We start from the raw sequence: 108,734 nt of genomic DNA on the forward strand, positions 1-108,734 counted from the left end.
TCGACCGGCACGCCCACGGTCATCAGCGGCGCCGCGACCATGAAGATGATCAGCAGCACCAGCATGACGTCGACCATGGGGGTGACGTTGATCTCCGCCATGGGGCTGCGCCGGCGCCCGCCGCGCCTGCCGCCGCCACCGCCGAGGGAAGCGCCCATGGCTCAGCTCCTCCGCTCGTCGATCTGGCGCGACAGGATGGCCGAGAATTCGTCGGCGAAACCTTCCAGCCGGCCCTCGAAGCGGCCGACGTCGTTCGACAGCTTGTTGTAGGCGATGACCGCCGGAATCGCCGCGACCAGGCCAAGCGCCGTGGCGAACAGCGCCTCGGCGATGCCGGGGGCGACGACCGCCAGCGACGTGTTCTTCGAGACCGCGATCGAGGAGAAGGAATTCATGATGCCCCAGACCGTGCCGAACAGGCCGACGAAGGGCGCCGTCGAGCCGACGGTGGCGAGGAAGCCGAGATAGCGTTCCAGCCCGTCCAGCTCGCGGTTCAGGGCGACGCGCATCACCTTGGAGATGCGTTCCTGAAGGCCGGTGGCCAGCGCCGCGCCGGGACCGGCGAATTTCTCGGCCGCGCGGCGCCATTCGCGCATGGCGGCGACGAAGACCAGGGCCATCGGGTGATCCGGGCGGGCATTGATGCGGTCGTAGAGATCGTCGATCGAATTGCCCGACCAGAAGGCTTCCTCGAACTGGTCGGCCTGGGCCTGGACCCGGCGCAGGCGGCGCAGCTTGTCGATGATGATGGCCCAGGACCAGAAGGAGGCGAGCAGCAGCAGGATGACCACCGCCTTCACCACCCAGTCCGCCTGCAGGAACAGGCCGACGATCGACATGTCGGGTGCGGCCGCGCCGCCGAGGCCGGTGGCCGTGATGTCGCCGAGAGGTGCGGTGAGGGCGTCAGGCGCGGTATCAGGATTCATTTCGCATTCCCGTGTGGCTGCGACCCTTTCGAGTCGGGTCGTTCTTGAATCTCGAAGGGGGCAAAAGCATGGCGAACCGCGTCCGGAAAGCGCCGGGCGCGCCCGTTCCGGTCGAGACATGCGATTCGGACCAATGCCTGTGTCATGATTTCATCACCCCGGCGCACGATCTGGACCGATTCCATGCTGGCGCCCTTCAGCACCTTGAGGCGCGTCTCGACCACCAGGGCGTCGTCCAGCCGGGCCGGGCGGGCATAGTCGATGTCGATTCGCTTCACGACGAAGCCGAGCGGATCGTCGCCTTCCATCATGGCGTTCTGGTCGATGCCGATCAGGCGGGCGAAATCGCTGCGCGCCCGTTCCATGAATTTCAGGTAGTTGGCGTGATAGACGATGCCGCCCGCGTCCGTGTCCTCGAAGAAGACGCGGACCGGCAGCCAATGGGCGCCGTCGGCCAGGGTTCCCTGCTGGGGCGCGAGCATCGACCAATCAGGCATCATCATCCTCGGACAGGAGGGGGAGTTGCCCGATATCCCCGCCATCGGGCACGGCGAGGCCGAGATGGCGGAAGGCGGCCCTGGTCAGCATCCGCCCGCGCGGCGTGCGCTGCAGGAGGCCCTGCTGGATCAGATAGGGTTCGATGATTTCCTCGATCGCGTCGCGCGGCTCGGACAATGCCGCCGCCATGGTCTCGACCCCCACGGGGCCGCCGCCGTAATCCCGCGCGATCGCCGAGAGATAGCGATGGTCCATGGCGTCGAGCCCGCGCCCGTCGACCTCGAGACGGGTGAGCGCCATGTCCGCCACCTCGGCGTCGACGCTGGCGGCCCGGGCCACCAGGGCGAAGTCGCGCACCCGGCGCAGCAGGCGGCCCGCGACGCGGGGCGTGCCACGGGCACGGCGCGCGATCTCGCGGGCGCCATCCGCCGTCATCGCCATGTCGAGAATATGGGCGCCGCGCCGCACGATCAGCTCCAACTCCCCCACCTCGTAGAAATTGAGGCGGACGGGAATGCCGAAACGGTCGCGCAAGGGCGTGGTCAGCAGGCCGGAGCGGGTGGTGGCGCCGACCAGGGTGAAGGGCGGCAGATCGATCTTCACCGAACGCGCGGCCGGTCCCTCGCCGATCATGAGGTCGAGCTGGAAATCCTCCATCGCCGGATAGAGCACTTCCTCGACCGCCGGATTGAGACGGTGGATCTCGTCGATGAAGAGGACGTCGCGGGGCTCGAGATTGGTGAGCAGGGCGGCGAGATCGCCGGCCCGGGCGATCACCGGGCCCGAGGTCGACTTGAAACCGACGCCGAGTTCACGCGCCATGATCTGCGCCAGCGTCGTCTTGCCGAGGCCGGGGGGGCCGAAGAACAGCACATGGTCCAGCGCCTCGCCCCGGCTGCGCGCCGCCTCGATGAAGACCTTCAGGTTCTCGCGCGCCTTGGCCTGGCCGATGAAATCGTCGAGCCGCGTCGGGCGCAGGCCCGCCTCCAGCGCGTCGTCCTCGCGCCTGGCGCCCGAAACCATGCGGGTTTCACCTGTCATCGCGCCAATTCCTTCAGGCCGCCCCGGATCAGGGCCGCCAGCTCGGCCTCGGGCCCGAGTTTCTCGAGCGCGGCGCCGACGGCGGCCGACGCCTCGATCGGCTTGTAACCCAGATTGACCAGGGCGGAGATGGCCTCGGCATTGTGACCGGCGACGGCGGTCGGCGCGGCGGCGGGCGCGGGGACCGGGCCGGCCGCGACGAAGACGCCGCCCGCGGTGGGCACCTTGTCCTTCAGTTCATTGACGAGGCGGAGCGCCAGCTTGGGTCCGACGCCATTGGCGCGCCCGACCGCCGCCTTGTCGCCCAGGGTAACCGCGCGGGTCAATTCGTCGGGCGACAGCGTGTCCAGAATCGCCAGGGCAACCTTGGCGCCGACGCCCTGCACGGTCTGGAGCACGCGGAACCAGTCGCGTTCCGCCCGGTCGATGAAACCGAACAGGCGGATCGAATCTTCCCGCATCACGGTCTCGACCACCAGCATGGCCGCCTCGCCCGGACCCGGCAGGCGGCGCAGGGTGCGCGCCGAGCAGGTGGCGACGTAACCGACGCCATTGCAGTCGATCATCGCCCAGTCCTCGCCCGTCTCGTCCAGCCGGCCGGAAAGCTTGCCGATCATCGGGCACCCCCGGCGATGCGGTGAGAGAGCGCGCGATCGGTCGCGGCGTGATGGGCGTGGCAGATGGCGACGGCCAGCGCATCGGCCGCGTCGGGCCCGGTGATGGCGACGGCCGGCAGCAGCACCTTCACCATGTGGTGGATCTGGCCCTTGTCGGCATGGCCCGCGCCGACCACGGATTTCTTCACGTGGTTCGGGGTATATTCCGCGACCGAGAGCCCGGCCAGTGCCGGCGCCAGCAGGACGACGCCGCGCACCTGACCCAGTTTCAGGGTGGAGGTCGGGTTCTTGTTGACGAAGGTTTCCTCGACCGCCGCGGCATCGGGGGCATAGCGCGCGATGATGTCGCGCACGCCGTCGAAGATCTGGCGCAGGCGGGCCGAAAGCTCGTCGGCGGCATTCGAGGTGACGGTGCCGTTGGCGACATGGGACAGCCGCGAGCCGACGGCTTCGATCACGCCCCAGCCGGTGCGCTGAAGTCCTGGATCGAGGCCGATGAGCCGCATGATGAGCCGGTACCCTTCCCTGTGGAAGATCCCGGCCTTCGCCGGGATGACGCCTGAACCATTCGTCGCCCCGGCGAAGGCCGGGGCCCTTTCGACGCGAGCGCGCCTCAGGCCGACAGTTTCTCCATGATCTCGTCCGAGACCTCGAAGTTGGAATAGACGTTCTGCACGTCGTCATTGTCTTCGAGGAGGTCGATCATCTTCAGGAGGCTGCGCGCCGTATCCTCGTCCACCGCCGTGGTCACGGTCGGCTTGAAGGTCAGCTTGGCGCTTTCCGCCGGGCCCAGAGCCTCCTCGAGGGCATCGCGGACGGTGCCGAGATCATCGACCGAGGTGGCGATCTCGTGACCGTCGTCGGTCGAGACGCAATCCTCCGCCCCGGCCTCGATCGCCGCTTCCAGCATGGCATCGGCGCCGGCGACATCCGGCTTGTAGGTGATCACGCCGACGCGGTCGAACATATGGGCGACCGAACCGGTGGACCCCAGGTTGCCGCCGAACTTGGTGAAGACCGAGCGCACTTCGGAGGCGGTGCGGTTGCGGTTGTCCGTCAGGCCCTCGACGACGATGGCGATGCCCGAGGGGCCGTAGCCTTCGTAGCGGACTTCCTCGTAGTTGTCGCCTTCGCCGCCGGCCGCCTTCTTGATCGCGCGGTCGATATTGTCCTTGGGCATGTTCTCGGCCCGGGCCGCCAGGATCGCCGCGCGAAGGCGCGGGTTCATCGCCGGATCGGGCATGCCGAGCTTGGCCGCCACCGTGATTTCGCGGGCGAGCTTCGAAAAGATCTTCGACCGCTTGGCGTCCTGGGCACCCTTGCGGTGCATGATGTTCTTGAACTGGGAATGACCTGCCATGTGCTCTACTCCGGGCCGGCGGAACCGTCGCCCTGATTCAGTCAGAAGGGGTGAATTGCGCGGAAAATACCATATGTGGTGGCCGAAAACAGCCACGGACCGCGATTTTCAGGCGTCCGGAGGCCATTGCGGCTTCAGCCGCCCGCCCACGCGCAGGGGTTCGATCCGGAGCGCGCGGCCCGTCGCATCGTCGGTCTCGACCATCAGGCCGCAGACCGTCGCCTCGCCGGCCGCCGCCTCGAAGCGGCCGCCCGGGATGCGGCGGGTGAAACGGTTCAGGGGTTCCGCCTTCTGCATGCCGATCACGCTGTCGTAATCGCCGCACATGCCGGCATCGGTCTGATAGGCGGTGCCGCCCGGCAGGACCTGGGCGTCCGCCGTCGGGATATGGGAATGGGTGCCGACCACGAGGGAGGCGCGGCCGTCGCAGAAATGGCCCATGGCCATTTTCTCCGAGGTCGCTTCGGCATGGACGTCGACGATGGCGGCGGCGACGGCGCCGCCCAGCGGCGCCTTGGCCAGTTCCGCCTCGACCGCGGCGAAGGGATCGTCCAGGGGATCCATGAAGATCCGGCCCATGACGTTGACCACCAGCACCTTCCTGCCGCCCCGCGCCTCGAACACGCCGGCGCCGCGACCGGGCGCCGTGGCGGGGTAGTTGCGCGGGCGCAGCAGGCGGGGATCGGTGCCGATATAGGACAGTGTCTCCTTCTGGTCGAAGGCATGGTTGCCGGTCGAGATGACGTCGACGCCGAGGGCATAGAAGTCGCGCGCGATCTGGGCCGTGATGCCGAAGCCGCCCGCCGCGTTCTCGCCGTTGACGACGATGAAGTCGGGGTTCAGCCGGTCCCGGATCGCGGGCAGATGTTGGGCGAGCCCATCCCGCCCCGAGCGGCCGACGACGTCACCGAAGAAAAGCAGCCTCATGCACCTATTCCGATCGTCTCGCGCTCGGTCACCACATAGTCCAGCGCCGCATCCGTCGCCGCGCGGGGCACGGATGCCACTTCCTGGACGGCGAATGCAAGCCCGATCGCCACGAGACCGGGCTTCGCCGCCCGAAGCAGGGGCAGGGTGCGGTCGTAATAGCCGCCGCCCTGGCCGAGGCGCCCGCCGGCCCGGTCGAAACCGATCAGGGGCACCAGAAGGACGTCGGGCACGCTCTCGCCGCCCGCCGCCGGCACGGGAATATCGAACTCCCCCGCCTCGAGCGCAAGCCCTTCCGCCCAGTCGCGGAAGGCGAGCGGGCGGCCCGGCGCCACCACCACCGGCAGGCAGAGGGCGTGTCCGCGCCCCGCCAGCAGGCGAAGCGCCGGCAGGGGATCGATCTCGCTGCCGTGGGCGACATAGCCGGCGACCACGCCGCCGGCGGGCAGGGCCATGGTGCCGATCCTTTCTGCGAGATGCCGCGCGGCGGCGCCGTCGTCGGCCGTATTGGCCAGGATCCGGCGGCCGCGCAATTCGTGACGCAGGCGCGCCTTGGCCTCGTCCATGTCGTCGGCCGCGTCCGCGCCCTTGGTGTCTTCCGAGATTTCCATCCGCCCCTATGCCCTCTTCCGGACCGGTTCGAACGCCCGGCGGGCCTTCGCCGCCTCGTGCCTTCGCCGCCTCGTGATTGTGGCCGCCTCGCCCGTTCGGGGAAAGACGCCGTCTCTCATGTGGGGGCCGGGGAGGAATATGTAAGTGTGGCGGGACCGCCGAAGCCGCTGGCGTTCCGATCCTCTGTGGCCTGCGTCAGCAGGTGGGCGCCGTGTTCCCGGACCACGGCCCGGCAAGGGACAGCTCCCAAGAGTTCGGGTATTGGCCCCAGGGATTGCAGTGCCTGGCGCACCCGGCAGTACCCGCCACCGCTCATATGTAGGATGCGCCCGGTCCCTTGTCCAAAGATTCTCTTGTCCAAGGATTCCATGCCATCCTCCGGGCTGTTCCTTGGGGGACAGCCGGAAAGGCCGGCCGGTCCTATTCCTTTGTTAACGCCACCGCACTACAAAGGACTGACGGACATGATGACGTTTCGCGAAACCTGGCAGAAATTCCTGCCGATCATCCCTCTCGCCGGGGCGATCCTCGCCCTGCCGGCGTCCGATGCCGATGCCGCCGACGCCTATCGGATCCGGCCCGGCAGCACGACCATCGCCTTCTCGGTCGACCACCTGGGCCTGTTCCAGACCGAAGGCGATTTCACCGCCTTCGACGGCAGCCTCATCCTCGACCTCGACGATCCGTCGAGGAGCCGCGTCGACGTCCGGGTCGAGACCGGCTCGGTCGAAGTCGAATCCGACGAGGCGATGGCGATGCTGCGCTCGGACGATTACTTCGACTCCGGCGATTTCCCGGAGATGCGCTTCAAGGCCGACCATGTGACGTCGCTGGGCGACGGAAAGGTCGAGATCGACGGCGATCTGACCATTCGCGGCGTCACGAGGCGCCAGACCCTGCAGGCGGAACTGACGGATCGCCGCTTCGATCCGGCGGCCGGCGGGGAAGTGGCCAATTTCATCGTCACCGGCAAGGTCGACCGGGTCGGCTTCGGCATGGTCGCCGACCGGGGTTTCGTCTCGGACGACGTCGACCTGCGCATCATCTCCTACATCCGTCTGGTCGGCGACGATGTCGCCGCGCGCTGACGCCCTGCCGCGGCCCCTGGCGGGGTCGCGGCCGGGGCCACGGCCGGGGTCCCGTTCCGGGCGCTGGCCGCTGCCGAACCGCCTTCTGCATTGGGGCACGGCCTTGATGGTGCTCGCCGCCTTCGCCGTGGCGCTGATCATGACCGATGTCGAGGCCCGCGACTTCCTGCTGCGCTTCTGGCTCTATCAGGCCCATAAGACCATCGGGCTTCTGGTGCTGCTGGCCTGCCTCGCCCGGCTCGGGCTGCGGCTCCTCGGGCGCGGGCCGGGCCCGGTGAAGGGTCTCCCGACATCGAAGCGGCGCCTCGCCGGCCTCGGCCATGCCGCGCTCTACGGCCTGCTGCTGGCGATGCCGGTGCTGGGCCTGCTGGTCGCGGATACGGCACCGCAGAAGGTGCCCACCCTGTTCCTGGGGCTATGGCGCCTGCCGGTGCTGATCGGCCCCGATGCCGCCCTGTTCGAAGGCCTGAGCACCCTGCACATGGTGCTGGCCTGGACCCTGGTCGTCCTCGCCCTCGGCCATGGCGCGATGGCGATCCATCACCATCGTCGGGGCCTGGACGTGCTGCGCCGGATGCTCTGAAGGGCCGGAAGCTCTGACGTTTTCGCTCAGGCCGGCTCGAAGCGGGCGACCAGTTGCTCGACCCTTGCGGCGGCCTTTTCGAGGCCCTGGGCGGCGCGGGCTTCGAGATTGCCGGCACGGCTGCTCGCTTCGTGGTGAAGGCGGGAGATTTCGACCCGAAGGCGTTCGATCTCGGCCTGCATGCCCTCCATCTCGTTCAGGCGGTCGGAAAGATCGTCGGCGGCGAGCAGCCCGACCATGAGCAGCACCTGGGCTTCCGGCACTTGGGAGCCCGGCGGCAGGTTCAGGGATTCCGCCTTGGCCTGGAGATATTCCGCGAGATCGCTGATGCGCGCCTCGTCCCCCGGCTGGCAGGCGACGCGATAGTCGCGCTTGTTCACCGTCACCTTGATCTGGTGCATGACGCCCTCACCCGGCGATGGCGCGGTCGAGCCGGCCGATGGTCTGTTCCAGGCGGTCCGCCGCCTTTTCCGCATTCGCCTCGAGACGGAAGAGATCGGCCTGGCGCTGGGCGCCCGTCTGCTCCGCCTTGGCCAGCGACGCCCTCAACTCCGCCATTTCCTTCCGTGCGATGTCCAGTTCGGCCAGCGCCTCGTCGGCGAAGGCCTCGGCATCGGCGAGGCGGCGCTCCAGGTCGCTGTCGGGCGCCGTTTCGGCGGCCGGGCCGGCCTCGCGCAGCGCCGCATTCTCCGCCGTCATCTCGGCGAGGCGGGCCTCGAGGGCGCGATTGTCGTTGCGCGCTTCCTCCAGCGCCAGGGCGACCTGATCGATGTCGCGGTTCAGGCGATCGTATTCGCCGACCAGGGCTTCGTGGACCTCGGCGTCGACCATGTTCGTCCCCGGCAGGGTCTGGGTCGCGGCATCGAGGCGGTCGAGGGCGGCGGCGAGTCGCGCTTCAGCAGCAGCCATACGGTCCATGGGCGGCCTCAATCAATATCTGTGGCTTGGGTCGGGCGAATCATGCCATAGGATGTGCCCCACCACGATTCCGGTCAATTGCCGTCACGGCTTTTCCGCGTGATTTTCCGGCGCTTTCAGGGCCGCCCCGCGCCAATGTCGAGGCTTCCACTCGGCTATGGAGGTTGACACCCGCGCGCCCGTCTGTAATGCAACGCCCGCGAACGGCGACTGCCGCCGTCGGGGCGCGGGTGCGGGCGCCCGGGTCGATCTGTTCAGGCGAAATTCCCATGACCGAGACCAATTCCTCCCAAGCGACGACGGCGCCGGCAGCGCGGGACCTCGCCAACGCCATCCGCGCGCTTTCGATGGACGCGGTGGAGGCGGCGAAGTCGGGCCACCCCGGCATGCCCATGGGCATGGCCGATGTCGCGACCGCGCTGTTCACCGAACATCTGCGTTACGACCCCGGCAATGCCGGCTGGCCCGATCGCGACCGTTTCGTGCTGTCGGCCGGCCATGGCTCGATGCTGCTCTATGCGCTGCTCTATCTGACCGGCTATCCGGACATCGACCTGGACGAGATCAAGAAGTTCCGCCAGCTCGGCAGCCGCACCGCCGGCCATCCGGAATATGGCCACGCCGCCGGCATCGAGACCACCACCGGTCCCCTTGGCCAGGGCATCGCCAATGCCGTCGGCATGGCCATGGCCGAAGCCCACCTCCGCGCCCGCTTCGGCGACGCGCTGATGAACCATTTCACCTATGTCATCGCCGGCGACGGCTGCCTGATGGAAGGCATCTCGCAGGAAGCGATCACGCTGGCCGGCCATCTGAAGCTGAACAAGCTGATCGTGCTCTGGGACGACAACAGGATCACCATCGACGGCGCGACCGATCTCTCGACCTCGGAGAACATGGCGCTGCGCTTCGAGGCGGCGGGCTGGGCCGTCGACGCGGTCGACGGCCATGACGCCGCCGCCGTCTCGGTCGCGATCGCCCGCGCCAAGCTCTCCACCGACAAGCCGACCATGATCGCCTGCCGCACCACGATCGGCTTCGGCGCGCCGACCAAGGCCGGCAAGTCGTCGGCCCACGGCAGCCCGCTCGGCGCCGAGGAGATCGAGGGGGCGCGCGCGGCGCTGGGCTGGCCCCATGGCCCGTTCGAGATCCCGGACGACATCCTGTCCGCCTGGCGCGACGCCGCCAAGGCCCGCGCGGCCGAGGGCAAGGCCTGGGGCGACCGCTTCCTGGCGACCCCCAAGGAAACCCAGGAAGCCTTCGAGAATGCCTTCTCGGGTTTCGTGCCCGGCGCCCTGATCGGCGAGATCAACGCCTTCAAGGCCAAGATTTCCACCGAAAAGCCGAGCGTCGCCACCCGCAAGTCGTCGGAAATGGCGCTCGAGGTGGTGAACCGCGTGCTGCCGACCACCATCGGCGGCTCGGCCGATCTGACCGGCTCCAACAATACGCTGACCAAGGGTCTCGGCACCTTCGCGCCGGGCTCCTACGAGGGCCGTTACGTCTATTGGGGCGTGCGCGAACACGGCATGGCGGCGGCCATGAACGGCATGGCGCTGCATGGCGGCGTCATCCCCTATGGCGGCACCTTCCTCGCCTTCGCCGATTATTGCCGGCCCTCGATCCGCCTCGCGGCGCTGATGGGCATCCGCTCGATCTTCGTCATGACCCACGACTCGATCGGCCTCGGCGAGGACGGCCCGACCCACCAGCCGGTGGAGCAGCTGGCCGCGCTGCGCGCCATTCCGGGCCTCAACGTGTTCCGCCCCTGCGACACGGTCGAGACGGCGGAAGCCTGGGCAGTCGCCGTCGGCTCCCTGACCGCGCCGTCGGTTTTGGCCCTGTCGCGCCAGAACCTGCCGACGCTGCGCGAGACCCATACCGACATGAACCTGACCGCCAAGGGCGCCTACGAGCTGCTGCCGGCGGTGGGCGGCGTGGCTCAGGTCAGCCTCTTCGCCTCCGGCTCCGAGGTCGAGCTGGCGGTCAAGGCGCGCGAGCTGCTGGCCGCCGAGGGTATCCTGGCCCGCGTCGTCTCCGTGCCCTGCATGGAACTCTTCGCATCCCAGGACCAGGCCTATCAGGAGACCGTGGTCGGCAACGCGCCCTGCGTCGGCGTCGAGGCTGGTATCGCCATGGGTTGGGAACCGATCCTGGGGGTGCCGACTTACTTCGTCGGCATGGACGGTTTCGGGGCGTCCGCGCCGGCGAAGGATCTCTTCAAGCATTTCGGCATCACCGCCGAGGCGGTGACCGAGGCGGCGAAAGCCGCCATCGGCAAATGATTTCTGACAGGAGGATTGAATGGCTGTTCGGGTAGCGATCAACGGTTTCGGGCGCATCGGCCGCAACGTGCTGCGCGCCATCGCCGAGTCCGGTCGCACGGATGTCGAGGTCGTCGCCGTCAACGACCTCGGCCCGGTCGAGACCAACGCGCATCTGCTGCGCTTCGACTCGGTCCATGGCCGCTTCCCGGGCGAAGTCGCGGTCGACGGTGACGCGATCGTCGTCAACGGCAAGAGGATCGCGGTCACCGCGATCCGCAACCCCGCCGAACTGCCCCACAAGGATCTCGGCGTCGACATCGCCATGGAATGCACGGGCATCTTCGCCTCGAAGGACAAGGCCTCCGCCCATCTGACCGCCGGCGCCAAGCGCGTCCTGGTCTCGGCCCCGGCCGACGGCGCCGACCTGACGGTCGTCTACGGCGTGAACCACAAGGCCCTGACCGCCGATCACCTGGTGGTCTCCAACGCCTCCTGCACCACCAACTGCCTCGCCCCCGTGGCCAAGGTCCTGAACGATGCCATCGGCATCGACAAGGGCTTCATGACCACGATCCACAGCTACACCAACGACCAGCCGTCGCTCGATCAGATGCACAAGGATCTGTATCGCGCCCGCGCCGCCGCGCTCTCCATGATCCCGACCTCGACCGGCGCCGCCAAGGCCGTCGGCCTGGTGCTGCCGGAGCTGAAGGGCAAGCTGGACGGCGTCTCGGTCCGCGTGCCGACCCCGAACGTCTCGGTCGTCGACCTGAAGTTCGTCGCCAAGCGCGAGACCACGGTCGAGGAAGTGAACGCCGCCATCAAGGCCGCCGCCGACGGCGAACTGAAGGGCGTTCTCGCCTATACCGCCGCGCCGAACGTCTCGATCGACTTCAACCACGATCCGGCTTCGTCCACCTTCGCCCTCGACCAGACCAAGGTCATGGAAGGCACCCTGGTTCGTATCCTCACCTGGTACGACAACGAATGGGGCTTCTCCAACCGCATGAGCGACACCGCCGTCGCCATGGCCGCCCTGATCTGAGGAGAGGCTGGATGAGCGTGCAACCCGCCAAACGTGACGAGAACCCCGCCACGGCGGGGCGCCGCTTCGCCGGCATCGACGACCTCGGCGACCTTCACGGCCGCCGGGTCCTGCTGCGGGTCGATCTGAACGCCCCGATGCAGGACGGCGTCGTCACCGACCTGACCCGCCTGCAGGCCAATGCGGTCACCATCAAGGCGCTGGCCGCCAAGGGCGCCCGCGTCATCGTGCTGTCGCACTTCGGCCGGCCCAAGGGCAAATGGGACGCCAGCCAGAGTCTCCGTCCGGTGGCCGAGGCCCTGCCCGTGATCATCGGCCTGCCGGTCGCCTTCGCCGCCGACTGCGTCGGCCCCGTGGCCAAGGCCGCGGTGAACGGCATGGCGCCGGGTTCCGTCCTCGTCCTGCAGAACACCCGCTTCTATCCGGGCGAGGAAGCGAACGATCCCGAGTTCACCGCCCAACTCGCCGAACTGGGCGACGTCTATGTGAACGACGCCTTCTCCTGCGCCCATCGCGCCCATGCCTCGACCGCCGGTCTCGCGGGGCTGCTGCCCCACGCCGCCGGCATCTGGATGAAGAAGGAACTGGACGCCCTGGAAGCGGCCCTCGGCAGCCCCAAGCACCCGGTGGTCGCCGTGGTCGGCGGCGCCAAGGTCTCGTCCAAGCTGGACGTCATCGGCAATCTGGTCGGCAAGGTCGATCACCTGGTGATCGGCGGCGGCATGGCCAACACCTTCCTCTTCGCCGAGGGCAAGGAGATCGGCAAGAGCCTGGCGGAACGCGAGATGGCCGACACCGCCCGCGCCATCGTCGAGAAGGCCAAGGCCGCCGGCACCGAAATCGTCCTGCCGGTCGACGGCGTGGTCGCCCGCGAATTCAAGGCCTATGCCGAGAACGAGGTGGTGTCGGTCGATGCCGTGCCCGAGGACGCCATGATCCTCGACATCGGCCCCGCCTCGATCGAGCGCGTGAAGGCCGTCCTGCGCCAGGCCAAGACCGTGGTCTGGAACGGGCCCTTCGGCGTCTTCGAGATGGAACCCTTCGATCTCGGCACCAATGCCTGCGCCCGCGAGGCGGCGAAACTGACCCGCGAGGGCAAGCTGCTGTCGGTCGCCGGTGGGGGCGATACCGTCGCGGCCCTGAACCACGCGGGCGAATGCGAAGCCTTCTCCTTCGTCTCGACCGCCGGCGGCGCCTTCCTCGAATGGCTCGAGGGTCGGGAACTGCCGGGCGTGAAGGCCCTGGCGAAATGAGGACGGGCCGGCGGATCTCCCGTCCGCCGGCTTTTTTTGTGCAGTGCCGCATGGACGATGCCGCGCCGTCTTGCTAAAAGCGCGGCCATCATTTCAACCCAGTCATTTTCGGGGGACCCCATGACCAAGATCACCAAGAAGGTGAAGGAAATCCTCTCGTGGTACGAGAGCGACAACCCGGGCACCAAGGCCAATCTTGCCCGCATCCTCGGCGCCGGCCGTCTCGGCGGCACCGGCAAGATGATCATCCTTCCGGTCGACCAGGGGTTCGAGCACGGCCCGGCGCGCAGCTTCGCGCCCAACCCGGCCGCCTATGACCCGCATTACCACTTCCAGATGGCGGTCGACGCCGGACTTTCGGCCTATGCCTCCGTGCTCGGCATGATCGAGGCGGGCGCCGACAGCTTCGCCGGCCAGATCCCGACCATCCTGAAGGTCAATTCCTCGAACAGCCTGTCGCGCGCCAAGGAAGCGCCGGACCAGGCCGTGACCGGCACCGTGAAGGACGCCATCCGTCTCGGCTGCTCGGCCATCGGCTTCACCATGTATCCGGGTTCGGACCAGATGTTCGACCAGATGGAAGAACTGCGCGAACTGACCGCCGAAGCCAAGGACGCCGGTCTCGCCGTCGTCGTCTGGTCCTATCCGCGCGGCGGCAACCTGACCAAGGACGGCGAGCTGGCGATCGACGTCGGCGCCTATGCCGCCCATATGGCCGCCCTGATGGGCGCCCATATCATCAAGGTGAAGCTGGCCACCGACCACATCGAACAGGGCGAGGCCAAGAAGGTCTACGACAAGCACCCCGTCGACCTCTCGACCCAGGCCGCGCGTGTCCGCCACGTCACCCAGGCCTGCTTCAACGGCCGCCGTCTGGTGGTGTTCTCGGGCGGCGCCGCGAAGTCCGAGGATTCGGTCTATGACGACGCCCGCGCCATCCGCGACGGCGGCGGCAACGGCTCGATCATCGGCCGCAACACCTTCCAGCGCTCGCGCGAGGATGCGCTGGCCATGCTCGACAAGCTGGTCCGCATCTACAAGGGCCAGGAATAACATGGCCGGGGCAGGGGATCGTTCGCGGGACGACGCGCGCCTGCCCTGCCGGCTCTATCTGGTCACGCCGCCCGCCTTCGAGACGAAGGCCTTCGCCGAAACGCTGAAGGCCGCCCTCGGGGCGGGCGACGTCGCCTGCGTCCAGTTGCGTCTCAAGGACGTGACGGACGACCATATCCTGCGCACCGCCGACGTCTTGTTGCCGATCGTGCAGGACGCGGGCGCCGCCTTCATCCTGAACGACCGCCCGGATCTCGCCGCCGTGCTCGGCGCCGACGGCGTCCATGTCGGCCAGGACGACGCGCCCTATGCCGAGGCGCGGCGCCTGGTCGGGCCCGACGCCATCGTCGGCGTCACCTGCCACGACAGCCGTCACCTCGCCATGGAAGCGGGGGAGGCCGGGGCCGACTACGTCGCCTTCGGCGCCTTCTTCCCGACCGCCACCAAGGATCCCAAGGCCCGCGCGCCCTTCGAGCTGGTGCGCTGGTGGTCCGAGATGATGACCGTGCCCCAGGTCGCGATCGGCGGCATCACGGTCGAAAACTGCCGCCCCCTGATCGAGGCCGGCGCCGATTTCCTGGCGGTTTCCGCAGGCATCTGGCAGCACGCGGACGGCCCCGCCGCGGCGGTCGCCGCCTTCAACGCGATTTTCGCCAGCCCCTGAGCCGTCAGCCCCTCACCCCACCCCTCGCCCCTTTGGGGAGAGGGCGGGGATGAGGGGTGAAACACCGGCGCGTTCCAGCTCAATACAGATTGTCCCGCGCGTCCGCCTCCAGCATCTGATCGATCGCCTCGGCCGGGACGGGGGCGTTGAGCTGGTCCTTCAGCATCTGGCCGAAACTCGGCATCGCGTCGCGGGCGACGTGCCGCGCGGGATCCCACAGGGCCGAGCGCTTCAATGCCTTGGTGCAATGGAGGAAGGCTTCCTCGACCGTGATCAGGAGGACGCTGCGGGGCGGCTTGCCGTCCACCAGGAAGCGTTCCATCAGATCCGGCGTCGTCACCGTGACACCCCTGCCGTTGACCCGCAGCATCTCGTCGAAGCCGGGCACGAAGAACAGCAGGCCGACCGCCGGATGGGCGGTCAGGTTGCCGAGGGAATCGAGGCGGTTGTTGCCCGGCCAGTCGGGCATGGCGAGACGGTTGGCGTCGAGGACGTGGACGAAGCCCGGCGCGCCGCCCCGGGGCGAAACGTCGGCGCCGCCGTCCGGCCGGCTGGTGCCGATGCAGACGAAGGGCGAGAGTTCGATGAAGCGGCTGCAATGGACGTCCAGAAACGAGAGCTGCTTCATCGTCGCGCCGTCGGACGGCATGGGATAGACGGTGCGCAGGCCGGCTTCGTCGAGGATGTTGTCGGTCATGGTCGGATCCCCCTTTCGGCCATGGTCGCCGCCGGGCGCATGACACGCAAGCGGCGCGGGCGTTTGACCCCGATCGCCCCTGCTGATAGTTTCCGGCCCCGTCGCGCCGGTCTTGCCCCGCGCCTGCTCCTTCCCTTCGTCCGAGGTTCTTCCATGGCGTTCCGTTCGCCGCTCATCAATGTCATGGCGTCCGCCGCCACCAAGGCCGCCCGCGGCCTGAAGCGCGATTTCGGCGAGGTCGAGAACCTCCAGGTCTCGAAGAAGGGCCCGTCCGACTTCGTCTCCGTCGCCGACCAGAAGGCCGAGGAAGTGCTGCACGCCGAACTGTCGCGCGTGCGCCCCGACTTCGGCTTCCTGATGGAGGAGGGCGGCGAGATCGAGGGCAAGGACAAGTCGCACCGCTGGATCATCGATCCCCTGGACGGCACCACCAATTTCCTGCACGGCCTGCCGCAATTCGCCATTTCGATCGGTGTCGAGCGCGATGGCGAAATCATCGCCGGCGTCGTCTACAACCCGATCGCCGACGAGATGTATTGGGCCGAGAAGGGCGCCGGCGCCTATTGCAACGACCGCCGTCTGCGGGTCGCCGCCCGCAAGGACCTGAAGGAATGCGTGATCGCCACCGGCATTCCCTTCCACGGCAAGGGTGATCACCTGCGTTTCCTGAAGGAATTGGGCCTGATCATGCGCGAGACCGCGGGCATCCGCCGGTTCGGCGCCGCCTCGCTCGATCTCGCCTTCGTCGCCGCCGGCCGCTTCGACGGCTTCTGGGAGACCGGGCTGCAGCCCTGGGACGTCGCCGCCGGGATTATCCTGGTGCGCGAGGCGGGCGGTTTCGTCAGCGACCAGCGGGGCTCGAAGAAGGTGCTGGAGGCACCGGAGATCGTCGCCGGCAACGAAATCGTGCACGAGAAGTTGCGGCGCCTCGTCGAACGGGCCGGCCTGCCGCCCAAAAAGCCGCGGCCAAAGGCCCAAACAGCGGTTGCGGAGCGGCCCGAGCCCGAGAAATGATAGGCCCGGGGCGTTCGGTTACGTCGCGTCGCAATATTTCGCCGGTTTCGCGACTCGACGGATCCTGTTAAGAGTGCGAAGGAACAGGGGAGTGCAAGGGGTATGAGGGCAGCCACCAGTGCTCGCGCATTTCACTGCGCCGCCAGAACTGGTGCCTTCTCCGCCAGCGTTTCACCCCGTGGGGTCTCCCTCAAGGCGATCGCCGTCGCCGTCGGCCTGATGGGCCTCGGTATCGCGCCGGCCCATGCCGGCGGCAACGAGGAAGACCAGTCCACCCACATCACGGTTCCCGCCCGACCGCATGCCGGCGGCGCCGGCACGGGCGGACGGCCGGCCCCGGCGCGCCGCTACGATCCCGCCATCGATTTTCAGACCATCGTGATCGGCGGCGGTTCCGCGCCCGGCGTGATCGTCGACATGTCGGTGCTGGACGACCTGATGGCACCGCCCCCGCCGCCGCGCCCCCGCGCCGTCGCCCGCCCGGCACCGCGACTGACGCCGCCGCCCGCCCCTGCCGCCGCCGCTCCGCCTGCTCCCGTCGAACCCGAAATCGCACTGGTCGAGCCTGAGGCGCCGGCGGAAACCGCCGATACCGTGCGGCCGGTGGAAAAGCCCGATCCTTCGGCGCCCGCCGTCGCGCTGCCGGAACCGGTCGAGCCGGAATCGGTCGCGCCTGAACCGAGCGTCGCCGAGCCTGTCGCGCCCGAGCCCGAACCGGCGCCGCCGCCCGTCACGATCGACGTCGATACGCCGCGCACCCTGGCGATGATCGAGCTCGGCTCGCGCCTCGGCGAACCGGCCATGGCCGAACCGCCGCCGCCACCCGCGCCGGAACCAGCACCGCCACCGCCGCCACCGCCCGCCCCGGCGAGTAGCGGACCCACCGACCTGACCGCCGGCCTCCCGGAGCCCGAACCCGAACCCGCCCCGCCCGAACCCTTGCCCGAGCCGGAACCCGTGCCCGAGCCGGCGCCGGCAGCGGCACCCGCAACTTCGCCCGCCCCAGCCCCGACCACGGCGGCCGCCGCCGTTCCGGCCCCGGCCGTCGCCGGGCGCGGCGGCCTGCCGTCGGTCGCCAAACAGGTGACCCAGGTGGCGTTCGCCACTTCCGGCGATGCGCTGGACGACGACGGGCGGGCCGCGCTCGATGCCGTCGTCGAACAGTTGAAGGAGCCCGGCGGGCGCATCCTGGTGCGCGGTTTCGCCAGCGGCACCAATGACACCGCGACCGGGGCGCGGCGCCTGTCGCGCCAGCGCGTGCTGGCGGTCCGCACCTATCTGATCGAGAAGGGCGTGCCCGCGACGCTGATCGACCTGCGCGCCGTCGGCATGGCGCCGGACGCGCCGGTCGCCGACGGTGTCGACATCGCCATCATGCCCTGATCGCCGGTCTTCCCCGCCGTGATGGCCCGGCCCTGACGGTCCGGCCGGGTGACGGGGCCGCCGAGGGGCCGAAACCCTGGGGAACGACCTGAGATGAACGTCGATCGCTATCTGCTCCGCATGACGCTCTTCCTGCTGGCGATCGCCGGTCTGGTGGTGTTCCTGCTGGCCCCGGCGAGCCGTTTCTTCGCCACCAACGTCGCGCTGAATTCGGTGATCATCGCCGTCGCCCTGCTGGGCGTCGTCTACATGCTGCGCCAGGTCCTGGAACTGCGGCCCGAGGTGCGCTGGTTCGAGCGCCTGACCGCCCAGGACGTCAATCTGGCCGAAGTGCCGGCGCCCGACCTGATGGGCCCGATCGCCGCCGCCATGACCGAGAAGCGCGGCGCCCGCTGGCAGCTCGGCCCGACCGCCACCCGTGCCCTGGTCGACGGTCTCGCCGCCCGCCTCGACGAGAAACGCGACATCGGCCGCTATCTGGTGCAGGTGCTGATCTTCCTCGGCCTGCTCGGCACCTTCTGGGGCCTGCTGTCCACCGTCTCCTCGATCGGGGAGGCGATCCGCAACCTCAATATCGCCGGCGGCGGCGACTTCACCGCCATGTTCGGCGAATTGAAGCGCGGGCTGGAGGCGCCGCTGTCGGGCATGGGCACGGCCTTCTCGTCCTCCCTGTTCGGCCTGTCGGGTTCCCTCATTCTCGGCTTTCTGGAACTTCAGGCGAGCCAGGCCCAGGGCCGTTTCCTGGGCGAGGTCGAGGATTATCTGACCGCCAATACGCGCCTCGGCGGCACGGCGGCGATGGAGGGCGAGACCGGCGCCGGCGTACCCGCCTATGTCTCGGCCCTCCTCGAATCGACGGCCGAAAGCCTCGATCGCCTGCAACGCACCATGGCCCATGCCGAAGAGAACCGGGTGACGGCCAACGACGCCCTGGTCAATCTGACCGAGCGCCTGGCGACGCTCGCCGCCCAGATGCGGGCCGAACAGGAACTGATGGTGCGCATCGCCGAAGCCCAGATGGAATTGAAGCCGGCCCTGCAGCGGATCGCCCAGGCCCAGACCGCCCCGGCCCTGGACGAGGCGAGCAAGGCCCATCTGCGCAATCTCGACACCGGTATCGCCCGCCTGACCGAAGGCCAGCGCGCCGGCCTCGACGAAGTGGCGGCCCAGGTGAAGATCCTGACCCGCACCATCGCCGCCATGGCCGCCGAGGAGCGCTGACATGGCGGCGCGCAGCCGGCGCTTTCGCGACCGCGGCGGACCCGACATCTGGCCCGGCTTCGTCGATGCCCTGGCGACCCTGCTGCTGGCCATCACCTTCCTGCTGTCGGTCTTCATGCTGGCCCAGTTCTTCCTGGGTCAGGCCCTGTCCGGACGGGACGAGGCCCTGGCCCGCCTGAACCGCCAGATCGCCGACCTGACCGATCTGCTGGCCCTCGAACGTCAGGCCAACGCGGAATTGCGGCTTTCGGTCTCCAGCCTTTCGAGCGGCATCGAAAGCGCCAACGCCGAGCGCGATACCCTGCGCGACCGGTTGCGGGACCAGGAGTCCGACGCCGCCGGCCTCGAAGGACGGGTCGAGAGCCTGACCGCCGAACTGGACCGGGAGAAGGCCCTGACCGCCGATGCCCAGGCCCAGGTCGATCTCCTGAACCGGCAGTTGGCCGAGCTGCGCATCCAGCTGCAGGAAATCGCCGCCATGCTCGATCAGGCCGAGGCGGCGGACCGCGAGAGCCAGGCCGTGATCGCCGACCTCGGCCGAAGGCTCAATCTGGCGCTCGCCTCCAAGGTCGAGGAACTGGCGCGCTATCGCTCGGAATTCTTCGGGCGCCTGCGCGAGGTGCTGGGCGAGCGCAAGGATGTGCGCATCGTCGGCGACCGCTTCGTCTTCCAGTCAGAGGTGCTCTTCGCCTCGGGCTCGGCCGAAATCGGGGAGGGCGGACAGCAGACCCTGGCGCGCTTCGCCGCGACCCTGAAGGAGATCGCCGCCGAAATCCCGGACGACCTGCCGTGGATCCTGCGGGTCGACGGCCATACGGACGTCACGCCGATCAATTCCGCGCTCTATCCCTCGAACTGGGAATTGTCGACCGCGCGCGCGGTCGCCGTCGCCAAATTCCTGATCGCGGAAGGCCTGCCCCCCAACCGCCTGGCCGCAACCGGCTTCGGCGAGTTCCAGCCCCTCGATCCCGAGAACACGCCGGAGGCGCTGGCCCGCAACCGGCGCATCGAGCTGAAGCTGACGGAACGGTGAAACAGGCGCGCCGTCCATAAAACGCGTCATCCCGGCGAAGGCCGGAACCTTTCGCAGGCAAGGATGTCGTCGCGTCGAAGGGATCAGGCCGCGTCGGCCTTCACCAGGGCCTTGGGGCGCGTGCGCAATCCGTCGATCAGCAGGTCGATGACGCCTTCCGCTTCCCGCTCCAGCTTGTCGAGGGCGAGGCCGGTGAAGAGTTGGGGATAGCGGAACTTGAAGGTGGCCGACTGGATCATCTCCGCCGTGAAGTTCACATCCTCGATGTCGAATTCGCCGGTGGCATTGCCCATGGCCAGGATTTCCGCGATCAGGGAGCGCACCCGCGCCAGGCCTTCATTGGCGACATGGGGACGTTCGCGGGCCACGATCTCGGCCATTTCGATCCAGTGCTGGTCCCGCTCCAATTCCTGGAAGGTGATCTGCATCTGTTCGAGGAGGAAGCTGCGCAGACGCTCCACCGCGGGGATGTCGGGGCGGCGCACCACTTCGCGCAGGCGTTCGGCGGTGCGCAGGAAGCTCTGCCGGGCGATCTCCTCGGCGATGTCGAGCTTGGACATGAAGTAGCGATAGAGGTTGCCGGCCGACATCTTGCAGTCGGAGGCCAGCTCCGCCATGGTCGTCTTGCCATAGCCGTAGCGCGACAGCCGGTCTTTCGCGGCTGTGATGATCGCTTGCTTTATTTCCTCGTGACGCTTCATCCCGCTCTTTGTTTATCTGCTGAATCCTGAACGCTCAAGATAACGTTCACGCTTCAGGGCCGAAATTTGCAAGCAAATTCCGTATTTTGCAGCGCAGCATGGGAAAATTCCATTGCTTGGTTCAAATATGGTCTCATCTTTGCCGCCCGCAATTCCGCAAACCACACCGAATCGTCTGGAATGGCCGCCATGCATTTTGCCGTGATCTGTACCGACAAGCCCGGCGGGATGGAGATCCGTCTCGCCAACCGCCCCGCCCACCTCGAATGGCTGAAGGCGCCGGGCAGCCGGATCCGGATCGCCGGCCCCTTCACCACCGACGACGGTGCCGCCATGACCGGCAGCATGCTGGTGATCGAGGCGGAGGATGCGGCAACGGCGGAGGCCTATTGCGCCGAGGACCCCTATGCCAGGGCCGGTCTCTTCGCCAAGGTCGAGATCAAGCCCTGGAAATGGGTGATCGGCCAGCCGGCGGAGGTGTGAGATGGCCCATTGGCTGGTGAAATCGGAACCCGGCGCCTGGTCCTGGGACGATCAGGTGCGCGACGGCACCACCTTCTGGTCGGGCGTGCGCAACTATCAGGCGTCCAACAACCTGAAGGCCATGAAGAAGGGCGACCGCTGCTTCTTCTACCATTCGGTCAACGAGAAGCGGATCGTCGGCGTCGTCGAAGTGGTGAAGGAATATTATCCCGACCACACGGACGAGAGCGGGCGCTTCGGCATGGTCGACGTCAAGGCGGTGAAACCCCTGAAGACCCCCGTCACCCTGGAGCAGGTGAAGGCCGATCCGCGCCTCAACCACCTCGCCCTGGTGAAGCAGTCCCGGCTCTCGGTGATGCCGGTCGACGACGAGGCCTGGACGGTGATCTGCGAGTTGGGCGGCATCAAGGCCTGATGGCCTCGAGCCCGAGGGCACCGATCGCCGCCACGCCGACGATGCCGCTGCCGGCGAGGCGCGGCGCCGTCACCCCGTCGACGCCGCCGAGGGCATAGACGGGCATGCCCGCCCGCCGCGCCAGTCCCGCGAAGCGGACGGGCCCGAGAGATTCCGCCCCCGGATGGCTGGCGGTCGGGAACACCGGCGACAGGAAGACGGCCGCGACACCGGCACGCCGCGCGCGCATAAGCGCCTTTTGGCTGTGGGCGGCGGCGGTGGCGAATCCCCGCACACACATCGGCAGGCGTTTTTCCGGCCAATGGACGCCCGCCGCGCCGATCCGCCGGGCTAGGCCGGCATCTCCCGACACCAGCAGGCGCAGACCCCGGGACCGGCACACCTCCGACAATGCCCGGCCGAGCACCAGCCGTGCCGCCGCCGGCAGATCGCCGTCGCGCAGCACCACCAGGCTGCCCCGGGGCAGGGCCGCCGCCGCCGCCAGGGGATCGGGCAGGCGCGCGCGATCCGTCAGCAGGACGAGGGGCGGCAGAACACCGCGCGCATGATGGCGGGCATTGAGGCGGCGGGCGGCGGTTGCTAGCTTCTGGTCCATCATGTCGTCCGAATCCGAACAGACCATCGCCGACCGTCTCGCCCATGTCGAGGCGCGGATCGCCAAGGCCTGCCGCGCCACCGGCCGCGATCCGGCCGAGGTGCGCCTGATCGCCGTCTCCAAGACCCATGATGCCGACGCCGTGCGCGCCGCCCTGGCGGCCGGCCACCGCGTCTTCGGCGAGAACCGGGTGCAGGAGGCGGAAGGCAAATTCCCCGCCCTGAAGGCTGAATATCCCGATCTGGAACTCCATCTGATCGGGCCGCTGCAGACCAACAAGGCGAAGGATGCGGTCGCCCTGTTCGACGTCATCGAGACCGTGGACCGGGAAAAGCTGGCGGCCGCCATCGCCGCCGCCTCGGAAAAGACGGGTCGGCGTCCGCGCTGCTTCGTCCAGGTCAACACGGGGGAGGAACCGCAGAAGGCCGGCTGCCTGCCGGCGGCGGCGGACGCCCTGATCGCCGCCTGCCGCATCACCCATGGCCTCGACGTCGTCGGCCTGATGTGCATTCCACCGATCGACGACGAGCCGTCGCTGCATTTCGCCCTGCTGCGCAAGATCGCGGCGCGGAACGGGCTGCACCAGCTTTCCATGGGCATGTCCAGCGACTATGAGATCGCGGTCCGCCAGGGCGCCACCCAGGTCCGGGTGGGGACGGCCATCTTCGGCCAGCGCGACTATTCCGCCGGGTGAACCACCAGCCGGCTGTCCGGCCCGACCGCCGCCAGCGCCGCCGTGAGATCGGCCAGCGCGAGTGCCACGCAGCCGGCGGTCGGCCCGCCGTCCTCGGGCCGCAGATGCATGAAGATGGCACTGCCCGCCCCCGGCACCGGCGGATCGTCGTTGTGCCCGACCACCACCACCAGGTCATAAAGGTGATCGTCGCGCCACATGACCTCGTGACCGGCCGGAAAGGGCAGTTTCACCGGCCGATTGTAGGACGCGTGATCCGGATCGTCGCACCAGCCGTCGTCCGCCGCGAGCGCCGAGACCGGCAGTTCAGTAATCGGTGGCGTTACGCGATCCGGGCGATACAGCACCCGGCGCAGGGGCCAGGCGCCGACGGGCGTCGCCCCGTCGCCCTCGCGCTTGTCCGCCCTCATGCCGCCCCGGCCGAGGCTGGCCGCATAACGCCTACCGGCGCATTCGACCGTCCCGTCCGGAAAGACGTGAATGTCCATCGTCAGGGCAGAAGCACGGTCGAGCCGACGGTCCTTCGCCCTTCCAGCGCCTCATGGGCCGCGACGACGTCCGTCAGGGCGAAACGCTGGCGGACATTGGTTCGGATCACGCCCCGTGCCACCAGATCGAAGAGTTCGGCCGCCGCCGCATCGCGCTCCGCCTTGTCGCCGATATAGTGGAACAGGGTGGGGCGGGTGAGAAACAGCGAACCCTTGGCCGACAGCACACCCGGCGAAAAGGCCGGCACCGGCCCGCTGGCATTGCCGAAGGTGACCATCAGGCCCCGGACCGAAAGACTGTCGAGGGAGCCTTCCCACGTATCCTTGCCGACCGAGTCATAGACCACCGGCACGCCCTTTCCGCCGGTCAGCTCGCGCACGCGCCCGGCCACATCCTCCTCGCGGTAGAGGATGACCTCGGCCGCGCCATGGGCCTTGGCCAACTCGGCCTTTTCCGGGCTGCCGGCGGTGCCGATCAGACGCACGCCCAGATGTTTCGCCCATTGGCAGGCGATCAGGCCGACGCCGCCGGCGGCGGCATGGAACAGCACGGTCTCCCCCGCCTTGACCGGATAGGTCCGGCGCAGCAGATACCATGCGGTCAGACCCTGGAGCATGAGGGAGGCGGCATCCTCGTCGCTCACCCCGTCCGGCAGTTTCATCAGGAGTTCGGCGGGGAAATTGCGGCGGTCGCCATAGGCGCCGAGGGGGCCGATGCAGTAACCGACCCGGTCACCCGGCGCCAGCCCCTCGACCCCCGGGCCGAGCGCCTCGATCACGCCCGCGGCCTCGAGACCGATGCCGGTCGGCAGCGGCATGGGATAGAGGCCGCTGCGGTGGTAGCAGTCGATGAAGTTCAGCCCCACCGCGGTATGGCGCAGGCGCACCTCGCCCGGGCCGGGATCGGGCAGATCCTCGGTTTCGAGGGCCATGACCTCGGGCCCGCCGAAGCCATGGACGCGGACGACCTGTGCCCTGGTCATCGCCGCACCCCTCAGGCCAGATTGGTCTTGAAGAAGTCGATCGTGCGCTGGTTCGCAAGATCGGCCGAAGCCTTGTCGTAATGGGCGCCACCGATCCGGGCAAAGGCATGGTCCTGCCCGGCATAGCTGTGCAGCGTGACCAGACCGTTGCCGCCGAGACCCGCCGCCACCTTGGCCTGGGCTTCCGGCGGCACGAATTGGTCCTTTTCCGCGATATGCAGCATCAGGGGCTTCTTGATGCCGGCGGCGAGGTCCAGCACATCCTCGATGCCGACGCCGTAATAGCCGACGGTGGCGTCGACCGCCGTCAGGGCCGCCGTGCGATAGGCCATGTGGCCGCCCAAGCAATAGCCGACCGCGCCCACCTTGCCCGTGGTGCCGGCCATGGTGGCGGCGACGGCACGGGTGGCGTCGATATCGTCGATACCCTTCTCGCGATCGAAGGCGGAGAACAGGGAGAAGGCGCGATCCCATTCCGCCTTGGTCTGATCCGTGATGTCGATGCCCGGCTCGATCCGCCAGAACAGATCCGGGCAGATGGCGACGAAACCTTCGCCCGCCAGCCAGTCGCAGACGCCGCGCATGACCGCGTTCACGCCGAAAATCTCCTGAATGACGACAATGGCGGGGGCAGGGCCGCCGCCGGCCGGCGTGGCGACATAGGCCGCGAAGGAACCGCCGTCCTTGGCCGCAATGGTGATCGTCGAAACCGTCATCTGAAACCTCCCTCGGCGCGCCCCTGGAACCGGGTCGGCGCTCGAAGGGCGATGCTAATGAAGGAGCATGGCCTTGTCATGACTGTCTGGATCATGATTGTCGCCCGAACGAATCAGTCGGGAATGTCCGCCATGCCCTCATGGCTCAGCAGCCAGCGCTTCAGGCCGGTATCGCCGCCATAGCCGCCGAGGCGCGGCCCCGCCGCCAGCACCCGGTGGCAGGGCACCAGCAGGCCGACCGGGTTGCGCCCGCAGGCCTGGCCCACCGCCTGGGCCGCCACGCCGCCCAGTGCCCGGGCCAGGCTGCCGTAGGTCTCGAAACCGCCGAAGGGAATGGCGGCGATGCGGCGCCAGACCTTGCGCTGGAAAGGCGTGCCATGAGGGGCGATGGGCAGGTCGAAAGCCTGGCGGCGGCCGGCGAAATAATCCTCCACCTGACCGAGGGCGAGCGCCAGCAGCATGTCGTCGCCCGTCGCCGCGTCGCCCAATTCGCGCCAGCCGGCGGCGACCACCGCATCGCCCCGCACCGAAACGTGAAACTGCCCGACCGGTGTTCGCACCACGCCTTCCGTCATTGATCCATCCCATTGCCCGCGGCCCCGAAAGCCCCATGTTCATGTTGCGTGCATTTCCACGCGAATTGAATTGATATAGGGGCAGGGTTCCTGCCGCGAGAGGACGCCATGAAGATCAACGTCGAATTCGACATCACGCCCGAAGAAGCCCGCCGCGTCCTCGGCCTGCCCGATCTCGAACCGATGCAGCAGCGCATCCTTTCGGAACTCGAGGGCAAGATGATGCAATATCTGAACGTCATCGACCCCGAAACCATCCTGAAGCAATGGCTGCCCATGGGCATCCAGGGCGGCATCCAGGGCTTCGAGAAACTGCAGGACATCTTCTGGTCCGCCGCCTCCACGGTGCGCGGTGGCGGCAAGCGCAAGACGGACGCCAAGGAAGACAGCAAGTGAATGATCAGTCCATCGGCGCACGGGTGCTTTCCAACGACCCCGCGCCCTATTTCGATGTCCATGTCTTCGCCTGCGTGAACGAGCGGGCGGAGGGACATCCCCGGGGATCCTGCAAAGCCAGGGGCGCGATTCCATTGCGTGCCTACATGAAGGCGAGGGCGGATGAACTGGGCATCACGGGCATCCGTGTCAATCAGTCCGGCTGCCTCGATCGCTGCGAATTGGGCCCCGTCCTGGTGATCTATCCCGAAGGCATCTGGTACGCCCCGCGCAGCCGCGACGACATCGACGAGATTCTGAACGTTCACGTGATGCAGGGCAGGCGGGTGACGCGGCTGATGCTTCAGCCCGACCAGAAGCTGCCCGCCGCCGAATAACGTGTCCGACACGATCTTCGCGCTGGCCAGCGCCCGGGGGCGGGCCGGCGTCGCCGTGTTGCGCCTGTCGGGCCCATTGGCTGGGACCGCGCTGGAACGGCTGACCGGGGCGAAGGGCACGGCGCGCATGGCCCGGCTGGCGCTGCTGCGCGATCCCGACGGCGGCGACGTGGTGGACCGGGCGCTGTGCCTCTGGTTTCCGGGGCCCGCCAGCTTCACCGGCGAGGATGTCGCCGAATTCCACCTCCACGGCGGGCGCGCCGTGATCAACCGGGTGAGCGACCTGCTGCTGGCCCAGGGCCTGCGCCCGGCCGGGCCCGGCGAATTCACCCGCCGCGCCTTCGAGGCCGGCAAGCTGGACCTGTCCCAGGCCGAGGCCGTCGCCGATCTGGTCGACGCCGAGACCGAGGCCCAGCGCCGGCAGGCCCTGCGCCAGCTCGACGGTGCCATGGGCCGGCTCTACGAGGACTGGCGCGACCGTCTCAAGGTCCTGCTCGCCCGTCTCGAAGCCCTGATCGACTTCCCGGACGAAGGCCTGGACGACGCCATCGAGAACCGGGTCCTGCATGAGGTCGAGGTGCTCAGGGCCGAGATCGCCCGCCATCTGGCCGACGGCCGCCGGGGCGAGCGCCTGCGCGAAGGCTTCGAGATCGCCATCACCGGCGCCCCCAATGTCGGCAAGTCCAGCCTGCTCAACCGCCTGTCGGCATCGGAGGCCGCCATCGTCTCCGAGATCCCCGGCACCACGCGGGACGTGATCGAAGTCGGTCTCGACCTCGGCGGCTATCGCGTGGTGCTGATCGACACCGCCGGTCTTCGCGAGACCGACGATCCGATCGAGCGGGAAGGGGTGCGCCGCGCCCGCGCCCGGGCCGAGGCGGCGGACCTTCGCCTGCATGTCGTCAATCCGGGCGACGGCCTTCCCAGGCTCGAAGGCGGCACGGCCACGCTCCTCGTTCTCAACAAATGCGACCTGGGGCCGGGACCGGCGGATGCGATCGCCGTCTCCGCCCGGACGGGACAGGGCATCGACACCCTGATGGACCGGATCGCCGCCCTGGTGGCGGCGCGGCTGGCGCCGGCGGAAATGCCCGCCATCACAAGGGCGCGCCACCGCCTGGCGGTGAAAGAGGCGGTCGGCGCTCTCGACCGGGCCCTGGATTCCCTGCCCCTGCCGGCGGAGCTGCGGGCGGAGGATCTGCGCCTCGCCCTTCGCGCCCTTGGCCGGGTGGTGGGCGCGGTCGATGTCGAGGATCTGCTCGACGTCATCTTCTTCGAGTTCTGCATCGGCAAGTGATGTTTCACGTGAAACATCGAAGCGTGAGTCGCCCATGTCCCAAGCCGTGACCCTTCGCCTGGACGACACGATCACCGGCGCCATTCAGGACCTGATCAACGTTCTCCACGGCCCGCCGCCGACCTATCCGCCCCACATCACCCTGACCCTCGGCAGGAAGACCCCGGACATCGAGGACGCGCGGGCTCGCCTCGCCCGCGTCGCCGCGCATACCGATGCGCTGAGCCTGTCCGTCTCCGGTTTCGGCATATTCCCCGATGGCCACGGCTGGCTCTGGCTGGCGCCCGTGACGACCCCATCCCTGCTGGCGCTACAGGCCGAGGTCGCCGAGATCATCGGCCTCGACAGCCTGGACCCCCATTACCATCCCGGCGCCTGGCAACCCCACATCACCATCGAAAGGGGCGCAACACCGATTCCCGACGCCCTGTCGCCCCTGATGCACGCCTGGAAAGGCTCCCTGCATGGCTTTGCGGTCCGTCTGGAGATCGTGCGGTTTCCGCCCGTGACGGTCGTCGCCGGCCTGCCGCTCCGCCCCTGAGATCGAGGTTCCGGACTGTTTCACGTGAAACATGCGGGCTCCCACGACTCGTCATTTGACTGTCCCGGCGCCTTCCGTAAAGTGCCGGCCATGAACACATTCGACGTGATCGTGATCGGTGGCGGCCATGCGGGCTGCGAAGCCGCGGCAGCCGCCGCGCGCTTCGGCGCGCGCACCCTTCTGCTGACCCACCGGGCCGACACGATCGGCGAAATGTCCTGCAATCCCGCCATCGGCGGCCTGGCCAAGGGCCATCTGGTGCGGGAGATCGATGCCCTGGACGGCATCATGGCCAGGGCCATCGACCGGGGCGGCATCCAGTTCCGCGTGCTGAACCAGTCGAAAGGTCCGGCCGTGCGCGGCCCCCGGGCCCAGGCCGATCGCAAGCTCTATCGCCGCGCGGTCCAGAACCTCCTGGCCGAGCAGGATAATCTCACCATCCTCGCTGCCGCCGCCGAGGATCTGATCCTCCGCGACGGCCGTGCCGCCGGCGTCGTGCTGGCCGACGGACGGGAGATCGCGGCCGGCGCCGTGGTGCTGACCACCGGCACCTTCCTGCGCGGCCTGATCCATATCGGCGAGGAGAAGATCCCGGCGGGCCGGGCGGGGGAGGCGCCGAGCCTCGGCCTGTCCGCGACCCTGTCCCGGATCGGCTTCGCCCTGGGCCGCCTGAAGACCGGCACGCCGCCGCGCCTCGACGGACGGACCATCGATTGGGCATCCCTGGAAAGTCAGGCGGGCGACGATCCGCCCCAGCCCTTCTCCTTCCTGACCAAGACGATCGACACGCCCCAGATCGCCTGCGGCATCACTTATACGAGCGAAGCCGGTCACGCCTTGATCCGCGACAACCTGCATCGCGCGCCCATGTATTCGGGCCAGATCGAGAGCACGGGCCCGCGCTATTGCCCCTCCATCGAGGACAAGGTGGTGCGCTTCGCCGAGAAGGAGCGCCACCAGATCTTCCTCGAGCCGGAAGGCCTGGACGACGACACGGTCTATCCCAACGGCATTTCCACCTCTCTGCCGCGCGACGTGCAGGCGGATCTGCTGACGACCATTCCGGGGCTGGAGCGGGCCGTGATGCTGCGTCCCGGCTATGCCATCGAATACGACTATGTCGACCCGCGCGAGTTGACCCACACCCTCGAGACGCGGCGCTGCCCCGGCCTCTATTTCGCCGGCCAGATCAACGGCACCACGGGTTACGAGGAAGCGGCGGCCCAGGGCCTGATGGCCGGGCTGAACGCGGCGCGGGCCGCCGGCGGCGGGCAGGGCGTCATGCTGGACCGGGCCGATGCCTATATCGGCGTGCTGATCGACGATCTGGTGACCAAGGGCACGCGGGAGCCCTATCGCATGTTCACCAGCCGGGCCGAATATCGCCTGGTGCTGCGCGCCGACAATGCCGACCGCCGCCTGACCGAAAAGGGCATGGCCTTCGGCTGCGTCGGAAGCGAGCGGGCAGGGGCATTCGCCGAAAAGCGTGTCCTGGTCGATGCCGCCCTGACCCACGCCCGGGAGACCCGCATCACCCCGAACGAAGCCCAGGCCCTGGGCCTGCCGGTCAATCAGGATGGTCAGCGCCGCTCGCTCCTCGACCTCATGCGCCTGCCGGGCGTCACCCTGGATCGCGTCGCCGGCCACTGGCCCGGCCTCGCCGGCCTCCGCCCCGACGTCGCCGAACAGGTGGAGATCGAAGCGCTCTATGCCGGCTATCTCGACCGGGTGGAAGCCGACATCCGCGCCTTCCGCCGGGACGAGGGGCTGAGCCTGCCGGCCGACATCGATTATCGCGGTATCGGCGGACTTTCGGCCGAAGTCCGCCTGAAACTGGAAGCCACCCGCCCGCCGACCCTGGGGGCCGCCTCCCGCATTTCCGGCGTCACACCCGCCGCCCTCACCGCACTTCTCGCCCATGTGAAGAAGCGGGTGGCCTGATATGGCCGAGCCGCGCGTCATGAGCCGCGACGCCTTCGCGGCCGAGTCCGCTGTTTCACGTGAAACATTGGCCCGCCTCGCCGCCTATGCCGCCCTGCTGATCAAGTGGCAGCCCAAGATCAATCTGGTCGGCCCCGCCACCATGGCCGATCTCTGGCGCCGCCACATGCTGGATTCCACACAGCTCCTGCCCCTCCTGCCGGAAGTGCCCCCGGGGCGTCCCCGCCGCATCGTCGATCTCGGCTCCGGCGCCGGCTTCCCGGGTCTCGTTCTTTCCATCATGGGGGCGGGGGAGGTCCATCTGGTCGAAAGCGACCAGCGGAAATGCGCCTTCCTGCGCGAAGCGGCGCGAATCAGCGGCGCCGACGTCACCATCCATGCCTCGCGCATCGAAACCCTGCCGCCGCTCGATGCCGACGTGATTACCGCCCGTGCCCTCGCACCCCTGGAAAAATTGCTCGCCTGGGCCGCCCCGCACCAATCTGCCCACACGATTCACATTTTCCCCAAGGGCAAGGAGGCCGAGGCCGAATTGACCAAGGCCGCCGCAGTCTCCAAACTGGAGGTCACGCGGCACCCCAGTCGCACCGACCCCGCCGCCACCATCTTCCGGATCAGAGTGACAGACCATGACTGATGCCAGGCACGCGGACGTGCGTATCATCGCCGTCGCCAATCAGAAGGGTGGCGTGGGCAAGACCACGACGGCGATCAACCTCGGCACCGCGCTCGCCGCCGTCGGCCGCAAGGTGCTGATCCTCGACCTCGATCCCCAGGGCAATGCCTCCACCGGCGTCGGGATCGATCGGTCCGCGCGGGACGTCACCTCCTACGACGCCCTGATGGGGGAGGCCAGCCTGGCCGAAGCCCTGGTCGACACCGCCATTCCCAATCTGGCCCTGGTGCCCTCCACCATCGATCTTTCGGGCGCCGAACTGGAACTGGTGGATCAGGAGCGCCGCGCCTTCCGGCTCAAGGATGCGCTGGCGGCACCCTCCATCGCCGGGCGCTTCCACTATGTCCTGATCGATTGCCCGCCGTCCCTGAACCTTCTGACCCTGAATGCCATGGTCGCGGCGGATTCGGTGCTCGTGCCCCTGCAATGCGAATTCTTCGCGCTGGAGGGGTTGAGCCTCCTGCTGCGCACCATCGATCAGGTGCGCGGCGGCCTCAACCCGGATCTGGAGATCCAGGGCGTGGTGCTCACCATGTACGACAACCGCAACAACCTGTCGGACCAGGTGGCTGCCGACGTGCGCAACTTCCTGGGCAACAAGGTCTACAACACCGTCATCCCCCGCAATGTACGGATTTCCGAGGCGCCCAGCCACGGCCAGCCGGCCCTGGTCTACGACCACCGTTGTGCCGGCAGCCAGGCCTATATCCGCCTCGCCAGCGAAATGCTGCGCCGGGAAGAGCCGCACGCCGGCGCCGCCTGACCCATTCTCTGAAGGACCGAATATTCGATGGCAGACGACAGCCGCAAGAAGGGCCTGGGACGCGGCCTTTCCGCCTTGATGGGTGAAGTGCGCGAGGCCGTGACCCCGCCGCCGGGTGCGGCACCCGGCGAAAAGCCCCGGGGCCTGCGCGAACTGCCGATCGAACAGCTCCAGGCCAATCCGAACCAGCCACGCAAGCGCTTCACGCCCGAGGCCCTGGAAGACCTCGTCGCCTCGATCAAGTCCCACGGCATCCTCCAGCCGATCCTGGTGCGCCGCCTGGGCCCCGAGCGCTACGAGATCATCGCCGGCGAGCGGCGCTGGCGCGCGGCCCAGAGTGCCCGGCTCCACCAGGTGCCGGTGGTGGTCAAGGACTTCACCGACGTCGAGGTGATGGAAGTCGCCCTGGTCGAGAACATCCAGCGCGCCGACCTGACCGCGATCGAGGAAGCCTTGGGCTATCAGCGCCTGATCGAGGATTTCGGCCATACCCAGGACGCCATCGCCCAGATCGTCGGCAAGTCGCGCAGCCATATCGCCAATATGCTCCGCCTGCTCTCCCTGCCGGCGGCGGTGAAGGATCTGGTCGACAGGGGCGATCTCTCGGCCGGTCACGCCCGCGCCCTGATCGGTCTGGCCGATGCCCCGGCCCTGGCCCAGCGTGCCGTCGAACAGGGCCTGACCGTGCGCCAGATGGAAGACCTGGCCAAGAAGGCCAAGAATCCCAACGCGGCGCCATCGGGCGGGCAGGGTGGCGGCGCCAAGGATGCCGACACGATGGAACTGGAAGGCAATCTCTCCGCCGCCATCGGCCTGCCGGTCGCCATCGCCCACAAGGGCGACGCCGGCGGCAGCATCACCATCCGCTACCACACCCTCGACGAGCTGGACCGCATCTGCGGCAAGCTCAGCCGGGTGGAGGATTGATACGCCGGTTCTTGCGGCCTGACCTCACGCACCCCATACTCCTCTTGAAGGAGATGAAAGCTGCATGGCTGGAAATTCCCCCCTGGTTTCGGAATTCGAAACCGACGAACAGGAACGGGACTATGCGCTTTGGCTGTCGGCCAAGGTAGAGGCTGCGCTTGCCAATCCCCATCCACCGATCGCTCACGACGACGTGATGGCCGAAATGGATGCTGTGATCGCTGCCGCCGAAGCCAGCAAGAACTCGTGAATGCTGCCCATCGTCTGGCTCAAAGACGCCCGGGACGACCTTCACCACATCATCACCTACATCGCTGCTGACAACCCGGCAGCCGCCCGACGGATGAAGGATCGGATCGAGTCCGTCGTGCTTCCACTGTCGGAACATCCTTATATGTACAGAAAAAGCGATCGAATGGTTGGGCTTCGCGAGGCCATCGCTCATCCCAGCTATGCCGTACTTTATCGGGTAACGACCTCGCGCGTGGAAATCGTTGCAGTTACTCATACCAGCCGGCTGTTTCCGTAGACCCCTCAACATAACTCCGCGTCGCCCAGGCAGAAGGCCTGGACCCCGGATAAGCAGGGCGCCTTTCTCGACGAAAGATCCTGGCCGCCGTCATGGGTGGAGACGAAAAAGGCGGGCCCTTGCGGGACCCGCCTTTTCTTCCGCCGTAACGGACAGCGTTACGAATTCATCGAGTCGAAGAATTCGCTGTTGGTCTTGGTGTGCTTCAGCTTGTCGAGCAGGAACTCGATGGCGTCGACCGGGCCCATGGGCATCAGGATGCGGCGCAGCACCCACATCTTTGACAGCGTGCCCTTGTCCACCAGCAGCTCTTCCTTGCGGGTGCCGGACTTGGTGATGTCGATCGCGGGGAAGGTGCGCTTGTCGGCGATCTTGCGGTCCAGGATGATTTCCGAGTTACCGGTGCCCTTGAACTCTTCGAAGATCACCTCGTCCATGCGGCTGCCGGTGTCGATCAGGGCGGTCGCGATGATGGTCAGGGAGCCGCCTTCCTCGATGTTGCGGGCGGCACCGAAGAAGCGCTTCGGGCGCTGCAGGGCGTTGGCGTCGACACCACCGGTCAGCACCTTGCCGGACGAGGGCACCACGGTGTTGTAGGCGCGCGCCAGGCGGGTGATCGAGTCGAGAAGGATGACGACGTCGCGCTTGTGCTCGACCAGGCGCTTCGCCTTCTCGATCACCATTTCCGCGACCTGGACGTGACGCACCGCCGGCTCGTCGAAGGTGGAGGAGATGACCTCGCCCTTCACCGAACGGCTCATGTCGGTCACTTCTTCCGGGCGTTCGTCGATCAGGAGGACGATCAGATAGACTTCCGGGTGATTGGCGGTGATGGCGTGGGCGACGTTCTGCAGCAGAACCGTCTTGCCGGTGCGCGGCGGCGCCACGATCAGACCGCGCTGTCCCTTGCCGAGCGGTGAGATCAGATCGATTACACGGGCCGAACGGTCCTTCACGGTCGGATCGTTGCGCTCGAGGTTCAGGCGCTCGTTCGGATAGAGCGGCGTCAGATTGTCGAAATGGACCTTGTGGCGGATCGCCTCCGGGTCCTCGAAATTGATGGTGTTGACCTTGAGCAGGGCGAAGTAACGCTCCCCGTCCTTGGGCGCGCGGATCTGGCCGTCCACCGTGTCGCCGGTGCGCAGGCCGAAGCGGCGGATCTGGCTGGGGCTGACATAGATGTCGTCGGGGCCCGGCAGATAGTTCGCCTCGGGCGCGCGCAGGAAACCGAAGCCGTCCTGCAGGATCTCGAGCACGCCGCCGCCGGTGATCTCGACATCCTTTTCCGCGAGCTGCTTGAGGATTGCGAACATCATGTCCTGCTTGCGCAGTGTCGATGCGTTCTCGACTTCCAGTTCCTCGGCATAGGCGAGAAGCTCGGTCGGGGATTTTTCCTTGAGTTCCTGGAGATTCATTGTCGGAAACCGGTAGGCACGGAAAGAGACGGGAAACCGTTTCGTCACATCGACCGGGATAAACCCGATGTCGGGGCCCGATATGGGGTCAGAAGGGCCGCAGGCGTGACCGATACGGATAAAGGAAAGGTCCGAAGCATTCCCTGTCGCCGGTGAACGGTCGACCCGGGATCATGGCGGCTCACGAAAATTGTGGAAGCTCTGAACACGCCAGGGTCAGGACCACGGCTGGCCCGGACCGCGGCACCATGCGCCGATGACGCCCCCCTGTCAAACGGAAGTTTACCCGCCCCTCAGAACGGCTTCAGCACCACGAGCGGCACGATGACGATGAAGATCACCGTCGGCACTTCGTTCAGGATACGGTAGTACCGGCCGGAATGCGGCCGCTCGTCCCGCCCGAAACGGCGCACCTGGCCGACCAGCATGCCGTGGACGGCGCTGAGCAGCACGACGAGCAGCAGCTTGGCATGGAACCAGCCCCCGGCGTGAAGCGCATCGGTCGCCACCATCAGGCACAGCCCCATGATCCAGGTGACCACCATGGAGGGATTGATGATGGCCTTGAGAAGCCTGCGCTCCATGACCTTGAAGGTCTCGGACGCATCCGATCCCACCGGCTTGTCGGCGTGATAGACGAAGAGGCGCGGCAGGTAGAACATGCCCGCCATCCAGGTCGTGAAGGCAATGATGTGCAGCGTCTTCAGGACGGCGTAATTATCGACCAGGAAGTCCATTCTATCCTCATCGCCCAGATATCGGCACGCGACGCGAAACGCGGACGACCCTAGCCCCGGCCGAGGGCCGAGGCAACAAGCCGGGCGAGGCCGGCGATGAAGGCCGGCGCCGTACCGACCGCCGGCACGCGGACATAGGCGGGCACGCCCGATTCGGCCGCCAACTCGCGATATTCGATGTCGAGCTCGACCAGGGTTTCGGAATGTTCCGAGACGAAGGCGACGGGCACCACCACCAGGGCCTTGCCCTCGGTCCCGGCGCGGCGGATCTCCGCCTCGGTATAGGGCTTGATCCATTCGAGGGGGCCGACCCGGCTCTGATAGGAGACCAGCCAGTCCAGCCCCGGCCGGTTCAGGGCCGCGACCACCGCCGCCGCCGTCTCCTCGATCTGCTTCTGATAGGGATCGCCCGCATCGATCACTTTCTGCGGCAGGCCATGGGCCGAGAACAGCAGGCGCACCGGACCGTCGCCCGCCCGATCGAGAGCCTCCGCGATCAAGAGCGCCTGGGCCTGCACGAAGCCGGGTTCCGTCGGATAGCTCTCGATCGTCCCGGTCCGTGCCGTGATCCCGGCCTTGGCCGCCGCCTCGCCCCATTCCTTGAGGGAGGACGCCGTGGTGGTGGTCGAGAACTGGGGATAGAGCGGCAGCAGCACCACATGCGCCGGCGCGAAATCCGCCACCGCCCGCGCCGTATCCGCCGCGCGCGGATGCCAATAGCGCATGGCGATGAAGACCTTCACCTCGTAGCCGAGGTCCAGGCCCTCGAGGGCCGCGGTCAGGGCCGCCGCCTGTTCTTCCGTCTCCGGCACGATCGGCGAGCGCCCGCCCATGAGGGCATAGATCTCGCCCGCCGGCTTGGCCCGCCGGCCCGAAATCAGCTTCGCCACCAGATAGCGCAGCGGCTGGGGCAGGCGGATGATCGCCGGATCGGAGAACAGGTTGTACAGGAAGGGCTTCACCGCCGCCGGCGAATCCGGCCCGCCCAGATTGAACAGGACGACGGCGAGACGGCCGCTCACGGCCGCCACTCCCGGATCTGTCTCGACAGCGCCGCCACATGTTCGGGCGGCGTTTCCGGCACCACGCCGTGGCCGAGGTTGAAGACGAAGCGATCGGGCCCCAGGGTCTTCAGGATCGTCTCCACGCGGTCGTGCATGGCCTTGCCGCCCGCGACCACCAGCAGGGGATCCAGATTGCCCTGAACGACGGCGCCGGGCTGCACTTCATCGCGGACGAAGGACAGCGGCACGGCACTGTCGATGCCCACCGCCTCCACCCCCGTCCGGGGCGCCAGCTGGGGCAGGGCGGGGCCGATCCCCTTCGCGAAGCCGATCACCGGGACATGGGGGAAACGTGCCCTCAGCGCCGCCCGGATGCGGGCTATGGGCTCGAACACCCAGCGCGTCAATTCCGTCTCGGGCAGGGAACCTGCCCAGGTGTCGAAGATCTGCAGCGCCTCGGCACCGGCTTCGACCTGGGCGGCGAGATAGTCGATGGTCGCTTCCGTGATCAGGTCGATCAGGGCCTGGAAGCCATCGGGATCGCGATAGGCCCAGAGCCGGGCCGGCTTCTGCTCCGGCGTGCCCTGGCCCGCGACCATATAGGTGGCGACCGTCCAGGGCGCGCCGGCAAAGCCGATCAGGGCGACATCGCCGGGCAGGCGCTTCGAAAGCAGGCGGACCGTCTCATAGACCGCGCCGACCCGATCGTGAAACCCTTCCATGGAGAGGGCGGCAATGCCGGTCTCGGTCGTCACCGGATCGAGGCGCGGACCCTCGCCCTCGACGAAACGCACGCCCTGACCCAGGCCGTGGGGCACGATCAGGATATCGGAGAAGAGGATCGCCGCATCCATGCCGAAACGCTCGATCGGCTGCAGGGTGACGGCGCAGGCCTTCTCGCTGTCGAGGCAGAAGGAGACGAAATCCCGGGTCGTCGCCCGGACCGCGCGATATTCCGGCAGATAGCGCCCGGCCTGACGCATGATCCAGAACGGCGGCCTGTCGACGGGTGCGCCGGCTAGGGCCTTCAGGAAGCGCTTTTCACTTACCGACAGGGGCTCGGCCAATTTCATATCCATATATAAAAAGATAGTGGTTGATGGTTGATGCCTGTGGATGACGGGGGTTTCCGGTGGTGCACGGGTTTTTCCCCAGATCCAGGCCGAACCGGCGGTGTCGCTCCTTCACTAGTGGTTAAACGCCCCGAAGTCGAGTGTTGGACGGCGGCGCGGTTCCGGGGATTATGGGGATAACGGCGGGCGGGCGCGCCCACGTTATCGGATGCGGAACCCATGCCCACAGGCTGGCGACAAATCCTTCCTCAAGGGGGTTTTCAGTTGATCGAGAAGATCGTCGAAACCGTGAACGCGGCGGCGCTCGCCGAAGAGGGCGAGTCGCCCACCCAATCCCCGCTATCCACAGCGGAGGGGGTGAAGCGCCTGCACCTCTATCTGATCTCGGACGCGACCGGCGAGACCCTGAGTTCCGTCGCCAAGGCGGCGATGTCGCAATTCCCCGATGTCGCGGCCATGCTGCATGTCAGCTTCATGGTGCGCACCCGCAACCAGATCGAACGCGCCCTCGACATGGCGTCCTCGACCGGCGGCATCATCCTCTACACCCTGGTGAACACGGACCTGCGCCTGGCGGTCGACGAGGGTGCCCTCGCCCGTCAGGTGCCGGTCATCAATGTTCTCGATCCCGTGATCCAGAGTCTCGCGACCTATCTCGGCACGCCCGCCAGTGCCCTGCCCGGGCGCCAGCATGCCCTCGATGCCGAATACTTCCGCCGGATCGAGGCGATGAACTACACGCTCGCCCATGATGACGGCCAGAACCCCCAGGGCCTCCACGAGGCCGATGTCATCCTCGTCGGCGTCTCCCGCACCTCGAAGACGCCGACGGCGGTCTATCTCGCCAATCGCGGCATCAAGGCGGCGAATATCCCGGTGGTGCCGGGCGTGCCGCTGCCGCCCGAATTGTTCCAGGCGACGGAGCCGCTGGTGGTCGGCCTGACCACGGCGCCCGATCGCCTGGTGCAGATCCGCCGCCACCGCATGATCCTGCTCGGCCAGAACAGCGACACGGATTATGTCGACATCGACGCGATCGGCCAGGAACTGACCGATGCCCGCCGTCTCTTCGTCAAGCATGGCTGGCCGGTGATCGACGTCTCGCGCCGCTCGATCGAGGAGACGTCGGCCGCGATCCTCAATCTCTACTACGACCGGCTGAATCTGATGTAGCGGATCCGACGCGGGGGCTTCAGGCCGCCGGCCGGGCCCAGGCGAAGGGCAGGAAACCGGGCAGGTCGGGCACCGGATCGGCTTCCATCGCCTCGACCTGGCCGGTGGCCGGGACCTTGACGATCCATTCGTCGACGATCTCCAGCCAGGGCTGGCGCAGCAGGCGGTCGCCGTCGCTGCGCCGCTTGCCGCGGGCCGGCGCCGACCGGGCGAAATCGACGCGATAGACCACGATCGGGGCGTTGTGCTCGTCCCGCACCAGCGTATAGGGCGCGGCATCGGCGGCGCCGAAGGCCCGCGCCGTGCGCAGCAGGCGGGCCGCTTCCTCGGGTTCCAGGCGGATCAGCATGTATTGGGTGACCATCGGCCCGTCGTCCAGCAGGGTGATGCGGCAATCGTCCTGATTGGCCAGCATCACGCAGAACCGCGTGCCCGCCTTCGCCAGCATCTGGGCCGCCATGGCGGCCGCCGACTTCCGGCCCGAGGCGTTGCTGGGAAAGCCGAAATACTCGTAGAACTTCTCTTCGAGCGAGTCGGCGTAATCCTCGCCGCGCTCGAACAGGCGGCGCTCGACATAGCCGAGGTCGAGACCCATCTCGCGGATCGCATTGTCCGTCAGGCGCTCGATCTTCACGTGGACGTGGGACAGGCGGGGCGCCGTGCCGGGGGCCAGCCGCTCCCCCAGGATCGCATAGTCGATCGGCAGGATGCGGCGCAGCAGGTCGTCGCTCTCCGGCGAGGAGAGGTCGAGCATCTGGGGCGTGATCGTGTCGATCTGCACGTCCGAACTCATCTTCGCCAGGTTCTGCGGCGTGATCCGGTTCGATTTGCGCAGGCGGAAATGCTTGATCAGCGTCTCCGGCATCGGCTCGTCCAGCAGGATGATGAAGGCCGTGTTCTGGTGGCGCTGCTCGCTGCGCGGCACGGCGCTGCCCGGCACCACCGCCTCGCGCTTCATGAAGGGATAGGGACGGCGCGCCCGGATGAAGGCGAAATAGCTTTCGATCAGCGAATAGCCGATCAGAAACTCGGTCAGCTTGTGGCGGGCCGTGCTAAACCGGTCGGCAATGGGCGCGGCGTCGGCGCGCCCGATTTCTGTCATGTCGCTCATCGCCGTTTCGGCAGTGCTCGTCCCGTTGCAAGGTCCCGTGAAACACTCCATAGAAATACCATGTCGAATCGACCCGTCCACAGCTTCGAAACGCCGCTCCTGCCCGCGGGGCGCGCGGTGATCCTCGCCTCCGGCAGCGTGACGCGCCGGCGCATGTTCGAGGCGGCGGGCGTTCCCGTCGGCATCGACGCCGCCAATGTCGACGAGGCGGAACTGAAGGCGTCCATGCGGGCCGACGGTGTGCCGCCCCGCGAAATGGCCGACATGCTGGCCGAAATCAAGGCGACCAAGGTTTCGCACCGCCATCGCGGCGCCCTGGTGATCGGCGCCGACCAGGTCCTCGTCGTGAACGGCGTCACCTTCGACAAGCCGGCGGACATGGACCACGCGCGGGCCCACCTGCGGGCGCTGCGCGGCAGGCGCCACGAGTTGATCTCCGCCGTCGTCGTCTGCGAGAACGGGGCCCCGGTCTGGCGCCACATGGCCAGCGCCAGCCTCGAGATGCGTCCCTGTTCGGATGATTTCATCGATGTCTATCTGGCGGCGGCGGGCGAGGCGGTGCTGACCTCCGTCGGCGCCTATCAGGTCGAGGGGCCGGGCATCCAGCTCTTCAACCGGATCGAGGGCGATCACTTCACCATTCTCGGCCTGCCGCTGCTCGCGGTGCTCGACTATCTGCGCATCAGGGGCGCGATCGGCACATGACGATCAGCGGCAGGGCGAAACTGGCCGGCGTCATGGGCTGGCCCGTCGGCCATTCCCGCTCGCCGCGGCTGCACGGCTATTGGCTCGACCTTCACGGCATCGACGGCGCCTATGTGCCGCTCGCGGTCCGGCCCGGCGATCTCGGGCCGGCGCTGCGCGCCCTGCCCAAGCTCGGCTTTCGCGGCTGTAACCTGACGGTTCCCCACAAGGAAGACGCCTTGTCGATCGTCGACCGGGTGGACGACACGGCCCGCCGGATCGGCGCCGTCAACACGGTGGTGGTCGAAGCGGACGGCACGCTGACCGGCCACAATACGGATGCGCCGGGTTTCATCGCCAATCTGCGGCAGGGCGCGCCGGACCTCGCCCTCGACGGCGCGACGGCCATGGTGGTCGGCGCCGGCGGGGCCGCGCGCGGCGTCGTCGCCGGCCTGGTCGAGGCGGGCGTCGTCCAGATCCGTCTCGCCAACCGCAGCCCGGACAAGGCCCATGCGCTGTGCCGGGCCTTCGATCCCTATGTCGTGGCCATGCCCTGGGACGAGCGCGGCGACCATCTCGACGACATCGACCTGCTGGTCAATGCCACCAGTCTCGGCATGACCGGGCAGCCGGCGCTGGATCTCCCCCTCGACGGTCTGTCCCGCCGTGCCGTCGTGACCGATATCGTCTATGCCCCGCTCGAGACCGACCTGCTGGCCCGGGCAAGAGCGCGCGGCAATCCGGTGGTCGACGGTCTCGGCATGCTGCTGCATCAGGCCGTGCCGGGCTTCGAGGCTTGGTTCGGCCTCCGCCCCGAAGTGACGGAGGCATTGCGCCGCCATGTCCTCGCCTAAAGGATCCCTGGCGGAAGGCCGTCCCATCATCCTCGCCCTGACCGGCTCGATCGGCATGGGCAAGAGCGAGACGGCGCGCATGTTCCGTGCCCTCGACATTCCGGTCTATGACGCCGATGCCTCGGTCCACGCCCTCTATGACGTCGGGGGCAAGGCGGTCGCCCCGATCGGCGAGGCCTTTCCGGGCACCGTGCGCGACGGCGCTGTCGACCGTGCCCTGCTGTCCCGGGAACTCGCCGGCGACACGACGGCCTGGAAGAGGCTCGAGGCGATCATCCACCCCCTGGTCGGCGAGGTGCAGCGCGACTTCCTGGTGGCGGAAATCGGGAAGGGCACGCCCCTCGTCGTCATGGACGTGCCCCTGCTGTTCGAGACCAATGGTCATCATCGGGCGGACTACGTCGCCGTCGTCTCGGCGCCCGAACATGTTCAGCGCAAGCGCGTGCTCGAACGTCCCGGCATGACCGAGGAAAAGCTGGACGAGATCATGGCCCGCCAGCTCCACGACGATCACAAGCGCGCCAGGGCGGATTTCGTCATCCCGACCGACCGGGGTCTCGACGTCGCGCGCGAGCATGTGGCGGCGATCGTTCGTATACTGCTGACCGATCCCCCGGCCAAACAGGCGGAAAGGCTGCCCTGATGCGCGAGATCGTGCTCGATACCGAAACCACGGGCTTCGAATATGCCGGCGACGACCGTATCGTCGAAATCGGCTGCATCGAACTGGTGAACCACGTCCCGACCGGCCGCTTCTTCCAGCGCTACGTCAATCCGCAGCGCGAAATGTCGGAAGGGGCGCGCAACGTCACCGGCATCACCGACGAATTCCTGGCGGACAAGCCGCTGTTCGCCGATGTCGCCGACGATTTTCTCGATTTCATCGGCGATGCGCCCTTCGTCATCCACAATGCCGCCTTCGACATCGGCTTTCTGAACGCGGAATTGGGGCGCCTGGGGCGCGAGGGCTTCCCGATGGAACGCGCCGTCGACACGGTGCTGATCGCGCGGCGGAAATTCCCGGGCGCGCCCGCCAGCCTGGACGCGCTGTGCAAGCGCTTCGACATCGACCTGTCGCGCCGCGACAAGCACGGCGCCGTCCTCGACTGCGAATTGCTGGCGGCGGTCTATCTGGAATTGCTGGGCGGGCGTCAGCAGGGCTTCGCCCTGGTGCGCGCCGGCTCGATCCGGGTCGAGGCGCGGGATAAACTCATCCGCCCGGCGCGGCCCCATGCCGCCAGCCCGGAAGAGCTGGAAGCCCATGCCGCCATGATCGCCGAGATCAAGGAAGCGATCTGGACGGCGGAATAGGCCCCGCCGTCCCGTCGGGCGTGTTTACTGCTGTTCCTGCTGCTGCTGGGCCGCCTGCTGCTGGCGCGCCAGGTGCTGGCGGTAGAGGGCGACGAAATCGATCGGGTCGAGCAGCAGCGGCGGGAAGCCGCCGTCGCGGGTGACGTCGGCGATGATGCGGCGCGCGAAGGGGAACAGCACGCGCGGGCATTCGATCAGGCACAGCGGCTGCAGCGCGTCCGCCGGCACGTTCTTCACCAGGAAGATGCCGGAATAGACCAGCTCGACCACGAAGGCGGGCTTGCCTTCAGGATCGGCGGCATTGGCGCGGATACGCAGTTCGACCTCGAAACGGTCTTCCGGCAGGCGGCGGGCCTGGACGTCGACACCGATGTCGATCTTGGGCTGCTGGCTGAGCGCCAGGCTGGCGGGCGCGCCCGGATTCTCGAACGAGAGATCGCGCACATATTGCGCGATCACCGAGAACTGCACGGGCTCGCCCTGGGCCTGCGCCTGATCCTGGCCGTTGGCGGTGGGTGTGTCGGTCATGGCTCGATCCCTGAAAAAGCGGCCCCTCCGCTACCACAGGCACGCGAAGCGAACAAGCGCGCCCTGCCCGTGGGTCGGTGCCCGGCCTTGGAATCCGCCGCCCGCGCGCCTATTTCCAGGGAAGGAACCTCATTTCTGGATTCGGTCGGGGCCTGCGTCTATGCTGGCCTCGACCCCGAACACGGCGCCGGGCGCCGGGAAAAGCTGTCGAATGGCCGGTTTCGAGTATCTGGATATTCTCTTTCTCGCGGTGGTGGCCGGTTTCATCGGCTTCCGCCTGTGGAGCGTGCTCGGCCAGCGCACGGGCGAGGAACAGCAGCGCGATCCCTTCACCCGCCCCCGGTCCGAGCCGCCGCGCTCCGGCCCCACGCCACCCGCGCCCGAGGACCGGGTGGTGCCCCTGCCGGGCCGCCAGCCCCAGACCGACGCGGAAATCGCCGCCCGCACGGGCCCGAACCTGACCGAGATCCGCATCGCCGACCGCAATTTCGAACCGGACTCCTTCCTGGCCGGCGCGCGCTATGCCTATGAGATGATCGTCGGCGCCTTCGCCCGGGGCGACGAGGAAACACTGGCGCCGCTGGTGGCGCCGGACGTCATGGCCGGGTTCTCCAAGGTCATCGCCGACCGCCGCGCCACCGGCAAGACCGCCGAGCATCAGCTCGCCGCCCTGAAGTCCGCCACCATCGAAAAGGCGGTGATGAAGGGCCGCATCGCCGAGATCACGGTGCGCTTCATGGCCGAGGGCACCTCGGTCGTGCGTGACGCGGAAGGTCGCGTGGTCGAAGGTCATCCGACCGCCGTGCGCGACATGATCGACGTCTGGACCTTCGCCCGCGACACCCGCAGCCGCGATCCGAACTGGCAGTTGATCGCGACCGCGGCCGGCGCCGAAGCCTGACCCGTCCGCCCGTCGCATCATGGCCCGCCGTTCGCCGCTACCGGCCCTTGCCGCCGGCGCCGTCGCGGTGGCCGCCGCCCTTGCCGTCGCCCTCTGTCTCGCGCCCGAACACGCGGCGCCGCCCGCACCGCCGGATCGTCTGGTCCTGATACCGGCCGGTTTCGCCGATCTGCCGGGCTGGGACGAGGATCGCCTGGACGAAGCCTGGCCGGCGTTCCGCCTGTCCTGCGCGCGCCTCTTGCGGCGAAAGCCCGAAACCGGTCTCGGCATCGCCGGCACCGTCGCCGACTGGACCCCGGCCTGCACCGAGGCCCAGGCGATCGAGGCGCCGGATGCCGCCCTGGTGCGCCGTTTCCTCGAAGATCGCTTCCGCCCGGTCCAGGCCCTGAACGGCGACGCCGCCGAAGGCCTGTTCACCGGCTATTACGAGCCGGAACTCCTCGGCGCGCGGAAAGCGGACGCGGTCAACCGGACCCCGCTCTACCGCCGGCCGGACGATCTGGTGCAGGTCGACCTCGGCGCCTTCAGCCCGGATTTCAAGGGCCGGCGCGTCGCCGGGCGCGTGGTCGACGGCCATCTGAAACCCTATGAGGACCGCGCCGCCATCACCGCCGGCGCGCTCGACGGCAAGGGGCTGGAATTGGCCTGGGTCGCCTCGCCGGTCGATGCCTTCTTTCTCGAGATCCAGGGTTCGGGCCGGGTGCGTTTCGCCGACGGCGGCATCATGCGTGTCGGCTATGCCGGGCAGAATGGCCACGCCTATGTGGCGCTCGGCAAGGTGATGATCGAGGACGGCATGCTGGAGCGCGGCAAGGTCACGCTGCAGTCGATCAAGGATTGGCTGAACGGCCATCCGGATCAGGCGGCGGCGCTGATGAACCGCAACCCGTCCTATGTCTTCTTCCGTGATCTTGGTGACGGTGCCGGGCCGATCGGGGCGCAGGGCGTCGCGCTGACGCCGGGCCGCTCGCTCGCGGTCGATCGCAAGTTCTATCCCATGGGCGTGCCGGTCTGGCTCGACGCCACGCTGCCGCCGGCGGGCGACGAAGCGCCGGCGCCGTACCGCCGCCTGATGGTGGCGCAGGATACCGGCGGCGCCATTCGCGGGCCGGTGCGCGGCGACGTCTTCTTCGGCGCTGGCGCCGAGGCGGAACGCCTGGCGGGCGCCATGAAACAGCAGGGCCGCCTGTGGTTCCTGCTGCCGGCGCCGGTCGCGGCGGCATTGGCGGAACCCGCGTCGTGAGCACGAGGAAGCCCCGGCCGATGAAGGGGCCGCGCGGCATGTTCCCCGGCCGCGCCCCGACGGAGGCGGAAAAAACCCTGTTCGAGACGGCGATGAAGGGTGTCGCGCCGATCGCCAGCGGCAAGGTCGCGCCGGCCCTGGCGCCCCTGCCCGGCGCCCGCCCGCGCCGGGTGGTCAGCCCGGAGGAGGTCCTGCCCACGGGCGAGGCCCCGGCGCCGGGCCTTCGCATCCACAATATGGATGGCGCCAAGCAGCGCCGGCTGGTGCGCGGCGAACTGCCGATCGAGGCCCGCCTCGATCTCCACGGCCTGACTCAGGAGATGGCCCACCGCGCCCTCGACCGCTTCATCGTGCAATGCCACGGCGCCGGCCTGCGCTCGGTCCTGGTCATCACCGGCCGTGGCCGCGGCCCGATCGAGGAGGCGCCGAACGGCGTCCTCTATCAGATGGTGCCGCGCTGGCTGAACGCGCCGGCCCATGGCCACCGCGTGCTCGGCTGGCATCCGGCCCAGCGCCAGCACGGCGGCGACGGCGCGCTCTATGTCGTGCTGCGCCGTCCCCGCGACTGACTTCAGGGAAAGCGCACCACCGGGCCCTCGGGCGTCTCGCCGGGCGGCAGGGCTTCGGGCGCCGGTTCGCCCGCCGGGCCGAGGGCGGTGACATAGGCGTGGATGGCACGGAGGTCCGCCTCGCTCATGGCGCGGAGGTTGAACCAGGGCATGGGCGGGCGCGTGGTCAGGTGGCGGGCGTGGCCGACCCATTCGTCTTCCGTCATGGCGGCCAGCAGCAGGCGCAGGTTGGTGGCATAGGTGGTGCCCCAGGGCCCCGACAGACCGAGACGGTCGCCGGTCAGCCATAGGGATTCGTCGATGGCCCCTGCGGCGGGACCGAAGCCCGGCGTGTGGCAGTCGTTGCAGCCGGCGACACGGACCAGATAGCGGCCACGGGCGACCGGATCGCTCGGATCCGTGGTCGGGGCGGCCAGGGTCGCGGCACCGGCCAGGGCGATCATCGCCGTGAGGCCGACAAGATGGGGGAAGCGCATTTTCTCTCGTTCCAGGTTGATATCGACGCCGGCAATCCGCCGGCGCCCGGGCCATCGGCGGCACCGAGGGAGCGAGATAAGGGGTCTGAGCCCGGCTTTCGGCAAGAGGATCCGGGGCCCGAGGGCCCGGATTCAAGCGGCCGGTTGACGGCCGTCACACCGCTTAGGATGCGCTTAGGAGATCCGTGATCGGCGGCGCCGTCGCTTCCGCCTCGCCATGGGCGGCGAGGCGGGCCAGGGTCGCGGCCAGGCCGACGGTGTCGGGACAGATGGTCAGGCAGACTGCCCGGCCCCAGCGCAGGTGCATGACGTGGATGCCGCGGTTCGTGGTGCGCACGCCGTCCGTGCCGCTGTTGCTCTCCACCCAGTCGACACTGACCAGGGTGTTCCACGGGGCGCCGGCGACCGTGATGGTGCCGAGATCGAAATGAATGTCCGGCAGCAGGCGATAGAGCCGCTCGTACCAGAGCCGCGTCGTCGCCAGACTGGAGCGCGTGCCGCCCAGTGCCGTCTCTCCCAGGAATCGATGTTCGAAACGGCGGGCGAAGGTGTTCAGCACCGGGCCGGCGTCGCCCCGGTTCACCGCGCCGAACAATTGCCGAACCTTGGCCCTCACGATCGCGTGATACATGGCGGCTCTCCGAAACGGGCGGAAATCAATCGGGTTCAATAAAGAAACCCATGCAGCGACGATAGAGTTCAATTTAGAGACTGACAAGGGCTCGAAACGCCATGTCGCCGTATCGGGCCAATTCATGTCGCTTGGCCCGTACACCGCCCGCGTTGAGTTCAATCCGGCAACCGACTAGGATCGCGTCATGCAGAGAACCAGCTTCGCGCGGATGCAATGTTCCCTCGCCCGCGGGCTCGAGGTCATGGGCGACTGGTGGACGCCGCTGATCGTGCGCGACCTCTTCCTCGGCATCGAGAAATTCGACGAATTGGCCGAGGACCTGGGCATCTCGCGCAATCTGCTGACCCGGCGCCTGCGGACCCTGATCGACAACGGCATCGTCGAAAAGCGGATCTATCACCGCCGTCCCGCCCGCTATGCCTATTTCCTGTCCGAGGCGGGGCGCGACCTCGTGCCGGCGATCCTGGCCCTGACCGCCTGGGGCGAGCGCTGGGCCCGGCCGGCGGAAGGCAGCCCGCTGCGCTTTCGCCATGCCGTCTGCGGCCATGAGTTCGAGGCCGAGGTCTGCTGCTCCGAATGCCGGCAGACCATCACGGCCGATGATGTCGAGGCGCTGCCGGGCCCGGGCGGTGCCGCCAAGCCCGGCACCATGGTGATCGCCGTGCGTCTGCGCGAGCGCATGATCGCCGAGATGCTGGCCCGCACGAAGACGACCAAAGAAACGGAAAACAACGAAGGGGAGCCGACATGAAGGGATGGGGGCCGACGTCGCACCGCTATGTCAGTCAGGGTCTGCGGCTGCATTACGTCGACTGGGGCAACGACGGGGCGCCGCCCCTGCTGCTGGTCCATGGCGGCAACGACCATTGCCGAAGCTGGGATTGGGTCGCCCAGCGCCTGTGCGAGAGCTTCCACGTCATGGCGGTGGATCTTCGCGGCCATGGCGACAGCGACCATGCCCCCGGCAGCCATTATCCGACCCATGGCTTCATCCTGGATCTCGCGCAATTGGTCGCCCAGCGCGGCCTGGCGCCGGTCGACATTCTGGCCCACAGTTGGGGCGGGGCGATCTCGCTGCTCTATGCCGGGCTCTATCCCGAAAGCGTGAGACGGCTGATGGTCATCGAGGGCTGGGGCCCCTCGCCCGAGGTCTTGAAGAAACATGGCGACATGCCGCTCCACGAACGGCTGCGCAATTGGGTCGAAGGCTGCCGCGCCGTCGCCCACAAGCGCCCGCCCCGCTACGCCACCCTCGACGACTGCGTCGCCCGCATGAAGGCCGCCAATACGCGACTGACCGACGAACAGGCCCATCACCTCGCGCTTCACGCCGCCTGCCAGAACGAGGACGGCACCTGGTCGTGGAAATATGATCCCTATGTCCGGGTGATCAGCCCGACCTGGGTCCCGCCCGAGGAATTGGGGGCGATCTGGTCGCGCATCACCTGCCCGGTGCAGCTGCTGCGCGGCACCGAAAGCTGGGCCGGCGATCCGGTCGCCGACGGCAAGATCGGTTTCTTCCAGGATGCCCGGGTGGAGGCCTTCGAGCAGGCGGGCCATTGGGTCCACCACGACCGGCTGGACGATACGGTCGCCCTGGCGCGCGCCTTTTTTGCACAGTAGAATTAAGTTATAAAAAAAATGCTATCGAGCCATGTTGTAGAATCAGATTGACCCCGCCCCGGCAATTGCTAGGGTTTCCTGCGTCCGGCCCACGTCACGGGCTCGCGGAATTTGATGGTTTCAGCTTGCGCCGCGTCACCCCCGCTAAAGCGCCACGAGAAGCTCGTGGTTCCTCAGGAAAGGAGCGAACCGATGAAGGCCTTCGAACGCCGATACAAATCCTGCCGTCCCCCGATGGCCGTCACCAAGTTGACCGCCGTCACGGATTTCTGTCCGGCCTGTGGTCGATAATTCGGGCGTCATTCCCGATAGTGTCACCAATTCGGGTTAGAAGAAGACGGGCGACAGGAGGAACTCATGTCCTTTGCAATCGTCGGCGAACTCGCCGCCGCACCCGCGATTACCATTGAAATCGATGATCTGGCCGCCGGCATCGCGATCCGCGAGGACGATGCCTATGTCTTCGTGGCGTCGGATGCCCGCTTCCACCTGCTCGACGGCAGCCGCTTTCGCCGTCTCCAGCAGATCGAAACCGCGGTCCGACGCATGGTCCGCGCCACCCGTCCCCGCCGCCACGCGGCGGAGTGACCTCCAGCCATCGGCCGCCGGACGTGTTCATCCCCCGTCCGGTGGCGCGGGCGGCGGCTTCGGTCGCCGCCCGAATTGTTTCGGGTACGGTCCGAACCTTCAGCGCGCGGCGCCGAAGGTGCCGCTGACCTCGTCCGTGGGGGTGACGACATACCAGCCACCCCCCACTTCATTCAGCGCACCCCCGTAGAAGATGCCGGCGAGATCGGCGAAGGCGCCGCCGGCCGGCGTCAGCGGTGCCCCGTCCATGGTCGCGTTGAAGGTGCCGTCGTCGGTGGTGCCCTGGAAGCCGGCCGCCGTCGGCGGGCCGAAGCTGACCAGCGAGGCATCCTCGAAATGGAACACGGGCCCCGGCCCGACGTCGGCCCCGCTCAGCGGGTCGGAGAGGCGCGTGCCCGTGATGTCCGCGTCCATGCGGCTGGCGGCGAAATCGGCCGTCAGGACGATGTCGGCGCTGAGCACGCGGAAATTGCCGGCCGTCGCGACATCGACGATGCCGCCGACCGTCCGGCCCCGATAGGTCGCGGTGCCGAGGGCGGCACCGGGCGCCAGATCCGTCGCCGGCGTGCCGATGGCGCCGCCGGCGGCCGTGAGGATCGTGTCGCTTCCCGTGTCGACGATGGCCCAATAGCCGAAGCTCATGTGCTCCAGGACCGTCGATGGCGTTCCGTCGTAGAGCAACGCCCGGCCGGCGCCGAAGGGCGCCCCGCCGACGGTGACGTCGGCCGTGTCGAAGACCGAGATGTCGGCGAGATTGCCGCCGCCCGGCGCCGACGGGCCGAAGGTCGCGACGATCTCCGACGCGGCCGCCGCCGGCCGCCGGTTCAGGGTCAGCACCGTATCGGCGCCGGCGGCGGCCAGCCGCGCTTCGTGATAGGCGGCGTTCAGCGCCGTCGTGCGCGCCCCGCCCAGGCCCTCTTCCGCCCCCGGACCGGGATAGAGCCGGGCGCCGGGCTGGATGTCGCTGCCGTCCGCCGGCAGGAAACCGCGCAGACCAGGTAGGGCCGCGACGAACGGCGTGCTCGAATCATTATCGAAGAATTGGCAGCCGCCCATGGTGACGGACAGCGTGACGAGGACGAGAATCCTCTTGGACATGCCGCTCATATGCCGACCCCCCGTCGTCAATGAACAATCCCACGAGGGTGATCATAAGCGCCGATCAGGGGGCCGGATACCGATGTTGCGCCGCGATTGGTGACATATTGCAGCGCGATGAAGACAATGCGGCCCTCGGGAGACCGGCGGCCCGGGGCCGCCGGTCGCGACGGGCCTCATTCGTGGGCCATCTTGTCCTTGTCTTTTTCTCCGCAGATCGGGGCCGCCATCAGCTTTTCGGCATCGCCGACGGCAAGATGGGTCGCGCGGAACTTCATCGTGTCCGGATTCGCCGTATCGTAGAATTCCGGCTGGATCGGCGAGCCGCTCACGTTCACGCAGCTGTCGAGGGTCTCCTTGCCGGCGCGGGAGCAGAGAGTGACCCCGTCCGCGTTCCACCGGCCTTCATCCACGCAATTTTCATGGCGGCGGCGCAGCGTGCCGTCGGCGGCGAAATAGGCGACGGCGGTCGTGCCGTCCGCCATCTCGAAATAGCCGGTGCGATCGCCGATCATGGCGCCGGCGAAGGACCCGGGCTTGCTCGCCGGGTTCTCGGGCACCAGGCGGATGTCGACCACGCCGTCGTATTCATTGTCGGCGCCGTTGGCGGAATCGATGATCGAGGAGACGCCCAGCGTCAGCACGACATCCATCGCGACATTGGCGGCGATGGTGGACGAGACGCCCGAATGATTGTTGTAGGTCGCTTCCTGATAGCCGTCCTTCCTGCAGCGGATCAGGATGTCGTGCTTGCTCTTGCGGACGGTCAGGGTGCCGGGCGTCGACGACAGGCTGCCGATCGGCTTGTCCTCGCGATAGAAGTCGCATTGCGCGCCCGGCGGGGTCGTGTTGACCGCGATATCCTGCGACGTGCCTTCCAGGATGCTGACGCAGCCGCCCACGGTGACGACACCCGCCAGGGCAAAGACCCGAAACGCCCCGCGGCGGGCGAGGTTGAAAATCTGCATTTGAATTGCCCCTGCCAACTCTTGCCAAGAATGAGCAAATAGCCCAGGGACATTCAGTACGGGAATGATGACGAGGGGGCAATGCGACAGTTGTGCGGATGAAGAGATTCGGCCGAAAACCCCTCTGATCAGAGGATGAACTTCGAGAGATCGGCGTCGGCGGCGAGCGCGCCGACATTGGCGGCGACATAGGCGGCGTCCACCGTCACCGATTGGCCGGCGCGGTCGGAGGCGGTGAAGCTGATCTCGTCCAGCACCCGCTCCAGGATCGTGTGCAGGCGCCGCGCGCCGATGTTCTCCACCGTCGTGTTCACCTCGGCCGCCACCTTGGCGATCTCGGCGATGCCGTCGGCCGTGAAGTCCAGGGTCACCCCCTCGGTGCCCATCAGCGCCACATATTGGCGGATCAGGCTGGTTTCCGGCTCGGTCAGGATGCGTTCGAAATCGTCCTGGGACAGCGCCTTCAGCTCGACCCGGATCGGCAGCCGGCCCTGAAGCTCGGGCAGCAGGTCGGCGGGCTTGGCGATATGGAAGGCGCCGGAAGCGATGAACAGCACATGGTCGGTCTTCACCGCGCCATGCTTGGTCGTGACCGTCGTTCCTTCGATCAGGGGCAGCAGGTCGCGCTGCACGCCTTCGCGCGAGACGTCGGCGCCCTGGCGTTCGGCCCTTGCGCAGATCTTGTCGATCTCGTCGATGAAGACGATGCCGGCGTTCTCCGCCAGGGCGATCGCCTCCTGCACGATCGAATCCTGGTCCAGCAGCTTGTCCGATTCCTCGGCCAGCAGCAGGGCGTGGCTGTCGCGCACGGTCACGCGCTTCGGCTTGGTGCGCTGGCCGAAGGCCTTGCCCAGCATGTCGCCCAGATTCATCATGCCGACCGAGCCGCCGGGCATGCCCGGGATCTCCATGGCGCCGAAGGGGCTGGCGTTGTCGGCGACGGAGACCTCGATCTCGCGCTCGTCCAATTCGCCGGCGCGCAGCCTGGCGCGGAATTTCTCGCGCGTGTCCTTGCCCGCGCTCTCGCCCACCAGGGCGTCGAGCACGCGGTTCTCGGCGTTCAGTTCGGCGCGGGCCTGCACGTCGCGGCGGCGCTTCTCGCGGGTCTGGGCGATCGAAACCTCCACGAGGTCGCGCACGATCTGCTCGACGTCGCGCCCGACATAGCCGACCTCGGTGAATTTCGTCGCCTCGACCTTCAGGAAGGGCGCATTGGCGAGCTTGGCCAGGCGGCGCGAAATCTCGGTCTTGCCGACACCGGTCGGCCCGATCATCAGGATGTTCTTGGGCAGGACCTCGTCGCGCAGATCCTCCGGCAGCTGCTGGCGGCGCCAGCGGTTGCGCAGCGCGATGGCGACGGCGCGCTTGGCGTCGCCCTGGCCGACGATGTGGCGGTCGAGTTCCGAGACGATCTCGCGCGGGGAAAATTCACTCATGATTCAATGACTTCGACGGTGAGATTGTGGTTGGTGTAGACGCAGATGTCGGCGGCGATCGCCAGCGCCTTCCGCGCGATCACCTCGGCGTCCTCTTCATAGGGCATCATGGCGCGGGCGGCCGAGAGGGCGAAGTTCCCGCCCGAGCCGATGGCGGTGACGCCGCCGTCGGGTTCCAGCACGTCGCCATTGCCGGTCAGCACCAGGGTGGTGTCCGCGTCGGCGACGATCAGCATGGCTTCGAGCTTCTGGAGATAGCGGTCTGTGCGCCAGTCCTTGGCCAGTTCGACGCAGGCCCTGGTGAGCTGGCCGGGAAAACGCTCCAGTTTCGCTTCTAGGCGCTCGAACAGGGTGAAGGCATCGGCGGTCGCCCCGGCGAAGCCGGCCACGATGGCGCCGCCGCCGATGCGGCGGACCTTGCGCGCATTGCCCTTGATCACGGTCTGGCCCAGGCTGACCTGACCGTCGCCGGCCACCACGACCTTGTTGCCTTTGCGCACGCCCAGGATGGTGGTGCCGTGCCAGGAGGGGGTCTTTTCGCTCAAGGGATCGGGTCCTCAGTCTTGTCCGGTCGCTCTTATGTAGCGATCGTGGCCCGCGCCACAAGACCGATGGACCCGATCGGGCGTTCTCAGGTGCTCGGCGTGAAGCGGAAGGGATTCACACCCTCGCGCCGCAGCAGGCTCCAGGTCCAGACCGCGCCCAGGAAATCGGGCACCACGAACAGGATGTAGAGCGGGCGCATGTCGAACAGCAGGATCAGCAGCGCGAACACGGGCACGATCGCGAGCCGCATCTGCACGCTCCAGCAGAAGAAGGCGACCACCCTGGTGCGCGACAGGTTGAAATAATAATAGCCGACGATCAGCACCACGACGCCGAGGAAGCGGATCCAGTCGATCCCTTCCGGCGGCAGGCCGAGAACGTCGAGGATCAGCACCGGCGCCAGCACCATGGGCAGACCGGCGGCCAGGATATAGAGCGAGAACCACATCATGCTGCGGGCGGCGGTCATGGCGGCATTCCTCACAACAGGCCGGGGATCACGGCCCGGCGGGATTTCGGATAGTCGGGAAAATGGTCGCGGTACCAGCGGTGATGGGCGACGGCGCGAGGCATCAGATTGGCCATGGTGAAGAGCAGAAACACCAGCCCGGCAAGCGTCCAGGACATCAGGGCGAAACCCGCCCACATCACGATCTCGCCGAAGTAATTGGCGGCCGAGACATAGCGGAAGGCCCCTCCGTGCGGAATGCGATAGCCGGAAAAACCATCGCCCCGCAGGTTGATCAGGATCGAATCCGCCTGGAAGTTCACCAGCCAGCCGAAGATCGCGAGGCACAGCCCGACGACGAAACGGGGATCGATCAGCCAGTCGGGGCCGGCCAGATGGGCGGCATGGCCGACCGCATAGGCATTGGCGAAACCGTTCAGCAGGTTGAACAGGAAGCCGAAGACGACGGCGACCAGGGGAAAGCGCTTGTGCCGGTCGCGCATGCGCAGCGGATAGATCAGCCCGCGATAGACGTAATGCGCCTGCCACAGGCCGAAGATCAGCAGCATGACGCCCGACGGCCCGTCGACCGGCGGCGCCAGCCACCAGAAGGTGAGCGCGAAGGCGAACCATTGCGGGCTTTCGAACAGCAGCCAGGCGGGCAGGGCCGGCATGGTGCCGCCCTGGGCCGGCGTCATGTGCCGGCCATAGGGTCCGGCCGTGCGCAAGGTCGTCGCCAGCGTTCCGGCGCCCATGACGGCGATCGTCGCGAGCACTGCGAAGTAAGCCGTTTCCACGGTTTCCCCTCCCCCATTTGGAGAAGAGCCTACAGCCCCGCGTTGCCCGCCGTCCAGCGGCCTTGCGGGGCCTTGCCGGTGCCGGCCCATGTGGCGATCATGGCGCCTTCCCAGGGCGGCCGGTCCGTTCGGCCGCCGCAGCTTGCGCAATCGGTATCATGCTCATCGAGATCAAGCCGGGTCCCGCCGGCCCCTTCCAGCGCCTCGACTATGCGACGGCCAACAATATCACCGGGCGGCCAATCTATGGCCGCGCCGCCTGTTTCCTGCATCCGGATGCCGCCGCGGCCTTCGGGCGGGCGCGCGCCGCCGCCCTGACCCTCGGCCTCGACCTTCTGGTGTTCGACGGTTTCCGCCCGACCGAGGCGCAATGGGCGCTGTGGCACGCCCTGCCGGATCCGACCTTCATCGCCGACCCGCGCATCGGTTCCACCCATGGCCGGGGTGTCGCCGTCGATCTCACCCTGTGCACGCCGACGGGAGAGCCGCTCGACATGGGCACCGGCTTCGACGAGATGACGGAGCTTTCCTATCACGCGGCCCCGGTCCCGGCCGAAGCGCGGCGCAACCGCCTGCTCTTGATCGGGGTCATGGTCGAAGCGGGCTTCGTCCACAATATTCACGAGTGGTGGCACTACAATCTGCCCGACCCGGACCGATATCCTCTGTTGTCGGACAGTGCCGCCGGCACGGGCTTGATGCCCCGCGCCTGAGTCCGCGAAAAATTCGAGAGACAAGGCCAAGAGAGGATGGCCGAGACAATAAAGGGGAGAGAGCAATGAACCGATTTTCGAAGCTGACGGCGGCGGCCGTATTGGCGCTGGCGGCGGCCCCGGCCCTGATGCCGGGCGTGGGTCTGATTCCGGGCGTGGCCCTGGCGCAGGAAACCCGCCCGCGCGAAATCATCACGGGCGCCGATTTCCATGCCGTCTGCGGCGATGCCGGCAAGGCCCTGTCCAATCCCCCGGGCGAGGGCAGCCGTTCGGCGGCGCGGCGCTGCAAGGACTACATGAAGAATTTCTTTCAGCTCGAGAAGGTGCGCCCGCTGGTGCCGAACGACGAGGTCATGTGCATCAACGGCACCCTCACCTGGCAGGAAATCGCGGACGAGGTTCTGGGCTGGGGCGGCGGTCGCACGGAATACGACGATCAGCCGGCGGATGCCCTGATGCGCGCGGCGCTTCGGGCCCGCCATCCCTGCCCCAATACCGATTACGAGAACTGAGCGCCGCCATGACCGCCGTCCCCGCCCTGCCGGCCCTCGACCGGGCGGGGGCGTCGCGCATCGTCGACCGGGCGATCGCGAGCTACGCAGATGACTGCCGGCGGCGCGTGCCCGATTTCGTCGACCGGTATTTCAGCCTGCGCGGCAGTCTCGCGCTGCATCGCCGGGCGCTCGGCTGGGATCTGGCGCGGGCCCCCGCCAACCTCCTCCTCTCCGTGCCGCAACTCGGGGTGCGGGCCATGGCCGCCAGCCTGGGCGGCCTGGGCGCGCGCCGGGCGGGCGAGCGGCTGAAACGCCTCGACCTGCTGCAGAAGACGGCGGTCGCCAGGGCGCTCGGCGAAGCGATCGAGCGCGACCTCCTCGACCTGCTGCCGCCGTCGGTCGAAGGCACCGACGGCATGGCCCGGGCGCTCGCGGCGGAACCCGAGGTCGCCGCGGTCATCGACCTTCTGTCCGAGGCGCGGCGCCGCCGGCTGGACGATCCGGCGTTTCGCGCCGCCCTCGACGGGGCGCTGGCGCGCTATGCCGCGACAAGGGTGGCGGCGGCGGATATCGCCACCACCCTGACCAGCCTCGGGGTCGGGGCCGTCGCCTTCAAGCAGGTGACGCCCAGCCTGCTCTCCCTCGGGCCGGTGCTGGCCGGCGCCATCGCACAGGCCTCGGCCGTCTCCAGCTTTCCCCTGGGGGCGACCCTGGGCGGGGTCTGGCACGGCTGGTTCCCGGCCAGCGCCGGCACCGCCCTGACCGCCGGGGTGACCGGCAGCCTGTTCATGGGCGCCGCCGTCCTCACCGCCTTCTCGGGCGTGCTGACCGATCCCGCGCAACGCGCCCTCGGCCTCCATCAGCGCCGCCTGCACCGCCTGATCGACGGCATGGAACAGGCGCTGGCCACCGGCGAAGGCCTGCCCTTCAACCCGCGCGACCATTACATCGCCCGCGTCGTCGACCTGATCGACATCGCCCGACTGGCGCGCCGGCTGATGGCGGGGGGTTGATGAGGGGCGACGGACGATCACAATGTCACGGAGACGCGGCCACTGGCGCATTCCTTCCGCGCCGCCCCAGCGCCCGAGGAAACGCTCATGATTACGGACATCGAGCTTTATTTCACGAAGGGATGTGGTCGATGCGATCGCTTCGACACACCGGATTGCGCCACCCGGCAATGGGGAGAAGGGCTGGAGGCGTTGCGTGGGATCTGTCTGGGCGCGGGGCTCGAGGAAGTGCTCAAATGGGGCCATCCCTGCTATCGCCATGCCGATCGGAACATTGCGATCGTCGGCGCCTTTCGCGGGGATTTCCGGCTCAGCTTCTTCGACGCCGGGCTGATGACGGATCCGGCGCGGCGCATGGAACGCCAGGGGCCGAATACAAAATATCCGAACATGATCCGCTTCACGTCGAACGGCCAGCCGGCGGCGGAGAGAGATCTGCTTGTCGCCTATCTCGGCGAGGCGAAATATCTCGCGGCATCCGGTGCGAAGGTGCCGAAGGACGACAGCGAGCCCGACATGCCCGACGAATTGATCGAAGCCCTGGCGGCGGATCCGGAACTCGCGATGGCGTTTCAGGCCCTGACGCCCGGCCGCCGCAAGAGCTATGTGATCAACCTGAACGGTGCCAAGCAGCCGGCGACGCGCATGAGCCGTATCGCCAAGTTCCGCGACAGGATCATCGCGGGAAAAGGCGCCCTGGACCGTTGACGGCGCCGAAGGGTGCCGTGAGGAACAGCTCTGTCGTCCAGGCACGAGGCCTGGACGACGGGCCAGTGCGCGGGATCACGTCTAGTCGAACGACAGGCTCACCCTCGTCGGCTTGCCGGCGGTGACGGTCACTTCGCTTTCCACCGTCTTGTCGCCCGAGCGGACGGTGACGACATAGGTGCCGGCCGGGACGATCCAGGCCGGTTCCCCGCTGTAACTCGTCTCGATGCGTTTGCGCTCCTGTCCGGTCATGCTGTCGATGAGCTGATAGACGTTCCACGTCAGCTTCTCGGTCAGTTTGGCGCCGCCCGCGGTGGCGCCGCCCAGGATGGCGCCGGCTTCGAGGTTCAGCACGGGGCTGGCGACACCGCCCGCCGGCACTTCGACCTCCAAGCCGACCTGGGCACTGCCCGTCCGCACGACGACATAATATCGGCCGGACGGCAGCATCAGGTTGGGCTTGGTGTCGTAGGAGGTGACGAGGGCCCGGCCGCGCTTGCCGCTGAGGTCGGTCGCGGCATCGAAGACCTGCCAGCGCAGATCCTTGGTCGGCGGCGGCGCACCCTCGGCGAAGATCGCCGTCGGCTGGAGCACGCCGGCGCCGAGCACGAGGGAGAGCGTGGCGGTCTCGCCCGGCTTGATCTCCACCGTGGCCTCGCCCGTGGTGTCGCCCTGACGCGCGGTCACCCGATAGGTGCCGGCCGACAGCATGACCTCGGGCGTGGGTTCGTAAATCGTCGCCACGGCCCGGTCGCTGCCCTCCGGATAGACCTTCCAGGTCACGTCCTTGGTGGCGGGCGGCTGGTCCTCGCTGGGGCGCATCTCGGCCTTCAGGATGCCGGCATCGAGGACGATGGTGACGTCCGGCCGGTCGCCCGCTTCGACCGAGAGTGCGGTCTCGCCCACGGCGAAGTCCTTGGTCGCGGTCAGGCGCCATTCGCCCGCGGGCACCACGAAGACCGCCTCGGTCCTGGTCAGGCTCTGGGCCTGCCGGCTGCCCGCGAACAGGCGCCAGACGACCTGGCCGGCCGGCGCCGATCCACCCTCCATGTCGATCACATGGGCGGTGATCACGGCGGCCTTCAGGTCGATGACGATATCCTGCTTCTCGCCGGTCAGGGTGATGCGCTCCGTGATCTTGGCGCCGCCCAGTTCGGCCCGGACCAGATAGTCGCCGGGTTCGAGATCCTTGCCGGGCGTCCAGACGGCGCGATAGGCGCTGTCGATCGGGCGGCCGACGTCGGCGGTGGCGGGATCGGCGCCGGGCACGTCGGCATAGAGACGCCAGCTCAGGCTCTTCTCCTCGACCTTGTGGCCTTCGGCATAGACGGCGCTGAAGGTCGGTTTGCCGCTGGGTACCGGGGCCGGGGCGGGTTCCGGCGGCGGGGGTGGCGGTGGCGCGGGCGTCGCCGTGGCGGCGGCCACGGTGGTTAGTGCCTCGCCCAGGCTGGCGGCATCGTCGGCCTGGACGAAGGTGCCGCCCGTATTGTCGGCGATGCATTTGAGCTGGTCGACGGTCGCCTTGTCCCGGATGTCGAAGCCGATGACATGGGCGGTGAAATCGACGCCCAGGCGTTCCAATTCGCTGGCGATGGCGCAAGGGTCGAGGCCGCAGGTCTCGTTGCCGTCCGAAACCAGGATCACGGTCGCCTGTTCCTCGGTGAACTTCAGCGCCTCGGCGGCGCGGCGCACGGCGGCGGTCATCGGCGTCTTGCCCTTGGGCGACAGCTTGTCGATCACCTGCTTGAAGTGCTGGGCATCGACCGGACCGACCGGGATCACATCCTCGATGTCGTCGCAGGCGCCCTTGGTGCGATGGCCATAGACCGTGAGCCCGAGGGCGATGTCCTTGTTCCAGCCGTTCACCAGATCGGCGACCGCTTCCTCGGCGATCTCCCATTTCGACTTGCCGTCGATCTGGCCCCACATGCTGCCCGAGGCATCGAGCACCAGAATGGCCTTGGCGCCGTCCTGTGCCCGCGCGGGCCCGAGACCGGCGACGGCCATGGCGAGACCGAGGACGATGGCCGACCAGAGCCTGCCCAATCCGTTCATGTCTTTTCCTTCCGTCGGGTGCTTGCTGCCGCAACGTCAATTGCCGCGACAACAGGCCATGTCGCCGGGTAGGATATCAGGCCGCCGCGCGCAATGACGGTGGTCACATAAAGATAACGACGACGATAAGAATAAAGAGGAGGGAACATGTCGTTGCGTTCCGAGTCCGCCGCCGCGCGGACGGAATCACCCCTGGCCGAAAACCCGGCCGCGACCGAACCGCCCTATCCCAATCCGCGCTATGCCTGGTATGTGGTCGGCGTCCTGATGCTGGCCTATACGATTTCCTTCATCGACCGCCAGATCCTCAATCTGTTGGTCGGGCCGATCAAACGCGACCTCGCCATCTCGGATACGGAGATGAGCCTGCTCGCCGGCCTCGCCTTCGCCCTCTTCTATACGTTCCTCGGCCTGCCCATCGGGCGCATGGTCGACAAGCGCAGCCGGCGCGGCATCATCGCCATCGGCATCGTGGTCTGGAGCGTGTTCACCGCCGCCTGCGGTCTGGCCACCAAATTCTGGCATCTGTTCCTGGCGCGTATCGGCGTCGGTGTCGGCGAGGCGGCCTTGTCGCCCGCGGCCTATTCCCTGGTGGCGGATTATTTCCCGCCCAATCGCATGGGTACGGCCATGGGTGTCTACAACATGGGCATCTTCGTCGGCTCGGGCCTTGCCTATATCTTCGGCGGGCTGGTGGTCGGCCTGGTTTCGGGGGCCGAGCACACGGTGCTGCCCATCGTCGGCGAAGTCTATGCCTGGCAGGTGGTGTTCTTCGTCGTCGGTCTGCCGGGCATCCTGATGGCGCTTCTGCTGTTCACCGTGCGCGAGCCGGTGCGCCGGGGCATCAAGGCGGTGCGTCAGGCCGACGGCAGCCTGAAGGCCGAGGATGTGCCGGTGCGCGAGGTCGTCGCCTATATCAAGGGCAATGCGGGCGCCGTGCTGTGCCACAACGTCGGCTTCGCCCTGCTCGCCCTCGTCGGCTACGGCGTCGCGACCTGGATCCCGTCCTTCTTCATCCGCACACACGGCTGGACGCCGTCCGAGATCGGCCTCGCCTTTGGCGTCGTCCAGCTCACCGCCGGCGTCGTCGGCGTGATCGGCGGCGGCTGGCTGGGCGACGTGCTGAAGGCACGCGGCATGAGCGACGGCCGGCTTCGGGTCGGTATCCTGGCCGCCTTCTGCGGCACGCCGTTCTCGATCGCGCTGCCCTTCATCGGCGACGGCAGTCTGGCGCTCGCCGTCTCCATCGGTTCGGTCTTCTTCTTCACGATGTGCTTCGGCGCGGCGCCCGCCGCCATCGCCGAGATCATGCCGAACCAGATGCGCGGCCAGGCTTCCGCCGTCTATCTGTTCATCGTCAATCTGATCGGTCTCGGTCTCGGGCCGACGGCGGTGGCGCTCGCCACCGACTTCGTGTTCCGGGACGAGAACATGGTCGGCTATTCGCTGGCCCTGATCGGCGGCGTCGCGCTGCCGATGGCGGGCCTCGTGCTGCTGGCAGGCTGCCGGCCCTATCGTGCCAGTCTCGAGCGGGTGAAGGCCTATACGGCCTGAAGCCCGAAGATCAAGGTAAAGGCGCCGACCGCGATCAGGATCGCGGCGGCGGCCGCCCGCACATAGGCGAGCGGCACCACACGCGTCACCGCCTCGCCCAGGAAGACGGCGGGGACATTGGCCAGCATCATGCCGAAGGTGGTGCCCATGGTGACGGCGACCAGATCGCCGAAGCGCGCCGCCAGGGCAACGGTGGCGACCTGGGTCTTGTCGCCCATCTCGACCAGGAAGAAGGCCACCAGGGTCGCCATGAAGGCGCCCATGCGGCCGGCCCCGGCCCCGGGGCCGGCGTCGTCGTCCATCTTGTCGGGCACCAGCGCCCAGAGCCCCATGGCGACGAAGCCCGCGCCCAGGATCCAGCGCAATCCCTCGCCGCCCAGAAAATCCGCGATCAGCGTGCCGACGCTCGCCGCCAGCAGGTGATTGGCGACGGTCGCGGCGAAGATGCCGGCGACGATGGGCCAGGGCTTGCGGAACCGGCTGGCCAGCAGGATGGCCAGCAATTGCGTCTTGTCGCCGATTTCGGCGATGGCGACGACACCGGTCGAGACGAGAAAGGCTTCCATGGTGACGGCACGGGCGCAGGGTCGGGCGAACAACCGATGGCAAGCCGCGTTGCCCGACCCTGCAAGGACGGACGCGGACCTGCCAAAGGTCTCGCCAAGCTGTCGCCGGATACGCCATGAGCCTGTGAAGGGATTCAAAGGCTCAAGTCTGTTGACGCATCCCCCGCCGAGCACGCGGGCGGCTACTCCCCAATGACGTCCCAGCAATAGCGGAGCGCGATCGCCCCGACAAGAAAAATGGATCGTCCATCCAGCCCGTCATCCCGGCGGAGGCCGGGATCTTTCTCAGGAAAGAGCGCCTTCTCGTCGAGAGATCCCGGCTTTCGCCGGGATGACGATCTGTAAATCGGATCAATACCGCCCGGCGACGAAGTCGGCGAGGGTCACCTGGGGGCGCGGGCCGTAATGGGCCAGCACTTCGGCAGCGCAGAGCGAGCCGAGGCGGGCGGCGCGGGCAAGCCCGAGATCGCGGGTCAGGCCGAACAGGAAGCCGGCGGCGAAGAGATCGCCGGCGCCGGTCGAATCCACGATCTTCTCCGGCGTAACGGCATCGATCACATGAACCTCGTCCCCGGCGATGGCGACGGAACCCTTCTCGCTGCGGGTCAGGGCGGCGGTGATGCCCAGCGCCCTTGCGGCCTGGAGGGCGGTGTCGAAATCGCCGGTCTCGAACAGGGCGGCGATCTCGCTTTCGTTGGCGAAGAGAATGTCGACGGCGCCGTTGCTCAGGAGATCGAGGAATTCGCCGCGCCAGCGATGGACGCAGAAGGCGTCCGACAACGAGAGGGCGACGCGCCTTCCCGCCTCATGGGCGCAGGTGATCGCCTTCCTGAAGGCGGCCTTGCCGTTTTCGGGATCCCACAGGTAACCCTCGAGATAGGTGATTTCGGCGGCGGCGACCTTTTCGGGATCGACGTCGTCGGGGCCGAGGCCGACGCAGGCGCCGAGATAGGTCGCCATGGTGCGCTGGGCATCCGGCGTGACCATGACGAGGCAGCGGGCGGTGCCCGGGCCCTCGGTCGCGGCGGGCGTGTCGAAGGCGACGCCGACGGCCCGTATGTCATGGGCGAAGACCTTGCCGAGATCGTCGTCGCGCACGCGCCCGACGAAGGCCGCGCGCGCGCCGAGCGAGGCGAGGCCGGCCAGCGTGTTGGCGGCCGACCCGCCCGACGCCTCGACGCCCGCGGCCATCCGGCCATAGAGCGCGTCGGCGCGGTCGGCGTCGATCAGGGTCATGGAGCCCTTCACCAGATCCTCGCGGTCGAGGAAGGCATCGTCCGCCGGCGCCAGCACGTCCACGATGGCATTGCCGATCCCGAGGATATCGAAATCCGTCATCGTCATCTTCGTTCCCACTTCGATCGGACCCATATAAACCGGGCCCATGCAAATCGGGGCGCAGTATAAGGATGGCGCAACGGCCGTCCAGTTTCACCCGAGCGAGGAGGAAGCCCGCATGTCGCTGATCGCCGCCTTTCTGAAGGGGCTGGAGGACGCCTTGTCGCCGCCGCTGCGCGCCATCCTGTGGCGGGTCCTCGGCCTCGGGCTTCTGTTGACGGCGGTGCTGGTCTGGGCCGCCTATCAGGGGCTCGGCTTCGCGCCCTCGACCGGGTGGGAATGGCTGGACGAGACGATCCGCATCCTCGGTGGCGTGCTCACCGCGATCGGTCTCGCCTTCTTCTTTCCGGTGGTCATGACCACCCTGCAATCCCTCTTCCTCGACGAGGCGGCGGCCAGGGTGGCGGCGCGCGACTATCCCCGGGATCCGCCGGGGCGGGATGTCGGCTTCACCGAGGGGCTGGTCTCGGGGCTGCGCTTCCTCGTTATCGCGCTGGTGCTCAATATTCTGGCGCTGCCGCTGCAATTGGTCGGTTTGCTACTTCCGATCATCAATATCTTGGTGTTTCTGCTGCTCAACGGCTATCTTGTCGGCCGTGAGTATTTCGAGCAGGTCGCCATGCGGCATGCCTCGGCCGCCGATGCGGCCCGTTTGCGCCGGGCCCATCGCGGACTCGCTTTCGGCGCCGGTCTGCTGGGGACCGGCCTGATGGTGGTGCCGATCGTCAGTCTGATCGCGCCGCTGGTTACGGTCGCGGCCATGCTGCATCTCGAACGCGGGGTGCGGCTCGGCCGGGCCCGGGGGATGAAATAGAGACAGGGCGCCCGCCCACGAACCGAGGACCGCGCCGGTGGCCCCGCCGCCGGAAAACCAACAGACGAAGAACGACATTCGTTCGAAACGACGACCGAGTACGGATTCACGGAGACAGACATGTTCGGAAAACGAAGCGGGACCCCGGATTCATCCCCGACCCCCCCTGCGCAACCCAGGCCGTCTTCCGCCTTCACCGCGCCGGCCGCTCGCCCGACTTCCTCAACCTCGTCCAACCCGCAGCAAGGCTCGCCCACCATGGCCGACAACGACTCGACCGGTTTCCGCCCCGAAATCGCCCGCCGCACCCCCGACCTGCCGGGCATGTCCCGCCCGCTCGTGCAGGCGCCCTCGCCCGCCGCGCCGCCGACGTCCGACGACAAGAAGCTGATCGTCGGCCGCAACATCGTGCTGTCCGGCCAGATCACGGCCTGCGACAAGCTGGTGGTCGAAGGCCGGGTCGACGCCACCCTGACCGACAGCCGAGTGATCGAGATCACCTCGACCGGCGTCTTCAAGGGCGCGGCCGAGATCGACGAGGCGCTGATCGGCGGCACCTTCGAAGGTGACCTGCTGTGTCGCGGCCGCTTGCTCATCCGCGCCACGGGCCGGGTGAAGGGCAAGATCCGCTATGGCCAGCTCGAGATCGAATGCGGCGGCGAACTGGTCGGCGACATCAACACGGTCGAGGGCAAGGATGCCAAGCCGGCGGCCGAAGCGGCGCCCGAACTGGTGCCGGCGCCCGCGCCGGAGCCGGCCCAGGCCGCGCCGAAGCCCAGCATGCCGTCCCAGGTCACCTTTCCGGTGTCCCCGGCGGCGGACGGCTCCGCCTGACGCTGCCGCCTTTCCGGCTCCGATGTCCGCATCGTCGAAGGCGCTCCTCATCGGGAGCGCCTTTCTTCTTCTCGCCGCCTGCGCGCGCCACGGCGCGCCCCGCCAGGACGGACCGCCGGCCCCGCCGCCGGGCGGCCTGATCAACATGGATGCGGACGCCCTGCCGACCTATCTCGGGGAACCGTCGCTGCGCCGGCGCGAATCGGCCTGGGAAATCTGGCAATACGCGGCGCCGGAATGCCTGCTCTACGTCTTCCTCTTCGGGCCCGACGGCGGCCAGACGGTGCGCCATGTCGATGCCCGCGACCGCCAGCGCGAACCCTATGACGTCGCCACCTGCGTCCGCCGCGTCGGTGTCGCCGCCTACAGCCGGCCCGAAGCGGTGAACATCATGCGCCAGTTCAGGCGATCGTTTTTTCCTTAGAGGCGCAGAGATCGCTGACCACGCAGGCCGGGCAATCCGGCTTTCGCGCCTTGCAGACATAGCGCCCGTGCAGGATCAGCCAATGATGGGCGTGCAGCATGAATTCGCGCGGGATCACCTTCTCCAGCCTGGCCTCGACCGCCTCGACCGTCTTGCCGGGGGCGAGCCCGGTCCGGTTCGAGACCCGGAAGACATGGGTATCGACGGCGATGGTGGCTTCGCCGAAGGCGATGTTCAGGACGACGTTGGCGGTCTTGCGCCCGACCCCGGGCAGGGCCTGCAGCGCCTCGCGGTCGCGCGGGACCTCGCCGCCGTGGCGCTCGATCAGCAGGCGCGACAGCTCGATCACGTTCTTCGCCTTGTTGCGATAGAGGCCGATGGTCTTGATCGCCTCGGTCACGCCGTCGAGGCCGAGGGCGAGCATCTGGGCCGGCGTCTCGACCCGCGCGAAGAGCGGCCGCGTCGCCTTGTTCACCCCGGCGTCGGTCGCCTGGGCCGAGAGCACGACGGCGACCAGAAGCTGATAGGGATTGCCCCATTCCAACTCGCCCTCCGGCTCGGGCCGCTGCGCGCGCAGGCGCTCGAAGAAGGTGACGACGTCGGCTTTACGCATGATCCGGGTCCAATTATCCTGAATGATCATGACATACCATGATCGGGCGCGACATCGACCGGCCAGGATGGAGATCGGCCAGGACGAAGATTGGTATGAGATGCGGATCGGTGTGAGCAGCGGGCCATTCGAAAGGCGGTCATGAACACGCATCGTGTCGAATTTTCGACCCAGGTCGACGAAAGCCTTCTCGAAGAAGCGCGCGCCATCGCCGCGCGCGAAGGCCGTCCGCTCGACAATGTGGTCGAGGAGGCACTGCGGGATCTTCTCGAGAAGCGGCGCAACGCGGCGGCTCGCCCCCATGTCCTCGCCCATTATGAATCAAGTCTGGAGACCTTCGGCCCGCTCTACGAGCGCCTGGCCAAGTGAAGGAATACCTGACCCTGGCCGACGTGATGGCGATTCACGACGACCAGATCCGGCGCTATGGCGGCGCGCCGGGACTGAGAGATGCCGGCGCGCTGGAATCGGCCCTGTTCCGGCCGCAGAGCGGTTACTATGAGGATCTTGTCGAGGAGGCGGCGGCGCTTTGGGAAAGCCTGTCCAGAACCACCCCTTCGTCGACGGCAACAAGCGTGTGGCTTTCGCCGCGACCTGTACGTTCCTGCGGCTGAATGGCCGCCAGCTCGTCGCGGATCCGATTGCAACCTACGACTTCATGCTGGACCTCTATCGACGGCATGATTTCACCTTCGCCCGATTGCTGCCCTGGTTGCGCGACCATCTGGACGAATGACGGACATCCGGAATGAAGGAGGAACGATGACCATCAGCGACACCGACCGCCTCTGGTTCGATGCCGTGCTCAGTCCCCATCGTTCGCTGGGGCCGCGGGCCTTCGCGCTGCTGATGATCGCCGTCGCCGTGATCAGCTTCGTCTCGGGCATGCTGTTCCTGATGCTGGGGGCATGGCCGGTGATGGGCTTCTTCGGGCTCGATGCCCTGCTGATCTGGTTCGCCTTTCGCGCCAATTACCGGGCCGCCCGCGCCTTCGAGCGCGTCCGCCTGACCGATCGGGACTTCACCGTCGACCGGGTCGATGCCAAGGGCCGGCACCGCCACTACCGTTTCGAGCCGAGCTGGGCGCGCATCCAGGTCGATATCCGGGACGAGGACGACAATCAGATCTGCGTCACCAGCCACGGTCGGCGCTTCGTCTTCGCCGAATGCCTGTCGGCGGCGGAACGGCTGGATCTCGCCGATGCCCTGCGCGTCGCCTTCACCGAACGCCGGGACAATATGGTAACGGCGGCGCCCTAGGGCGCCGCCGTCCATTCCGTCAGCCGGCCGTCAGCCGGTCGCCCGGATTACTCGGCGGGCTTCGGCTCTTCGGCCGGGGTCTCGCCCTCGGCCGGGGCGGCGGTTTCGCCGCTGACCGCGTCTTCCATCGCCTTCATGGCGTCGGTGGCGGCGCCATCGACCGCCGTCGCGGCGTCGTCCATGGTCTCGCCGGCGGCCTTCATGGCGTCGTCAGCTGCCTTGCCGGCCGCATCCGCCGCATCGTCGACCGCTTCGGCGGCATCGTCGACGGCCTGGCCGGCGGCTTCCGCGGCATCGTCGATCGCCTTGCCGGCGGCCTGGCCCATCTCCTCGGCCGCGCCCTTCTCTTCCTCGGGAGCGGCGGGCGCCTCGGCGGCGGGCGCCGGCTCGGCGGGGGCTTCGGCAGCGGGGGCCGGGGTTTCGGTCGCGCTGGACTTCTCGCCATCGTCGCAGGCGGCAAGGCCGGCCGTGAGCGCGATGGCCAGAGCGATAGCCGTCTTCTTCATGTTGCTCCTCGTCTTTCGATTTCGGTGTTGGTGCCGACGAACAGATAAACGCGGCGGGGCGCGAAAGGATCCCAATATTGCCCGATCACCTTCGCCCTGGGAGTGTTACCCGATATCGAGGACATCCGCCATGTCGTAAATCCCCGCCGGCTTGTCGGCCGCCCAAATCGCGGCGTGAACGGCGCCACGGGCGAAAATGCCCCGGTCCGTCGCCTTGTGGGTGAGTTCCAGGCGCTCGCCGTCGGCGGCGAAGATCACCGAATGCTCGCCGACGACATCACCGCCGCGAAGCGTGGCGAAGCCGATGTTGCCGGCGGTGCGCGCGCCCGTATGGCCGTCGCGCACCCGGTCCGAGACCGCGTCGAGATCGACCCCGCGCCCCTCGGCGGCGGCCCGGCCGAGGGCCAGCGCGGTGCCGGACGGGGCATCGACCTTGTGGCGGTGATGCATTTCGACCACTTCGATGTCCCATTGTGCGGGTCCGAGCACGGCGGCGACCTTGCGCGTCAGCGCGGCCAGGAGATTGACGCCGAGGCTGAAATTGGCCGCCTGGACGATCGCCACATGGGCGGCGGCGGCGGCGATCGCCGCCTGCTGGTCGGCCGAGAGCCCGGTGGTGCCGATCACCAGCGCCTTGCCGGTCTTTCCGGCCATTGTGGCGTGGGACGGGGCCGCGACCGGCGCGGTGAAATCGATCACCACATCGGCGGCGGCGAAGAGCGCGGGGGTATCGTCCGTGACGAAGACGCCGATCGGCTCGCGCCCGGCCAGCGTCCCGAGGTCGATGCCCTGGGCCGGCGCGCCGGGCCGTTCGGTGCCGCCGGCGATCGTGGCGCCGGCGTCGAGGCCGGCGGCGATCAGGCTGCGGCCCATGCGCCCCGCGCAGCCGAGAATGCCGATCGAGGTCATGGGGTGCTCCTGTGTTCTGATTGAAACCGTGTTTCGCCCCTCACCCCATCCCTCTCCCCGGAGGGGCGAGGGGGCAGACCCCCGCGCGGCCCGGACTCCCTCGCCCCGCTTGCGGGGAGAGGGTGGGGGTGAGGGGCCTATTCCGTCAGATCGTTCCAGAGTTCCTTCACCTTGGCGAAGAAACCCTCGGACTCGGGCGATGTGCCCTTGCCGCCGGCCTTCTCGAACTCCTTCAGGAGCTCCTTCTGCTTGGCGGTCAGGTTCATCGGCGTCTCGACGACGGCATTGATGTAGAGATCGCCCATGGCGCCGCCGCGCAGCGCCGGCATGCCCTTGCCCTTCAGGCGGAACTGGCGGCCGGTCTGGGTGCCGGCCGGGATCGCCACCCGCGCGCGGGAGCCGTCGATGGTCGGCACTTCGATATTGCCGCCCATGGCCGCCGTCACCATCGGAATGGGCACGCGGCAGAACAGATTGGCGCCGTCGCGCCGGAACAGGGCGTGGGGCGTCACGGTCAGGAAGATGTAGAGATCGCCCGGCGGCCCGCCGCGCAGGCCTGCCTCGCCCTCGCCCGCCAGTCGGATGCGGGTGCCGTCCTCCACCCCCTGCGGGATGTTGACCGACAGGGTCTTTTCCTTGGACACGCGGCCGTGGCCGCCGCAGACCTTACAGGGTTCCTTGATGATGCGGCCGGCGCCCTGGCAGGTCGGACAGGTGCGTTCGACCGTGAAGAAGCCCTGGGCCGCGCGCACCTTGCCGGCGCCCTGGCAGGTCGGGCAGGTGGTCGGCTTCGAGCCCGGCGCCGCACCCGAACCGTCGCAGGCTTCGCAGGAAATGGTCGAGGGCACGCGGATCTGCGTCTTCTTGCCCTTGAACGCCTCCTCGAGGCTGATCTCCATGTTGAAGCGCAGGTCCGAGCCGCGCATGGCGCCGTTGCCGCCGCCGCGCTGGCCGCCCCGGCCCATGAATTCGCCGAACAGATCGTCGAACACGTCGGCGAAGGACGAGCCGAAGTCGAAGCCGCGCGCGCCCGGCCCGCCCGGGCCGCCGCCGCCCTCGAAGGCGGCATGGCCATAGCGGTCGTAGGCCGCGCGCTTGTCGTCGTCGGAGAGGACCGAATAGGCCTCGTTGATTTCCTTGAACTTCTTCTCGGCTTCCGCGTCGCCCGGGTTCTTGTCCGGGTGCCACTTCATGGCGAGCTTGCGGAATGCCTTCTTGATGTCATCGGCCGAGGCCCCGCGCGCGACGCCCAAAAGTTCGTAATAATCGGCCTTTGCCATGGCGGACTCCTGTCACCGGCCGTGCCGGCCGCCCCTTCTCGAGGCTGCGGCCGGCACGCCACGTCATCGGACTTCAGATCAGTTGGACGACTTCTTCTTGTCGTCCACTTCCTCGAAGTCGGCGTCCACGACATCGTCGGCACCGGGCTGCGCGCCCGGCGCGGCACCGGCCTCGGGGCCCGCGCCGCCGGCGGCCTGGGCCGCTTCCGCTTCCGCCTTGTAGATGGCTTCACCCACCTTCATGGCGGCATTGGCCAGCGCCTCGGTCTTGGCGCCGATCGCTTCCACGTCCTCGTCCGCGAGGACGCCGCGCAGATCCGCGATCGCCGCCTCGACCGCCGCCTTGTCCTCGGCGGCGACCTTGTCGGCATGCTCGGTCAGGTTCCGCTCGGTCGAATGGATCAGGCCCTCGGCCTGGTTCCGGGCCTCGACCAGTTCCTTCTTCTTCTTGTCCTCGGCGGCATGGGCCTCGGCGTCCTTCACCATCTTCTCGATGTCGGCGTCCGAGAGACCGCCCGAGGCCTGGATACGGATCTGCTGTTCCTTGCCCGTGCCCTTGTCCTTGGCCGAGACCTGGACGATGCCGTTGGCGTCGATGTCGAAGGTGACCTCGATCTGCGGCACGCCGCGCGGCGCCGGCGGAATGCCCATCAGGTCGAACTGGCCCAGCATCTTGTTGTCGGCCGCCATCTCGCGCTCGCCCTGGAAGACCCGGATGGTCACCGCGTTCTGATTGTCGTCGGCGGTGGAGAAGACCTGGCTCTTCTTGGTCGGGATCGTCGTGTTGCGCTCGATCAGGCGGGTGAAGACGCCGCCCAGGGTCTCGATGCCGAGCGACAGCGGCGTGACGTCGAGCAGGAGGACGTCACGGACGTCGCCCTGGAGCACGCCGGCCTGGATGGCAGCGCCCATGGCCACCACTTCGTCCGGGTTCACGCCCTTGTGCGGTTCCTTGCCGAAGAAGCTCTTCACGACGTCCTGGATCTTGGGCATGCGGGTCATGCCGCCGACCAGGACCACTTCGTCGATCTGGCCGGCCGACAGGCCGGCGTCCTTCAGGGCCTTCTGGCAGGGATCGATCGTGCGCTGCACCAGATCGTCGACCAGGCTCTCGAACTTGGCGCGGGTCAGGCGCAGCGTCAGGTGCTTCGGACCGGTCGCGTCCGCCGTGATGAACGGCAGGTTCACTTCGGTCTGCATGGCCGACGACAGCTCGATCTTGGCCTTTTCCGCCGCTTCCTTCAGGCGCTGCAGGGCGAGCTTGTCCTTGCGGAGATCAATGCCGCCGTTCTCGCGCTTGAATTCGTCGGCCAAATAATCGACCAGACGCAGGTCGAAATCCTCGCCGCCGAGGAAAGTGTCGCCGTTGGTGGACTTCACCTCGAAGACGCCGTCGCCGATCTCCAGGATCGAGACGTCGAAGGTGCCGCCGCCCAGGTCGTAGACCGCGATGGTCTTGCCGTCCTGCTTGTCGAGGCCATAGGCGAGCGCCGCCGCCGTCGGCTCGTTGATGATGCGCAGCACTTCGAGGCCGGCGATCTTGCCGGCGTCCTTGGTGGCCTGGCGCTGGGCGTCGTTGAAATAGGCGGGAACGGTGATGACCGCCTGGGTCACGGTCTCGCCCAGGAACGACTCGGCGGTTTCCTTCATCTTCTGCAGGATGAAGGCCGAAACCTGGCTGGGGCTGTACTTGGTGCCGCGCACTTCCACCCAGGCGTCGCCATTGTCCGCCTTGACGATGGAATAGGGCACCATGCCCTTGTCCTTCTGGGTCATCGGATCGGCGAAGGAACGGCCGATCAGGCGCTTGATCGCGAACAGCGTGCCTTCGGGATTGGTGACCGCCTGGCGCTTCGCGGCCTGACCGACGAGACGCTCGTCGTCGTTCGAGAAAGCGACCATCGACGGCGTGGTGCGGGCCCCTTCCGCGTTCTCGATCACCTTCGGCTTGGTGCCGTCCATGATCGCGACGCAGGAATTGGTGGTCCCGAGGTCGATGCCAATAACCTTGCCCATCATTCTCTCCTTCGCGGCAGGCGTCGGCGGCCCGAAAGGCACCGGCGACACCCCCTATGGGTCTGAACACTGCCGGGGGGAGCGAAGAATGCCCCCACCCGCGCTGTGGCTTATATAGGGCGGTGTTTTCGGCGTCGCAACGGTGCTGACGGCGAGTCGGCGGGCGCCGGGATAAAAATTGTCGTGTTCGGCCGGGCCGCTGTCGGCGACGTCCGGCTATTCCTGATTTCCGGTCTGCGGTTTGACCCCCAGGACGGTAAGGCCGCCGGTGGCGGCATTGGTCGCGGCGGCGGCGGCACCGGCGGCGCCGACCGCTTCCGCGCATTCCCTCGACGACGCGTTGGCGCCGGAACATTTCTCGCTGGCAAGGGCGATCAACTTGCTGTTGGCCTGGATCATCTGCGTGATCGCGTCCTGTCGCGCGACATAGGCGTTGGTGTAGGCGGCGAATACCTTGCTGCACTCCTCGAATATGGCCGGGCTTTCCTTGGCGTTGCCTTCGAAGAGATATTCGACGCAATTGTCGATCAGCACCCCTCGATTGAGCGCGGTATCGACCACCTGGACCACGGCGGCGGCCACATGCTGATTCACGCCGTTGCCGTTGCCGGTGTCGATGATCATGGTGCCGCCAACGGTGCCGGAGGCCGTCGCGGAAAGAACGTGCTCCGCCGCTTCGAGCACTTTCGTGGCGGTTTCGACGTCGCCTTCCGCCTTCTTCGTCGCGGCTTTTGCCGCGTCGTAGTCTTCCTTGGCGCCAGCGGGGGGCGGGTCCTTTTCGGCGGCCGCTTTCGCGTCCCTTTCCTTCGCCTGAAGGTCGGTCAACGTCGCGGTCGCGGCATCCAGCTTCTTCCGGGCCGCCTCGACCCCCTCGCCGAGATTGGCGGCGCTCGTGCCGCCGACCAGTGACGCGATGGGACCGCGATTGGGCGACGTCATCTGTTCGATGGCCAGGGCCGCCAGCAGGGTGTTCTGGAAGCGGCGGAGTTCCGCGCGCGCGGCCCGGTCCGACAGGCGACCGCCGGCGGCGAGCGCGCAGATATTATAGAGAAGATTGCTCTGCGCCTGCGTCAACTGGGTGCGGAAGGCCATGGAGCCGCCGGATTCGGCGAGGGCCGCGACGGCCTTTGCCACAGCTTCCTTGGTTTCGACAGACAGGCTGCCCGACGCCGAGAGGAAGGAGAAGACATCGGGGCTCTGCTCCACACAGACCTGATAGTCGGTGCGGGTGACGGCTTCGCCGTCCGCGTTTTCCGTGATGCGCTTCTCGCCCGGCACCGCCACGATCACGCGCTGCTTGGCGTCGATCGTGGCGACATAGGGTTCATTGGTCCAATTGTCGAACTTGTATTGGACGGTGCTCCATTCGGCGCAGGCCCCGAGACCGAGCGCCGCAGCGGCCAGAACGAGAAATTCGCGCACGACGCCCTCCCCCAAGGGTTATCGGGGGAAGTGTACACAACTTCTTGTTTAATGATATTGAAATACACGCCGGCGCGCGGCGGTTGAACCGATGCGCGCCGGTGGCGGTCCGGGTCGGGATCTGGCGACCCGCAGGATCAGGCGGTCTGGTCGACCTTGGGGGCGGCTTCCGCGTCGGCCTTGGCGACGCCGACCTTGGCGGCGCGCAGCAGGCGGCCGTGGATCTGATAGCCGGTCTGCACGACCTGGATCACGGAACCGCCGGGCTGGCCGGTGCCCGGCACCTCGAACAGCACTTCGTGCTTGTTGGGGTCGGCCTTCTCGCCCAGCGCCGGGTCGATCTTGGTGATGCCGGTCTTCTCGAAGGCGGAGAGAAGCTCGCGCTCCGTCATCTCGACGCCTTCGATCAGGGTGGCGACGGCGCTGCCCTCGGTGCGCTCCTCGGCCGGTACGATGTCGATCGCGCGGCGCAGGTTGTCGGCGACACTGGTCAGGTCGCGGGCGAATTTGGTCACGGCGTATTTCGCCGTGTCCTCGCGCTCGCGCTCGAAGCGCCGGCGCAGGTTCTCGGTCTCGGCGACGGCGCGCAGCAGGCGGTCCTTCAGGTCCGCCACTTCGGCCTGGAGCGATTCGACGGTCGGGCCGGCAGGTGCCTTTTCGGCCTCCGCCGGGGCCTCGGCCGCGGTTTCGGGCGCGGGCTTGGCTTCCGCCTCGGTCGCTTCGGTGTTCTCGGTCTCGGTCGTCGTCATGTCTGGTCCCAACTCTCAACTCATCAGGCGGCCGATCACGCGGGCGGTATAATCCACCATCGGCACGACCCGCCCGTAATTCACCCTGGTCGGCGCGATCACCCCGATCATCCCGACGATCTGCTCGTTCCGCCGCCGGAACGGCGCGACGATCAGGGACGAGCCGGACAGGCTGAACAGCTTGTTCTCGGAGCCGATGAAGATGCGCACCCCGTCGGCGTCCTGCGCCAGCTCCAACAATTGGAGGACGTCGCGCTTGGATTCAAGATCGTCGAACAATTGCCGTACCCGCTCGAGATCCGCAAGCGCCGTCAGGTCGTCCAGCAGCCGCGCCCGGCCGGAAACGATCAGCATGTTGCGCTCGCCCTCGTCCGACCAGGTGGCGAGGCCGGCCTCGACCACCTTGGCGGCCAATTGGTCCAGTTCGGCGCGCTGATCCTCGATTTCCTGGCGGATGCGGTGATGGCCCTCGGCGAAGGTGCGCCCGCCGAGACGCGCCGACATGTAGTTGGAGGCGACCTGAAGCGCGCTCGGGGTCAGGCCCGCCGGCACGTCGACGATGCGGTTCTCCACCGAACCGTCCTCGGAAACGATGACGGCGAGCGCCCGCCCGGGGCCCAGATTCACGAATTCGACGTGGGACAGGGGCTTGTCGGCCTTGGGCGCGATGACGAGCCCGGCGCATTGCGACAGGCCGGAAAGCTGTTTCGTCGCCTCGGTCAGCAGGTCCTCGACCGATTTGCCGGCGGCGGCGCCCTGAGCCTCGATGGAGCGGCGTTCGTCCTCGGTCAGGCTGCCGAGCTCGAGGAAACTGTCGACGAAGATGCGAAGCCCGGCCTGGGTCGGCAGGCGCCCGGCCGAGGCATGGGGCGAATAGAGCAGGCCGGCCTGTTCCAGATCCGACATGACGTTGCGGATCGAGGCGGGCGAGAGCGAAAAGTCGAGCCGCTGCGACAGGGTGCGCGAGCCGACCGGCTCCCCCGTTTCGAGATAGGACTCGACGATGGTGCGGAAGATCTGGCGTGAACGCTCGTTCAGCTCCTGGATCATCCCGAAATTTCCCGTTTCCACGATGCTTGAAATCTAGGAAGCGCGCCCGGCTGCGTCAATCTGCGCGGGGCTGGGTCCCATGCGAGGTCGGTTCGGGCCGGGAATGGGGCTGGACATCGGGGGTGGGGAGTCGCCACATGGAAGGTGCCCGGTAAATCCGGAGCCAAGGTAAGACGCGGCAGGGCCCCGTCCAAGATCCCGGCCCAAGGCCCCGGAGGACGGGCGACGGCCCAAGCCGCGACACTCGATGGAAGGAGCCAACCATGACCTATTGGGACACTCTCACCCGTCAGCGCGACAATCGCGCCCTCGCCAGGGCGCTCAGCCCGATCATGCGGCCGATGGAAGGCGAGGCCCGCGCCGTGCCGGTGCTGGCCGATCCCGACCGCACCATCGCCGCGCTCCGCGAGGATCTCGCCGAGCGCGATCGCGAGATCGCCGAACTCCGCGCCGAACTGGCCGAACTGCGCGGCCGCCTGGTCTGAGGCGCCGCGACCGGCCCTTCCGCCCTTCGGGGCGGAGGGGCAACGCCTTTCTCTCCCCGCTCGATCCTCTATGACGCCCGCCCCACCCGTTCGAGGGTGTGGTGCCGATTGTCCTTTGCCCCGACATTGGCGCTTTGGAAACGCTGTTTCCAGAACTAGTTTATTGTTTTAATCAACAGGCAGTCCAGAGCCGGCGCGACAAGACGCCGAGCACCGTGGACAAGGGGAGAGGAACGATGGACTTCACGAGCGATTTCACCATGACCATCGGCGGCAAGCCCGTCGCCGGGGCGACCACCATGAGCGTGCTCAATCCCGCGACCGAGCAGGTGATCGCCGAGGCGCCGGACTGTTCCCGTGCCCAACTCGACGAGGCGGTGGCGGCGGCGCGTGCCGCCTTTCCGGCCTGGAAGGCGACGCCGTTCGAAAAGCGGCGCGACTATCTGAATGCCGTCTCGGCGCGCATCTTCGAGAATCTGGAAGGCCTGAAGCGCCTGCTGACCCTCGAACAGGGCAAGCCCATCGGCGAGGCGGAATTCGAGGTCGGCGCCGCCGGCATGTTCGTCCAGGGCACCGCCAGCCTGCGGATGCCGGAATCCGTGAACGAGGATTCGGCCGAACGGCGCAGCATCACCCGCCATGTCCCGATCGGCGTCGTCGGCGCCATCTCGCCGTGGAATTTCCCGGTCGTGCTCGCGTTCTTCAAGGTCGGGCCGGCGCTGCTGGCGGGCAACACCGTCGTCCTGAAGCCGTCGCCCTTCACGCCCCTGACCACCCTGAAGATCGGCGAGATGCTGCGCGACGTGCTGCCGCCGGGCGTCCTCAACATCGTCTCGGGCGGCGATGCCCTGGGCCCCTGGATGACGTCGCATCCCGGCATCGACAAGGTCAGCTTCACGGGCTCGACCCAGACGGGCCGCAAGGTGATGGAGAGCGCGTCCGCCAGCCTGAAGCGCGTCACCCTCGAACTCGGCGGCAATGACGCCGCCATCGTCCTGCCGGACGTCGACGTCGCCACGCTGGCGCCGAACCTGTTCTGGGCCGCCTTCGCCAACAACGGACAGATCTGCATCGCCTCGAAGCGCATGTATATCCACAAGGACGTCTACGAACCGCTGCGCGACGCCATCGTCGACTACGCCAAGACCGTGAAGGTCGGCGACGGGGCCGAACAGGGCACCCAGATCGGCCCGGTGCAGAACAAGCAGCAATACCGCCGCGTGCTCGACCTGATCGAGGATTCGAAGAAGCAGGGCCACAAGTTCCTGCTGGGCGGCGAGGCGATGGACGGCCCCGGCTATTTCGTGCCGGTGACCATCCTGGACAACCCGCCCGAGGATTCGCGCATCGTCCAGGAGGAACAGTTCGGCCCCGTGCTGCCGCTGCTCAAGGTCGAGGATATCGACGAGGCGGTGGCCAAGGCGAATGCCAGCGAATACGGCCTCGGCGGTTCGGTCTGGTCGGGCGATCCGGACAAGGCGCTGGCGGTCGGCGAGCGGCTGGAGACCGGCACGGTCTGGATCAACGAGACCCAGCACCTCTCGCCGCTGGCACCCTTCGCCGGCCACAAGCAGTCGGGCGTCGGGGTCGAGAACGGCGTCGACGGCCTTCTCGAATACACCAACGTCCAGACCGTGGTGGTGCGCAAGGCGTGATGTCCTGAAAGGTGTCGCCCCGGCGAAAGCCGGGGCCGCGCGACGACGGGGTGCCTTATTCCGGGGGCGGTGCCGGCGCCCGCCGGGACGGCGCGTCCGGGGCGGCCAGACCGTTCATCAGCAGGTCGACCGCCCCGTCGGCATAGCGCCGGCTCAGATCCTCGTCCACCGCCTCCACCCCGAAGGTCCAGCGCAGGGTGCTCTGTTCCGCGAACAGGTGATCGCAGGCGCCGACGGCGCAGAGATGGAAGAACATGGGATCGACCGGGCGGAATTCCCCGGCCGCCACGCCTTCCGCCAGGATCGCGCGCTGGGTCTCGACCACGGGCCGGTTGAAGACTTCCGTGATTTCGCGGGCGACGGTCGAATCGGCATCGCGCAGCAGGGCGCGCAACAGGCGGTAGAGATAGGGAAAGCGGAAGAAGGTGCGGATCATGCCGGACAGGTGCCGGCGCATCTTTTCCGCCGCCGAAAGGTCCATCGCCAGCAGGCGCTGCATCTCGGCGACGGCCTGGGTCGCGTCGCGCTTGACGAGGGCGATGTGCAGCCCGGTCTTGGTCCGGAAGTAATAATTCACCAGGGCGGCGTTCAGCTTGGCGCGGGCCGCGACGTCGGCCACCGGTACGTCGATCGTGTTGCGTTCGCTCATCAGGGTCGCGGCGGCTGCCAGCAGTTGCTGCGCGGTATCGGCGGTTTCCGCATCCGCGCGCCGGGGCGGTATTCGGGGGGTGACCAAGTCGCTGTTCCGTGCTCGCAGTTCGTTCTTGCGGCCAATGCGCCCGCCCGCATGATTCTGCGGCGAAGGCCCGTGATTTGCCGCGACTATACTCGTATTTAAACCATCGTTCTATCGACCTTCGCCAAAGGCCGGCCGGTCGCGCCGGAAATGAAGAGCGGCCGATGCGCGCGAGGGCCGCCCCCGCGAGCATCGGCCGTTCCCACCGTCGAGGCGCCGGCCAGTGGCGCCGACGGAAGCACCGGCGCCGTCAGCGCGGCGCCATGCGGATCGCACCGTCGAGGCGCACGTCCTCGCCGTTGAAGTAACCACAGGTGATCATGGTCAGGGCGAGCTGGGCATATTCCGCCGGCATGCCGAGACGCTTCGGGAAGGGCACGGAAGCGGCCAGCGCCGCCTTCACGTTCTCCGGCGCGCCCTGGAGCAGCGGCGTGTTGAAGATGCCGGGCAGGATGGTGTTGACGCGAATGCCCTCGCCCATCAGGTCGCGGGCGATCGGCAGGGTCATGCCGACGACGCCGCCCTTGGAGGCCGAATAGGCGGCCTGACCCATCTGGCCGTCCTCGGCCGCGACCGAGGCGGTGTTGACGATGGCGCCGCGCTCGCCGTCGACCAGCGGCTCGAGGCTCAGCATGCCGGCCGCCGACTTGGCGATGCAGCGGAAGGTGCCGACCAGGTTGATCTGGATGATCTTGTCGAAACTGTCGAGGGGGAAGTGCTTCACCGCGCCCGTCGCCTTGTCGCGGCTGGCGGTCTTGATCGCATTGCCGGTGCCGGCGCAATTGACCAGGATGCGCTCCTGGCCGTGGGCCGCGCGCGCTTTGGTAAAACCAGCGTCGACATCGGCGTCCGAGGTTACGTTGACCCTGCAGAAGGTGCCGCCGATCTCGGCCGCGACCGCCAAGCCCCTTTCCTCATTCATGTCGAAGATGGCGACCTTCACGCCTTCGGCCGCCAGCGCCCGCGCCGTCGCCTCGCCAAGGCCGGAGGCGCCGCCCGTGACCACGGCGGCGATGCTGCTGTCCAGTTTCATTCGGGTTCTCTCCCCAGTTGCGGTTCTTATCTTCTTGTTGTGCCGGTTGCGATTTGACCGACCGCGATTTGACCGGCCGCGATTTGACCGGCGGCGGTCTGGTGCGACGGACGGACCCATGGAGGAGCAAGGGCCCGTCCGTCTCCTACCCGGCGGAAGTCTTCCGCGCATCCACCGCCGGGCAAGCCCAGACTCACCGTTCGATACTCGCCGTTCGATTTAAACGGACATTTAACAGCCTCCGTTTAGCAAACGGCGCGACCCCGGGCAAGCCCGTTCGTGACGCGGGTGTCAGAAATCGCGGCGGCGCGGCGGTTCGGCGGGCGCGAACAGCAGCAGGGTGAGAAGCTGGGCGAAAATGTCGTAGACGGCTCTGAGCATGGCGGTTCTCCTTCTTGGCGGGCGGGCCCTGTCGGCCGGCCCCGGATGGCGCCAATCTCCGCTTTGCCGTGCCGTCGCTCAAACGCCGTCCCGTTGCGCCGAGGCTCACGAAAAGTTACCCTCGGCCATGTCCCGCGCCCTGCCGCCCCTCAATGCCATGCGCGCCTTCGAGGCGGCCTATCGCCATGAATCCTTCGCCCGCGCGGCGGCGGAGCTGAACGTCGCCCAGGCGGCCATCAGCCGCCATGTCCGCGACTTCGAGATCTGGCTGGGCCGCCCCCTGTTCGAGCGCCATGCCCGCGGTGTGCGCCTGACGGCGGCGGGCCGGCGTCTCGGCGCCGCCCTCGTGCCGGTGCTCGATGCGCTGGCCGCCGCCATCGAGTCCGAACGCCCCGGCGCGCCCGATCACCGCGTCGTCGTGACGGTGGAGCCGGTGATCGCCCACCGCTGGCTGCTGCGCCGCATCGCCCAGTTCAGGGCGCGGCACGGCGGTATCGAGATCGTGCTGGAGCCGACCAACGACCTGGTCGATTTCACGCGGGCGACGGCCGATTTCGGCATTCGTTTCGGGGCCGGCCCCTGGCCGGGGGTGACGGCCGAATGCCTGTCCGAGGTCGAGGTCTATCCCGTCGCCGCGCCCGAGATCGCGGCCCTGCTGCCGCCGGATCCGGTGATGGCGGACCTGCGGCGCTTCACCCTGCTGCATGAGAACGGCGAACTGTGGAGCCGCTGGCAGCGTTCGACCGAAGCCGAGGCGGGCGCCCCGCCGCCCAACGGCCTGATGCTGCACGACAGCCACCTGGCGCTGGAGGCGGCGGTTCAGGGCCAGGGCATCGCGCTCGGCGATTCGGTGCTGGATTTCGACGATCGCGCCGCCGGCCGCCTGCTGCGCCTGACCCGGGGCGCCGTCCGCGACCATGCCTATTGGCTGGTCCGTCCGGCCCGCCGCCGCCTGTCGCCCTCCGCGCAACTGCTCCACGACTGGCTGCGCGCCCGCATGGCCGAGGATCAGGCGGCGGCGGCGCGGCTGCCCTTGCACGGGCAGACGACAGGGATCAAGCTCGCGCCATGACAGCGGTGAAGCGTCTCTATGTCTTTCTCGTCGGCTACGAGGTCCTGCCCAAGACGGTCTCGACCCGGGATCGCGGCGCCTCGACCATCATGGCCGAACCGGTCTGCGCCTATCTGATCGAGACGGAACGGGGCCTGGTCCTGTTCGACACGGGCGTCAACAGCGACAATCTGAAGGACGCGGCGCTGCGCAACCGCCTCTATCCCTATCCGGCCTGGCTCGCCCCCTCCATCGTGCTGCCGGAACACGAACTCCTGCCGCAACTGGCGCGCATCGGCGTCGCGCCCGCCGACATCGCCACGGTGGTCATCAGCCACAGCCATTGCGACCATATCGGCAACCTGCGCCATTTCCGCCACGCCGACATCCACATCCAGCGCCGCGAGTATGAATACGCCATGGGGCCGCATGGCAATGGCGCCGTCTTCAACAGCGATTTCGACTTTCCGGACGTGAAGTGGCGCCTGCACGACGGCGACTGGACGGTCTGCCCCGGCATCGAGGCGATCCTGACCGACGGCCATATGCCGGGCCACCAGTCGCTGGTGGTCACGCTGCCGTCGGGGGCGGTGAAGATCCTGGTGGTCGATGCCGGCGACCTGGCGGAGAATTTCCGCGACGAGGTGCTGCCCGGCGAATGCATCGGCGGGGAGGCGGAAGCGCTGGCCGCCATCCGCCGCATCAAGCGCATCGCGGCCGAACGGAACGGCGAAATCGTGCTGTTCCACGATCCCGACTATGTCCACGCCCTGCGCCTGGCGCCGGATTTCTACAAATGAGGAGAGGGGGCGAACCCGTGCCCGACTGGAGCGGGCGACGGGTTCGGTCCCATCATGCGGCGACCGGGACTCGCCGCGACTTCCCGATTGGTCGGAGTGAGAGGATTCGAACCTCCGGCCCCTAGCTCCCGAAGCTAGTGCTCTACCAGGCTGAGCTACACTCCGACCGGGAAGGCCGGCCTTGTAGCACCGCGCCCCGGCGGGTTCAAGCCCGACGTTGAAAATCCGCTGCGGTCAATAGGCGCGTTCGATGCAGAAGTCGACCACGCCCATCATGGCGCGGCGATGGGCGCCGTCGGGGAAACGCTCCAGCGCCCGGCAGGCGAGGTCGCCATAGTGGCGCGCGCGGGCCACGGTCTCGGCCAGGGTGCCATGCTTCTCCATCAGGGAAAGCGCGGTGGCGAGGTCGCCCTCCGCCTGGTCGCGCTGCTCCATGCAGCGGCGCCAGAAGGCCTTTTCAGCCTCGTCGCCACGGGCGAAGGCCAGCACCACGGGGAGCGTGATCTTGCCCTCGCGGAAATCGTCGCCCACGGTCTTGCCGAGCGTCGCCTGATCGGCCTGATAGTCGAGCACGTCGTCGATGAGCTGGAACACGATGCCGAGATAGCGGCCGTAATCCGCCAGCGCCGTCTCGTCCTCCGCGTCGCGCCCGGCGATGACGGCACCCACGCGCGTCGCCGCCGCGAAGAGGGCGGCGGTCTTGGCCGCGATCACCTGGAGATAGGCGTCTTCCGTCGTCGCCAGATTGTTGGCGGTGGTGAGCTGCATCACCTCGCCCTCGGCGATGATGGCGGAGGCCTCGGACAGGATCGAGAGCACGGCGAGGGAGCCGGCCTCGGTCATGAGCTGGAACGAGCGGCTGAACAGGAAATCGCCCACCAGCACGCTCGCCTGATTGCCCCAGACGATGTTGGCCGTGGCACGGCCCCGGCGCAGCGCCGATTCGTCGACCACGTCGTCGTGCAGCAGGGTGGCGGTATGGATGAATTCGACGCAGGCGGCGAGGCCGACGTGATGCGGACCCTGATAGCCGCACAGCCTGGCGGCGGCCAGCAGCAGCACGGGACGCAGGCGCTTGCCGCCCGACGCGATGATATGGCCCGCCAGTTCCGGGATCAGCGGCACGTCCGAGACCATGCGGCCGCGGATCTCGTCGTCGACCTTGGCGAAGTCGTCGGCCACCAGTTTCAGCAGGGTCTCGAGCGCATTGCCGGCGCCCGCGCTCGAAGCCCGGCCATCCTTGTCCCGCTCGTCCCCGAGTGATACGACCACTGCCAACCGTCTGCCCCCGAAGGAAAAATGCAGGCGCAGCATATTGGGCATGTCCAAGCACGGTCAACCGCGCCCTTCGCCGCGCCGCCCAGCCATCGCAGAGGATTTCGCGTGCAGGAATTGATCAGGACCAACGACCTCGTGCTGCTGTCCTTCGCCGAGAGCCTGCTGAAGGCGGAAGGCGTCGCGGCCCTGGTGCTGGACGGCCATGCCAGCGCGGTCGACGGCTCCCTCGGCATGCTGCCCCGGCGCCTGATGGTCGATACCGACGACGGCCCCCGCGCCCGCCGCCTGCTGGAAGAGGCCGGCCTCGGCCACGAGCTGCGCCCGGACGGGAAATGACGGCGACCACCACCGACGATTTCCTGGGCGGGCGGGTGCGCCTGATCCAGCCGGTGGACGGCTATCGCGCCGGCATAGACGCGGTCTTCCTGGCCGCCTTCGTCGAGGCGGCCCCGGGGGCCCGGGTGCTGGACCTCGGCTGCGGCACCGGGGCGGCGACCCTATGTCTCGCCGCGCGGCGGCCGGATCTGGCGCTGACCGGCCTGGATGCCGATCCCCGCGCCCTGGCGCTGGCCCGAGAGAGTGCGGCCCTGAACGCCATGGCGGACAGGATCGACTGGATCGCCGCGCGGGTGGAGGACGGCCTGCCGCGTCAGGCCTTCGACGCGGTGATGACCAATCCGCCCTATCTGGCGCCGGGCCAGGGCACGCGCCCGGCCGACAGCCGCGCCATGGCCCATATGGAAGGCGGCGCCGATCTCGCGCGCTGGCTGGACGAGGCGATCAAGGCGCTGCGCCCCAGGGGCCGGCTGCACATCGTCCACCGCGCCGACCGGCTGCCCGAAATCCTGCGCCTGATCGAGCCGCGCCTCGGCGCCGTCGCGGTCCATCCGCTCTGGCCCCGCGCGGGCGAAGCGGCGCGGCGCGTGCTGGTCGCGGGCAGCCTCGACCGCAGGACGCCGGCGGTGTTGCTGCCGGGCACGGTGCTGCACGGCGCCGACGGCGGCTTTACGTCCGAAGCCCAGGCGGTGCTGCGCGACGGCGCCTCACTCCAGGCGCTTGTAGAACAATAGGGTGGCGGTCAGGCCGCCGTGGGGTTTCAGGGCAAAGTCGGGGATCCGCCCGCAGGGGATATAGCCGAGTCCCTGATAGAGGCCGGCGGCGCCGTCCTCCTCGGCCGTATCCAGGGTCAGCAGCCAGCGCCCCAGGCGCCGCGCCGCCGCTTCCGCCGCCAGGACCAGGGCACGGGCGATGCCCCGGCCGCGAAAGCCGGGCGCCACCATCAGCTTGGCGATGTCGGCCCGGTGCGGCTGGTTGGGCATCGGGCAGGGGTCGAGGGTGATCGTGCCGGCCAGTACGCCGTCCGCCCATGCCCCCAGGATGATTCGGCCCGACGCCGCGCGGGCGAAGGAGTCGCGCCAGAAGCCGCGCGCCCGTTCGGGGTCCAGCGGATGCATGAAGCTGACCGAGCCGCCGGCCGCGACCGTCGCCACCAGAAGCCCGGCCAGGGCTTCGATGGTCGCGTCGTCCGCCGCCAGCGTCTCGATCCCGGTCATCCCTCGCGCACCACCGTGGTGATTTCGGACCGGGCGATGCCGATGTCGCGCAGCAGGCGATCGTCCAGCTCGGCCAGGCGGCGGGCGGCGGCGCGGCGCCGCATGTGGCGCAGTACGGCGTGAGCCGTCGCGCGCAGCAAGCCGGGCCGGGCCGGCGAGGCGGCGGCGAGGCCGGGGATGAAGAAAGCCATGACTCCTCCTCCGGGTGCGTCTGGACGCACCCGCTGACGATGATGGGGTTGGTGTTCGAGGACGGGAAGCCTCTTCCCGCGCGCCCAGATAAGCATGGCGCCGATGATTTTCATAAATTATTGTTTTTATGAAGATCATCACGATTGATTATGGATGCGCGACCTCAATCCGGACCAGCTCCGCAGCTTCCTCGCGGTCGTCGAGGAGGGCGGCTTTTCCGCCGCCGCGCGGCGCCTGAATCTCAGCCAGCCGGCGGTGAGCACCCAGGTGCGCGAACTCGAGGCCCGGCTCCAGCTTCGCCTGATCGAGCGCCTCGGCAAGCGCGCCTTTCCGACCCGGGCAGGCGAAGACCTGGCGGATCACGCCCGCGCGGTGCTCGCGGCCCTGGCGGCGGCTTCGGACGCCATGCGCCGGCATCGCGACGGTTTCCTGGGCCGGGTGCGCATCGGCACCGGCAGCGCCTCCCTCGCCTATCTGATGCCGCCGGTGCTGCGGGGCCTGCGCGATCGCCACCCCAACATCGAGATCACGGTGACCACCGGCACCACCATCGACATGGTCGAGGACATCGCCGCCAACCGCCTCGATATCGGGCTGGTTACCCTGCCGGTCGAGCATCCGGGCATGGCCGTAACCCCGATCGATACGCGCGACCTGGTGGCGGTGCTGCCGGTCGGCGGCGACGAACCGCCGCCGGTGCTGCGCCCCGGCGATCTCGCCGGCCTGCCGCTGGTCCTGGAGACCATGCAATCCAACCTGACCGCCCTGGTCCTCGGCTGGCTGGCGGCCGGCGGCGTCCGGCCGGAGCCGATCCTGATCTACGACAATATGGAGGCGGTGAAGGCGATCGTCGCCACCGGTCTCGGCTATTCGATCCTGCAGTTCGAGGCGACGGTGGAAGGTGTCGCGCGGGATCGCCTGCAGGTGCGGCGCCTGGATCCGCCGCTTCGCCGCACCCTCGCGCTCGCGGTCCGCAAGGACAAGCCGCTGGACGGCGCGCTGGCGGTGGTCCATGGCGCGCTGCGGGAAATCGGCGGGATCCGGATCACCTGAACGCGGCACGCGCCGAAACACTTGAGCCGGCGCCCGCCGCACCCCATCTTGGGGGCGCCATGCCCATGCTCGACAATCTTCGCCGATTCCTGCCGCCCGCCCTTGGCGGCGTCCGCCACCCGATGGTCACCGTGCTGCGCCTCGACGGGGTGATCGGCGCCATGGGGGGACTGCGCGCCGGCCTCACCATCGCCGGCACCGCGCGGCTGATCGAACGGGCGTTCTCGATCAAGCCGCTGTCGGCGGTTGCCCTGGTGATCAATTCGCCGGGCGGTGCCGCGGCCCAATCGGCCCTGATCCATGGCCGCATCCGCGCGCTGGCCGAGGAAAGGAAGATCCCGGTCATCGCCTTCTGCGAGGATGTGACGGCCAGCGGCGGCTACATGCTGGCGCTGGCGGCCGACCGCATCTATGCCCATCCCATGTCCATCGTCGGCTCGATCGGCGTCATCTCGGGCGGTTTCGGCTTCGACAGGGCGATCGAGAAACTGGGCATCGACCGGCGCATCTATACCGCCGGCGCCAACAAGCACCGCCTGGACCCCTTCAAGCCCGAGAACCCGGACGACATCGTGAAGCTGCGCGATCTTCAGACCGACATCCACGCGGGCTTCAAGGCCATGGTGACGGACCGGCGCGGCACCCGCCTGACGGCGGGCGAGGACACGCTGTTCAACGGCGACGTCTGGACCGGGCGCCAGGCCGTCGAGCTGGGCCTGATCGACGGGCTGGGCGATGTCCGTTCCCGGCTGCGCGAGGAATTCGGCCCCAAGATGCGGCTGATCCCCATCGCCCACCGCCGCCGCCTGTTCCGCTTCGGCCCGCGCCTGTTCAGCTCGAATTTGTCGGAGGGCGGAAGGGGCATCGCGGGCGATGCGCTGTCGACCCTCGAGGAACGCGGGCTCTGGTCCCGCTTCGGGCTCTAGGGGCGCGCCATGGCCATCCTGGTCAAAGCCTTCGCCATCCTGCTGGCGCTCGGTCTGTTCTACGTGACGATCAAGCGCGCCGTCCTCGGCCAGAAGAAGCCCGAGGAAAAGGTGCCGCGAAGGAAGCCCGCCGAGACCATCGACGCCGATGATCTCGTGCGCTGTCCCGGCTGCGGCACCTTTAACCCGGTCGGGCAGCCCTGCGCCACGCCGGACTGCCCGACCCACAAGGGGTAGGGCGGCCATCCTAGGTCGTCGTCCCGGCGAAGGCCGGGACCTCGTGACGGAAAGGGCGCCTTTTCCGGTCAAAGATCCCGGCCTTCGCCGGGATGACGACGTAGACGAGCGTCAGAGCGGCGGAATGCGAAGGTTCTGGCCCGGGTAGATCTTGTCCGGATCCTTGAGCAGCGGCTTGTTGGCCTCGAAGATGGCGGTGTATTTGCTGCCGTTGCCGTAATGGGCGGCGGCGATCTTCCACAGGCTGTCGCCCTTCTTGACCGTGTAGAAGGTCGATTCCGCCTCGCCCTCGGGCACGCCGATGGTTTCCTCGACCGAGGCGACGCCCGCGATGTTGCCGGCGGCGAGAATCATCTTCTCGCGTGCTTCGTTCGAACCGGCCTGGCCGGTCACGGAAACCTTGTCGCCGTCGACCGCGACGTCGACGCCGCTGACGTCCAGGCCATGGGCTTCGATCGCCGCCTTCACCGCCTCGGCCGACGGCGGGGGCGGCACGTCCTTGCTGTCCTCGGTGGCGGGCGAACCGCCGATGCCGAGACGTTCGCCCGCGGCCTTGATGAAATCGAAGATACCCATCGAAAATCTCCTCGTTGCTGCACCTTGGCAGGGCGCCAAGAGTTCACGCACCAGCGTGGTATAACAAGTCTACATTTCCGTTATGGGTGCATGGCCATACCGCGGCGCGGGGAAGGGTTGACCCGGGGGGGGCCGGCTCATTAACGTGCCGCGCATCTTCACGCCTCTCTCGGATCGTCCATCCATGTCGGCATCCCCGGCGGCCAAGGCGCCGCCCTTCCAGGATCTGATCCTGACCCTCCAGACCTATTGGGCCCGTCAGGGCTGCGTCCTGATGCAGCCCTACGACATGGAGGTGGGCGCCGGTACCTTCCACCCGGCGACGACGCTGCGCACCCTGGGGCGCAAACCCTGGAACGTGGCCTATGTCCAGCCCTCGCGCCGGCCGAAGGACGGCCGCTATGGCGAAAACCCGATGCGGCTGCAGCATTACTATCAGTTCCAGGTCATCCTGAAGCCGAGCCCCGAGAACATCATCGACCTCTACCTCGGCTCCCTGAAGGCGCTCGGCATCGATGTCGACAATCACGACATCCGCTTCGTCGAGGACGACTGGGAAAGCCCGACGCTCGGCGCCTGGGGTCTCGGCTGGGAAGTCTGGTGCGACGGCATGGAGGTGACCCAGTTCACCTATTTCCAGCAGGTCGGCGGCCTCGACGTCGATCCGGTGGCGGGCGAGATCACCTATGGCCTCGAGCGCCTCGCCATGTATGTCCAGGGCGTGGAGCGGGTCTATGACCTCGACTGGAACGGGCGCGGCACCACCTATGGCGACGTCTACCTCCAGGCGGAGCAGGAATTCTCGGCCTATAATTTCGAGCATGCGAACACGGATATCCTGTTCCAGCACTTCAAGGACGCGGAGGCGGAATGCGCCGCCCTCCTCGAACGGAAGCTGGCGCTGCCCGCCTATGACCAGTGCATGAAGGCGAGCCATCTGTTCAACCTGCTGGATGCCCGGGGCGTGATCTCGGTGACGGAGCGCGCCGCCTATATCGGCCGCGTGCGCGCGCTCGCCAAGGGTTGCTGCGAAGCCTGGTCGGCCTCGCAGGAAGAGGTGGCGTGATGCCCGAACTGCTGATCGAGATCCATTCCGAGGAAATCCCGGCGCGCATGCAGCGCCGCGCGGCCGACGATCTGAAGCGCCTGATCTGTGACGGGCTTGCCGCTGTCGGCCTGAATTTCGGCACCGCCACGGCCCATGCCACGCCCCGGCGCCTCGCCCTCGTCGTCGAGGAGCTCGACGCCGCCCAGGCCGACCTCCGGGAAGAGCGGCGCGGGCCGCGAGTCGGCGCGCCCGACAAGGCGATCGAGGGTTTCTGCGCCTCCGCCGGCGTCGCGCGCGAAATGCTGTCGGTGCAGGAAACCCCCAAGGGCGATTTCTATATCGCCATGATCGAGCGGCGCGGCCGCCCGACGGCGGAAGTGATCGCCGACCTGCTGCCCCAGACGATCTGGAATTTCCCCTGGCCGAAATCCATGCGCTGGGGCGCCGGGCCGGACGGCCTCTCGTCCAAGCTGACCTGGGTGCGGCCCATCCGCTCCGTCATCGCGCTGTTCGACGGCGCCGTGGTGCCCTTCGACATCGCGCGCGGCGGTGATGCGGGCCATGGCCTTACGGCCGGCAATGTCACCTACGGCCATCGCTTCATGAGCCGTGGCGCGATCGAGGTTTCGGGCTTCGCCGACTATCGCGAAAAGCTGCGCGCGGCCTTCGTCATGCTCGACGTCGAGGAACGGAAAAGCGTCATTCAAGCGCAAGCCGAGAAGATCGCCGCCGAGGCCGGCCTCGAACTGATCCCCGATCCCGAGCTTCTGGACGAAGTGGCGGGGCTGGTCGAATGGCCGGTGCCCCTGATGGGCCGGATCGACGATGAATTCATGACGGTGCCGGCCGAAGTGCTGACCACCACCATGCGCACCAACCAGAAGTATTTCGCGCTCCGTGACAAGGTGACGGGCAAGATGGCGCCGCGTTTCATGACCGTCGCCAATCTGGTCGCCAAGGACGGCGGCACGGCGATTGCGGCGGGCAACGAGCGCGTGCTGCGCGCCCGCGTGGCCGATGCCAAATTCTTCTGGGACCAGGACCTGAAGGCGACGCTCGAATCCCGCCTGCCGAAGCTGGACAGCATCGTCTTCCACGCCAGGCTCGGCACCGTCGGCGAGAAGGTGAAACGGATCGAGACCCTCGCGGTCGCGATCGCCGAAAAGATCGGCGCCGATCCGGTGAAGACGGCACGCGCCGCCCGCCTCGCCAAGGCCGATCTGGTGACCGAGGTGGTGGGCGAATTCCCCGAGGTCCAGGGCATCATGGGGCGTTACTACGCCCTTCACGACGGCGAGGACGCGGCGGTGGCCGAAGCGATCGCTGATCACTGGAAACCCCAGGGCCCGTCCGACCGCTGCCCGTCCGATCCGGTCGCGGTTTCGGTCGCCCTAGCGGACAAGATCGACACGCTGACCGGCTTCTTCGCCATCGACGAGAAGCCGACGGGCTCCAAGGATCCCTTCGCGCTGCGCCGGGCCGCGCTCGGCGTCATCCGTCTCATTGTGGAGAACGGGTTGCGGCTCGACCTCCGCGCCCTGTTCGGCGAGGTGGCGGACGGCCTGCTCGATTTCTTCCACGACCGGCTGAAGGTCTCGCTGCGCGACCAGGGTGTGGCGCATGATCTGATCAATGCCGTGCTCGGCACCGGCGCGGAGGACGATCTGACCCGGCTGGTCGAGAAGGTCTCGGCCTTGAAGGCGTTCCTCGAGACGGAGGATGGCAGGAACGTGCTGGCGGCCTATCGCCGGGCGTCGAACATCCTGCGCATCGAGGAAAAGAAGGACGGCGCCACCTATCGGGGCCCGGCCGACCGTGCGCTCTTTGCCGTCGATGAGGAAAAGGCGCTGGGGGCGCGGCTGGACGATGTGATGCCGGCCGCGCGGACGGCGCTGTCGGAGGAGGCCTTCGCCGACTGCATGCAGGCGCTGGCCCTGTTGCGTAACCCCGTCGATGCCTTCTTCGACAAGGTGACGGTGAATGCGGAGGACGCGGGTCTCCGCGCCAATCGCCTCAAACTGCTGGGCGAGATCCGGGGTGCTCTGGACGAGATCGCCGATTTCTCGCGGATCGAGGGATAAATCATGACCAAGTGGGTGTACACCTTCGGTGACGGCAAGGCCGATGGCCGGGCCGAGATGAAGAACCTTCTGGGTGGCAAGGGCGCCAATCTGGCGGAGATGAGCCACCTGGGCCTGCCGGTGCCGCCGGGCTTCACCATCACCACCGAAGTCTGCACCTATTACTACGACCACGGCCGGCAATATCCGGACACGCTGGCGGGCGATGTGCGCGCCGCCGTCGCCGATGTCGGGGCCAAGGTCGGCGCCATCTTCGGCGACAAGGACAATCCGCTGCTGGTCTCGGTCCGCTCCGGCGCGCGCGCGTCCATGCCGGGCATGATGGATACGGTCCTCAACCTCGGCCTCAACGACGAGACGGTGCAGGGCCTCGCCAGGCAGGCGGGCGACGAGCGTTTCGCCTACGACAGCTATCGCCGCTTCATCCAGATGTATTCGGACGTGGTGCTGGACGTCGGCCATCACCACTTCGAGGAAATCCTGGAGATCCGCAAGGAAGAGAAGGGTTACACCCTCGACACCGAGCTGACCCCGGACGACCTGCGCGCCCTGATCGCCGACTACAAGAAGAAGGTCGCGGCGGAACTGGGCAAGCCCTTCCCGACCGACGTTGAGGAACAGCTCTGGGGTGCCATCGGCGCCGTCTTCGGCTCGTGGCGCAACGCCCGCGCCGAGACCTATCGCCGCCTGCACGACATCCCCGAGTCCTGGGGCACGGCGGTGAACGTCCAGGCCATGGTCTTCGGCAACATGGGCGAAACGTCGGCGACCGGCGTCGCCTTCACCCGCAATCCCTCCACGGGCACGGCCGAGATCTACGGCGAATATCTGATCAACGCCCAGGGCGAGGACGTGGTGGCGGGCATCCGCACGCCGCAATATCTGTCCAAGGCGGCGCGCGTGGCGGCGGGCGACGACAAGCCCTCGATGGAAGAGAGCCTGCCGGAAGTCTTCACCCAACTCGTGGATGTGTTCCACCGTCTGGAGACCCATTACCGCGACATGCAGGACATCGAATTCACGGTCCAGCGCGGCAAGCTGTGGATGCTGCAGACCAGGTCGGGCAAGCGCACCACCAAGGCGGCCCTGAAGATCGCGGTCGAAATGGCGGCGGAAGGCCTGATCGACAAGGAGACCGCGATCATGCGGGTCGAGCCCCAGATGCTCGACCAGCTCCTGCACCCGACCCTCGATCCCAAGGCCCCGCGCGACATCCTCACACGGGGCCTGCCGGCCTCGCCGGGTGCCGCTTCTGGCATCATCAGCTTCACCGCCGACGATACCGAGAGGCTGGCGGGCGAGGGGCGCAAGGTCATTCTGGTGCGCGCCGAAACCAGCCCGGAGGACATCCACGGCATGCATGCCGCCCAGGGTATCCTCACCTCGCGCGGGGGCATGACGTCCCACGCCGCCGTGGTCGCGCGCGGCATGGGGCGGCCCTGCGTCTCCGGCGCGGGCGCCCTGAAGATCGACGGCAACGCCCAGACCGTGACCGTGATGGGCAAGGTGCTGAAGCGCGGCGACGTCATCACCATCGACGGTTCGACCGGCGAGGTCATGCTGGGCGAAGTGCCGACGGTGCAGCCCGAGCTTTCGGGCGATTTCTCCACCCTGATGGGCTGGGCCGACGCGGTGCGCCGCCTGAAGGTGCGCACCAACGCCGAGACCCCGCTGGACGCCGAAACCGCGCGCCGCTTCGGCGCCGAGGGCATCGGCCTGTGCCGGACCGAACACATGTTCTTCGACGCCAACCGCATCCTCGCCGTCCGCGAGATGATCCTGGCCGGCGACGAGGACGGGCGGCGGACGGCGCTGGCGAAACTCCTGCCGTTCCAGCGCGAGGACTTCGTGCAGCTGTTCGAGATCATGGCCGGCCTGCCGGTGACGATTCGTCTTCTCGATCCGCCGCTCCACGAATTCCTGCCCCACACGGACGAGGAAATGGCGGAAGTGGCCGCGGCGGCGGGCGTGCCGATGGCGACCATCAAGACCCGCGCCCATGATCTCGCCGAAGCCAACCCGATGCTGGGCCATCGCGGCTGCCGCCTCGGCATCACCTATCCCGAGATCTACGAGATGCAGGCCCGTGCCATCTTCGAGGCGGCGATCGAGGTCGGCGCCAGGGCGGGCTCGACCGTAACCCCGGAGATCATGATCCCCCTGGTCGCGACCAAGGCGGAACTGGACATCCTGAAGGGCAAGGTCGCGGCCGTGGCCGAGGCGGTCGCCAAGGAAAAGGGCACCGAAATCGCCTATCTGGTCGGCACCATGATCGAACTGCCGCGCGCGGCGCTGCGCGGCGGCGAGATCGCCGAGACGGCGGAATTCTTCTCCTTCGGCACCAACGACCTGACCCAGACCACCTTCGGCATTTCGCGCGACGATGCCGCCCATTTCCTGGACGACTATCTGCGCGCCGGCATCTTCCACAAGGATCCCTTCGTCTCGATCGACGAGGACGGCGTGGGCGAACTGGTGAAGCTGGCGGCGGAACGCGGGCGCGCGACCCGGCCGGCGATCAAGCTCGGCATCTGCGGCGAGCACGGCGGCGATCCCGCCTCCATCGCCTTCTGCGAGAAGGTCGGGCTGGATTATGTCTCCTGCTCCCCCTACCGCGTGCCGATCGCCCGCCTCGCGGCCGCCCAGGCGGCGCTGGCGAAGTAATCGCAAGTATTACTGTCATCCCGGCGAAGGCCGGGATCTCGTGGGGATTGGCTTCGGTGCCATCTCGTCACAAGGTCCCGGCCTTCGCCGGGACGACGGGTCAGCGGGGAGGGGCCCATGACCACCATCGATTTCGTCTTCGGCGTCGGCAGCCGCTATTGCTATCTCGCCGCCAGCCAATTGCCGGCGCTGGCCGCCGAATTCGGTATCGGTTTTCGCTGGCGCCCGGTCACCACTGTCGCCCTGATCCGCCAGGCGCGCGGCTCCAGCCCCTTCGATGGCGCGCCGCCGGCCATGCAATATGATTTCGCCTGGCGCCGGCAGGATGCGGAAGCCTGGGCCGACCTCTATGGCATTCCCTTCGTCGAGCCCCACGGCCGCCTGAAATATGATGCCGCCGACCTGAACCTCGGCTGTGTCGCCGCCGATCTCATGGGCGCCTGCGAGACCTTCGCCCGCGCCCTCTTCGCGCGCATCTTCACCAGTACCGAGGCGGGCATCCTGAATCGGGCCGGCATGCTGGCGGTGGCGGACCAATGCGGCCTCGACGTCATGCGCTTCGCCGAACTGCTGGAGAATGGCGAGGCCAAAGCGGCGGCGGCGGCGATCCAGGACGAGGCGGTGGCGAAGGGCGTCTTCGGCGTGCCGAGCTTCCTGGTCGACGGCCGGGTGATCTGGGGCAATGATCGCATTCCCCTGCTTCGGCATCACCTGGCGACGCGTGCATGACCCTCGACGATCTCCGCGGCGGCGGCAAGGCCGCCATGGCCAGGGCGCTCGCCCGGATCGAGCGCGATCCCCATGGCGCGGAGACCATCGCCCTGCTCGATGCCGCCTGGACCGATCCGCGCGGCCATGTCATCGGCCTGACCGGGCCGCCGGGCGTCGGCAAGTCGACGCTGACCTCCGCCCTGATCAACCGCTGGCGCAAGGCCGGCCTGACGGTCGGGGTGATCGCGGTCGATCCCTCGTCGAGGCGGACCGGCGGCGCCCTGCTCGGCGATCGCACGCGTCTGATCGTCGATCCCGAGGACAAGGGGATCTTCGTCCGTTCCATGGCGGCGCGGGACCGGCTGGGCGGTCTTGCCGCCCTGACCTTCCCGGCCATGGTGCTGATGCGCGCCGCCTATGACCGGGTGCTGATCGAGACCGTGGGCGTCGGCCAGTCGGAGACGGATGTCACCCAGGTCGCCGATACGGTCGTCTTCTGCGTGCAGCCGGCGTCCGGCGATTCGCTGCAGTTCATGAAGGCGGGCATCGTCGAAATTCCCCATATCGCCGTCGTCACCAAGGCGGATCTCGGCGCCCCGGCGACGCGGGCCAGGGCCGATCTCGCCGGCGCGCTGTCCCTTTCGGAGGATGTGACGGGCTGGAAGGTGCCGGTGGTCCTGGTCTCCTCCACCGTCGGCGAAGGCATGGCGACGATGATGGACGCCCTGGACCGCCATGCCGCCCATCTGGCCGAGACCGGCGCCGGCGCCGTCCAGCGTGCCGATCAGGGTGCCGCCTGGCTGGCGGAGACGGTGCGCGACCAATACGGCAAATCCGGCCTTGCCCGTGCCGCCGCGCCGATCGCGGATGCCGCCGGCGCCTCCCCCTTCGGGCGGGCCGCCGGGATCCTGGAAATGCTCAGCCGAGAGCGTTGATGAGGGCGACGGCGCCGGCGAAGGCCAGCACCACGAGCGAGATGCGGCGGTGGTGGGTGCCGCCGAAGCGATCGAACAGATAGAAGCCCAGCCAGTCGCCGATCAGCAGACAGGGCACGCCCATGGCGATCAGGGCGGGCGAGACCTGCCACAGATTGCCGCTGACGGCATAGCCGGTCAGGGAAATCACGCAGGAGACGTTGAAGAACATCATCAAGGTCGCGCGCGCCACCCGTGCGTTCGCCTCCACCCTGAGCAGATAGATCACCACCGGCGGCCCGGGAATGCCCAGCGCCCCGCCCATCAGCCCGGCGGTGAAACCGACCGGCAGCGCCACATGGGGCCCGCCGCCGCCCCGCGCCCCGCTGCGCCAGAGAAAGAAGGCGGAGGCGAGCACGCCGACGCCGATCAGCAGTTCGATCGTCTGCGCCGGCAGGATGTCGAGGGCATAGACCCCGAGCGGGGTGCCGACCAGACTGCCCAGCAGCAGGGGTTTCAGGGCCTTGCGGTCCGCCTCCCCCAGGGCGCGGGAGAAACTGCGCAGCGCCGCGACCAATGCGAGGACGGCGCAGAGCACGACCGCATTGGCGGGCTCGACCACGAGGACGAGCAGGGGCATGGCGGCCAGGGCGAAGCCGAAGCCGGAAAAGGCCCTGAGCACGGAGGCGGTGATGACGGTGATGCCGGCGACGAGCAAGGTGAGGCCGTCGATGCCGGCGATGGTGAAACTGTCGATGATGAACCCCGGGGGATCGGCCGGCACGGGATTGCCGCCGGCGCGCCGCCACATATGCCGCATTCGCCCGGCGACGGCCATCAATTCTATTCCTGCTGAACTAAGGTTCGAAGATTCCTCATTTTTCCGGGACGCGTGAGCTGATTTGCTGATGACCTGCCGCCGTCCGGTCATGGGGCGCGGCGCGCGTTTCCGGGAGTGTTGCGATGTTCGATGCGAAGAAGCTGGAAGCCCTCCGGGCGAAATACGGCAATGCCGGCGGCGACGTGATGTTCAGCGACGAATTCAAGCGCGTCGCGGCCGTGCAATTCTCGGCCGGCGGAAGGCGCAGCCAGCCCTTTGCCGGCGTCTCCACCTTTCTCGATGCCGACTATCGCCCCGATGCCCCGGACCTTGCCGATTTCGGCGGCCTCGACATCGCGCTGGTCGGCGTGCCCATGGATCTCGGCGTCACCAACCGGACGGGGGCGCGTTTCGGGCCCCGCGCCGTCCGCACGGTGGAGCGGGTCGGTCCCTACGAACATTTCCTGAAGGTCGTGCCGCTGGCCGAGGCCAAGGTGGCCGACATCGGCGACGTCCCGTTCAAGAGCCGCTTCAGCCTCGAATCCTGTCACGAGGATATCGAAGCCTTCTACACCAAGCTCTGCGCCGCCGGGATCATCCCGCTTTCGGTCGGCGGCGATCATTCGATCTCCCAGTCGATCCTGGCCGGCGTCGCCAAGACCCATGGCCCGGTCGGCATGGTCCATTTCGATGCCCATTGCGACACGTCGGGCCCTTATGAAGGCTGCAAGTTCCAGCATGGCGGGCCTTTCCGCGCGGCGGTGCTGGCCGGCCATCTGGATCCGGAGCGGACGGTGCAGATCGGCATCCGGGGCGCCGCCGAATATCTGTGGGACTTCTCCTACGACAGCGGCATGACCGTGATCCACGCCGAGGACGTCAGCCGCATCGGCACCGACGCCATCATCGAGACGGTGAAGACGGTGGTGGGCGACGGCCCGACCTATATCTCCCTCGACGTCGACTGCCTGGATCCGGTCTTCGCGCCCGGCACCGGCACGCCGGAGATCGGCGGCATGACCAGCCGCGAGGTGATGGCGGTGCTGCGCGGCATCGCCGGCACCCATGTCGTCGGCGGCGACGTCGTGGAGATCGCGCCCCAATATGACGCCACCACCAATACCGCCCAACTCGGCGCCCAGATCATGTTCGAGATCCTGTGCCTGATGGTCCTGGACCTGAAGGCGAAGCGGGCCTGACCATGCGGGTCGCGATCTATCAGGGCCCGTCGGCCGCCCTCGACAAGCCGGGTATCCTCGCCCGGATCGAGGCGGCGGCGGCTGAGGCGGCCGACGCGGGCGCCCGCCTGCTGGTCTGCCCCGAAATGATCCTGTCGGGTTACAACATCGGCCATGCCGCCGCGCTGGCGGCGGCGGAGGCGGCGGATGGTCCTTCCGCCATGGCGATCGCCGAAACGGCGAAGCGCAACGGCCTCGCCATCGCTTATGGCTATCCCGAGGCGGGCCCGGGCGGGACGGTGTTCAACGCCGCCCAGGTGATCGACCGCGATGGCACGTCGCTGGTCTCGTTCCGCAAATGCCATCTCTTCGGCGATCTCGACCGGGCGCAATTCGCCGAAGGGGCCGAACTGCCGCCCCTGTTCGAGATCGACGGCGTGAAGACCGGCATCCTCATCTGCTACGACGTCGAATTCCCGGAATCGGTGCGCAGCTATGCCATGGCCGGGGCGGAACTGGTGCTGGTGCCGACGGCCCTGATGCTGCCCTTCGACTTCATCCCCGAGAAACTGGTGCCCACCCGGGCGTTCGAGAATCAGGTCTTCGTCGTCTATGCCAATCGCTGCGACGTCGAGGGCGATCTGACCTATGCCGGGCTGTCGGTGGTCGCGGCGCCCGACGGCGTCGATCTCGTGCGCGGCGGGCGGGGCGAGGCGGTACTGATCGCCGAGATCGATTTCGCGGCGGCCGAAGCGGCGCGCGCCGCCAATCCCTATCTGGCGGACCGGCGCCCCGCGCTCTACCGTTCGTGACGGAACGCGAAGGAGCCACGTCCATGCCGACCGTCGGCGAAGCCCTGATCCGGCTGCTCGAAGCCTATGGCACCGAGGTGGTGTTCGGCATTCCGGGCGTCCACAACGTCGAATTCTACCGGGGCCTGATCGAATCCCCCATCCGTCATGTCACGCCGCGCCACGAACAGGGTGGCGGCTTCATGGCCGACGGCTATGCCAGGGTCACCGGGCGGCCGGGTGTGTGCTTCACCATATCCGGCCCGGGCCTGACCAACATTCTGACCGCCATGGGTCAGGCCTATGCCGATTCCGTGCCCCTGCTGGTGATCGCCTCGGTCGCCGCGACGGTGGACCTCGGCACCGGGGATGGGCGGCTGCACGAATTGCCGTCCCAATGCGGGCTGGCGGCCGGCGTTGCCGCCTTCGCCCAGACCATCCATCACCCCCGCCAACTGGCCGAAGCCGTGGCGCGGGCCATGGCTGTCTTCGCGGGGGCACGGCCCCGGCCGGTCTATCTCGAGATCCCGGTCGACGTCATCGCCATGGACGGCGCCGCGATCGACCTCGTGCCCCGGCCCCTGCCGGCGCCGCCGGGACCCGACGGCCAGGCCATGGCCGAGGCAGGCTATCTTCTGGCCAATGCGACGCGGCCCCTGATGATCCTCGGTGGCGGCGCGGTCGGGGCGCAGGCCAAATTGCGCTGGATCGCCGAACACCTGTCGATCCCGGTGATCACCACGATCAATGCCAAGGGCATGCTGCCGCCCGATCACGCCCTGCTGGCGGGTGAGAATCTGGCGGCGGAACCCCTGCTGGCGGAATGGAAGGCGGCGGACGTGGTGCTGGCGATCGGCACCGAATTGGGCGAGACGGAAATGTATCCGGGCCCGGTCGAACTGCCGCCGCGCGGCGACCTGATCCGCATCGACATCGATCCGGCGCAATTGATGCGCGGGCCGCGCGCCACCATTGCCATGGTCGCCGACGCCCGTCTCGCCGCCGACGCCCTGGCCGCCCGCATCGAGCACAGCGCGGCCCGCCTGGGGGGCGAGATCCGGGCCCGCAGGCTGCGCGCCGCCCTTCACGCTCAATTGCCGGATTACGCACGCCGCCACCAGCCGATCCTGGCGGTGATCGATCGCGTGCTGCCGGCGGCGACCGTGGTCGGCGATTCGACCGAGATGGTCTATGCCGCCAATCAGTTCTTCCATCCAAGGGCGCCGCGCCGCTTCTTCAATTCGTCCACCGGCTACGGCACCCTCGGCTATGGCCTGCCGGCCGGGATCGGGGCGCGCATCGGCCTGGGTTCGGGTACCGTCGTGGTGTTGGCGGGGGATGGCGGGCTTCTGTTCACGGTCGCCGAGCTGGCGGCGGCGGTCGAGGCCGGGGTGCCGGTCGTCGTCGTGGTCTGGAACAACGGCGGCTATGGCGAGATCCGCAAATATATGGTGGAACGGGCGATCGCGCCGCTGGCGGTCGACCTCCGCGTGCCCGACATCCTGGCCGTCGCCGCCGGTTTCGGCGCGAACGCGCGGCGCGCCGCCAGCCTGGACGAATTGGCTGTCGCCCTCGAGAAAGCCGCCGCGGCGGAGGGGCCGACGGTGATCCTGTTGGAAGAAAGCGACTTCGCCGCCATATGATGGCGATGGACGACCGACGGGAGCCCGCGATGAACGACAAGGTGAAGAAGACCGAAGCGGAATGGCGCGACCAGCTCACCCCGCTGCAATATGCCGTCACGCGCCAGAAGGCGACGGAACGCCCGTTCACCGGGGCCTACGAACAGCATTGGGACAAGGGTACCTATACCTGCGTCGCCTGCGGCCAGCCGCTGTTCGAATCGGGCACGAAATTCGATGCCGGCTGCGGCTGGCCCAGCTTCTTCGCGCCGCTCTCGCGCGAGGCGGTCGCGGCGACCATGGACCACAGCCACGGCATGGAGCGGGTCGAGGTTCTGTGCAACCGTTGCGATGCCCATCTCGGCCATGTCTTCGACGACGGACCGCAGCCGACGGGCCTGCGCTTCTGCATCAATTCCGCGTCGCTCGGTTTCGATCCGGAAGGCGAGGAGGGCGGGGGCGGCTAACCCGCCGTTAACCCCGCTGGGCGACAGTGCCTGCCTCCAGAGAGAGAACGGCCGCCATGAAACAACCTCCGATGCCTGCAGGGACAGGACGCGGCGATCGCGGCAGCCAGACCTTGGCCGCCGCATTCTCCGCCGTGGTGCGCCATGTCGACGACGGCATCGTGATCGTCGACGACGACGACCGCATCGCCTCCATCAACCGGTTTCTGGCCAGGGCCGCCGGCGTCGCCGAGAGCGAGGCCGTCGGGCGCCGGGCTTCCAGCCTGATCGGCTGGACCGAAGCCGACGCAACCACGGCGAAGCCGCTCACCACGTCTGTCGTCCTGCGGACGGACCAGGGCGACCGGCGGTGCGCCGCCGTCGTCCTGCCGGTCGAGCGCGAGAACGGCGGCCGTCTGCGCATCGTCATCGTCCACGAGCCTGCGGAACCGGCGCCAGCCGCCCTGTCGGATTTCGAGCGGCGCGTCCTCGACATCCTGCGCCGGCAGCGGGCGACGGGGCCGGCCGCCGGAACCTCCGGCCATATCGAAGTGATCATGATCGACGCCGTGAAGCAGCACATGGGGCCGCGCTGGCGCACCGTTTCCGAACGGGTCATGGGCGTCGCCGCCACGATGATCGAGCAGCGGCTCGCCCTCGGCGAAGCCTGCACCCGCATCGCCGACACCAGTTTCATCGTCGCCTTCGCGACCCGCGACCTGGACGAGGCGGCTCGCCGCGCGGAGGCGATCGCGGCCGATATTCTCACCCACCTGCTCGGCGACAGCGAGGCCGCCGGCAATTTCGTGGTGAATGCCAGCGCCGCGCCGCTCGACGAATGGCCCGTCGGCGATCCGTCGGTCGGCGGCGGCACCCTGCGGCATGCGGAAGCGGGCCTCGACCTGCGCATCGCGGCCAGCCGCGACAGCTATCGCGAGCGTGTGGCGCGCGGCATCGCCGCCCTGATCCGGGATGCGGGACTTTCATGCCGGGTGGTGCTGCGCCAGGGCCGGGCCTCGGGCCTGCTGCTGGCCGAGCTCGATGCCGCCTCGCTCGCGGCGGAAGCGGGTCTGCGGCAGGCGGGGGTCTTTCCGCGCACGCATCCCGAGGTCGGGTTGCTGCGCCTCACGCTGTCCATCGACCGTCTCTACCGCGCGCTCGACGAGATCCATGGCCCGCCGCCGGTCATGGTGGTGCCCCTGTCGTTCGCCATGCTTTCGGACCGCCACGGCGTGGAGCAATTCCTGGCCCTGGCGCGACCCCTGCCGCCCGCCCTGCGCCGCCAGCTGATCCTGATGGTGACGGGTCTCGCCCGCGATACGCCGCGGTCCCGCCTGACCGACATCGCCCAGCGTCTGGCACCGTTCTGCCGCCGCGTCAGCGCCGCCATCGACGGACTGGACGATGCGCCGATCGACTATCCCGATTTCCGTCCCACCGGACTCCTGGTCCAATGGACGCCGGACCTCGCCCAGGAAATCCGGCAGAACGGCGATCGTCTGCGCCGGCTGTCGGCGCGGGCGCATCGTCACAATTGCCTGATCGTGGTCCAGGGCGCCGCCGACGCCCTGGACCGGAAACGCCTCGAGGCCGAGTTCGCCGTGGACCTTATCGTCGACGAAGCCGCGCCCGAAAAACCGACGGAGTGACCGCCATGCGTATCTTTGCCCTCCTCGCCACGCTCGCCCTCGCCGCGACGCCGTCGCCCGCGGCCTTCGCCGCCGGCGGGCCGGCCGGCCGCTACCAGGTGGACGTCGATGCCACCTATCGGGCCCTGGACGAGGCCGGCGCGGCCACGCCGGGGATGCACGACACCCTGACCAAACAGCGCGACATGATGTTCCTGTCGTTCGACGGCGACCGATTCTCGCTGATCGCCGGGCCCGGGCTCGGCGGCGGCACCAAGGGAACCTGCCATTGGACGCTCAGCAGCGACGTCTTCGTCTTCGACGATTGCCGCAACGATCAGGGCGGCGCCTTTTCGGTCGACGGCGTCATCCGCTATCTCGCCGAAGAGGACATGCTGATGATCGAAGGCAATCTGGCCGTCCCGGTCCGCTACAGCCGCCGATAGGCGGCGGCCGCGGCGGATCGGGAGCGGTCCGGCGTCAGGCGGCGGCCGTGGCCGCCTGTTCCGCCGCCCGCGCCAGATGGTCGGCGATGACGGGGCCGATGTCCGCCAGCACCCCGGTCTCCATCATCTCGTGGTGATGGCATGCCACCGCCAGCACGCTGGGGGTGCCGATCAAACCGTCCCAGGCATCGGGCTGATGGTGCACGATGTCGTCCATGGCCGCGGTCTTGCCCTCGGTCGCGCGGATCAGCAGGGCGGGCTGAGCCAGGCTGCCCGACGCCAGGGGGTGCGGCGCGAAGGATTGGGCGAGCTGCAGATTGTTGGCGATCGCCGCGCGCATATTGTCGAACAGGGCGGGATTCTTCCGCCCCATGCTCTGCACCAGCGGAATCGAATAGACGTCGTAGAGCGCGCAGACATGGTCGGCCAGCGCCGACAGGGTTTCCGGCGGATCGTCTATGTCGTGCCCGACATAGGCAAGGGCGGCGCGCACGTCCTCGGCCTCGGTCCGGGTCTTGCCCTGAACATAGGTATAGCTGTCGAGCATGCACAGGAAGGCGACGCTTTCGCCCTCCGCCTCGAGCAGATGGGCGATCTCCTGGGCGACCAGGCCGCCGAAGGACCAGCCCAGCATGTGATAGGGGCCGTGGGGCTGGATCGCGCGGATCTGCGCCAGATAGTCCCGGGCCATGTCGGGGATCGAAGCGTAGAGCGGCGCCGGGCTGGACAGGCCGGGAACCTGAAGGACATGGACCGGGCGGTCCTTCACATGGCGCAGCAGGCCGGCATAGCTCCAGCCGAGCCCGACCACGGGGTGGATGCAGAACAGCGGCGCCCCGCTGCCGGACGATTGCAGGGTCAGCAGCGGGGTGAAGGGGTCATGGTCCGCCGCCTTCTCGATCTCTTCGGCGAGGCCGGCGATGGTCGGCTTGGTGAAGACCGCGCCCAGCGGGATCTCCAGGGCGAAGCGCGCCTGCAGGGTGGAGATCATGCGTGCCGCCTGGATGCTGTCGCCGCCCAGATCGAAGAGATTGTCGTGGATGCCGACCTTCTCCACCTCGAAGATCTCGGCCCAGAGAGTGGCCAGGGTCTCTTCCGTCGGCGTGCGCGGCGCGACATAGGCGGCACGATCCTGCCATTCGGGCTTGGGCAGGGCGGCGCGGTCCAGCTTGCCGTTGATCGACAGGGGCAGGGCGTCGAGGGTGACGAAGGCCGCCGGGATCATGTAGTCCGGCAGGCGTTCCGCCAGGCGGGCGCGGAGTTCGCCCGCCTCCGGCACGGCGCCGACCAGATAGGCGACCAGCATCTTGCCGCGCCCCGGCTCCTCGCGGAGGATGACGACGGCGCGCTCGATACCGTCGAGGGCGAGAAGGGCGGATTCGATCTCCCCCGCCTCGACCCGGAAGCCGCGGATCTTGATCTGGAAATCGGAGCGGCCGAGATATTCGAGGACGCCGTCCTCGCGCCAGCGCGCGATGTCGCCGGTCTTGTAGAGCCGGCCCCCACCGAGGGGATCGGCGCAGAAGGGATCGGCGACGAAACGCTCGGCCGTCAGCTCCGGCCGGTTCAGATAGCCATCGGCGAGGCCGAGACCGCCGATGTAGAGATCGCCGGGCACGCCCACCGGCACGCGCTGCATGGATTTGTCCAGCACGTGAACCGTGGTGTTCCAAACCGGCCGGCCGATGGGCGGCGAGTCGAGATCGCCGCCGTCCAGCGCCATGGCGGTCGACCAGATGGTGGTCTCGGTCGGGCCGTAGAGATTGAGGACGGGGCCGCCCAATTCGCGCATCAGCCGGGCCAGGGCGCCGGGCAGGGCCTCGCCGCCGACCATGGCCTTCAGGCCCTTCACGCTCTCCAGGTGATCGGCCAGCAGCGCCTGCCACAGGGACGGCGTCGCCTGCATGACGGTCGCCTTCTGGGCCTGGATCGACAGCGCCAGCAGGCGCGGATCGCGCACCACGTCGCGCGGGGCGACGATCACCGCGGCACCGATCGCCAGCGGCATGAAGAGTTCGAGGGCGGCGATGTCGAAGGCGATGGTGGTGACCGCCATCAGCCGGTCGCCCGGCCCGATGCCGCAGAAGTCGGCATAGGTCAGCAGGCAGTTGGTCAGGGCGCGATGCGGGATGACCACGCCCTTGGGCCGTCCGGTGGAGCCCGAGGTGAAGATGACATAGGCGGTATCGGCGCCGGACAAGGCGCCGCGCTCGGGCGCCGTCGCCGGCTGGCCGCCGGTCGCCACCTTGTCCAGAAGGAAGAGCGGCGGCGCGCCTTCGGGCAGCGCGGCGGCGATCTCGCTCGTCGTCACCATCAGCGCGGCGGCCGCATCCTCGAAGGTCATGGCGAGGCGGGCCGGCGGCGCCCCGGCATCGAGCGGCAGATAGGCGCCGCCCGCCTTGTGGATGGCGATCAGGGTCGTCACCAGATGCTCGTCGCGCGGCAGGGCGACCGCGACCAGACTGCCCGGCCCGATGCCGCGCGCCTTCAGCACATGGGCGAGGCGGTTGGCCGCCGCGTCGAGCGCGGCGTAGCCGACGGCGCGGTCCGCGACGACGACGGCCGGGGCGTCCGGGGTCTTTTGGGCGCGGGCCTCGAACAGGTCGATCCAGGGCGCGTCCGGCACGTCGTGACGGGTATCGTTCCACGGCCCCGCCATCAGGGCGCGTTCCTCGGGGTCGAGGATGTCGAAGCCCGACAGCGGCGCGTCGGGCGCCGCGACGGCGGCCTCGACCAGCCGATTGAGGCGCGTCAGATGGGCGTTCAACTCGTCCATGTCGTAGAGGCCGGGATTGGCGTCGACGTCGATGCGCAGGCCCTGGCCGTCGTTCCGGTCGTAGACGAAGATGGTGATGTCCTCGATCGAGCCGTTGGACAGGTTGTGCGGCGTCGAGGTCGCGTCACCGAAGCGCAGGTCGTAGTGGAAGGGTTCGATATTGATCGCGGTCCACGAGATCTGGCGGTTGTCGCTGGTCAGGCCGAGGTCGCGGCGCACGTCCTCGAAGCGGTACTGCTGGTGGCGCAGCGCGTGCAGCACGGTCTTGCCGGTCTGCTGCATCAGTTCGTCCAGGGTCTGGCGCGGCGACATGGCGAGACGGATGGTGACCGCATTGGCCATCAGACCCGGCACCCGGCGCAGCGCCGCATTGGTGCGCGCCGTCACCGGCATGCCCAGCACCAGGTCCTCCGACCCGGTGGCGCGATGGATATAGGCCGCCAGCAGCGAGATCAGCGCCTGGGGCAGGCTGACCGAGCGGGCCTTGGCCAGTTCCTGCAGGCGGGCCGTCAGTTCGGCCGAAAGATGGCCGGTCGCGCGCTGCAGACCGCCGGTCGCCTGGCCGCGCCGGCGCGACAGGGAGATCGGCTCCGGCAGATCCGCCAGATGTTCCATCCAGTACTGGCGGTCGCGCTCGAAGCGGGGCGAGGCGCGATAGCGCGCCTCGTGCTCGTTGATCTCGGCGAAATGGCCGAAGTCGCAGGGCTCGGGCTCCCGGTTCTCGACCAGGGCGCAATAGAGTTCGGACATGCGCCGCGCGATCAGCCCGCCGGAGAAGCCGTCGAGCACGATGTGATGGCAGCGGTGCATCCAGAAATACTTCTCCGGTCCCGCCTTCACCAGGGCGATCACCCACAGGGGATCGCGCGCCAGGTCCACGGGCCGGCTCAATTCGTCCATCATCCAGGCGAAGGCGGCGGCGCGGGGGTCCGGGGCGGCGCTGACGTCGACGAAGGGCAGTTCGCGGTCGAAGCGGTCGGAAATCGCCTGATAGGGCACGCCGTCCTGCTCGACGATGGCGACGCGGGCGGTCTCGGCCTCGGCGGCCAGCTGATACATGGCGCGCAGGAACAGTTCCTCGTCGACCGCACCATGAATCTCCAGGCATTCGGCGATGTTCACCACCGCGTCCGGCGGCGCGATCTTGTGAGCGATCCACAGTCCGCGCTGGGCGACCGAAAGGGGCAGCAGCCGTAATCCGGCATGTTCCTCGAAATCGGTGTGATGCCTGTCGAAGCTGTTCATTCTCTCGTCCCCCGGTCTTCCCAAGCGACCGCCAGCCGGTCCCTGCCGCCGAAAGTCATCCGCAACCGGAGCCCGGATCGGCCGGCGGCGCCGATGCGCCCCCTCCGATCGCCTGACCCGGCGTCCGCCTGATCGATGTTCTCGATCGATGCTCTCGCCCGTTGCCCGTGTCGTCCGCCACCCCTGAGGCCGATGCCCGTGGCCCGGCACCCGTTTTTGCCTTTTCTTTCGCCCTGCCGCCCGTTCCGGCCCGCCGGTATGGATGCGACCGGGCTTCATCCAGACTAAGCAGGGTTTAAATCCAACTCCGATATTAATTGCATCCATTATAGGGTTAATGAATTGCAACTTCAGCGGATTGGAATCTGACCCGCGCCTCTCGACTATGGTGGCTCGTCTTCGCTGCGATGCAACAGCTTATCGTCACCGGAAATGATTTTACAGGTATGACTATATTCAAGATTGAAAATTCGATCTGGTGTAGGTGGTGGTTGCAGTAGAAATGCCACCGGTGGATTTTCCGACGCGACGGAAGCCGGCGCGCCGCGATGGCGCCGATTCGGATCCGTTAATCATTATTTGGGAATATAACGGCCCATTATAGGTCGAAATGGGTCTGTTTTTGGGTTAATCGCGCGGGCCCCAACCGTAAGCTACGCCTCGGCAAGCAAGGGTTTGAACGGCAGGGGGCCAAGCGTGATGCGTATCTTCGGCGCCGGAACGGCACGAGACGAAAGAGGCGCGGCGGCGATCATTCTCGCCATCGCCCTGCCGCTGCTGATCCTGGCGACCGCCTTCGTCGTCGACCTCGGCTACGGCTATTTCGAAAAGCAGCGCCTGCAGGATGCCCTCGATCTGGCGGCAATGTCCGCCGCGCGCGAATTGGACGGCGGTGCCGACGAGCGCGGCCGGGCGCGCACCGCGGCCGTGGCCACACTGGACGACAATGGCTTCGACGTGGCCGCGATCGACCGGATGCTGTTCGGCCGCTACCGCGCGGGCCGTCCCGTCGGCAGCCGGTTCCAGGCCGAGGCGGACACCGGCACCTCGCCCAACGCCGTTCAGATTCAGGGCGTCTCGAGTTCGCCGCGCTTCTTCTCGCGCATGATCGATGACGGCGATCTTGGCGTCGACGCGGTCTCGACCGCCATGACCACGGGGCGTCTCGCCGTGGTCCGTATCGGCAGCGGCCTCGCGGAACTCAAGGGCGGCCTGTTGAATGCGATCCTCGGCGCATTGCTCGGCGGTAACGTCGACCTGACGGTGCTCGACTACAACGGCCTGCTCGGCGCCAATATCGAACTGCTGTCGTTCCTCGATGAATACGCGATCCGCGTCGGTCTCGAGGCGGGTGACTACGACGGCCTTCTCAGCGCCGATGTTTCGGTGCTCGGCGTGCTCGGTGTGGTCGCCGACATCGCCCACAATGCCTATGACGGCGACCCGACGGCGATCGCTCTCGGCATCGGTCTCGGCGATGCCTTTCCCGGCATCAACAAATTGCCCCTTCTCGACATCGAGAACGTCAACATCAAGCTCGGCGACCTGCTCGGCATCGGCATCGGCACCGTGGATTCGGGTCTCGCGATTCCGATCAACGTCTTCGATCTCATCACCGCCGGCATCTTCGCCGCCAGCACCACGCCGAACGAGACGGGGCAGCACGCCCTGGGCGTCTCGCTCGACACATTCCTCGGCGCATCGCTGCATGTCTCGATCGTGGAACCGCCGCAGCCGCCCACGGGCTATCGTGTCATCACGGAAGAAGACATCAGGAATGGCGACAACCTGCTGCGCACCTCGCAGATCCGCCTTCTTCTTCGGGTCGACTGGCAAGGGCCGCTCACCGGCGTGCTCTATCTCGTCAACGGCATTCTCGACGCGCTCCAGATCCTCGGTCTCGATGTCGATCTGCTGCCGACCTACGGCCCCAACGCCAACGAGAATCTGAGCATCGGTGTCAACGTCGGCTACGGCGAGGTCAGGGTGACCGAACTCGGATGCGAGGCCGAAGACGGCCCCGACCGCCATGTCGGCATGGACGTGGATACGGGCGCCGTCTCCGCACACGTCGGCCAGATCGATCCGGACGATTTCCTGTCGAACGATACCGAAGCCCACGCGGATCCGTTCCGCGTCCTCGGGCTCAGCTACAATCTCTGGGGCCTGATCAATCCGCCGATCGATATCCTCTCGGTCGACATTGGGGTCAATCTCCCGGTCGGGGCGCCGACCGCCAGCATCGACATGGCGGCGAGCGACCTTACCGACGGCGAAGCCTTCGCCGACCTCGCCGCCCTGTTCGATCAGCCCGGACAGGCGCCGGACAGCGAAGCCTTTCCGAGCAGCGCCTCCATCGGCACCACGGACATCATCACGACCCTGGGCCAGAATCTGCGCGATGCGCTCGGCCTGCAGCTCGGCGGCTATTTGGGGGAATATGTGCTGCAGCCCCTGGTCGATCTCGTCACCCTCCTCGTCGGCGATTTCCTGATCGGCACGGTGCTCGGGCCCCTGCTCGATGCCCTGGTCGACCTTCTGCTCGATATCCTCGGCATTCGCGTCGGCACGACGGATGTGGCGGTGATCGATCTTTCCTGCGGCACGCCGAGGCTCGTGCTGCCCTGATCGGGGGCTCCGGCCCGGTCCGCAGGGACATCGGGGCTGGCCATCGGCGGTCTCCGGGGTTTAGATCGGATTCGTGCCAAGGGACGATGCCGATATGAACACCCTCACCGACGACACGCCGGTGGTCGATCTCGGCCTCCGCTTCGACAATTCCTATGCCCGTCTGCCGGACCGCTTCCATGCCCGGCAGGTGGCGGCGCCGGTGGCGAAGCCGCGCCTGATCCGCCTCAACCGGGCGCTGGCCGACAGTCTCGGCCTCGCGGACGGGCTCGACGAGGCGGATCTGGCCGCCGTCTTCGCCGGCAATGCCGTGCCGCGCGGCGCCGAACCGCTGGCCCAGGCCTATGCCGGCCACCAGTTCGGCAATTTCGTGCCGCAGCTCGGCGACGGCCGCGCCCTTCTCCTCGGCGAGGTCCTGGACCGGGATGGCAGGCGCTTCGACCTCCAATTGAAGGGGGCCGGCACCACGCCCTTCTCGCGTCAGGGCGACGGCCGTGCCGCCCTCGGCCCGGTGCTGCGGGAATATGTCGTCAGCGAGGCGATGCACGCCCTCGGCATTCCGACCACGCGGGCGCTCGCCGCCGTCACCACGGGCCAGCCGGTGCTGCGCGAAGGCCTGCTGCCCGGCGCGATCCTGACCCGGGTCGCGGCCAGTCACATCCGGGTCGGGACGTTCCAGTATTTCGCCGCCCGGGACGATCAGGCGGCGATCGCGCTGCTGATCGATCATGTGATCGCAAGGCATTACCCGGATCTCGCCGCCGCACCCAACAGGGCGCTGGCGCTTCTCGAAGCGGTGATGGAACGCCAGGCGGCGCTGGTCGCGCGCTGGCTGCACGTCGGTTTCATCCACGGCGTCATGAATACCGACAACATGGCGATCTCGGGCGAGACCATCGATTACGGCCCCTGCGCCTTCATGGACGAATATGATCCCGCCACCGTATT

At 67.9% G+C, this 108,734-nt stretch carries 119 protein-coding genes, 1 tRNA gene, 1 other RNA gene and 1 riboswitch (2 of these 122 running past the window's edge); of the genes, 68 read left to right on the forward strand and 53 right to left on the reverse strand.

The annotated features are described in order from the left end of the window. From tolR to ssrS, 10 genes are all read right to left on the reverse strand, one after another. On the reverse strand, positions 1-158 hold the 5' portion of the coding sequence (gene tolR, locus L2U69_RS14105; protein WP_236107763.1) for a protein TolR. The gene continues 277 nt to the left of window position 1, outside the view; the window shows 158 of its 435 coding nt (coding positions 1-158); it begins with the start codon at positions 156-158; its stop codon lies beyond the left edge, outside the window. A 3-nt stretch (positions 159-161) separates the two neighbouring features. Then, on the reverse strand, positions 162-926 hold the full coding sequence (gene tolQ, locus L2U69_RS14110) for a protein TolQ (RefSeq protein ID WP_408065818.1): 765 nt from the start codon (positions 924-926) through the stop codon (positions 162-164). After that, positions 923-1,423: a tol-pal system-associated acyl-CoA thioesterase gene (gene ybgC, locus L2U69_RS14115; protein WP_236107764.1), complete on the reverse strand. Its 501-nt coding sequence runs from the start codon at positions 1,421-1,423 to the stop codon at positions 923-925. The genes tolQ and ybgC overlap by 4 nt, the downstream gene beginning before the upstream one ends. Further along, positions 1,416-2,465 (reverse strand): Holliday junction branch migration DNA helicase RuvB, encoded by a 1,050-nt coding sequence (ruvB, locus tag L2U69_RS14120; RefSeq protein ID WP_236107765.1) that lies wholly within the window; start codon positions 2,463-2,465, stop codon positions 1,416-1,418. Before ruvB ends, ybgC begins: the two co-directional genes overlap by 8 nt. After that, positions 2,462-3,082 (reverse strand): Holliday junction branch migration protein RuvA, encoded by a 621-nt coding sequence (gene ruvA / locus L2U69_RS14125; protein ID WP_236107766.1) that lies wholly within the window; start codon positions 3,080-3,082, stop codon positions 2,462-2,464. Before ruvA ends, ruvB begins: the two co-directional genes overlap by 4 nt. Beyond that, positions 3,079-3,588 (reverse strand): crossover junction endodeoxyribonuclease RuvC, encoded by a 510-nt coding sequence (ruvC, locus tag L2U69_RS14130; protein WP_236107767.1) that lies wholly within the window; start codon positions 3,586-3,588, stop codon positions 3,079-3,081. Before ruvC ends, ruvA begins: the two co-directional genes overlap by 4 nt. Positions 3,589-3,695: 107 nt before the next feature. Next, the gene (locus tag L2U69_RS14135; RefSeq protein WP_236107768.1) at positions 3,696-4,442 is read right to left on the reverse strand and encodes a YebC/PmpR family DNA-binding transcriptional regulator; all 747 of its coding nucleotides are present in this window, start codon (positions 4,440-4,442) and stop codon (positions 3,696-3,698) included. A gap of 108 nt (positions 4,443-4,550) precedes the next feature. Next, positions 4,551-5,369 (reverse strand): TIGR00282 family metallophosphoesterase, encoded by an 819-nt coding sequence (locus L2U69_RS14140; RefSeq protein WP_236107769.1) that lies wholly within the window; start codon positions 5,367-5,369, stop codon positions 4,551-4,553. Beyond that, the gene (locus L2U69_RS14145) at positions 5,366-5,980 is read right to left on the reverse strand and encodes a 5-formyltetrahydrofolate cyclo-ligase (RefSeq protein WP_236107770.1); all 615 of its coding nucleotides are present in this window, start codon (positions 5,978-5,980) and stop codon (positions 5,366-5,368) included. Before L2U69_RS14145 ends, L2U69_RS14140 begins: the two co-directional genes overlap by 4 nt. 149 nt (positions 5,981-6,129) lie before the next feature. Continuing rightward, positions 6,130-6,286: non-coding RNA, 6S RNA (ssrS, locus tag L2U69_RS14150), on the reverse strand. 159 nt (positions 6,287-6,445) lie between these two features. Here ssrS and L2U69_RS14155 point away from each other — a divergent pair. Further along, the gene (locus L2U69_RS14155; protein WP_236107771.1) at positions 6,446-7,069 is read left to right on the forward strand and encodes a YceI family protein; all 624 of its coding nucleotides are present in this window, start codon (positions 6,446-6,448) and stop codon (positions 7,067-7,069) included. Next, positions 7,053-7,652 carry a cytochrome b gene (locus tag L2U69_RS14160; protein ID WP_268967400.1) on the forward strand — a complete coding sequence of 200 codons (600 nt, stop codon included), beginning with the start codon at positions 7,053-7,055 and terminating at the stop codon, positions 7,650-7,652. The genes L2U69_RS14155 and L2U69_RS14160 overlap by 17 nt, the downstream gene beginning before the upstream one ends. Before the next feature lie 26 nt (positions 7,653-7,678). On the opposite strand, the gene L2U69_RS14165 is transcribed toward L2U69_RS14160, so the two are convergent. Then, the gene (locus L2U69_RS14165; protein WP_236107772.1) at positions 7,679-8,053 is read right to left on the reverse strand and encodes a cell division protein ZapA; all 375 of its coding nucleotides are present in this window, start codon (positions 8,051-8,053) and stop codon (positions 7,679-7,681) included. A 7-nt stretch (positions 8,054-8,060) separates the two neighbouring features. Beyond that, the gene (locus L2U69_RS14170; protein WP_236107773.1) at positions 8,061-8,570 is read right to left on the reverse strand and encodes a hypothetical protein; all 510 of its coding nucleotides are present in this window, start codon (positions 8,568-8,570) and stop codon (positions 8,061-8,063) included. 269 nt (positions 8,571-8,839) lie between these two features. On the opposite strand from L2U69_RS14170, the gene tkt reads away from it, so the two are divergent. From tkt to thiE, 5 genes are all read left to right on the forward strand, one after another. After that, positions 8,840-10,855 (forward strand): transketolase, encoded by a 2,016-nt coding sequence (gene tkt / locus L2U69_RS14175; RefSeq protein WP_236107774.1) that lies wholly within the window; start codon positions 8,840-8,842, stop codon positions 10,853-10,855. Positions 10,856-10,874: 19 nt separating this feature from the next. Further along, positions 10,875-11,882, forward strand: coding sequence for a type I glyceraldehyde-3-phosphate dehydrogenase (gene gap, locus L2U69_RS14180; protein ID WP_236107775.1), 1,008 nt, complete (start codon positions 10,875-10,877; stop codon positions 11,880-11,882). A gap of 11 nt (positions 11,883-11,893) precedes the next feature. Further along, a complete protein-coding gene (locus L2U69_RS14185; RefSeq protein WP_236107776.1) occupies positions 11,894-13,135 on the forward strand; it encodes a phosphoglycerate kinase in 1,242 nt (413 codons plus the stop codon). A 120-nt stretch (positions 13,136-13,255) separates the two neighbouring features. Then, positions 13,256-14,188 (forward strand): class I fructose-bisphosphate aldolase, encoded by a 933-nt coding sequence (locus L2U69_RS14190; protein ID WP_236107777.1) that lies wholly within the window; start codon positions 13,256-13,258, stop codon positions 14,186-14,188. A 1-nt stretch (position 14,189) separates the two neighbouring features. Then, positions 14,190-14,852, forward strand: coding sequence for a thiamine phosphate synthase (thiE, locus tag L2U69_RS14195; RefSeq protein WP_236107778.1), 663 nt, complete (start codon positions 14,190-14,192; stop codon positions 14,850-14,852). A gap of 79 nt (positions 14,853-14,931) precedes the next feature. Here thiE and L2U69_RS14200 read toward each other — a convergent pair whose 3' ends face one another. Then, on the reverse strand, positions 14,932-15,549 hold the full coding sequence (locus L2U69_RS14200) for a pyridoxamine 5'-phosphate oxidase family protein (RefSeq protein WP_236107779.1): 618 nt from the start codon (positions 15,547-15,549) through the stop codon (positions 14,932-14,934). 153 nt (positions 15,550-15,702) lie between these two features. On the opposite strand from L2U69_RS14200, the gene L2U69_RS14205 reads away from it, so the two are divergent. The 4 genes from L2U69_RS14205 to L2U69_RS14220 all read left to right on the forward strand — a co-directional run bounded on the left by L2U69_RS14205 (position 15,703) and on the right by L2U69_RS14220 (position 20,200). After that, positions 15,703-16,563, forward strand: a complete 861-nt coding sequence (locus L2U69_RS14205; protein WP_236107780.1) for an inositol monophosphatase family protein — start codon at positions 15,703-15,705, stop codon at positions 16,561-16,563. Positions 16,564-16,665: 102 nt separating this feature from the next. Further along, on the forward strand, positions 16,666-17,946 hold the full coding sequence (locus L2U69_RS14210) for an OmpA family protein (protein WP_236107781.1): 1,281 nt from the start codon (positions 16,666-16,668) through the stop codon (positions 17,944-17,946). A 93-nt stretch (positions 17,947-18,039) separates the two neighbouring features. Beyond that, the gene (locus L2U69_RS14215; RefSeq protein WP_236107782.1) at positions 18,040-19,167 is read left to right on the forward strand and encodes a flagellar motor protein MotA; all 1,128 of its coding nucleotides are present in this window, start codon (positions 18,040-18,042) and stop codon (positions 19,165-19,167) included. 1 nt (position 19,168) lies between these two features. Beyond that, positions 19,169-20,200 carry a peptidoglycan -binding protein gene (locus L2U69_RS14220; protein ID WP_236107783.1) on the forward strand — a complete coding sequence of 344 codons (1,032 nt, stop codon included), beginning with the start codon at positions 19,169-19,171 and terminating at the stop codon, positions 20,198-20,200. A gap of 83 nt (positions 20,201-20,283) precedes the next feature. On the opposite strand, the gene L2U69_RS14225 is transcribed toward L2U69_RS14220, so the two are convergent. Further along, complete coding sequence (locus tag L2U69_RS14225; protein WP_236107784.1) at positions 20,284-20,901, reverse strand: TetR/AcrR family transcriptional regulator; 618 nt, start codon at positions 20,899-20,901, stop codon at positions 20,284-20,286. A 189-nt stretch (positions 20,902-21,090) separates the two neighbouring features. Here L2U69_RS14225 and L2U69_RS14230 point away from each other — a divergent pair, with 189 nt between their 5' ends. Together L2U69_RS14230 and L2U69_RS14235 are read left to right on the forward strand one after the other, a co-directional pair. After that, positions 21,091-21,384, forward strand: a complete 294-nt coding sequence (locus tag L2U69_RS14230) for a YciI family protein (protein WP_236107785.1) — start codon at positions 21,091-21,093, stop codon at positions 21,382-21,384. A gap of 1 nt (position 21,385) precedes the next feature. Next, complete coding sequence (locus L2U69_RS14235) at positions 21,386-21,799, forward strand: EVE domain-containing protein (protein ID WP_236107786.1); 414 nt, start codon at positions 21,386-21,388, stop codon at positions 21,797-21,799. Here L2U69_RS14235 and L2U69_RS14240 read toward each other — a convergent pair. Beyond that, entirely contained in the window at positions 21,789-22,397 is a 609-nt protein-coding gene (locus tag L2U69_RS14240; RefSeq protein ID WP_236107787.1) for a thiamine phosphate synthase, read from the reverse strand. The genes L2U69_RS14235 and L2U69_RS14240 overlap by 11 nt on opposite strands. Here L2U69_RS14240 and L2U69_RS14245 point away from each other — a divergent pair. Further along, complete coding sequence (locus L2U69_RS14245) at positions 22,396-23,088, forward strand: YggS family pyridoxal phosphate-dependent enzyme (protein ID WP_236107788.1); 693 nt, start codon at positions 22,396-22,398, stop codon at positions 23,086-23,088. The two genes, L2U69_RS14240 and L2U69_RS14245, sit on opposite strands and share 2 nt — an antisense overlap. Here the strand turns inward: L2U69_RS14245 and L2U69_RS14250 are convergent. The 4 genes from L2U69_RS14250 to L2U69_RS14265 form a co-directional block, all read right to left on the reverse strand. Beyond that, positions 23,073-23,576, reverse strand: a complete 504-nt coding sequence (locus tag L2U69_RS14250) for a L,D-transpeptidase family protein (protein WP_236107789.1) — start codon at positions 23,574-23,576, stop codon at positions 23,073-23,075. The two genes, L2U69_RS14245 and L2U69_RS14250, sit on opposite strands and share 16 nt — an antisense overlap. 2 nt (positions 23,577-23,578) lie before the next feature. Next, positions 23,579-24,559 (reverse strand): quinone oxidoreductase family protein, encoded by a 981-nt coding sequence (locus L2U69_RS14255; RefSeq protein ID WP_236107790.1) that lies wholly within the window; start codon positions 24,557-24,559, stop codon positions 23,579-23,581. A gap of 11 nt (positions 24,560-24,570) precedes the next feature. Further along, the gene (locus L2U69_RS14260) at positions 24,571-25,275 is read right to left on the reverse strand and encodes a dienelactone hydrolase family protein (protein ID WP_236107791.1); all 705 of its coding nucleotides are present in this window, start codon (positions 25,273-25,275) and stop codon (positions 24,571-24,573) included. Between the two features lie 113 nt (positions 25,276-25,388). Further along, a complete protein-coding gene (locus tag L2U69_RS14265) occupies positions 25,389-25,850 on the reverse strand; it encodes a methylated-DNA--[protein]-cysteine S-methyltransferase (protein WP_236107792.1) in 462 nt (153 codons plus the stop codon). 108 nt (positions 25,851-25,958) lie between these two features. Here L2U69_RS14265 and L2U69_RS14270 point away from each other — a divergent pair, with 108 nt between their 5' ends. The 10 genes from L2U69_RS14270 (at position 25,959) to L2U69_RS14315 (ending at position 33,297) form a co-directional block, all read left to right on the forward strand. Continuing rightward, complete coding sequence (locus tag L2U69_RS14270) at positions 25,959-26,246, forward strand: DUF6489 family protein (RefSeq protein ID WP_236107793.1); 288 nt, start codon at positions 25,959-25,961, stop codon at positions 26,244-26,246. Continuing rightward, positions 26,243-26,623 carry a (2Fe-2S) ferredoxin domain-containing protein gene (locus tag L2U69_RS14275; protein WP_236107794.1) on the forward strand — a complete coding sequence of 127 codons (381 nt, stop codon included), beginning with the start codon at positions 26,243-26,245 and terminating at the stop codon, positions 26,621-26,623. Before L2U69_RS14270 ends, L2U69_RS14275 begins: the two co-directional genes overlap by 4 nt. Before the next feature lies 1 nt (position 26,624). After that, complete coding sequence (mnmE, locus tag L2U69_RS14280) at positions 26,625-27,920, forward strand: tRNA uridine-5-carboxymethylaminomethyl(34) synthesis GTPase MnmE (RefSeq protein ID WP_236107795.1); 1,296 nt, start codon at positions 26,625-26,627, stop codon at positions 27,918-27,920. A 34-nt stretch (positions 27,921-27,954) separates the two neighbouring features. Next, positions 27,955-28,461 carry a 2'-5' RNA ligase family protein gene (locus L2U69_RS14285; RefSeq protein ID WP_236107796.1) on the forward strand — a complete coding sequence of 169 codons (507 nt, stop codon included), beginning with the start codon at positions 27,955-27,957 and terminating at the stop codon, positions 28,459-28,461. A gap of 90 nt (positions 28,462-28,551) precedes the next feature. Then, a complete protein-coding gene (gene mnmG / locus L2U69_RS14290; RefSeq protein WP_236107797.1) occupies positions 28,552-30,402 on the forward strand; it encodes a tRNA uridine-5-carboxymethylaminomethyl(34) synthesis enzyme MnmG in 1,851 nt (616 codons plus the stop codon). A 19-nt stretch (positions 30,403-30,421) separates the two neighbouring features. Beyond that, positions 30,422-31,039, forward strand: a complete 618-nt coding sequence (rsmG, locus tag L2U69_RS14295) for a 16S rRNA (guanine(527)-N(7))-methyltransferase RsmG (protein WP_236107998.1) — start codon at positions 30,422-30,424, stop codon at positions 31,037-31,039. Next, a complete protein-coding gene (locus tag L2U69_RS14300) occupies positions 31,032-31,841 on the forward strand; it encodes a ParA family protein (protein ID WP_236107798.1) in 810 nt (269 codons plus the stop codon). The genes rsmG and L2U69_RS14300 overlap by 8 nt, the downstream gene beginning before the upstream one ends. A 27-nt stretch (positions 31,842-31,868) precedes the next feature. Beyond that, entirely contained in the window at positions 31,869-32,768 is a 900-nt protein-coding gene (locus tag L2U69_RS14305; RefSeq protein WP_236107799.1) for a ParB/RepB/Spo0J family partition protein, read from the forward strand. Between the two features lie 64 nt (positions 32,769-32,832). After that, on the forward strand, positions 32,833-33,018 hold the full coding sequence (gene relB / locus L2U69_RS14310; RefSeq protein ID WP_236107800.1) for a type II toxin-antitoxin system RelB family antitoxin: 186 nt from the start codon (positions 32,833-32,835) through the stop codon (positions 33,016-33,018). Beyond that, the gene (locus L2U69_RS14315) at positions 33,019-33,297 is read left to right on the forward strand and encodes a type II toxin-antitoxin system RelE/ParE family toxin (protein ID WP_236107801.1); all 279 of its coding nucleotides are present in this window, start codon (positions 33,019-33,021) and stop codon (positions 33,295-33,297) included. It abuts the gene before it with no gap. 158 nt (positions 33,298-33,455) lie between these two features. Here the strand turns inward: L2U69_RS14315 and rho are convergent, their stop codons facing one another. From rho to hemE, 4 genes are all read right to left on the reverse strand, one after another. Further along, complete coding sequence (rho, locus tag L2U69_RS14320; protein WP_236107802.1) at positions 33,456-34,712, reverse strand: transcription termination factor Rho; 1,257 nt, start codon at positions 34,710-34,712, stop codon at positions 33,456-33,458. Between the two features lie 293 nt (positions 34,713-35,005). Next, a complete protein-coding gene (gene hemJ / locus L2U69_RS14325; RefSeq protein WP_236107803.1) occupies positions 35,006-35,449 on the reverse strand; it encodes a protoporphyrinogen oxidase HemJ in 444 nt (147 codons plus the stop codon). 50 nt (positions 35,450-35,499) lie between these two features. Continuing rightward, the gene (gene hemH / locus L2U69_RS14330; RefSeq protein WP_329605406.1) at positions 35,500-36,480 is read right to left on the reverse strand and encodes a ferrochelatase; all 981 of its coding nucleotides are present in this window, start codon (positions 36,478-36,480) and stop codon (positions 35,500-35,502) included. Then, positions 36,468-37,520 carry a uroporphyrinogen decarboxylase gene (hemE, locus tag L2U69_RS14335; RefSeq protein WP_236107805.1) on the reverse strand — a complete coding sequence of 351 codons (1,053 nt, stop codon included), beginning with the start codon at positions 37,518-37,520 and terminating at the stop codon, positions 36,468-36,470. The genes hemH and hemE overlap by 13 nt, the downstream gene beginning before the upstream one ends. A 270-nt stretch (positions 37,521-37,790) precedes the next feature. Between hemE and L2U69_RS14340 the strand changes: the two genes are divergently transcribed. Continuing rightward, positions 37,791-38,699, forward strand: a complete 909-nt coding sequence (locus L2U69_RS14340) for a pyruvate, water dikinase regulatory protein (protein ID WP_236107806.1) — start codon at positions 37,791-37,793, stop codon at positions 38,697-38,699. 19 nt (positions 38,700-38,718) lie between these two features. Here the strand turns inward: L2U69_RS14340 and L2U69_RS14345 are convergent, their stop codons facing one another. Further along, complete coding sequence (locus L2U69_RS14345) at positions 38,719-39,810, reverse strand: hypothetical protein (protein ID WP_236107807.1); 1,092 nt, start codon at positions 39,808-39,810, stop codon at positions 38,719-38,721. 60 nt (positions 39,811-39,870) lie between these two features. Here L2U69_RS14345 and L2U69_RS14350 point away from each other — a divergent pair, with 60 nt between their 5' ends. The 4 genes from L2U69_RS14350 to dnaQ are packed head-to-tail and all read left to right on the forward strand — an operon-like array spanning position 39,871 to position 42,659. After that, entirely contained in the window at positions 39,871-40,515 is a 645-nt protein-coding gene (locus L2U69_RS14350; RefSeq protein ID WP_236107808.1) for a Maf family protein, read from the forward strand. Next, entirely contained in the window at positions 40,512-41,348 is an 837-nt protein-coding gene (locus tag L2U69_RS14355; protein ID WP_236107809.1) for a shikimate dehydrogenase, read from the forward strand. Before L2U69_RS14350 ends, L2U69_RS14355 begins: the two co-directional genes overlap by 4 nt. Beyond that, positions 41,335-41,991 carry a dephospho-CoA kinase gene (gene coaE, locus L2U69_RS14360; protein WP_236107810.1) on the forward strand — a complete coding sequence of 219 codons (657 nt, stop codon included), beginning with the start codon at positions 41,335-41,337 and terminating at the stop codon, positions 41,989-41,991. The genes L2U69_RS14355 and coaE overlap by 14 nt, the downstream gene beginning before the upstream one ends. Beyond that, entirely contained in the window at positions 41,991-42,659 is a 669-nt protein-coding gene (gene dnaQ / locus L2U69_RS14365) for a DNA polymerase III subunit epsilon (protein ID WP_236107811.1), read from the forward strand. The genes coaE and dnaQ overlap by 1 nt, the downstream gene beginning before the upstream one ends. A 24-nt stretch (positions 42,660-42,683) precedes the next feature. On the opposite strand, the gene secB is transcribed toward dnaQ, so the two are convergent. After that, on the reverse strand, positions 42,684-43,187 hold the full coding sequence (gene secB / locus L2U69_RS14370; RefSeq protein WP_236107812.1) for a protein-export chaperone SecB: 504 nt from the start codon (positions 43,185-43,187) through the stop codon (positions 42,684-42,686). A gap of 211 nt (positions 43,188-43,398) precedes the next feature. Between secB and L2U69_RS14375 the strand changes: the two genes are divergently transcribed. The 3 genes from L2U69_RS14375 to L2U69_RS19280 are packed head-to-tail and all read left to right on the forward strand — an operon-like array spanning position 43,399 to position 45,900. Next, entirely contained in the window at positions 43,399-44,088 is a 690-nt protein-coding gene (locus tag L2U69_RS14375; protein WP_236107813.1) for a Tim44/TimA family putative adaptor protein, read from the forward strand. 19 nt (positions 44,089-44,107) lie between these two features. Beyond that, positions 44,108-45,331, forward strand: coding sequence for a murein transglycosylase A (gene mltA, locus L2U69_RS14380; RefSeq protein WP_236107814.1), 1,224 nt, complete (start codon positions 44,108-44,110; stop codon positions 45,329-45,331). Beyond that, the gene (locus L2U69_RS19280) at positions 45,328-45,900 is read left to right on the forward strand and encodes a Smr/MutS family protein (RefSeq protein WP_236107815.1); all 573 of its coding nucleotides are present in this window, start codon (positions 45,328-45,330) and stop codon (positions 45,898-45,900) included. Before mltA ends, L2U69_RS19280 begins: the two co-directional genes overlap by 4 nt. Positions 45,901-45,902: 2 nt before the next feature. Here L2U69_RS19280 and L2U69_RS14390 read toward each other — a convergent pair whose 3' ends face one another. Both L2U69_RS14390 and L2U69_RS14395 read right to left on the reverse strand, forming a co-directional pair. After that, positions 45,903-46,376 carry a hypothetical protein gene (locus L2U69_RS14390; protein WP_236107816.1) on the reverse strand — a complete coding sequence of 158 codons (474 nt, stop codon included), beginning with the start codon at positions 46,374-46,376 and terminating at the stop codon, positions 45,903-45,905. Between the two features lie 163 nt (positions 46,377-46,539). Continuing rightward, positions 46,540-47,007: a nuclear transport factor 2 family protein gene (locus tag L2U69_RS14395; protein ID WP_236107817.1), complete on the reverse strand. Its 468-nt coding sequence runs from the start codon at positions 47,005-47,007 to the stop codon at positions 46,540-46,542. 187 nt (positions 47,008-47,194) lie between these two features. On the opposite strand from L2U69_RS14395, the gene L2U69_RS14400 reads away from it, so the two are divergent. The 3 genes from L2U69_RS14400 to L2U69_RS14410 all read left to right on the forward strand — a co-directional run bounded on the left by L2U69_RS14400 (position 47,195) and on the right by L2U69_RS14410 (position 49,221). Next, a complete protein-coding gene (locus L2U69_RS14400) occupies positions 47,195-47,761 on the forward strand; it encodes a winged helix-turn-helix transcriptional regulator (protein ID WP_236107818.1) in 567 nt (188 codons plus the stop codon). Next, positions 47,758-48,633, forward strand: coding sequence for an alpha/beta fold hydrolase (locus L2U69_RS14405; RefSeq protein WP_236107819.1), 876 nt, complete (start codon positions 47,758-47,760; stop codon positions 48,631-48,633). The genes L2U69_RS14400 and L2U69_RS14405 overlap by 4 nt, the downstream gene beginning before the upstream one ends. 357 nt (positions 48,634-48,990) lie before the next feature. Beyond that, the gene (locus L2U69_RS14410; protein ID WP_236107820.1) at positions 48,991-49,221 is read left to right on the forward strand and encodes a hypothetical protein; all 231 of its coding nucleotides are present in this window, start codon (positions 48,991-48,993) and stop codon (positions 49,219-49,221) included. Between the two features lie 99 nt (positions 49,222-49,320). Here L2U69_RS14410 and L2U69_RS14415 read toward each other — a convergent pair whose 3' ends face one another. The 6 genes from L2U69_RS14415 to L2U69_RS19285 form a co-directional block, all read right to left on the reverse strand. Beyond that, positions 49,321-50,319, reverse strand: coding sequence for a hypothetical protein (locus tag L2U69_RS14415; RefSeq protein ID WP_236107821.1), 999 nt, complete (start codon positions 50,317-50,319; stop codon positions 49,321-49,323). A gap of 176 nt (positions 50,320-50,495) precedes the next feature. Next, positions 50,496-51,287, reverse strand: coding sequence for a hypothetical protein (locus L2U69_RS14420; RefSeq protein ID WP_236107822.1), 792 nt, complete (start codon positions 51,285-51,287; stop codon positions 50,496-50,498). A gap of 128 nt (positions 51,288-51,415) precedes the next feature. Further along, positions 51,416-52,723 (reverse strand): ATP-dependent protease ATPase subunit HslU, encoded by a 1,308-nt coding sequence (gene hslU, locus L2U69_RS14425; RefSeq protein WP_268967401.1) that lies wholly within the window; start codon positions 52,721-52,723, stop codon positions 51,416-51,418. After that, entirely contained in the window at positions 52,720-53,268 is a 549-nt protein-coding gene (hslV, locus tag L2U69_RS14430; protein WP_268967402.1) for an ATP-dependent protease subunit HslV, read from the reverse strand. Before hslV ends, hslU begins: the two co-directional genes overlap by 4 nt. A gap of 86 nt (positions 53,269-53,354) precedes the next feature. Beyond that, complete coding sequence (locus L2U69_RS14435; protein WP_236107823.1) at positions 53,355-53,738, reverse strand: hypothetical protein; 384 nt, start codon at positions 53,736-53,738, stop codon at positions 53,355-53,357. Between the two features lie 11 nt (positions 53,739-53,749). Then, the gene (locus tag L2U69_RS19285; protein ID WP_236107824.1) at positions 53,750-54,514 is read right to left on the reverse strand and encodes a DUF1295 domain-containing protein; all 765 of its coding nucleotides are present in this window, start codon (positions 54,512-54,514) and stop codon (positions 53,750-53,752) included. Between the two features lie 158 nt (positions 54,515-54,672). Between L2U69_RS19285 and ddpX the strand changes: the two genes are divergently transcribed. The 4 genes from ddpX (at position 54,673) to L2U69_RS14460 (ending at position 57,442) form a co-directional block, all read left to right on the forward strand. Further along, on the forward strand, positions 54,673-55,227 hold the full coding sequence (gene ddpX, locus L2U69_RS14445; protein WP_236107825.1) for a D-alanyl-D-alanine dipeptidase: 555 nt from the start codon (positions 54,673-54,675) through the stop codon (positions 55,225-55,227). A 65-nt stretch (positions 55,228-55,292) separates the two neighbouring features. Beyond that, complete coding sequence (locus tag L2U69_RS14450) at positions 55,293-55,739, forward strand: Rap1a/Tai family immunity protein (protein WP_236107826.1); 447 nt, start codon at positions 55,293-55,295, stop codon at positions 55,737-55,739. 8 nt (positions 55,740-55,747) lie between these two features. After that, positions 55,748-56,734 carry a DUF6635 family protein gene (locus L2U69_RS14455; protein WP_236107827.1) on the forward strand — a complete coding sequence of 329 codons (987 nt, stop codon included), beginning with the start codon at positions 55,748-55,750 and terminating at the stop codon, positions 56,732-56,734. 87 nt (positions 56,735-56,821) lie between these two features. Further along, entirely contained in the window at positions 56,822-57,442 is a 621-nt protein-coding gene (locus L2U69_RS14460; RefSeq protein WP_329605407.1) for a YdeI/OmpD-associated family protein, read from the forward strand. Between the two features lie 81 nt (positions 57,443-57,523). Here the strand turns inward: L2U69_RS14460 and L2U69_RS14465 are convergent, their stop codons facing one another. Continuing rightward, positions 57,524-59,497: a vWA domain-containing protein gene (locus L2U69_RS14465; protein WP_236107829.1), complete on the reverse strand. Its 1,974-nt coding sequence runs from the start codon at positions 59,495-59,497 to the stop codon at positions 57,524-57,526. A 147-nt stretch (positions 59,498-59,644) separates the two neighbouring features. On the opposite strand from L2U69_RS14465, the gene L2U69_RS14470 reads away from it, so the two are divergent. Continuing rightward, positions 59,645-61,051: a spinster family MFS transporter gene (locus L2U69_RS14470; protein ID WP_236107830.1), complete on the forward strand. Its 1,407-nt coding sequence runs from the start codon at positions 59,645-59,647 to the stop codon at positions 61,049-61,051. Here the strand turns inward: L2U69_RS14470 and L2U69_RS14475 are convergent. Both L2U69_RS14475 and L2U69_RS14480 read right to left on the reverse strand, forming a co-directional pair. Further along, positions 61,039-61,617, reverse strand: a complete 579-nt coding sequence (locus L2U69_RS14475; protein ID WP_236107831.1) for a TMEM165/GDT1 family protein — start codon at positions 61,615-61,617, stop codon at positions 61,039-61,041. The genes L2U69_RS14470 and L2U69_RS14475 overlap by 13 nt on opposite strands. 15 nt (positions 61,618-61,632) lie before the next feature. Next, a riboswitch (yybP-ykoY riboswitch) is annotated at positions 61,633-61,827 on the reverse strand. Between the two features lie 141 nt (positions 61,828-61,968). Further along, a complete protein-coding gene (locus tag L2U69_RS14480; RefSeq protein WP_236107832.1) occupies positions 61,969-62,961 on the reverse strand; it encodes an adenosine kinase in 993 nt (330 codons plus the stop codon). A gap of 112 nt (positions 62,962-63,073) precedes the next feature. Here L2U69_RS14480 and L2U69_RS14485 point away from each other — a divergent pair, with 112 nt between their 5' ends. The 3 genes from L2U69_RS14485 (at position 63,074) to L2U69_RS14495 (ending at position 65,027) form a co-directional block, all read left to right on the forward strand. Then, positions 63,074-63,769 carry an EI24 domain-containing protein gene (locus L2U69_RS14485; RefSeq protein ID WP_236107833.1) on the forward strand — a complete coding sequence of 232 codons (696 nt, stop codon included), beginning with the start codon at positions 63,074-63,076 and terminating at the stop codon, positions 63,767-63,769. A gap of 258 nt (positions 63,770-64,027) precedes the next feature. Beyond that, positions 64,028-64,603, forward strand: a complete 576-nt coding sequence (locus tag L2U69_RS14490; RefSeq protein WP_236107834.1) for a bactofilin family protein — start codon at positions 64,028-64,030, stop codon at positions 64,601-64,603. A gap of 22 nt (positions 64,604-64,625) precedes the next feature. Beyond that, a complete protein-coding gene (locus tag L2U69_RS14495; protein WP_236107835.1) occupies positions 64,626-65,027 on the forward strand; it encodes a hypothetical protein in 402 nt (133 codons plus the stop codon). Here the strand turns inward: L2U69_RS14495 and nth are convergent. Beyond that, complete coding sequence (nth, locus tag L2U69_RS14500; RefSeq protein WP_236107836.1) at positions 65,005-65,640, reverse strand: endonuclease III; 636 nt, start codon at positions 65,638-65,640, stop codon at positions 65,005-65,007. The genes L2U69_RS14495 and nth overlap by 23 nt on opposite strands. 141 nt (positions 65,641-65,781) lie before the next feature. Between nth and L2U69_RS14505 the strand changes: the two genes are divergently transcribed. The 3 genes from L2U69_RS14505 (at position 65,782) to L2U69_RS14515 (ending at position 66,900) form a co-directional block, all read left to right on the forward strand. Further along, positions 65,782-66,009, forward strand: coding sequence for a hypothetical protein (locus L2U69_RS14505; protein ID WP_236107837.1), 228 nt, complete (start codon positions 65,782-65,784; stop codon positions 66,007-66,009). A 160-nt stretch (positions 66,010-66,169) separates the two neighbouring features. Further along, complete coding sequence (locus L2U69_RS14510) at positions 66,170-66,376, forward strand: Fic family protein (protein WP_236107838.1); 207 nt, start codon at positions 66,170-66,172, stop codon at positions 66,374-66,376. A 26-nt stretch (positions 66,377-66,402) separates the two neighbouring features. After that, positions 66,403-66,900, forward strand: coding sequence for a DUF2244 domain-containing protein (locus tag L2U69_RS14515; protein WP_236107839.1), 498 nt, complete (start codon positions 66,403-66,405; stop codon positions 66,898-66,900). A gap of 47 nt (positions 66,901-66,947) precedes the next feature. Here L2U69_RS14515 and L2U69_RS14520 read toward each other — a convergent pair whose 3' ends face one another. From L2U69_RS14520 to hrcA, 7 genes are all read right to left on the reverse strand, one after another. After that, positions 66,948-67,406: a hypothetical protein gene (locus L2U69_RS14520; RefSeq protein ID WP_236107840.1), complete on the reverse strand. Its 459-nt coding sequence runs from the start codon at positions 67,404-67,406 to the stop codon at positions 66,948-66,950. Between the two features lie 105 nt (positions 67,407-67,511). Continuing rightward, on the reverse strand, positions 67,512-68,315 hold the full coding sequence (gene dapB, locus L2U69_RS14525; RefSeq protein ID WP_236107841.1) for a 4-hydroxy-tetrahydrodipicolinate reductase: 804 nt from the start codon (positions 68,313-68,315) through the stop codon (positions 67,512-67,514). A gap of 137 nt (positions 68,316-68,452) precedes the next feature. Next, the gene (dnaJ, locus tag L2U69_RS14530; protein WP_236107842.1) at positions 68,453-69,595 is read right to left on the reverse strand and encodes a molecular chaperone DnaJ; all 1,143 of its coding nucleotides are present in this window, start codon (positions 69,593-69,595) and stop codon (positions 68,453-68,455) included. 78 nt (positions 69,596-69,673) lie between these two features. After that, complete coding sequence (gene dnaK / locus L2U69_RS14535; protein WP_268967403.1) at positions 69,674-71,614, reverse strand: molecular chaperone DnaK; 1,941 nt, start codon at positions 71,612-71,614, stop codon at positions 69,674-69,676. Positions 71,615-71,827: 213 nt separating this feature from the next. Further along, positions 71,828-73,033 (reverse strand): hypothetical protein, encoded by a 1,206-nt coding sequence (locus tag L2U69_RS14540; protein WP_236107844.1) that lies wholly within the window; start codon positions 73,031-73,033, stop codon positions 71,828-71,830. A 137-nt stretch (positions 73,034-73,170) separates the two neighbouring features. Next, positions 73,171-73,782 carry a nucleotide exchange factor GrpE gene (gene grpE, locus L2U69_RS14545; RefSeq protein ID WP_236107845.1) on the reverse strand — a complete coding sequence of 204 codons (612 nt, stop codon included), beginning with the start codon at positions 73,780-73,782 and terminating at the stop codon, positions 73,171-73,173. Between the two features lie 15 nt (positions 73,783-73,797). Further along, positions 73,798-74,832, reverse strand: a complete 1,035-nt coding sequence (hrcA, locus tag L2U69_RS14550; protein ID WP_236107846.1) for a heat-inducible transcriptional repressor HrcA — start codon at positions 74,830-74,832, stop codon at positions 73,798-73,800. Positions 74,833-75,095: 263 nt separating this feature from the next. Here hrcA and L2U69_RS14555 point away from each other — a divergent pair, with 263 nt between their 5' ends. Together L2U69_RS14555 and L2U69_RS14560 are read left to right on the forward strand one after the other, a co-directional pair. Then, entirely contained in the window at positions 75,096-75,317 is a 222-nt protein-coding gene (locus L2U69_RS14555; RefSeq protein WP_236107847.1) for a hypothetical protein, read from the forward strand. Positions 75,318-75,553: 236 nt separating this feature from the next. Next, positions 75,554-76,972, forward strand: coding sequence for an aldehyde dehydrogenase family protein (locus L2U69_RS14560; RefSeq protein WP_236107848.1), 1,419 nt, complete (start codon positions 75,554-75,556; stop codon positions 76,970-76,972). A gap of 55 nt (positions 76,973-77,027) precedes the next feature. On the opposite strand, the gene L2U69_RS14565 is transcribed toward L2U69_RS14560, so the two are convergent. Further along, positions 77,028-77,708: a TetR family transcriptional regulator gene (locus L2U69_RS14565; protein ID WP_236107849.1), complete on the reverse strand. Its 681-nt coding sequence runs from the start codon at positions 77,706-77,708 to the stop codon at positions 77,028-77,030. Between the two features lie 250 nt (positions 77,709-77,958). Next, positions 77,959-78,741: an SDR family NAD(P)-dependent oxidoreductase gene (locus L2U69_RS14570; protein ID WP_236107850.1), complete on the reverse strand. Its 783-nt coding sequence runs from the start codon at positions 78,739-78,741 to the stop codon at positions 77,959-77,961. 508 nt (positions 78,742-79,249) lie between these two features. Here L2U69_RS14570 and L2U69_RS14575 point away from each other — a divergent pair. Next, positions 79,250-80,194: a LysR substrate-binding domain-containing protein gene (locus tag L2U69_RS14575; protein ID WP_236107851.1), complete on the forward strand. Its 945-nt coding sequence runs from the start codon at positions 79,250-79,252 to the stop codon at positions 80,192-80,194. Further along, complete coding sequence (locus L2U69_RS14580) at positions 80,191-80,973, forward strand: N-acyl homoserine lactonase family protein (protein WP_236107852.1); 783 nt, start codon at positions 80,191-80,193, stop codon at positions 80,971-80,973. Before L2U69_RS14575 ends, L2U69_RS14580 begins: the two co-directional genes overlap by 4 nt. Positions 80,974-81,061: 88 nt before the next feature. Here L2U69_RS14580 and L2U69_RS14585 read toward each other — a convergent pair. Continuing rightward, a tRNA-Pro gene (locus L2U69_RS14585) sits at positions 81,062-81,138 on the reverse strand. A 69-nt stretch (positions 81,139-81,207) separates the two neighbouring features. Beyond that, positions 81,208-82,251, reverse strand: coding sequence for a polyprenyl synthetase family protein (locus tag L2U69_RS14590; RefSeq protein WP_236107853.1), 1,044 nt, complete (start codon positions 82,249-82,251; stop codon positions 81,208-81,210). A 105-nt stretch (positions 82,252-82,356) separates the two neighbouring features. Between L2U69_RS14590 and L2U69_RS14595 the strand changes: the two genes are divergently transcribed. Both L2U69_RS14595 and L2U69_RS14600 read left to right on the forward strand, forming a co-directional pair. After that, positions 82,357-82,587, forward strand: coding sequence for a putative signal transducing protein (locus L2U69_RS14595; RefSeq protein WP_236107854.1), 231 nt, complete (start codon positions 82,357-82,359; stop codon positions 82,585-82,587). Then, the gene (locus L2U69_RS14600; protein WP_236107855.1) at positions 82,584-83,321 is read left to right on the forward strand and encodes a tRNA1(Val) (adenine(37)-N6)-methyltransferase; all 738 of its coding nucleotides are present in this window, start codon (positions 82,584-82,586) and stop codon (positions 83,319-83,321) included. Before L2U69_RS14595 ends, L2U69_RS14600 begins: the two co-directional genes overlap by 4 nt. On the opposite strand, the gene L2U69_RS14605 is transcribed toward L2U69_RS14600, so the two are convergent. Together L2U69_RS14605 and L2U69_RS14610 are read right to left on the reverse strand one after the other, a co-directional pair. Then, positions 83,295-83,804: a GNAT family N-acetyltransferase gene (locus L2U69_RS14605; RefSeq protein WP_236107856.1), complete on the reverse strand. Its 510-nt coding sequence runs from the start codon at positions 83,802-83,804 to the stop codon at positions 83,295-83,297. The genes L2U69_RS14600 and L2U69_RS14605 overlap by 27 nt on opposite strands. Next, entirely contained in the window at positions 83,801-83,995 is a 195-nt protein-coding gene (locus L2U69_RS14610; RefSeq protein WP_236107857.1) for a DUF1127 domain-containing protein, read from the reverse strand. The genes L2U69_RS14605 and L2U69_RS14610 overlap by 4 nt, the downstream gene beginning before the upstream one ends. A gap of 154 nt (positions 83,996-84,149) precedes the next feature. Between L2U69_RS14610 and L2U69_RS14615 the strand changes: the two genes are divergently transcribed. The 3 genes from L2U69_RS14615 (at position 84,150) to L2U69_RS14625 (ending at position 86,212) form a co-directional block, all read left to right on the forward strand. Next, positions 84,150-85,049 carry a LysR family transcriptional regulator gene (locus L2U69_RS14615; RefSeq protein ID WP_236107858.1) on the forward strand — a complete coding sequence of 300 codons (900 nt, stop codon included), beginning with the start codon at positions 84,150-84,152 and terminating at the stop codon, positions 85,047-85,049. 65 nt (positions 85,050-85,114) lie between these two features. Beyond that, positions 85,115-85,975, forward strand: coding sequence for a S49 family peptidase (locus L2U69_RS14620; RefSeq protein ID WP_236107859.1), 861 nt, complete (start codon positions 85,115-85,117; stop codon positions 85,973-85,975). A 9-nt stretch (positions 85,976-85,984) separates the two neighbouring features. Beyond that, a complete protein-coding gene (locus L2U69_RS14625) occupies positions 85,985-86,212 on the forward strand; it encodes a hypothetical protein (RefSeq protein ID WP_236107860.1) in 228 nt (75 codons plus the stop codon). Between the two features lie 111 nt (positions 86,213-86,323). Here the strand turns inward: L2U69_RS14625 and lysM are convergent, their stop codons facing one another. Then, entirely contained in the window at positions 86,324-86,788 is a 465-nt protein-coding gene (lysM, locus tag L2U69_RS14630; protein ID WP_236107861.1) for a peptidoglycan-binding protein LysM, read from the reverse strand. 184 nt (positions 86,789-86,972) lie between these two features. Between lysM and L2U69_RS14635 the strand changes: the two genes are divergently transcribed. The 5 genes from L2U69_RS14635 (at position 86,973) to L2U69_RS14655 (ending at position 94,227) form a co-directional block, all read left to right on the forward strand. Continuing rightward, positions 86,973-87,854 (forward strand): glycine--tRNA ligase subunit alpha, encoded by an 882-nt coding sequence (locus L2U69_RS14635; protein WP_236107862.1) that lies wholly within the window; start codon positions 86,973-86,975, stop codon positions 87,852-87,854. After that, on the forward strand, positions 87,854-89,917 hold the full coding sequence (gene glyS / locus L2U69_RS14640; protein ID WP_236107863.1) for a glycine--tRNA ligase subunit beta: 2,064 nt from the start codon (positions 87,854-87,856) through the stop codon (positions 89,915-89,917). The genes L2U69_RS14635 and glyS overlap by 1 nt, the downstream gene beginning before the upstream one ends. A 3-nt stretch (positions 89,918-89,920) precedes the next feature. After that, entirely contained in the window at positions 89,921-92,581 is a 2,661-nt protein-coding gene (gene ppdK / locus L2U69_RS14645; protein WP_236107864.1) for a pyruvate, phosphate dikinase, read from the forward strand. Between the two features lie 117 nt (positions 92,582-92,698). Continuing rightward, on the forward strand, positions 92,699-93,310 hold the full coding sequence (locus L2U69_RS14650) for a 2-hydroxychromene-2-carboxylate isomerase (RefSeq protein ID WP_236107865.1): 612 nt from the start codon (positions 92,699-92,701) through the stop codon (positions 93,308-93,310). Then, a complete protein-coding gene (locus L2U69_RS14655; protein WP_236107866.1) occupies positions 93,307-94,227 on the forward strand; it encodes an ArgK/MeaB family GTPase in 921 nt (306 codons plus the stop codon). The genes L2U69_RS14650 and L2U69_RS14655 overlap by 4 nt, the downstream gene beginning before the upstream one ends. Here L2U69_RS14655 and L2U69_RS14660 read toward each other — a convergent pair. Then, complete coding sequence (locus L2U69_RS14660) at positions 94,211-95,017, reverse strand: sulfite exporter TauE/SafE family protein (protein WP_236107867.1); 807 nt, start codon at positions 95,015-95,017, stop codon at positions 94,211-94,213. The two genes, L2U69_RS14655 and L2U69_RS14660, sit on opposite strands and share 17 nt — an antisense overlap. A 152-nt stretch (positions 95,018-95,169) precedes the next feature. On the opposite strand from L2U69_RS14660, the gene speB reads away from it, so the two are divergent. The 6 genes from speB (at position 95,170) to L2U69_RS14690 (ending at position 101,137) form a co-directional block, all read left to right on the forward strand. Beyond that, a complete protein-coding gene (gene speB, locus L2U69_RS14665) occupies positions 95,170-96,225 on the forward strand; it encodes an agmatinase (protein WP_236107868.1) in 1,056 nt (351 codons plus the stop codon). Positions 96,226-96,227: 2 nt separating this feature from the next. Beyond that, entirely contained in the window at positions 96,228-97,016 is a 789-nt protein-coding gene (locus L2U69_RS14670) for a carbon-nitrogen hydrolase family protein (RefSeq protein WP_236107869.1), read from the forward strand. 23 nt (positions 97,017-97,039) lie between these two features. Then, positions 97,040-98,638, forward strand: a complete 1,599-nt coding sequence (locus L2U69_RS14675; protein WP_236107870.1) for a 5-guanidino-2-oxopentanoate decarboxylase — start codon at positions 97,040-97,042, stop codon at positions 98,636-98,638. 29 nt (positions 98,639-98,667) lie between these two features. Then, positions 98,668-99,084: a peptide-methionine (R)-S-oxide reductase MsrB gene (msrB, locus tag L2U69_RS14680; protein WP_236107871.1), complete on the forward strand. Its 417-nt coding sequence runs from the start codon at positions 98,668-98,670 to the stop codon at positions 99,082-99,084. 71 nt (positions 99,085-99,155) lie between these two features. Beyond that, positions 99,156-100,712, forward strand: a complete 1,557-nt coding sequence (locus L2U69_RS14685) for a hypothetical protein (protein WP_236107872.1) — start codon at positions 99,156-99,158, stop codon at positions 100,710-100,712. Between the two features lie 5 nt (positions 100,713-100,717). Further along, positions 100,718-101,137, forward strand: coding sequence for a hypothetical protein (locus L2U69_RS14690; protein WP_236107873.1), 420 nt, complete (start codon positions 100,718-100,720; stop codon positions 101,135-101,137). 34 nt (positions 101,138-101,171) lie between these two features. Here L2U69_RS14690 and L2U69_RS14695 read toward each other — a convergent pair whose 3' ends face one another. Further along, positions 101,172-105,158 carry an amino acid adenylation domain-containing protein gene (locus L2U69_RS14695; RefSeq protein ID WP_236107874.1) on the reverse strand — a complete coding sequence of 1,329 codons (3,987 nt, stop codon included), beginning with the start codon at positions 105,156-105,158 and terminating at the stop codon, positions 101,172-101,174. Positions 105,159-105,857: 699 nt separating this feature from the next. On the opposite strand from L2U69_RS14695, the gene L2U69_RS14700 reads away from it, so the two are divergent. After that, positions 105,858-107,786: a pilus assembly protein TadG-related protein gene (locus L2U69_RS14700; protein ID WP_236107875.1), complete on the forward strand. Its 1,929-nt coding sequence runs from the start codon at positions 105,858-105,860 to the stop codon at positions 107,784-107,786. Positions 107,787-107,880: 94 nt separating this feature from the next. Beyond that, positions 107,881-108,734, forward strand: the 5' portion of a protein-coding gene (locus L2U69_RS14705; protein WP_236107876.1) for a protein adenylyltransferase SelO. Its footprint extends 649 nt past the window's final position; only the first 854 of its 1,503 coding nucleotides appear in the window; it begins with the start codon at positions 107,881-107,883; its stop codon lies beyond the right edge, outside the window.

It is taken from the genome of Zavarzinia marina, from assembly GCF_021568905.1.
Taxonomy (GTDB): domain Bacteria; phylum Pseudomonadota; class Alphaproteobacteria; order Zavarziniales; family Zavarziniaceae; genus Zavarzinia; species Zavarzinia marina.

Bases quoted from the DNA above. Each gene is read 5' to 3' on its own strand.
- tolQ (WP_408065818.1), bottom strand. From the start codon at position 926: ATGAATCCTGATACCGCGCCTGACGCCCTCACCGCACCTCTCGGCGAC.
- ybgC (WP_236107764.1), bottom strand. From the start codon at position 1,423: ATGCCTGATTGGTCGATGCTCGCGCCCCAGCAGGGAACCCTGGCCGAC.
- ruvB (WP_236107765.1), bottom strand. From the start codon at position 2,465: ATGACAGGTGAAACCCGCATGGTTTCGGGCGCCAGGCGCGAGGACGAC.
- ruvA (WP_236107766.1), bottom strand. From the start codon at position 3,082: ATGATCGGCAAGCTTTCCGGCCGGCTGGACGAGACGGGCGAGGACTGG.
- ruvC (WP_236107767.1), bottom strand. From the start codon at position 3,588: ATGCGGCTCATCGGCCTCGATCCAGGACTTCAGCGCACCGGCTGGGGC.
- L2U69_RS14135 (WP_236107768.1), bottom strand. From the start codon at position 4,442: ATGGCAGGTCATTCCCAGTTCAAGAACATCATGCACCGCAAGGGTGCC.
- L2U69_RS14140 (WP_236107769.1), bottom strand. From the start codon at position 5,369: ATGAGGCTGCTTTTCTTCGGTGACGTCGTCGGCCGCTCGGGGCGGGAT.
- L2U69_RS14145 (WP_236107770.1), bottom strand. From the start codon at position 5,980: ATGGAAATCTCGGAAGACACCAAGGGCGCGGACGCGGCCGACGACATG.
- L2U69_RS14155 (WP_236107771.1), top strand. From the start codon at position 6,446: ATGATGACGTTTCGCGAAACCTGGCAGAAATTCCTGCCGATCATCCCT.
- L2U69_RS14160 (WP_268967400.1), top strand. From the start codon at position 7,053: ATGTCGCCGCGCGCTGACGCCCTGCCGCGGCCCCTGGCGGGGTCGCGG.
- L2U69_RS14165 (WP_236107772.1), bottom strand. From the start codon at position 8,053: ATGCACCAGATCAAGGTGACGGTGAACAAGCGCGACTATCGCGTCGCC.
- L2U69_RS14170 (WP_236107773.1), bottom strand. From the start codon at position 8,570: ATGGACCGTATGGCTGCTGCTGAAGCGCGACTCGCCGCCGCCCTCGAC.
- tkt (WP_236107774.1), top strand. From the start codon at position 8,840: ATGACCGAGACCAATTCCTCCCAAGCGACGACGGCGCCGGCAGCGCGG.
- gap (WP_236107775.1), top strand. From the start codon at position 10,875: ATGGCTGTTCGGGTAGCGATCAACGGTTTCGGGCGCATCGGCCGCAAC.
- L2U69_RS14185 (WP_236107776.1), top strand. From the start codon at position 11,894: ATGAGCGTGCAACCCGCCAAACGTGACGAGAACCCCGCCACGGCGGGG.
- L2U69_RS14190 (WP_236107777.1), top strand. From the start codon at position 13,256: ATGACCAAGATCACCAAGAAGGTGAAGGAAATCCTCTCGTGGTACGAG.
- thiE (WP_236107778.1), top strand. From the start codon at position 14,190: ATGGCCGGGGCAGGGGATCGTTCGCGGGACGACGCGCGCCTGCCCTGC.
- L2U69_RS14200 (WP_236107779.1), bottom strand. From the start codon at position 15,549: ATGACCGACAACATCCTCGACGAAGCCGGCCTGCGCACCGTCTATCCC.
- L2U69_RS14205 (WP_236107780.1), top strand. From the start codon at position 15,703: ATGGCGTTCCGTTCGCCGCTCATCAATGTCATGGCGTCCGCCGCCACC.
- L2U69_RS14210 (WP_236107781.1), top strand. From the start codon at position 16,666: ATGAGGGCAGCCACCAGTGCTCGCGCATTTCACTGCGCCGCCAGAACT.
- L2U69_RS14215 (WP_236107782.1), top strand. From the start codon at position 18,040: ATGAACGTCGATCGCTATCTGCTCCGCATGACGCTCTTCCTGCTGGCG.
- L2U69_RS14220 (WP_236107783.1), top strand. From the start codon at position 19,169: ATGGCGGCGCGCAGCCGGCGCTTTCGCGACCGCGGCGGACCCGACATC.
- L2U69_RS14225 (WP_236107784.1), bottom strand. From the start codon at position 20,901: ATGAAGCGTCACGAGGAAATAAAGCAAGCGATCATCACAGCCGCGAAA.
- L2U69_RS14230 (WP_236107785.1), top strand. From the start codon at position 21,091: ATGCATTTTGCCGTGATCTGTACCGACAAGCCCGGCGGGATGGAGATC.
- L2U69_RS14235 (WP_236107786.1), top strand. From the start codon at position 21,386: ATGGCCCATTGGCTGGTGAAATCGGAACCCGGCGCCTGGTCCTGGGAC.
- L2U69_RS14245 (WP_236107788.1), top strand. From the start codon at position 22,396: ATGTCGTCCGAATCCGAACAGACCATCGCCGACCGTCTCGCCCATGTC.
- L2U69_RS14240 (WP_236107787.1), bottom strand. From the start codon at position 22,397: ATGATGGACCAGAAGCTAGCAACCGCCGCCCGCCGCCTCAATGCCCGC.
- L2U69_RS14250 (WP_236107789.1), bottom strand. From the start codon at position 23,576: ATGGACATTCACGTCTTTCCGGACGGGACGGTCGAATGCGCCGGTAGG.
- L2U69_RS14255 (WP_236107790.1), bottom strand. From the start codon at position 24,559: ATGACCAGGGCACAGGTCGTCCGCGTCCATGGCTTCGGCGGGCCCGAG.
- L2U69_RS14260 (WP_236107791.1), bottom strand. From the start codon at position 25,275: ATGACGGTTTCGACGATCACCATTGCGGCCAAGGACGGCGGTTCCTTC.
- L2U69_RS14265 (WP_236107792.1), bottom strand. From the start codon at position 25,850: ATGACGGAAGGCGTGGTGCGAACACCGGTCGGGCAGTTTCACGTTTCG.
- L2U69_RS14270 (WP_236107793.1), top strand. From the start codon at position 25,959: ATGAAGATCAACGTCGAATTCGACATCACGCCCGAAGAAGCCCGCCGC.
- L2U69_RS14285 (WP_236107796.1), top strand. From the start codon at position 27,955: ATGTCCCAAGCCGTGACCCTTCGCCTGGACGACACGATCACCGGCGCC.
- mnmG (WP_236107797.1), top strand. From the start codon at position 28,552: ATGAACACATTCGACGTGATCGTGATCGGTGGCGGCCATGCGGGCTGC.
- rsmG (WP_236107998.1), top strand. From the start codon at position 30,422: ATGAGCCGCGACGCCTTCGCGGCCGAGTCCGCTGTTTCACGTGAAACA.
- L2U69_RS14300 (WP_236107798.1), top strand. From the start codon at position 31,032: ATGACTGATGCCAGGCACGCGGACGTGCGTATCATCGCCGTCGCCAAT.
- L2U69_RS14305 (WP_236107799.1), top strand. From the start codon at position 31,869: ATGGCAGACGACAGCCGCAAGAAGGGCCTGGGACGCGGCCTTTCCGCC.
- relB (WP_236107800.1), top strand. From the start codon at position 32,833: ATGGCTGGAAATTCCCCCCTGGTTTCGGAATTCGAAACCGACGAACAG.
- L2U69_RS14315 (WP_236107801.1), top strand. From the start codon at position 33,019: ATGCTGCCCATCGTCTGGCTCAAAGACGCCCGGGACGACCTTCACCAC.
- rho (WP_236107802.1), bottom strand. From the start codon at position 34,712: ATGAATCTCCAGGAACTCAAGGAAAAATCCCCGACCGAGCTTCTCGCC.
- hemJ (WP_236107803.1), bottom strand. From the start codon at position 35,449: ATGGACTTCCTGGTCGATAATTACGCCGTCCTGAAGACGCTGCACATC.
- L2U69_RS14345 (WP_236107807.1), bottom strand. From the start codon at position 39,810: ATGAGCGACATGACAGAAATCGGGCGCGCCGACGCCGCGCCCATTGCC.
- L2U69_RS14350 (WP_236107808.1), top strand. From the start codon at position 39,871: ATGTCGAATCGACCCGTCCACAGCTTCGAAACGCCGCTCCTGCCCGCG.
- L2U69_RS14355 (WP_236107809.1), top strand. From the start codon at position 40,512: ATGACGATCAGCGGCAGGGCGAAACTGGCCGGCGTCATGGGCTGGCCC.
- coaE (WP_236107810.1), top strand. From the start codon at position 41,335: ATGTCCTCGCCTAAAGGATCCCTGGCGGAAGGCCGTCCCATCATCCTC.
- dnaQ (WP_236107811.1), top strand. From the start codon at position 41,991: ATGCGCGAGATCGTGCTCGATACCGAAACCACGGGCTTCGAATATGCC.
- secB (WP_236107812.1), bottom strand. From the start codon at position 43,187: ATGACCGACACACCCACCGCCAACGGCCAGGATCAGGCGCAGGCCCAG.
- L2U69_RS14375 (WP_236107813.1), top strand. From the start codon at position 43,399: ATGGCCGGTTTCGAGTATCTGGATATTCTCTTTCTCGCGGTGGTGGCC.
- mltA (WP_236107814.1), top strand. From the start codon at position 44,108: ATGGCCCGCCGTTCGCCGCTACCGGCCCTTGCCGCCGGCGCCGTCGCG.
- L2U69_RS14390 (WP_236107816.1), bottom strand. From the start codon at position 46,376: ATGCGCTTCCCCCATCTTGTCGGCCTCACGGCGATGATCGCCCTGGCC.
- L2U69_RS14395 (WP_236107817.1), bottom strand. From the start codon at position 47,007: ATGTATCACGCGATCGTGAGGGCCAAGGTTCGGCAATTGTTCGGCGCG.
- L2U69_RS14400 (WP_236107818.1), top strand. From the start codon at position 47,195: ATGCAGAGAACCAGCTTCGCGCGGATGCAATGTTCCCTCGCCCGCGGG.
- L2U69_RS14405 (WP_236107819.1), top strand. From the start codon at position 47,758: ATGAAGGGATGGGGGCCGACGTCGCACCGCTATGTCAGTCAGGGTCTG.
- L2U69_RS14410 (WP_236107820.1), top strand. From the start codon at position 48,991: ATGTCCTTTGCAATCGTCGGCGAACTCGCCGCCGCACCCGCGATTACC.
- L2U69_RS14415 (WP_236107821.1), bottom strand. From the start codon at position 50,319: ATGTCCAAGAGGATTCTCGTCCTCGTCACGCTGTCCGTCACCATGGGC.
- L2U69_RS14420 (WP_236107822.1), bottom strand. From the start codon at position 51,287: ATGCAGATTTTCAACCTCGCCCGCCGCGGGGCGTTTCGGGTCTTTGCC.
- hslU (WP_268967401.1), bottom strand. From the start codon at position 52,723: ATGAGTGAATTTTCCCCGCGCGAGATCGTCTCGGAACTCGACCGCCAC.
- L2U69_RS14435 (WP_236107823.1), bottom strand. From the start codon at position 53,738: ATGACCGCCGCCCGCAGCATGATGTGGTTCTCGCTCTATATCCTGGCC.
- ddpX (WP_236107825.1), top strand. From the start codon at position 54,673: ATGCTCATCGAGATCAAGCCGGGTCCCGCCGGCCCCTTCCAGCGCCTC.
- L2U69_RS14450 (WP_236107826.1), top strand. From the start codon at position 55,293: ATGAACCGATTTTCGAAGCTGACGGCGGCGGCCGTATTGGCGCTGGCG.
- L2U69_RS14455 (WP_236107827.1), top strand. From the start codon at position 55,748: ATGACCGCCGTCCCCGCCCTGCCGGCCCTCGACCGGGCGGGGGCGTCG.
- L2U69_RS14460 (WP_329605407.1), top strand. From the start codon at position 56,822: ATGATTACGGACATCGAGCTTTATTTCACGAAGGGATGTGGTCGATGC.
- L2U69_RS14465 (WP_236107829.1), bottom strand. From the start codon at position 59,497: ATGAACGGATTGGGCAGGCTCTGGTCGGCCATCGTCCTCGGTCTCGCC.
- L2U69_RS14470 (WP_236107830.1), top strand. From the start codon at position 59,645: ATGTCGTTGCGTTCCGAGTCCGCCGCCGCGCGGACGGAATCACCCCTG.
- L2U69_RS14475 (WP_236107831.1), bottom strand. From the start codon at position 61,617: ATGGAAGCCTTTCTCGTCTCGACCGGTGTCGTCGCCATCGCCGAAATC.
- L2U69_RS14480 (WP_236107832.1), bottom strand. From the start codon at position 62,961: ATGACGATGACGGATTTCGATATCCTCGGGATCGGCAATGCCATCGTG.
- L2U69_RS14485 (WP_236107833.1), top strand. From the start codon at position 63,074: ATGTCGCTGATCGCCGCCTTTCTGAAGGGGCTGGAGGACGCCTTGTCG.
- L2U69_RS14490 (WP_236107834.1), top strand. From the start codon at position 64,028: ATGGCCGACAACGACTCGACCGGTTTCCGCCCCGAAATCGCCCGCCGC.
- L2U69_RS14495 (WP_236107835.1), top strand. From the start codon at position 64,626: ATGTCCGCATCGTCGAAGGCGCTCCTCATCGGGAGCGCCTTTCTTCTT.
- nth (WP_236107836.1), bottom strand. From the start codon at position 65,640: ATGCGTAAAGCCGACGTCGTCACCTTCTTCGAGCGCCTGCGCGCGCAG.
- L2U69_RS14505 (WP_236107837.1), top strand. From the start codon at position 65,782: ATGAACACGCATCGTGTCGAATTTTCGACCCAGGTCGACGAAAGCCTT.
- L2U69_RS14515 (WP_236107839.1), top strand. From the start codon at position 66,403: ATGACCATCAGCGACACCGACCGCCTCTGGTTCGATGCCGTGCTCAGT.
- L2U69_RS14520 (WP_236107840.1), bottom strand. From the start codon at position 67,406: ATGAAGAAGACGGCTATCGCTCTGGCCATCGCGCTCACGGCCGGCCTT.
- dapB (WP_236107841.1), bottom strand. From the start codon at position 68,315: ATGACCTCGATCGGCATTCTCGGCTGCGCGGGGCGCATGGGCCGCAGC.
- dnaJ (WP_236107842.1), bottom strand. From the start codon at position 69,595: ATGGCAAAGGCCGATTATTACGAACTTTTGGGCGTCGCGCGCGGGGCC.
- dnaK (WP_268967403.1), bottom strand. From the start codon at position 71,614: ATGATGGGCAAGGTTATTGGCATCGACCTCGGGACCACCAATTCCTGC.
- grpE (WP_236107845.1), bottom strand. From the start codon at position 73,782: ATGACGACGACCGAGACCGAGAACACCGAAGCGACCGAGGCGGAAGCC.
- hrcA (WP_236107846.1), bottom strand. From the start codon at position 74,832: ATGATCCAGGAGCTGAACGAGCGTTCACGCCAGATCTTCCGCACCATC.
- L2U69_RS14555 (WP_236107847.1), top strand. From the start codon at position 75,096: ATGACCTATTGGGACACTCTCACCCGTCAGCGCGACAATCGCGCCCTC.
- L2U69_RS14560 (WP_236107848.1), top strand. From the start codon at position 75,554: ATGGACTTCACGAGCGATTTCACCATGACCATCGGCGGCAAGCCCGTC.
- L2U69_RS14570 (WP_236107850.1), bottom strand. From the start codon at position 78,741: ATGAAACTGGACAGCAGCATCGCCGCCGTGGTCACGGGCGGCGCCTCC.
- L2U69_RS14575 (WP_236107851.1), top strand. From the start codon at position 79,250: ATGTCCCGCGCCCTGCCGCCCCTCAATGCCATGCGCGCCTTCGAGGCG.
- L2U69_RS14580 (WP_236107852.1), top strand. From the start codon at position 80,191: ATGACAGCGGTGAAGCGTCTCTATGTCTTTCTCGTCGGCTACGAGGTC.
- L2U69_RS14600 (WP_236107855.1), top strand. From the start codon at position 82,584: ATGACGGCGACCACCACCGACGATTTCCTGGGCGGGCGGGTGCGCCTG.
- L2U69_RS14605 (WP_236107856.1), bottom strand. From the start codon at position 83,804: ATGACCGGGATCGAGACGCTGGCGGCGGACGACGCGACCATCGAAGCC.
- L2U69_RS14610 (WP_236107857.1), bottom strand. From the start codon at position 83,995: ATGGCTTTCTTCATCCCCGGCCTCGCCGCCGCCTCGCCGGCCCGGCCC.
- L2U69_RS14615 (WP_236107858.1), top strand. From the start codon at position 84,150: ATGCGCGACCTCAATCCGGACCAGCTCCGCAGCTTCCTCGCGGTCGTC.
- L2U69_RS14620 (WP_236107859.1), top strand. From the start codon at position 85,115: ATGCTCGACAATCTTCGCCGATTCCTGCCGCCCGCCCTTGGCGGCGTC.
- L2U69_RS14625 (WP_236107860.1), top strand. From the start codon at position 85,985: ATGGCCATCCTGGTCAAAGCCTTCGCCATCCTGCTGGCGCTCGGTCTG.
- lysM (WP_236107861.1), bottom strand. From the start codon at position 86,788: ATGGGTATCTTCGATTTCATCAAGGCCGCGGGCGAACGTCTCGGCATC.
- L2U69_RS14635 (WP_236107862.1), top strand. From the start codon at position 86,973: ATGTCGGCATCCCCGGCGGCCAAGGCGCCGCCCTTCCAGGATCTGATC.
- glyS (WP_236107863.1), top strand. From the start codon at position 87,854: ATGCCCGAACTGCTGATCGAGATCCATTCCGAGGAAATCCCGGCGCGC.
- ppdK (WP_236107864.1), top strand. From the start codon at position 89,921: ATGACCAAGTGGGTGTACACCTTCGGTGACGGCAAGGCCGATGGCCGG.
- L2U69_RS14650 (WP_236107865.1), top strand. From the start codon at position 92,699: ATGACCACCATCGATTTCGTCTTCGGCGTCGGCAGCCGCTATTGCTAT.
- L2U69_RS14655 (WP_236107866.1), top strand. From the start codon at position 93,307: ATGACCCTCGACGATCTCCGCGGCGGCGGCAAGGCCGCCATGGCCAGG.
- L2U69_RS14660 (WP_236107867.1), bottom strand. From the start codon at position 95,017: ATGTGGCGGCGCGCCGGCGGCAATCCCGTGCCGGCCGATCCCCCGGGG.
- speB (WP_236107868.1), top strand. From the start codon at position 95,170: ATGTTCGATGCGAAGAAGCTGGAAGCCCTCCGGGCGAAATACGGCAAT.
- L2U69_RS14670 (WP_236107869.1), top strand. From the start codon at position 96,228: ATGCGGGTCGCGATCTATCAGGGCCCGTCGGCCGCCCTCGACAAGCCG.
- L2U69_RS14675 (WP_236107870.1), top strand. From the start codon at position 97,040: ATGCCGACCGTCGGCGAAGCCCTGATCCGGCTGCTCGAAGCCTATGGC.
- msrB (WP_236107871.1), top strand. From the start codon at position 98,668: ATGAACGACAAGGTGAAGAAGACCGAAGCGGAATGGCGCGACCAGCTC.
- L2U69_RS14685 (WP_236107872.1), top strand. From the start codon at position 99,156: ATGCCTGCAGGGACAGGACGCGGCGATCGCGGCAGCCAGACCTTGGCC.
- L2U69_RS14690 (WP_236107873.1), top strand. From the start codon at position 100,718: ATGCGTATCTTTGCCCTCCTCGCCACGCTCGCCCTCGCCGCGACGCCG.
- L2U69_RS14695 (WP_236107874.1), bottom strand. From the start codon at position 105,158: ATGAACAGCTTCGACAGGCATCACACCGATTTCGAGGAACATGCCGGA.
- L2U69_RS14700 (WP_236107875.1), top strand. From the start codon at position 105,858: ATGCGTATCTTCGGCGCCGGAACGGCACGAGACGAAAGAGGCGCGGCG.